Origin of the sequence: Microvirga sp. ACRRW, from assembly GCF_022346925.1 — a bacterium.
GTDB lineage: Bacteria > Pseudomonadota > Alphaproteobacteria > Rhizobiales > Beijerinckiaceae > Microvirga.
Genome location: NZ_JAKRNJ010000004.1, coordinates 229,193 through 343,380, shown reverse-complemented (window position 1 = coordinate 343,380; position 114,188 = coordinate 229,193). Strand labels below are relative to the sequence as shown.

99 protein-coding genes and 1 riboswitch (1 of these 100 cut by a window edge) are annotated in these 114,188 nt (G+C 62.6%); of the genes, 42 read left to right on the top strand and 57 right to left on the bottom strand.

Annotated features, from left to right (window positions below):
* The 3 genes from MHY87_RS11760 to MHY87_RS11750 all read left to right on the top strand — a co-directional run.
* Positions 1–958: the 3' portion of a PLP-dependent aspartate aminotransferase family protein gene (locus MHY87_RS11760; RefSeq protein WP_239351952.1), read on the top strand. Its footprint begins 197 nt before the window's first position; 958 of the gene's 1,155 nt are visible here — the last part of the coding sequence; its start codon lies beyond the left edge, outside the window; its stop codon occupies positions 956–958.
* Between the two features lie 216 nt (positions 959–1,174).
* Positions 1,175–3,121, top strand: coding sequence for a bifunctional 2',3'-cyclic-nucleotide 2'-phosphodiesterase/3'-nucleotidase (locus MHY87_RS11755; RefSeq protein WP_239351950.1), 1,947 nt, complete (start codon positions 1,175–1,177; stop codon positions 3,119–3,121).
* Positions 3,122–3,492: 371 nt separating this feature from the next.
* Positions 3,493–4,110: a hypothetical protein gene (locus MHY87_RS11750; protein WP_239351948.1), complete on the top strand. Its 618-nt coding sequence runs from the start codon at positions 3,493–3,495 to the stop codon at positions 4,108–4,110.
* 10 nt (positions 4,111–4,120) lie between these two features.
* Here the strand turns inward: MHY87_RS11750 and MHY87_RS11745 are convergent, their stop codons facing one another.
* Positions 4,121–5,008, bottom strand: a complete 888-nt coding sequence (locus tag MHY87_RS11745; protein WP_370644918.1) for a YihY/virulence factor BrkB family protein — start codon at positions 5,006–5,008, stop codon at positions 4,121–4,123.
* A 219-nt stretch (positions 5,009–5,227) separates the two neighbouring features.
* Positions 5,228–6,889 (bottom strand): calcium-binding protein, encoded by a 1,662-nt coding sequence (locus MHY87_RS11740; RefSeq protein ID WP_239351946.1) that lies wholly within the window; start codon positions 6,887–6,889, stop codon positions 5,228–5,230.
* 322 nt (positions 6,890–7,211) lie between these two features.
* Between MHY87_RS11740 and MHY87_RS11735 the strand changes: the two genes are divergently transcribed.
* Positions 7,212–8,078: a DMT family transporter gene (locus tag MHY87_RS11735; protein WP_239351944.1), complete on the top strand. Its 867-nt coding sequence runs from the start codon at positions 7,212–7,214 to the stop codon at positions 8,076–8,078.
* 53 nt (positions 8,079–8,131) lie between these two features.
* On the opposite strand, the gene MHY87_RS11730 is transcribed toward MHY87_RS11735, so the two are convergent.
* The 4 genes from MHY87_RS11730 to MHY87_RS11715 form a co-directional block, all read right to left on the bottom strand.
* Positions 8,132–8,299: a hypothetical protein gene (locus MHY87_RS11730; protein ID WP_239351942.1), complete on the bottom strand. Its 168-nt coding sequence runs from the start codon at positions 8,297–8,299 to the stop codon at positions 8,132–8,134.
* 118 nt (positions 8,300–8,417) lie between these two features.
* Entirely contained in the window at positions 8,418–9,506 is a 1,089-nt protein-coding gene (locus tag MHY87_RS11725; protein WP_239351941.1) for a TRAP transporter substrate-binding protein, read from the bottom strand.
* Positions 9,507–9,686: 180 nt separating this feature from the next.
* Positions 9,687–10,301, bottom strand: a complete 615-nt coding sequence (locus tag MHY87_RS11720) for a hypothetical protein (RefSeq protein WP_239351940.1) — start codon at positions 10,299–10,301, stop codon at positions 9,687–9,689.
* A gap of 124 nt (positions 10,302–10,425) precedes the next feature.
* Positions 10,426–11,148: a DUF4142 domain-containing protein gene (locus MHY87_RS11715; protein ID WP_239351939.1), complete on the bottom strand. Its 723-nt coding sequence runs from the start codon at positions 11,146–11,148 to the stop codon at positions 10,426–10,428.
* Between the two features lie 284 nt (positions 11,149–11,432).
* Between MHY87_RS11715 and hpf the strand changes: the two genes are divergently transcribed.
* Positions 11,433–11,837, top strand: a complete 405-nt coding sequence (gene hpf / locus MHY87_RS11710; RefSeq protein ID WP_239351938.1) for a ribosome hibernation-promoting factor, HPF/YfiA family — start codon at positions 11,433–11,435, stop codon at positions 11,835–11,837.
* Between the two features lie 66 nt (positions 11,838–11,903).
* Here hpf and clpB read toward each other — a convergent pair whose 3' ends face one another.
* Positions 11,904–14,528 (bottom strand): ATP-dependent chaperone ClpB, encoded by a 2,625-nt coding sequence (gene clpB / locus MHY87_RS11705; protein ID WP_239352268.1) that lies wholly within the window; start codon positions 14,526–14,528, stop codon positions 11,904–11,906.
* 311 nt (positions 14,529–14,839) lie between these two features.
* Here clpB and MHY87_RS11700 point away from each other — a divergent pair, with 311 nt between their 5' ends.
* From MHY87_RS11700 to MHY87_RS11690, 3 genes are all read left to right on the top strand, one after another.
* Positions 14,840–15,163, top strand: coding sequence for a hypothetical protein (locus MHY87_RS11700; protein WP_239351937.1), 324 nt, complete (start codon positions 14,840–14,842; stop codon positions 15,161–15,163).
* A 6-nt stretch (positions 15,164–15,169) separates the two neighbouring features.
* Positions 15,170–15,439, top strand: a complete 270-nt coding sequence (locus MHY87_RS11695) for a hypothetical protein (protein ID WP_239351936.1) — start codon at positions 15,170–15,172, stop codon at positions 15,437–15,439.
* Between the two features lie 88 nt (positions 15,440–15,527).
* Positions 15,528–16,310 (top strand): MOSC domain-containing protein, encoded by a 783-nt coding sequence (locus MHY87_RS11690; protein WP_239351935.1) that lies wholly within the window; start codon positions 15,528–15,530, stop codon positions 16,308–16,310.
* Positions 16,311–16,385: 75 nt separating this feature from the next.
* On the opposite strand, the gene MHY87_RS11685 is transcribed toward MHY87_RS11690, so the two are convergent.
* From MHY87_RS11685 to MHY87_RS11655, 7 genes are all read right to left on the bottom strand, one after another.
* Positions 16,386–20,312 carry a calcium-binding protein gene (locus tag MHY87_RS11685; protein ID WP_239351934.1) on the bottom strand — a complete coding sequence of 1,309 codons (3,927 nt, stop codon included), beginning with the start codon at positions 20,310–20,312 and terminating at the stop codon, positions 16,386–16,388.
* A 140-nt stretch (positions 20,313–20,452) separates the two neighbouring features.
* Complete coding sequence (locus MHY87_RS11680) at positions 20,453–21,364, bottom strand: DUF4167 domain-containing protein (protein ID WP_239351932.1); 912 nt, start codon at positions 21,362–21,364, stop codon at positions 20,453–20,455.
* A 380-nt stretch (positions 21,365–21,744) separates the two neighbouring features.
* Positions 21,745–22,599 carry a peptide chain release factor N(5)-glutamine methyltransferase gene (gene prmC, locus MHY87_RS11675; RefSeq protein ID WP_239351930.1) on the bottom strand — a complete coding sequence of 285 codons (855 nt, stop codon included), beginning with the start codon at positions 22,597–22,599 and terminating at the stop codon, positions 21,745–21,747.
* The gene (gene fosX / locus MHY87_RS11670) at positions 22,596–23,009 is read right to left on the bottom strand and encodes a FosX/FosE/FosI family fosfomycin resistance hydrolase (RefSeq protein ID WP_239351928.1); all 414 of its coding nucleotides are present in this window, start codon (positions 23,007–23,009) and stop codon (positions 22,596–22,598) included. Before fosX ends, prmC begins: the two co-directional genes overlap by 4 nt.
* Positions 23,006–24,094, bottom strand: coding sequence for a peptide chain release factor 1 (gene prfA, locus MHY87_RS11665; protein ID WP_239351926.1), 1,089 nt, complete (start codon positions 24,092–24,094; stop codon positions 23,006–23,008). The genes fosX and prfA overlap by 4 nt, the downstream gene beginning before the upstream one ends.
* The gene (gene ptsP / locus MHY87_RS11660) at positions 24,094–26,361 is read right to left on the bottom strand and encodes a phosphoenolpyruvate--protein phosphotransferase (RefSeq protein ID WP_239351924.1); all 2,268 of its coding nucleotides are present in this window, start codon (positions 26,359–26,361) and stop codon (positions 24,094–24,096) included. Before ptsP ends, prfA begins: the two co-directional genes overlap by 1 nt.
* A gap of 102 nt (positions 26,362–26,463) precedes the next feature.
* Entirely contained in the window at positions 26,464–27,702 is a 1,239-nt protein-coding gene (locus tag MHY87_RS11655) for an aspartate kinase (RefSeq protein ID WP_239351922.1), read from the bottom strand.
* A gap of 130 nt (positions 27,703–27,832) precedes the next feature.
* Between MHY87_RS11655 and ubiG the strand changes: the two genes are divergently transcribed.
* The gene (gene ubiG / locus MHY87_RS11650) at positions 27,833–28,576 is read left to right on the top strand and encodes a bifunctional 2-polyprenyl-6-hydroxyphenol methylase/3-demethylubiquinol 3-O-methyltransferase UbiG (RefSeq protein WP_239351920.1); all 744 of its coding nucleotides are present in this window, start codon (positions 27,833–27,835) and stop codon (positions 28,574–28,576) included.
* On the opposite strand, the gene nhaA is transcribed toward ubiG, so the two are convergent.
* From nhaA to MHY87_RS11620, 6 genes are all read right to left on the bottom strand, one after another.
* The gene (gene nhaA, locus MHY87_RS11645; protein WP_239351918.1) at positions 28,549–29,763 is read right to left on the bottom strand and encodes a Na+/H+ antiporter NhaA; all 1,215 of its coding nucleotides are present in this window, start codon (positions 29,761–29,763) and stop codon (positions 28,549–28,551) included. The two genes, ubiG and nhaA, sit on opposite strands and share 28 nt — an antisense overlap.
* 158 nt (positions 29,764–29,921) lie before the next feature.
* Positions 29,922–30,443, bottom strand: coding sequence for a metallophosphoesterase family protein (locus tag MHY87_RS11640; protein WP_239351916.1), 522 nt, complete (start codon positions 30,441–30,443; stop codon positions 29,922–29,924).
* Between the two features lie 190 nt (positions 30,444–30,633).
* Positions 30,634–31,077, bottom strand: a complete 444-nt coding sequence (locus tag MHY87_RS11635; RefSeq protein WP_239352266.1) for a DUF1178 family protein — start codon at positions 31,075–31,077, stop codon at positions 30,634–30,636.
* 39 nt (positions 31,078–31,116) lie between these two features.
* Positions 31,117–31,980 (bottom strand): carbon-nitrogen hydrolase family protein, encoded by an 864-nt coding sequence (locus MHY87_RS11630; RefSeq protein WP_239351914.1) that lies wholly within the window; start codon positions 31,978–31,980, stop codon positions 31,117–31,119.
* Positions 31,981–31,995: 15 nt separating this feature from the next.
* The gene (grxC, locus tag MHY87_RS11625) at positions 31,996–32,253 is read right to left on the bottom strand and encodes a glutaredoxin 3 (RefSeq protein ID WP_239351912.1); all 258 of its coding nucleotides are present in this window, start codon (positions 32,251–32,253) and stop codon (positions 31,996–31,998) included.
* Between the two features lie 37 nt (positions 32,254–32,290).
* Positions 32,291–33,070: a ComF family protein gene (locus MHY87_RS11620; protein WP_239351910.1), complete on the bottom strand. Its 780-nt coding sequence runs from the start codon at positions 33,068–33,070 to the stop codon at positions 32,291–32,293.
* A 99-nt stretch (positions 33,071–33,169) separates the two neighbouring features.
* On the opposite strand from MHY87_RS11620, the gene MHY87_RS11615 reads away from it, so the two are divergent.
* The 4 genes from MHY87_RS11615 to MHY87_RS11600 all read left to right on the top strand — a co-directional run bounded on the left by MHY87_RS11615 (position 33,170) and on the right by MHY87_RS11600 (position 36,180).
* Positions 33,170–34,054 (top strand): methyltransferase domain-containing protein, encoded by an 885-nt coding sequence (locus tag MHY87_RS11615; RefSeq protein WP_239351908.1) that lies wholly within the window; start codon positions 33,170–33,172, stop codon positions 34,052–34,054.
* An 84-nt stretch (positions 34,055–34,138) separates the two neighbouring features.
* Positions 34,139–34,504 (top strand): DUF427 domain-containing protein, encoded by a 366-nt coding sequence (locus MHY87_RS11610; RefSeq protein ID WP_239351906.1) that lies wholly within the window; start codon positions 34,139–34,141, stop codon positions 34,502–34,504.
* 84 nt (positions 34,505–34,588) lie between these two features.
* Positions 34,589–35,737, top strand: coding sequence for an iron-containing alcohol dehydrogenase (locus MHY87_RS11605; RefSeq protein WP_239351904.1), 1,149 nt, complete (start codon positions 34,589–34,591; stop codon positions 35,735–35,737).
* 8 nt (positions 35,738–35,745) lie between these two features.
* Positions 35,746–36,180 carry a thioesterase family protein gene (locus MHY87_RS11600; RefSeq protein WP_239351902.1) on the top strand — a complete coding sequence of 145 codons (435 nt, stop codon included), beginning with the start codon at positions 35,746–35,748 and terminating at the stop codon, positions 36,178–36,180.
* On the opposite strand, the gene MHY87_RS11595 is transcribed toward MHY87_RS11600, so the two are convergent.
* Positions 36,164–37,087, bottom strand: a complete 924-nt coding sequence (locus tag MHY87_RS11595; protein ID WP_239351901.1) for a DMT family transporter — start codon at positions 37,085–37,087, stop codon at positions 36,164–36,166. The two genes, MHY87_RS11600 and MHY87_RS11595, sit on opposite strands and share 17 nt — an antisense overlap.
* Before the next feature lie 3 nt (positions 37,088–37,090).
* A complete protein-coding gene (gene mutT / locus MHY87_RS11590) occupies positions 37,091–37,516 on the bottom strand; it encodes an 8-oxo-dGTP diphosphatase MutT (RefSeq protein ID WP_239351899.1) in 426 nt (141 codons plus the stop codon).
* Positions 37,517–37,626: 110 nt separating this feature from the next.
* Between mutT and MHY87_RS11585 the strand changes: the two genes are divergently transcribed.
* The gene (locus tag MHY87_RS11585) at positions 37,627–38,004 is read left to right on the top strand and encodes a hypothetical protein (protein ID WP_239351897.1); all 378 of its coding nucleotides are present in this window, start codon (positions 37,627–37,629) and stop codon (positions 38,002–38,004) included.
* Positions 38,005–38,080: 76 nt separating this feature from the next.
* Here the strand turns inward: MHY87_RS11585 and MHY87_RS11580 are convergent, their stop codons facing one another.
* The 4 genes from MHY87_RS11580 to MHY87_RS11560 all read right to left on the bottom strand — a co-directional run bounded on the left by MHY87_RS11580 (position 38,081) and on the right by MHY87_RS11560 (position 43,597).
* A complete protein-coding gene (locus tag MHY87_RS11580) occupies positions 38,081–39,205 on the bottom strand; it encodes an acyltransferase (RefSeq protein WP_239351895.1) in 1,125 nt (374 codons plus the stop codon).
* 25 nt (positions 39,206–39,230) lie between these two features.
* Positions 39,231–40,472 (bottom strand): bifunctional glutamate N-acetyltransferase/amino-acid acetyltransferase ArgJ, encoded by a 1,242-nt coding sequence (argJ, locus tag MHY87_RS11575; protein WP_239351893.1) that lies wholly within the window; start codon positions 40,470–40,472, stop codon positions 39,231–39,233.
* A 451-nt stretch (positions 40,473–40,923) separates the two neighbouring features.
* Positions 40,924–42,372, bottom strand: a complete 1,449-nt coding sequence (locus MHY87_RS11565) for a calcium-binding protein (protein WP_239351891.1) — start codon at positions 42,370–42,372, stop codon at positions 40,924–40,926.
* Positions 42,373–42,700: 328 nt separating this feature from the next.
* On the bottom strand, positions 42,701–43,597 hold the full coding sequence (locus MHY87_RS11560; protein WP_239351889.1) for a peptidylprolyl isomerase: 897 nt from the start codon (positions 43,595–43,597) through the stop codon (positions 42,701–42,703).
* Between the two features lie 254 nt (positions 43,598–43,851).
* On the opposite strand from MHY87_RS11560, the gene secA reads away from it, so the two are divergent.
* Positions 43,852–46,647 (top strand): preprotein translocase subunit SecA, encoded by a 2,796-nt coding sequence (gene secA / locus MHY87_RS11555; RefSeq protein ID WP_239351887.1) that lies wholly within the window; start codon positions 43,852–43,854, stop codon positions 46,645–46,647.
* A 114-nt stretch (positions 46,648–46,761) separates the two neighbouring features.
* Here the strand turns inward: secA and MHY87_RS11550 are convergent, their stop codons facing one another.
* A complete protein-coding gene (locus MHY87_RS11550; RefSeq protein ID WP_239351885.1) occupies positions 46,762–47,802 on the bottom strand; it encodes a sodium:calcium antiporter in 1,041 nt (346 codons plus the stop codon).
* A gap of 251 nt (positions 47,803–48,053) precedes the next feature.
* On the opposite strand from MHY87_RS11550, the gene MHY87_RS11545 reads away from it, so the two are divergent.
* Positions 48,054–49,346 (top strand): alpha/beta hydrolase, encoded by a 1,293-nt coding sequence (locus MHY87_RS11545; protein ID WP_370644897.1) that lies wholly within the window; start codon positions 48,054–48,056, stop codon positions 49,344–49,346.
* Between the two features lie 108 nt (positions 49,347–49,454).
* On the opposite strand, the gene MHY87_RS11540 is transcribed toward MHY87_RS11545, so the two are convergent.
* From MHY87_RS11540 to MHY87_RS11530, 3 genes are all read right to left on the bottom strand, one after another.
* The gene (locus MHY87_RS11540) at positions 49,455–50,735 is read right to left on the bottom strand and encodes a murein L,D-transpeptidase family protein (protein ID WP_239351883.1); all 1,281 of its coding nucleotides are present in this window, start codon (positions 50,733–50,735) and stop codon (positions 49,455–49,457) included.
* 262 nt (positions 50,736–50,997) lie between these two features.
* The gene (locus MHY87_RS11535; protein ID WP_239351881.1) at positions 50,998–51,951 is read right to left on the bottom strand and encodes an acetyl-CoA carboxylase carboxyltransferase subunit alpha; all 954 of its coding nucleotides are present in this window, start codon (positions 51,949–51,951) and stop codon (positions 50,998–51,000) included.
* A gap of 124 nt (positions 51,952–52,075) precedes the next feature.
* Positions 52,076–52,819: a class I SAM-dependent methyltransferase gene (locus tag MHY87_RS11530; RefSeq protein ID WP_239351879.1), complete on the bottom strand. Its 744-nt coding sequence runs from the start codon at positions 52,817–52,819 to the stop codon at positions 52,076–52,078.
* 117 nt (positions 52,820–52,936) lie between these two features.
* Here MHY87_RS11530 and gloB point away from each other — a divergent pair, with 117 nt between their 5' ends.
* Both gloB and MHY87_RS11520 read left to right on the top strand, forming a co-directional pair.
* On the top strand, positions 52,937–53,704 hold the full coding sequence (gene gloB / locus MHY87_RS11525; protein ID WP_239351878.1) for a hydroxyacylglutathione hydrolase: 768 nt from the start codon (positions 52,937–52,939) through the stop codon (positions 53,702–53,704).
* Positions 53,705–53,738: 34 nt separating this feature from the next.
* Positions 53,739–54,497, top strand: a complete 759-nt coding sequence (locus MHY87_RS11520; protein ID WP_239351877.1) for an N-acetyltransferase — start codon at positions 53,739–53,741, stop codon at positions 54,495–54,497.
* A 17-nt stretch (positions 54,498–54,514) separates the two neighbouring features.
* Here MHY87_RS11520 and MHY87_RS11515 read toward each other — a convergent pair whose 3' ends face one another.
* The 3 genes from MHY87_RS11515 to MHY87_RS11505 all read right to left on the bottom strand — a co-directional run bounded on the left by MHY87_RS11515 (position 54,515) and on the right by MHY87_RS11505 (position 57,630).
* Positions 54,515–55,411 carry a DMT family transporter gene (locus MHY87_RS11515; protein WP_239351876.1) on the bottom strand — a complete coding sequence of 299 codons (897 nt, stop codon included), beginning with the start codon at positions 55,409–55,411 and terminating at the stop codon, positions 54,515–54,517.
* Between the two features lie 61 nt (positions 55,412–55,472).
* Complete coding sequence (gene phbB / locus MHY87_RS11510) at positions 55,473–56,198, bottom strand: acetoacetyl-CoA reductase (RefSeq protein ID WP_239351875.1); 726 nt, start codon at positions 56,196–56,198, stop codon at positions 55,473–55,475.
* 253 nt (positions 56,199–56,451) lie between these two features.
* Positions 56,452–57,630, bottom strand: a complete 1,179-nt coding sequence (locus tag MHY87_RS11505; RefSeq protein WP_239351874.1) for an acetyl-CoA C-acetyltransferase — start codon at positions 57,628–57,630, stop codon at positions 56,452–56,454.
* Between the two features lie 215 nt (positions 57,631–57,845).
* On the opposite strand from MHY87_RS11505, the gene phaR reads away from it, so the two are divergent.
* Positions 57,846–58,424 carry a polyhydroxyalkanoate synthesis repressor PhaR gene (phaR, locus tag MHY87_RS11500; protein WP_239351873.1) on the top strand — a complete coding sequence of 193 codons (579 nt, stop codon included), beginning with the start codon at positions 57,846–57,848 and terminating at the stop codon, positions 58,422–58,424.
* A gap of 4 nt (positions 58,425–58,428) precedes the next feature.
* Here the strand turns inward: phaR and MHY87_RS11495 are convergent, their stop codons facing one another.
* The 3 genes from MHY87_RS11495 to mtgA form a co-directional block, all read right to left on the bottom strand.
* Positions 58,429–60,057: a bifunctional diguanylate cyclase/phosphodiesterase gene (locus MHY87_RS11495; protein ID WP_239351872.1), complete on the bottom strand. Its 1,629-nt coding sequence runs from the start codon at positions 60,055–60,057 to the stop codon at positions 58,429–58,431.
* Positions 60,058–60,261: 204 nt separating this feature from the next.
* Positions 60,262–60,447 (bottom strand): 50S ribosomal protein L32, encoded by a 186-nt coding sequence (gene rpmF, locus MHY87_RS11490; protein WP_091131251.1) that lies wholly within the window; start codon positions 60,445–60,447, stop codon positions 60,262–60,264.
* 122 nt (positions 60,448–60,569) lie between these two features.
* Positions 60,570–61,361, bottom strand: a complete 792-nt coding sequence (gene mtgA, locus MHY87_RS11485; protein ID WP_370644896.1) for a monofunctional biosynthetic peptidoglycan transglycosylase — start codon at positions 61,359–61,361, stop codon at positions 60,570–60,572.
* Here mtgA and MHY87_RS11480 point away from each other — a divergent pair.
* Positions 61,360–62,286 carry a polyprenyl synthetase family protein gene (locus MHY87_RS11480; protein ID WP_239351871.1) on the top strand — a complete coding sequence of 309 codons (927 nt, stop codon included), beginning with the start codon at positions 61,360–61,362 and terminating at the stop codon, positions 62,284–62,286. The genes mtgA and MHY87_RS11480 overlap by 2 nt on opposite strands.
* On the opposite strand, the gene MHY87_RS11475 is transcribed toward MHY87_RS11480, so the two are convergent.
* The 6 genes from MHY87_RS11475 to MHY87_RS11450 all read right to left on the bottom strand — a co-directional run bounded on the left by MHY87_RS11475 (position 62,283) and on the right by MHY87_RS11450 (position 69,306).
* Positions 62,283–63,194: a DMT family transporter gene (locus MHY87_RS11475; RefSeq protein ID WP_239351869.1), complete on the bottom strand. Its 912-nt coding sequence runs from the start codon at positions 63,192–63,194 to the stop codon at positions 62,283–62,285. The two genes, MHY87_RS11480 and MHY87_RS11475, sit on opposite strands and share 4 nt — an antisense overlap.
* Positions 63,195–63,322: 128 nt before the next feature.
* Positions 63,323–65,269, bottom strand: coding sequence for a potassium transporter Kup (locus tag MHY87_RS11470; protein WP_239351867.1), 1,947 nt, complete (start codon positions 65,267–65,269; stop codon positions 63,323–63,325).
* Positions 65,270–65,449: 180 nt separating this feature from the next.
* Positions 65,450–66,733: a flavodoxin-dependent (E)-4-hydroxy-3-methylbut-2-enyl-diphosphate synthase gene (ispG, locus tag MHY87_RS11465; RefSeq protein ID WP_239351866.1), complete on the bottom strand. Its 1,284-nt coding sequence runs from the start codon at positions 66,731–66,733 to the stop codon at positions 65,450–65,452.
* A 108-nt stretch (positions 66,734–66,841) separates the two neighbouring features.
* The gene (locus MHY87_RS11460; protein ID WP_239351865.1) at positions 66,842–67,333 is read right to left on the bottom strand and encodes a Fur family transcriptional regulator; all 492 of its coding nucleotides are present in this window, start codon (positions 67,331–67,333) and stop codon (positions 66,842–66,844) included.
* A gap of 159 nt (positions 67,334–67,492) precedes the next feature.
* Positions 67,493–68,164 carry a methyltransferase gene (locus MHY87_RS11455; protein WP_239351864.1) on the bottom strand — a complete coding sequence of 224 codons (672 nt, stop codon included), beginning with the start codon at positions 68,162–68,164 and terminating at the stop codon, positions 67,493–67,495.
* The gene (locus tag MHY87_RS11450; RefSeq protein WP_239351863.1) at positions 68,161–69,306 is read right to left on the bottom strand and encodes a glycosyltransferase family 4 protein; all 1,146 of its coding nucleotides are present in this window, start codon (positions 69,304–69,306) and stop codon (positions 68,161–68,163) included. Before MHY87_RS11450 ends, MHY87_RS11455 begins: the two co-directional genes overlap by 4 nt.
* A 105-nt stretch (positions 69,307–69,411) precedes the next feature.
* Here MHY87_RS11450 and MHY87_RS11445 point away from each other — a divergent pair, with 105 nt between their 5' ends.
* From MHY87_RS11445 to MHY87_RS18745, 6 genes are all read left to right on the top strand, one after another.
* Positions 69,412–69,753, top strand: a complete 342-nt coding sequence (locus MHY87_RS11445) for a SemiSWEET family sugar transporter (RefSeq protein ID WP_239351862.1) — start codon at positions 69,412–69,414, stop codon at positions 69,751–69,753.
* A gap of 26 nt (positions 69,754–69,779) precedes the next feature.
* Entirely contained in the window at positions 69,780–70,943 is a 1,164-nt protein-coding gene (locus MHY87_RS11440) for a DNA topoisomerase IB (RefSeq protein ID WP_239351861.1), read from the top strand.
* A gap of 59 nt (positions 70,944–71,002) precedes the next feature.
* Positions 71,003–71,341, top strand: coding sequence for a hypothetical protein (locus tag MHY87_RS11435; protein WP_239351860.1), 339 nt, complete (start codon positions 71,003–71,005; stop codon positions 71,339–71,341).
* A gap of 124 nt (positions 71,342–71,465) precedes the next feature.
* Positions 71,466–72,902, top strand: coding sequence for a cytochrome ubiquinol oxidase subunit I (locus MHY87_RS11430; RefSeq protein WP_239351858.1), 1,437 nt, complete (start codon positions 71,466–71,468; stop codon positions 72,900–72,902).
* 12 nt (positions 72,903–72,914) lie between these two features.
* On the top strand, positions 72,915–73,964 hold the full coding sequence (gene cydB, locus MHY87_RS11425) for a cytochrome d ubiquinol oxidase subunit II (RefSeq protein ID WP_239351856.1): 1,050 nt from the start codon (positions 72,915–72,917) through the stop codon (positions 73,962–73,964).
* Entirely contained in the window at positions 73,964–74,095 is a 132-nt protein-coding gene (locus MHY87_RS18745; RefSeq protein WP_255726535.1) for a hypothetical protein, read from the top strand. Before cydB ends, MHY87_RS18745 begins: the two co-directional genes overlap by 1 nt.
* A gap of 57 nt (positions 74,096–74,152) precedes the next feature.
* On the opposite strand, the gene MHY87_RS11420 is transcribed toward MHY87_RS18745, so the two are convergent.
* Positions 74,153–74,707: a hypothetical protein gene (locus tag MHY87_RS11420; RefSeq protein ID WP_239351855.1), complete on the bottom strand. Its 555-nt coding sequence runs from the start codon at positions 74,705–74,707 to the stop codon at positions 74,153–74,155.
* A 670-nt stretch (positions 74,708–75,377) separates the two neighbouring features.
* Here MHY87_RS11420 and MHY87_RS11415 point away from each other — a divergent pair.
* The 9 genes from MHY87_RS11415 (at position 75,378) to MHY87_RS11375 (ending at position 88,634) form a co-directional block, all read left to right on the top strand.
* Positions 75,378–77,168 (top strand): type I secretion system permease/ATPase, encoded by a 1,791-nt coding sequence (locus tag MHY87_RS11415; protein WP_239351854.1) that lies wholly within the window; start codon positions 75,378–75,380, stop codon positions 77,166–77,168.
* Positions 77,169–78,491: an HlyD family type I secretion periplasmic adaptor subunit gene (locus MHY87_RS11410; protein ID WP_239351853.1), complete on the top strand. Its 1,323-nt coding sequence runs from the start codon at positions 77,169–77,171 to the stop codon at positions 78,489–78,491.
* A gap of 239 nt (positions 78,492–78,730) precedes the next feature.
* A complete protein-coding gene (locus tag MHY87_RS11405) occupies positions 78,731–80,965 on the top strand; it encodes a trehalose-6-phosphate synthase (RefSeq protein WP_239351852.1) in 2,235 nt (744 codons plus the stop codon).
* A gap of 16 nt (positions 80,966–80,981) precedes the next feature.
* Positions 80,982–81,728 carry a trehalose-phosphatase gene (otsB, locus tag MHY87_RS11400; protein ID WP_370644917.1) on the top strand — a complete coding sequence of 249 codons (747 nt, stop codon included), beginning with the start codon at positions 80,982–80,984 and terminating at the stop codon, positions 81,726–81,728.
* A 3-nt stretch (positions 81,729–81,731) separates the two neighbouring features.
* A complete protein-coding gene (locus MHY87_RS11395; RefSeq protein WP_239351850.1) occupies positions 81,732–83,543 on the top strand; it encodes a glycoside hydrolase family 15 protein in 1,812 nt (603 codons plus the stop codon).
* A 106-nt stretch (positions 83,544–83,649) separates the two neighbouring features.
* A complete protein-coding gene (locus MHY87_RS11390) occupies positions 83,650–84,582 on the top strand; it encodes an ROK family protein (protein WP_370644916.1) in 933 nt (310 codons plus the stop codon).
* Positions 84,583–84,651: 69 nt separating this feature from the next.
* The gene (locus MHY87_RS11385) at positions 84,652–85,767 is read left to right on the top strand and encodes a succinylglutamate desuccinylase/aspartoacylase family protein (RefSeq protein WP_239351848.1); all 1,116 of its coding nucleotides are present in this window, start codon (positions 84,652–84,654) and stop codon (positions 85,765–85,767) included.
* 168 nt (positions 85,768–85,935) lie between these two features.
* Positions 85,936–86,727: a hypothetical protein gene (locus tag MHY87_RS11380; protein WP_239351847.1), complete on the top strand. Its 792-nt coding sequence runs from the start codon at positions 85,936–85,938 to the stop codon at positions 86,725–86,727.
* Positions 86,728–87,050: 323 nt separating this feature from the next.
* Positions 87,051–88,634, top strand: a complete 1,584-nt coding sequence (locus tag MHY87_RS11375) for a peptide chain release factor 3 (protein ID WP_239351846.1) — start codon at positions 87,051–87,053, stop codon at positions 88,632–88,634.
* Between the two features lie 25 nt (positions 88,635–88,659).
* Here MHY87_RS11375 and MHY87_RS11370 read toward each other — a convergent pair whose 3' ends face one another.
* Complete coding sequence (locus MHY87_RS11370; RefSeq protein ID WP_239351845.1) at positions 88,660–90,129, bottom strand: PAS domain-containing protein; 1,470 nt, start codon at positions 90,127–90,129, stop codon at positions 88,660–88,662.
* Between the two features lie 302 nt (positions 90,130–90,431).
* Here MHY87_RS11370 and MHY87_RS11365 point away from each other — a divergent pair, with 302 nt between their 5' ends.
* Positions 90,432–92,024: an ABC-F family ATP-binding cassette domain-containing protein gene (locus tag MHY87_RS11365; RefSeq protein WP_239351844.1), complete on the top strand. Its 1,593-nt coding sequence runs from the start codon at positions 90,432–90,434 to the stop codon at positions 92,022–92,024.
* Between the two features lie 5 nt (positions 92,025–92,029).
* Here MHY87_RS11365 and MHY87_RS11360 read toward each other — a convergent pair whose 3' ends face one another.
* The 5 genes from MHY87_RS11360 to MHY87_RS11340 all read right to left on the bottom strand — a co-directional run bounded on the left by MHY87_RS11360 (position 92,030) and on the right by MHY87_RS11340 (position 97,085).
* Positions 92,030–92,932, bottom strand: coding sequence for a sugar kinase (locus tag MHY87_RS11360; RefSeq protein WP_239351843.1), 903 nt, complete (start codon positions 92,930–92,932; stop codon positions 92,030–92,032).
* Positions 92,933–93,014: 82 nt separating this feature from the next.
* Complete coding sequence (locus MHY87_RS11355; protein WP_239351842.1) at positions 93,015–93,923, bottom strand: N-acetylglucosamine kinase; 909 nt, start codon at positions 93,921–93,923, stop codon at positions 93,015–93,017.
* A 43-nt stretch (positions 93,924–93,966) separates the two neighbouring features.
* Positions 93,967–94,857: an N-acetylmuramic acid 6-phosphate etherase gene (locus MHY87_RS11350; RefSeq protein WP_239351841.1), complete on the bottom strand. Its 891-nt coding sequence runs from the start codon at positions 94,855–94,857 to the stop codon at positions 93,967–93,969.
* Between the two features lie 101 nt (positions 94,858–94,958).
* A complete protein-coding gene (locus MHY87_RS11345) occupies positions 94,959–95,984 on the bottom strand; it encodes a serine hydrolase (RefSeq protein WP_239351839.1) in 1,026 nt (341 codons plus the stop codon).
* Positions 95,985–95,987: 3 nt separating this feature from the next.
* Entirely contained in the window at positions 95,988–97,085 is a 1,098-nt protein-coding gene (locus MHY87_RS11340) for an anhydro-N-acetylmuramic acid kinase (protein WP_239351837.1), read from the bottom strand.
* A 139-nt stretch (positions 97,086–97,224) separates the two neighbouring features.
* On the opposite strand from MHY87_RS11340, the gene MHY87_RS11335 reads away from it, so the two are divergent.
* The 4 genes from MHY87_RS11335 to MHY87_RS11320 all read left to right on the top strand — a co-directional run bounded on the left by MHY87_RS11335 (position 97,225) and on the right by MHY87_RS11320 (position 101,011).
* The gene (locus MHY87_RS11335; RefSeq protein ID WP_239351835.1) at positions 97,225–98,724 is read left to right on the top strand and encodes an ABC transporter substrate-binding protein; all 1,500 of its coding nucleotides are present in this window, start codon (positions 97,225–97,227) and stop codon (positions 98,722–98,724) included.
* 68 nt (positions 98,725–98,792) lie between these two features.
* Positions 98,793–99,740, top strand: coding sequence for an ABC transporter permease (locus tag MHY87_RS11330; RefSeq protein WP_239351833.1), 948 nt, complete (start codon positions 98,793–98,795; stop codon positions 99,738–99,740).
* Positions 99,741–99,743: 3 nt separating this feature from the next.
* Positions 99,744–100,568, top strand: a complete 825-nt coding sequence (locus MHY87_RS11325; protein ID WP_239351831.1) for an ABC transporter permease — start codon at positions 99,744–99,746, stop codon at positions 100,566–100,568.
* Complete coding sequence (locus MHY87_RS11320; protein ID WP_239351829.1) at positions 100,565–101,011, top strand: GNAT family N-acetyltransferase; 447 nt, start codon at positions 100,565–100,567, stop codon at positions 101,009–101,011. The genes MHY87_RS11325 and MHY87_RS11320 overlap by 4 nt, the downstream gene beginning before the upstream one ends.
* On the opposite strand, the gene nagA is transcribed toward MHY87_RS11320, so the two are convergent.
* The 7 genes from nagA to thiB all read right to left on the bottom strand — a co-directional run bounded on the left by nagA (position 101,008) and on the right by thiB (position 108,321).
* On the bottom strand, positions 101,008–102,144 hold the full coding sequence (gene nagA, locus MHY87_RS11315) for an N-acetylglucosamine-6-phosphate deacetylase (protein WP_239351810.1): 1,137 nt from the start codon (positions 102,142–102,144) through the stop codon (positions 101,008–101,010). The two genes, MHY87_RS11320 and nagA, sit on opposite strands and share 4 nt — an antisense overlap.
* Positions 102,144–103,196, bottom strand: coding sequence for an SIS domain-containing protein (locus tag MHY87_RS11310; RefSeq protein WP_239351809.1), 1,053 nt, complete (start codon positions 103,194–103,196; stop codon positions 102,144–102,146). Before MHY87_RS11310 ends, nagA begins: the two co-directional genes overlap by 1 nt.
* Positions 103,183–103,965 (bottom strand): GntR family transcriptional regulator, encoded by a 783-nt coding sequence (locus MHY87_RS11305; protein ID WP_239351808.1) that lies wholly within the window; start codon positions 103,963–103,965, stop codon positions 103,183–103,185. Before MHY87_RS11305 ends, MHY87_RS11310 begins: the two co-directional genes overlap by 14 nt.
* Positions 103,962–104,840, bottom strand: coding sequence for a BadF/BadG/BcrA/BcrD ATPase family protein (locus MHY87_RS11300; protein ID WP_239351807.1), 879 nt, complete (start codon positions 104,838–104,840; stop codon positions 103,962–103,964). Before MHY87_RS11300 ends, MHY87_RS11305 begins: the two co-directional genes overlap by 4 nt.
* 204 nt (positions 104,841–105,044) lie before the next feature.
* Positions 105,045–105,746 (bottom strand): ATP-binding cassette domain-containing protein, encoded by a 702-nt coding sequence (locus MHY87_RS11295; protein ID WP_239351806.1) that lies wholly within the window; start codon positions 105,744–105,746, stop codon positions 105,045–105,047.
* Positions 105,733–107,301: an ABC transporter permease subunit gene (locus tag MHY87_RS11290; protein ID WP_239351805.1), complete on the bottom strand. Its 1,569-nt coding sequence runs from the start codon at positions 107,299–107,301 to the stop codon at positions 105,733–105,735. The genes MHY87_RS11295 and MHY87_RS11290 overlap by 14 nt, the downstream gene beginning before the upstream one ends.
* 15 nt (positions 107,302–107,316) lie before the next feature.
* Positions 107,317–108,321 (bottom strand): thiamine ABC transporter substrate binding subunit, encoded by a 1,005-nt coding sequence (gene thiB, locus MHY87_RS11285; RefSeq protein ID WP_239351804.1) that lies wholly within the window; start codon positions 108,319–108,321, stop codon positions 107,317–107,319.
* Between the two features lie 68 nt (positions 108,322–108,389).
* Positions 108,390–108,496, bottom strand: a riboswitch (TPP riboswitch).
* Between the two features lie 127 nt (positions 108,497–108,623).
* Here thiB and solA point away from each other — a divergent pair.
* Together solA and MHY87_RS11275 are read left to right on the top strand one after the other, a co-directional pair.
* Entirely contained in the window at positions 108,624–109,808 is a 1,185-nt protein-coding gene (solA, locus tag MHY87_RS11280) for an N-methyl-L-tryptophan oxidase (RefSeq protein ID WP_239351803.1), read from the top strand.
* A 179-nt stretch (positions 109,809–109,987) separates the two neighbouring features.
* Positions 109,988–111,739 (top strand): HWE histidine kinase domain-containing protein, encoded by a 1,752-nt coding sequence (locus MHY87_RS11275; protein ID WP_239351801.1) that lies wholly within the window; start codon positions 109,988–109,990, stop codon positions 111,737–111,739.
* A 45-nt stretch (positions 111,740–111,784) separates the two neighbouring features.
* Here the strand turns inward: MHY87_RS11275 and MHY87_RS11270 are convergent, their stop codons facing one another.
* Complete coding sequence (locus MHY87_RS11270; RefSeq protein WP_239351800.1) at positions 111,785–114,130, bottom strand: Tex family protein; 2,346 nt, start codon at positions 114,128–114,130, stop codon at positions 111,785–111,787.
* Between the last annotated feature and the right edge of the window lie 58 nt (positions 114,131–114,188).

Genomic DNA, 114,188 nt, shown 5'->3' with positions numbered 1-114,188 from the left:
GCTGGCGATGCTGGAAGAGGCGCAAGCCGGCGCGCTGCTCTTCTCCTCCGGCATGGCTGCGGCCACCGCCGTGTTCCAGGCGCTCAACCCCGGCGATCACATCGTGGCGTCGAAGGTCATGTACTGGGCCCTGCGCAGCTGGCTGATGACAGAGGCCGTTCGCTGGGGGCTTCAGGTCGATTTCGTGGAGACGGACGATCTCGATGCGCTGCGCAAAGCGGTCGTGCCGGGCAGCACAAAGCTCATCTGGGTCGAGACGCCGTCGAACCCGCTCTGGACCATCACCGATATCGCCGCTGTCGCTGAGATCGCCCGTGCGGCGGGCGCCCGCCTCGCGGTCGATTCCACCACGGCCTCGCCGGTTCACACGCGTCCGCTGACGCTGGGCGCTGACATCGTGATGCATGCGGCGACCAAGGTTCTGAACGGCCATTCCGACGTGGTGGCGGGGGTGCTTGCGGGCGCGAAGGCCGATGAGTTCTGGGCAAAGGTCGCCTCCATCCGCAAGATGCAGGGCGCGATCCTCGGCCCCTTCGAGGCCTATCTCCTGATGCGCGGCATGCGCACGCTCCATGTGCGGACAGCCGCGCAGGCAAAGTCGGCCCTCGATCTGGCGCAGCGCTTCTCCGCGCACCCCAAGGTGGCGCGGGTGCTCTATCCCGGCCTGCCACAGCACCCCGGCCACGACATCGCCGCCCGGCAGATGGAGGGCGGGTTCGGCTACATGCTCTCGATCCAGGTGACGGGTGGTGAAAAAGCCGCCATCGCGACCGCCGCAAAGGTCGGCCTGTGGAAAAGGGCAACCTCGCTCGGCGGCGTCGAGAGCCTCATCGAGCACCGCGCTTCCATCGAAGGTCCCGGAACGCCTTGCCCTCCGGACCTTCTGCGGCTTTCCACCGGCATCGAGGACGTGGAAGATCTCTACCGCGACCTCGACGAGGCGCTCAGGGCGTCGTGAGCCTCCAGTGTCATTCCCGGCCGGAGCGCAGCGGAGGGGAAGGGAATCCATAGCGCTGCACCCAGTCGTGGATCCCCTTCCCTCGCTGGCGCTCGCCGGGGATGACAAGAGGGTGCAATTGGTAGGGATACCTTGAGCCGGCTATCTTGATCCTGTCATAAAAGATGTGCTTCCTTCTGATTAAGGAACAACGTTCCATTCACAGGGAAGCCGTCCATGACATCGTCGATCACCCGCCGCCGCGTTCTTCAAACCGGCGTGGCCGCCGCCGCTCTCTCCACCCTGCCGCACTTCGCCATGGGCCAGGCCAATCCGGTGGTGAAGCTCCGCATCCTGGAGACCACCGATCTCCACGTGAACATCTTCCCTTACGATTACTACCGCGATGCGGCGGACGACACGGTGGGCCTCGCGCGCACCGCAACCCTGGTGAAGGGCGCGCGCTCGGAAGCCAAGAACAGCCTGCTCTTCGATAACGGCGACCTGATCCAGGGCTCGCCGCTCGGCGATTTCGTGGCCTACCGTCAGGGCATGAAGAAGGGCGACGTGCACCCCATGGTCGCCGCCATGAACGTGCTGAACTACGATTGCGGCACGCTCGGCAATCACGAGTTCAACTACGGCCTCGACTTCCTGCAGAACGCGCTGGGCGCTGCGAAATTCCCGCTGGTCTGCGCCAACGTCATCAAGGCCAATGGCGAGACGCTGCAGAAGCCCTGGCTCATCCTCGACCGTGAATTCGTCGATGAAGCGGGCGCGAAGCAGAAGATCAAGGTCGGCGTCATCGGCTTCGTGCCGCCGCAGATCGTGCAGTGGGACAAGGCCAACCTCGACGGCAAAGCCACCACCATCGACATCGTCGATGCCGCGAACAAGCACGTGCCGGATCTGAAGAAGGCCGGTGCCGACATCGTCGTTGCGCTCTGCCATTCGGGCATCGCGGGCGGCGAGCGCAAGGGCGGTGAAGAAAACGCGGCGCTGCACCTCGCGAAGGTCGATGGCATCGACGTCATTCTCACCGGCCACCAGCACTTCGTGTTCCCCGGCGGCAAGGAATTCAACAACATCCCCGGCGTCGACGTGAAGGCCGGCACGCTGCACGGCAAGCCCGCCGTCATGGCCGGTTTCTGGGGCAGCCATCTCGGCCTCATCGATCTCGATCTGACGAAGGACGGCAATGCCTGGAAGGTTGCGAACTTCCGCACCGAGGCGCGTCCGATCTACGACCGTGTCGACCGCAAGGTGGTCGCGAAAGTGGATTCGGATGCAACCGTGATGGCAGCGGCGCAGGCCGGTCACGATGCGACGCTGAAATATGTGCGCGAGCCTGTCGGCACCACGGCGGTTCCGATCCACTCCTATTACTCGCTCGTGGCGGACGATGCGTCCGTGAAGCTCGTGGCCGAGGCGCAGTCCTGGTACGTGGCCGATCAGCTGAAAGCCTCCGCCTTCAAGGACCTGCCGATCCTCTCGGCGGCGGCTCCCTTCAAGGCCGGCGGACGCGGCGGCCCGAACTACTTCACCGAGATCAAGCCCGGCCCGCTCGCCATCAAGGACATGGCGGACATCTACATCTATCCGAACACGATCCGCGTGGTGAAGATCACCGGCGCGCAGGTGCGCGAATGGCTGGAGCGCTCGGCGGGCATCTATAACCAGATCGATGTGGCCAAGGGCGGCGAGCAGGAGCTCATCAACCCGAAATTCCCAGCCTACAACTTCGATGTCATCGCAGGCGTGCAGTACAAGATCGATCCGACGCAAGCCTCGCGCTACGACGACAACGGCAAGGTCGTGAATGCCGACGCGCACCGCATCAAGGACCTGACCTATAACGGCAAGCCCGTGGCGGACGATCAGCAATTCCTCGTGGTGACGAACAATTACCGCGCGGGCGGCGGCGGCAACTTCCCCGGCGCCGACGGCACGACGATGGTGTTCGAGGCGCCCGACCTCACCCGCGACGCGATCATGCGCTACATCATCGAGAAGAAGGAAGTCGCACCGAAGGCCGACGGCTCCTGGTCGCTCGCCGTTCCCTCGGGCGTCACCATGACGTTCACGACGGGCCCGAATGCTTCCGCCTACCAGCCCGCAGGCATCAAGGTCGAGAAGATGGGCGACGCGCCGGAAGGCTTCGTGAAGTACAAGATCGCCGGCTGATTCATGCAGCCCTGACAATCTGAAACGGCCGGGTGAAAGCCCGGCCGTTTTCATTTGTGCGGATGCGTCCTTATGTCCGTTGCGCGCGTATCAAGAAAAAAGTCGCCTGTTCTGCGGGAGTTGTGAGTATCGGGTTCAAAGATCCGGCAGTCTTGATGCTTATTTGAGCATCGCTCAGGCTAAACCCTTGTTCATCTCTTTGTTAGAGGATCGTGTTCGAACGCCTTTGCATATTCTTTTCATTTTAAGATTAAATTCTGTGTTGCTCCATGTCCTCGAAAAATTGGAAAATTGCAGTCTTTCTGCTTTGCATTTTTGAAATTTGCTCTTCGGCTTATGCGCTTGAGGATGGAGCCGGGAGCGCGGCCGATATGCAGGTTTGGCGGATCGAGGATGTCGCCGCGCGGCGCGCTGGCAATCCCAAAGCAGCCTATTCCCTGAACCGCATGCAAACATGGACGAACGGACTCGCCGCATCGAAGACGCCGACTTTCGCGGCTTCCGATTCCGACAGGACGGTTGGTGCGAAGATGCAGCCTTTCCAGGACTGGAATTTCATGGTCGGCACGGAACTCACCAGAAGCAGCGGTGAAAGCCGCTTCCTGTCCTCGAAAGCCATGTGGGAATCGTCATGGTCGCAGGATGTGAAGAGGTTGGGTGGCGTTGAAATCGGCCTCTCGACAGCGGGCTCCATCGACAATGCGCAAACCGATTATTTTCAGTCGCTCAGCGGAAGGTTGAACGTGCCGTTGGATCTGCCCTTGAGCGCATGGGAAACGAAGCTCCGTTTCTCGCCCAACGTGAGCATGGACGTGTCCAACGGAGCGCTCAGTTCGAGCCTTACGTCTGAATTCTTAGGCCAGACGGTTCTTGGCTCGGACGCCGCGTTCCAATCGACCCTCAACGTCTCCGTCGGATACAACTTGACGCCGGATATGCGGCCTGCGGGATTGGCAAAGCTGGAGTTGAGGGTTTCGCCGAAGCTCTGAATCCAGCCCCTCAAGGAAGCGTGATCACATCCGCCATGTTGGGCTGCGGCTCCTGACCGAGTCTTCTTTGCTTGGCGGCAAGAATGGTGCCGTTCAGCTCTCCGCCGAACAGGAAAATCGCGCCTAGGGTGTAGAGAAAGATCAGCGCCACCATTGCCGTGGCAAGGCTGCCATAGGTCGAGGCATAGGCGCCCGGATAATAATCGAGATACCAGCTGAAACCGAAGCCGCCGAGAAGCCACAGGAACAGGGTGACGCTCACCCCTGGCACCACCGAGCGGAAAGTACGGCGTCCCGACGGGACGAGCTTATGGGCGAACATGAGGCCCGCCACGATGATGAGGGTTGCCACGCCTATCCTCAGGAAGCCGACAAGCGCATCGAAGGGTTGCAGGGCCGGAACCCATCGCAGGATGCCGCGCCAGATGAAGGGGCCTAGGACCACGAGCAGGGCCATGGCCATGAGCACGAAGGCGCCGCCGATCACGAAGGCAATGGATTCGAGCCGCGTCAGCCACCACGCGCGGGTCTCGCGCACGTTGTAGGCGCGGTTGAGGCCTACCCTGAGACTCTCCACGCCGCTCGATGCGAAATAGAGGGTAAGCACCACGCCCAATGTCAGCACGTCGCTGCGCCGTCCGGTCAGGATGGTGTGGATTTCCCCGGCGATGGGCCCCGCGATCTCCTGCGGCCACGCTTCGAGAATGAGGTCGGCCACTTCATCCGCGAGCGTCCCAGTGCCGAACACGCTCGCGAGCGCCGTCACCAGGATCAGGAAAGGGAAGAAGGAGGTCAGCACCGACAATGCGATATGGCTCGCGATCGCCCAGGCATCGTGCAGCACGAAGCGGTTCATGGTGATCATGAGCAATTCGAAAGTGAGGCGCAGGCGTTTCAGCAAAAGGAGCTCCAGGCTGCTGGAGATGGTGCGGCGAGAGGACGGACAAGGCAAGAACCAAAGGCAAGAACCACTTGGCAAGAACCACTTGGCAAATACCACCCGGTCCCAACCTTGGCGGGAGCCTTGTCCCAATCATTCTTAAACGGCAACGCTACCATTCGTTCCCATAAAAAAGGCCTCCCGAAGGAGGCCTTTCGTCGTTGGACTGCAAGTCACTTAGAAGACGAGGAAGTCGGCGTGGGTCATCTTGAGGCCCTTTTCGAGCTGGGCGATCTTGACCAAGCCGTACTTCTTGCCCGAGCCGTCGGCATCGTAGGAGAGCGCGCCGGTCTTGTTGTTGTAGACAAGGTAGTCGTTCTTGTCCTTGGCCTTGTCGCCGATCTTGAAGAACGACTTGTTCAGCTTGCCCGTCTTGGTCAGCTTGGTGAAGATCGCATTCTCCAGGCGGATCGTGTCGTCCTTGACCACGAAGTCCTTGATCGTGTCGACGTTCTTGCTCTTGTGCAAAGCCGTGCTGAACACGAACGCGTCCTTGCCGGTGCCACCGTAGAGCACGTCGTTGCCGAGCCCGCCATCGATGACGTCGTTGCCGCCATTGCCCTTGATGGTGTTCTTGCCCGCGTTGCCGATGATGGTGTTGGACGAGCCATTGCCGGAGAGCGTGATCGCGCTCGAGCCTTCGCCGATCAGCTTCTCGACGTAGTTGCTGATGGTGTAGCTGACCTTGGAATAGATCGTGTCGGTGCCCTGGCCGGAGGACTCGATCACTTTATCGGACTTGTGGTTGACGTAGTAGACGTCGTTGCCCTTGCCGCCGACCATGCGGTCGGCTCCACCAGCGCCGTCCAGCGTGTCGTTGCCGTCACCGCCGTTGAGGGTGTTGGCGAACTCGTTGCCGAGGATCGTGTTGTTGAGATTGTTGCCCGTGAGGACAGCAGCGCGATACTGGCCCTGGATCGCAGTGAGTTTTTCCACATTCGCGGTCAGCGTATAGCTGACCTTGGTGTAGACGAGATCCGTACCGGCATTGGCGTCTTCGATGACGAGGTCAACGGCACCAGCGTTATTGTCATCGACGTAGTAGATGTCGTTGCCGCCCTTGCCGGCCATCACGTCGACTGCAGAGCCGCCGTTGACGTGCAGGCCGCCGTCGATCACGTTGTCGGCGTCGTTGCCAGTGAGATTGTCGGCCCATTTCGTGCCGATGATGTTCTCGATGCCGATGAGGATATCGCCCTTGGCGTGGTTCGTTTCCTGAGCGCCGCCCTGCGGCCCCGTCAAGCGGAGGTCGACCGTCACGCCGTAGGAGATGGAGTAATCGTAGCTGACCGTGTCAATGCCCTCGCCGCCATCGATGGTGTCGGCGCCAGTGGAGCCCTGGAGCGTATCGTTGCCCCGACCACCTTCGAGCAAGTTGGCCACGTCCGAACCGATGATCGAGTCGTTGAAGTCGGAACCGATGACGTTCTCGATACCATAAACACGGTCGCCCAAGGCGTCGCCGAGACCGGCTTCGTAGTAGCCGATATTGATCGCGATGGCGCTGGCTGCTGTCTGATAGCTGATCGTGTCGATGCCATCGCCACCCCAGAACGTATCCGCACCGGCGCCGCCGAGGAAGAAGTTATCGCGGCCGTTGCCGTAGAAGGTGTCGTCGAAGCGCGTGCCTTCGATGCCGTTAATCTCAGCGCCATATTCATCGCCAGCGGCCCAGCCTGCACTCGTAACGCTCCCATTGGTCGCGCCAGAGCCTGGGATGACGACCGTCACGGCACCTGGTGCATTACGATAGGAAGCAACATCGAAGGCTCCACCGGTACCCTCGAGGACTTCAGCGCCAGCATTGGCCGTAATGATATTAAGTGTGGGAATTGCCATCGAGGACCCCTGTAATCTCTTGTAGTGTGTGTGTTGCCATTCGGAGGGATGTGAAGCCCTGAGGTGAGCTGAGGCCAGATCAGAGCCCAGGGTTACGAAACTGCGAATCGTCATATACGATATATTCTTACCTATTCGTAACGTTATTTGCTGTGCAAGTTCTTATTTTTCGGGCTTTGCCGCTCAAGTGTGCTTGCGCACATGCTGTCGAAGCAGACCTTTCATGCTTCCGCTCGACAGAAGAGCGCCAGTAGTGGCAGAAGGTCGCGGAGGGTCGTTTACCGCCCCTGGCTATTTTCCCGTTTTTCTTCCGTTCCTTGCCATGACCTCATCCTCTCTCGCCCGTCTCGCGCCGCCGCTTTTCGTGCTCATCTGGGCGACGGGGTTCATCGTCGCGCGGACGGTCGCGCCCTATGCCGATCCGTTGACCTTTCTGCTGGTGCGGTACCTGCTGGCCCTCGCGGTTCTGGGCCTGATCGTCCTGGTAGTCAGGGCGCCCTGGCCGAGAACGAGGCGCGAATGGGGAAATGGGCTCATCGCGGGAGCTCTGCTGCACGGGTGCTATCTCGGCGGGGTGTTCTGGTCGGTGAAGCATGGACTGCCGGCCGGAATCTCCGCGCTGGTCGCAGGCCTTCAGCCGCTGGTGACTGGCGCGCTTGCCGGTCCTCTCTTGGGGGAGGCGGTTTCGCGACGCCGCTGGGCCGGAATCGGGCTGGGCTTCCTGGGCGCGGTTCTCGTGGTCGCTCCCAAGCTCGGGGATGGCGGCGTGCCGGCCTTCCCACTCCTGATCTGCGTGCTGGGCATGCTGTCGATCACCTTCGGCACGATCTGGCAGAAGCGCGCGGGCAGCGCGCAGGATCTGCGCGTGAATGCTTTCGTGCAATATATCGGCGCCGCCGCCGTCACCCTGCCGATGGTTCTGCTGACGGAGGATATGCGGCTCGAATGGACGCTGCCGCTGATCGGCGCCATGGCCTGGGCGGTGCTCGGCCTGTCCATCGGCGCGATCGGTCTGCTGCTGTTCCTGATCCGTCAGGGCGCGGTCGTGGGAGTGGCGACGCTGCTCTATCTCGTGCCGCCGGTTGCGGCCATCATGGCCTTCCTGATGTTCGGGGAGTCGTTAAGCCTGCTGCAAATGGCCGGCATGGCCTGCGCGGCCGTGGGCGTCGCCGTCGCCAGCCGTAGCTAAGCCATGAAAAACCCCAGGCTTCGCGCCTGGGGCTCGCGTTATGAAAACAAAACTTACTTCGTGATCTTCACGGAAACGGGATCGCTCGCCGGGAAGGTTTCTTCCACGCCTTCATCGAGCTTCTTGTCGAGTTCCTTCTTGGAGTTCTCGGGCAGCCTGTCGTCCTTGCGCTCGGGCTTTCCGGCGGACTTGTCCTTGTTGTGCATCTTGTCGTTCTTCATGCGCTGTCTCCTTGAGGCTTGAAAGAGCCCAGTCTGAAGAGACAACGCCGCAATGCGGGCTTCGATCCCGCCAAGGTCGCGAAAAAGGCGACGCTTGCGCGCCGCCTTTCTTGAATCGTTACCGCTGGCCCTGCTGCTGGTTGACGAAATAGTCGAAGGGCAGCTCGGCGATGCGAAACCAGGTCAGCTCCTTCTCGCGGAAGGCGTTCCAGTGGTCGTAGACCTTCTTGAACTTCGCATTGGAGGCCGCGATCTCGTTGTAGAGCTTGTAGGCTTCCTTGTAGCTCTGCTCCATCACATCCCTCGGGAAGGCGCGCAGCTGCGCGCCCTGAGAAACCAGACGGCGGACGGCCTCGGCGTTCTGCGCATCGTACTTCGCCATGCACAGGGCATTCGCCTCGGCGCAGGCCGCTTCCAGAATCGCCTTGTAGTTCGCAGGCAGAGAGTTCCATTTCTCCATGTTCACATAGAGCGAGGGCTGCGCGCTGCCTTCCCAGAAGCCGGGATAGTAATAGTACTTGGCGACCTTCACGAAGCCGAGCTTCTCGTCGTCATAGGGGCCGGAGAACTCCACGGCGTCGAGCGTGCCGCGCTCCAGCGCCGGATAGATGTCGCCAGCCGCGAGAACCTGCGGCACCACGCCGAGCTTCTGCATGATCTGGCCGCCCATGCCGGCGATGCGCATCTTGAGGCCCTGCAGGTCGGCGACGGAAGTCACTTCCTTGCGGAACCAGCCGCCCATCTGTGCGCCGGTCTGGCCCGCGGGGAAGGAGATGACGTTGTAGTCCTTCAGGAATTCCCGCACGAGCTCGAGGCCGCCGCCATAATACATCCATCCATTGTGCTGGCGCACGTTCATGCCCCACGGCGCGGAGGTGTCGAACATGAAGGTGGGGTCCTTGCCGATGTAATAGCTCGACAGGGTATAGCCGCATTCCACGGTGCCGTTCTGCGTGGCGTCGAGCACCTGCAGGCCGCTTACGATTTCGCCTGCGGCGAAGACCTGGAGCTGGAACTTGTTGTCGGTGGCGGCTGCCACGCGCTTGGCCACCATCTCGCCCGCGCCGTAGAGCGTGTCGAGGCTCTTGGGATAGCTCGAGGCCATGCGCCAGCGAATCTCGGGTTGAGACTGCGCGATGGCGGGTGAGGCGACAGCGCCCGCAGCAGCGGCGAGACCTGCGCCTTTGAGAACCTTTCTTCTATCCATGAGAGCTTCCTCGTATCTTTATGTCGCGTGAGCCGTTCGGCTTGAACGATGCATAAAGGGCGAGGCAAAGACTGTCACTCCGCCTTCCGGCTGAGACGCAGTTTTGAAATGATCCATGTAACAAAATCACCTCGGACGCATGATGCTGTCCGAGGTGAGAGAAAGATGATGCGGAAAGAATCAGCGCTCTTCGTTTCCGCCTTTCGACAACGGACGCTGGTGCTGTCCCTCGTCGCCGCGCGCAGAACGTTTCGCGGGCTTCTCATCACCCGTTGAAGATTGCGAACGTCTACCGGATTGGCTCGCGGTGGAATGCCCGCGCACGAGCGTTCCCTTCGTCACATCGACCGCATTGCCGGGTGCCGGAACACGCTTGCGCGAAGCTGCGCCGCCGCTCATGCCCGAAGGCCCCGATCCGCTATCCGTCTGAGCAGAACGCGGCGCAGGGCTCTTGTTCGCGGTTGTCGAAACGCCTTCGGCGATCTCCTCATTGGACAGCGTGAACCCGGCGTCATCGTCTTCCTCTTCCGGCACGTCCTTGAAGGAGCGGAGACCGGCCTTGGAACCGCTGGCGATCCGCCCATCGTCCACATGATCGATGTCGAGATCGGGGTCGAGCTTCTTCGTCGCGCCCATCACGCCAGAGGCTTTCGCCGCTGCGCGCTTGGTGTTGCCGACATCGTTGCGCTGAGTCGGGCCTGCGATGAAATCATCGCCGCCTTCTTCCTGAACCAGTTCGTTCATAACCTCATCGACATCGGGTTCCGGCGGATTGCCGCGCTTGTCTCGCGCCATCGGATATTCCTCTTCTTCGTTTCTGAGGCGGGCTCGAAAGCTGCCCGCGACTCTTGAAAAGCAACGACCTGTTGAAAGAGGCGTTCCGGCCCGCGCTTCTCAAGCAAGCGGGGCCGGAACGGCTTTAGCGGCCAAGTTCCTTCTGCATGGTCTCAAGCAAGGCGATGTGCTCCTTGATCTGTCCGCGCGCGAGCTTGGCGATGTTAGTCATCTCGCGGTTTCCGGAGTTCTTCAGGTAGTCTTCCTGCAGCTTCAGCAACCTCTGATGGCCTTGGATCTGCATGGCCAGATATTCGCGATCCAATGCAGGGCCGGGTTGCGCTTTCGATAAGCGTTCCATGGCGGCGGAATCTTCCTGCGACAGCTCCGGGGCGGTAGAGGCCGACGCCTGAGCGCCTGCGGACGTCGATGCGGTTGCCGCAGGATCTGCGAAGGAGCGCATCACATCGGTCAGGGTGTTCTGCTCGCCGATCTCGAATTCCGCGAATTGCTTCAGGTGCGGATTCTGCGCCTTCGACAAGGCGAAGTTCGATTGCTGAAGCGAGACCGTGCTGAGCGCAAGCGCTTGCTGAATGTACTGGCGGTCAGCCTGCGATTGCTGCTGGCCTTGCGCTGCGGGCACGCTGTTGGCTTGGCCCTGGCGCATGGGCGTCTGCGTGTCCTGCGGCGCGCCGCCCTGCTGCGTGCGCTGCTGACGCTGCTCTGCGCCCTGGCCGAGGGCCTGGTTGGGCTGTGTTTCTGCGGCTTGCGGTGTGACGGGATAGGACGGTGCTTGGTTCTGCTGGGCAAAGGCGGGAAGGGCGAAGGCAACGGCAATGCCGGCAACCATGAGACGGCGAGAGGACATGGACTTCTCCTGAAAGTTTCGTGGTGGCGAACGTTTGCAGGAGGCTTTTGTTCGAGGCGCGGGATTGGAGAAACGCAGCGGAGCCGCGAAAACGATGGCGCTTGAATTCGTAGGGAACGAGCATCTCCGCATGGTCGAGGTTCGCGGAGTACATACTGAGCAGGATACGGCTCAGCTTCGCCGTCTTCGAAAATTCGAGTCGCAATAACTTATGTTGCAATGGCCCGGCAACTATCTAGCATGTGGTCCGTTAGCCCACGAACCTTCACCCAACGGAGGAGCGAATGAGTCTCGAAGGCGCCGAAAACGCGATCCTGGTGCAAAGCTCGAATATCGATCTGGGAGATATGTTTCCCGAATATGCCAGAACCAATATCCGCCAGGTGGCGGGAAAGTATTTCGGAAGGCTGAGCACCGCCTCCGTGCATGTGACCCGCGAGGGAATCAACTACCGGTGTACGGTGAACATCCAGATGGGTGCGTTGAAGACGATGAGCGGCGAGGCGAAGAACAAGGACGTCTATGCCGCGTTTCGTCAGGCCCTGCAGAAGACAGCCAAGCAGCTGCGCCGTTCCAAGCGTGAGCTTCGTGAGGACAAAGCCGAGCGCACCGACAAGGATGCGCTGCTCCGCGAGGGCAATAGGCCGCCTGCTCGCGATGAAGATGAGTTTCGCGCAGCCGCAGAATAATTTGCAGACATGAGAAAGGCCGGGTCACCCCGGCCTTTCTTGTGTTCTCACGCGAGCCTCGCAGTTTCAGTTCAACCGCACACCTTCCGGTGCGCGCTCTTTCGCCTTGGTCACGGTCGCGTCTCCGATGGTCAGGCCCATGGGGCCTGCATGCACCGGCACGGTCTCGCCGTCCTTGATCTCGCCTGCGAGGATCGCCTCTGCGAGCGGATCCTGCACGTTCTTCTGAATCACGCGCTTCAAGGGGCGCGCGCCGTAAGCCGGATCGTAGCCCTTCTCGGCCAGCCATTCGCGTGCACCGTCGTCGAGCTGCAGCGTGATCTTGCGATCGGTAAGCAGCTTCTGCAAACGAGCGAGCTGGATGTCGACGATGGCGCCCATCTCCGAGCGCTTCAGCCGGTGGAACAGGATAATCTCGTCCACGCGGTTGAGGAACTCTGGTCGGAAATGCGCGCGCACCACGCCCATGACTTCATCGCGCACCACGTCGGTATCCTGACCCTCGGGCTGGTTCACCAGATATTCCGAACCTAGGTTCGAGGTCATGATGATGAGCGTGTTGCGGAAGTCCACGGTGCGCCCTTGCCCGTCCGTGAGGCGTCCGTCATCGAGAACCTGCAGCAGCACGTTGAACACGTCCGGATGCGCTTTCTCGATTTCGTCGAACAGCACCACCTGATAGGGCCTGCGGCGAACGGCTTCCGTCAGGGCGCCGCCCTCTTCATAGCCCACATAGCCGGGAGGCGCGCCGATGAGACGGGCGACCGAGTGCTTCTCCATATATTCCGACATGTCGATGCGCACGAGCGCGGTCTCGTCGTCGAAGAGGAACGCGGCGAGAGCCTTGGTCAGCTCCGTCTTGCCGACGCCCGTGGGGCCGAGGAACATGAATGAGCCGATGGGCCTGTTCGGGTCCTGAAGGCCCGCGCGCGCGCGGCGCACGGCGGTCGAGACGGCTTCCACCGCTTCGCGCTGTCCGACGACGCGCTTCGCCAGATCCTGCTCCATGTGCAGCAGTTTTTCGCGCTCGCCTTCCAGCATCTTGTCGACGGGCACGCCGGTCCAGCGGGAGACGACCTGCGCCACGTGGTCGGGCGTCACCGCCTCTTCCATCAGGCCGCCGCCATCGGCTTTCTCTTCCACATCGGCAAGCTGCTTCTCCAGGCCTGGAATGACGCCGTAGGAGAGTTCGCCCGCCTTCGCCCAATCGCCGTTGCGCTGCGCGGAAGCGAGCTGATTGCGTGCGTCTTCGAGCTTCTTCTTCAGGTCGGCGGCAGCGCCGAGCTTGTCCTTCTCCGCTTTCCAGCGTGAGGTGATCGAAGAAGACTTCTCTTCCAGATCCGCCAGTTCCTTGGTGAGACGTTCGAGGCGGTCCTTGGAGGCGACATCCGTCTCCTTCTTCAAGGCTTCCTGCTCGATCTTGAGACGCACGATCTCGCGGTCGATGTTGTCGAGCTCTTCCGGCTTTGAATCGACCTGCATGCGCAGGCGCGATGAGGCCTCATCGACGAGGTCGATGGCCTTGTCGGGAAGGAAGCGATCGGTGATGTAGCGGTTCGAGAGCGTGGCGGCGGCAACGAGCGCGCTGTCGGTGATGCGCACGCCGTGATGCTGCTCGTACTTTTCCTTCAGGCCGCGCAGGATCGACACCGTGTCTTCCACGGTGGGTTCGCTGACGAAGACCGGCTGGAAGCGACGGGCGAGCGCCGCGTCCTTCTCCACATGCTTGCGGTATTCATCCAGAGTGGTCGCGCCGACGCAGTGCAGCTCGCCGCGCGCAAGCGCTGGCTTGAGCAGGTTCGAGGCATCCATCGCGCCATCGGCTTTTCCTGCGCCGACGAGCGTGTGCATCTCGTCGATGAAGAGAATGATGCCGCCTTCCGCCGCCGTCACTTCGCTCAAGACAGCTTTCAGGCGCTCCTCGAACTCGCCGCGATATTTCGCGCCTGCGATCAGCGCACCCATGTCGAGGGCGAGCAGCTGCTTGTCCTTCAAGGATTCGGGCACGTCGCCGTTGACGATGCGAAGGGCCAGGCCTTCGACGATGGCGGTCTTGCCGACGCCGGGCTCCCCGATGAGCACCGGGTTGTTCTTGGTGCGGCGCGAGAGAACCTGGATCGTGCGGCGGATCTCCTCGTCACGGCCGATCACCGGATCGAGCTTGCCTTCGCGGGCAGCCTCGGTGAGGTCGCGGGCATATTTCTTGAGCGCGTCATAGGCGTTCTCCGCCGTCGCATTGTCGGCGGTGCGGCCCTTGCGCAGAGCGTTGATGGCGTTGTTCAGACCCTGCGCGGTAACACCAGCAGCAGCCAGAATTTTTCCGGCCTCGGAATCCTTCTCGACGGCCAGCGCCAGCAGCATCCGCTCGACGGTGACGTAAGAATCACCTGCCTTTTCGGCGGCTTTCTCGGCGGTGTCGAAGAAGCGCATCAGGTCGCGCGTCGCCTGCGGCTGCGCGGCGGAACCGGAGACTTTCGGCTGCTTGGCGAGCCATTGCTCGACAGCTGCGTGCGCATCGCGCGAGCGTCCGCCCGCGCGGTCGATGAGACTGGCGCAGAGACCTTCGGGGTCGTCGAGCAGAACTTTTAGGACATGGCCGGGGGAGAGCTGCGGGTGTCCTTCCCGCATGGCCAGATTTTGCGCAGCCTGAACGAAACCCCGGGCGCGCTCGGTGTATTTTTCGAAATCCATCATGTCATCCCTTCTTAAGCCGTCCTGCCCTCTTCGAGGCGCAAGCTGGCCCAGTGATGTCGGACCTTCATCAGGAAGCATCCGTCTAAGCATCGGACCCAAAAGTGGATTTGCACTTTTGGGGCCCATCCGATGCTTCTTCTTAACTTGAGCATCGTTCTTGCGGAAAACCGGGTCCACTTTTCCGCACGATGCTCAGGCTTAAGGTGGGGGCATGGCGGCAGGACGACAAGAGGGGGGCGGAAGGGGAACCCCGATCAGGCCCTCGCATTGACCCAGCAAGTGATTTCCATGGATTCAAGGAGGCCTCCATGCCGCGCGATCCGCGCTCTGATTCCGAGAAAGCCCGCGCCGATCTGGCGCGCAATGCCGAGCTTGGCTTGGCCGTATCCGAAAGCCCCGCGGAAGAGCAGCCTTCCGTCACGCCCCGCACCTTCGGCGATACCAGCGAGAGCGGGCGCGTGCTCCAGAACGGAGAGGGTGTGAAGAGCACCGAGGATGGTGGCGACATCGGCGATTCCACCGGCACCATGAAAACGTCCCGAGATATTCCGGAGAACCGCCGGAACGTCGAAACCCCGCCCACCCATCGCAGCGACCGGAGCGATGGCGTGCTTTCGCGAGCAAAGGAGTAAATCATCATGGTATTTTCCGATTTTCTGTCCCGTTTCCGGCCCAAGAAGCGCAAGGCCGAACAGGCCCGTCAGGAGCTGATGGCCAATGCCGAGAAGGCTTTGCGCATGAAGCAGGAGGCCGGGCCTCAGGCGAACATCCCCGAGCATCAGACGGCTCATGAGGGCATGCAGCAGGATCCGCATCAGGTCGAGATCGACAGCACGGGCGGCCGCGAGGCCGGCTTCACGCCACAGCTGAAGCGCTCGAAGGTGGCCCGCTCGGGCGATGCTTCATAAAAATCCGAGTGCAGATGTCAGGTGAGAGAGCCCTGCCGTTTCCCGGTGGGGCTTTTCTCTTGGAAAGCCATGCCTTACCGAAGGAGGCATGAGCATCCGCATCGCCTCTCTCCAACGCTATCCCGTGAAGGGCCTCTCACCCGAGACCCTGGAAACCGCCGCCCTCGGCAAGGGCGGGTACTTTCCGGGCGACCGGCTTTTCGCCATCGAGAACGGCCCCGCGGGCTTCGAGCCGGAAAATCCGCAGCATCAGCCCAAGATCAAGTTTCTCATGCTCATGCGCAACGAGGGCCTGGCGCGGCTGAAGACCCGCTATGTCGACAGCATCACGACGCTCTTCATCGAAGACGGCGGGCGCGAGGTGGCGCGCGGCGATCTCTCGACGGAGCAGGGGCGGCTTGCCATCGAGGCCTTCTTCCGCCGCTTCATGCCGAAAGAGCTGCGCGGAGCGCCGAAGGTGCTCACCGCGCCGGACGGTTTCCGCTTCACCGATTCACGGCGGGGCTATGTCTCGCTCATCAATCTCGCCAGCGTGCGCCAGCTCGAGAACGTCATTGGTGCTCCTGTCGATCCGCTGCGCTTTCGCGGCAATATCCACATCGACGGGCTGGAGCCCTGGGCCGAGTTCGACCTCGTGGGGCAGGTGCTGACTACCGCGTCCGGGGTGCGGCTGAAGGTGACGAAGCGCATCGAGCGCTGCGCTGCTACCAATGTCGACCCCGACACCGGCATCCGCGATCTCCAGATCCCGAGAAGCCTCATGCAAGCCTATGGCCATTTCGATTGCGGCATCTATGCCGAGGTCGTGAGTGGCGGCAGCATCGCGGTCGGCGATCACTTCGAGACGGAGCAGGCGAGCTTGGTTTTCTAGAGCATCGGACGTGGACGCGAATTCACGTCCGATGCTTGAAGCGGCTGATCCGCTTCGACCGGAAACGCTTCGTCTTTATAGTATGATGTTCCCGCCATACGTGGAATCCCAGACGATGCCCTTTCCGACTGTGATCGCGAAAGTGGCCGCGACGAGAGTGCCTTCGGCTCCGACGAAACCGTAAAGAACGCCGCTTGTCGTGTGATAATAAAGCGTACCGGCGCTCTTCTGGATGGGGGCAGCCGTGCCGCTAGCGATCATGCTGAAAGCTTGATCCCCTGCTATTGTGGTGAACGCATCGATTCCGGACAGATCGAGCACGTCCAGGCTCGTGTTGTCGACGCCCCCGGCTCGCTTGAAGTCGAAATCGTGAATGACGGCGCTGAGCGCCGGGTCGCTACTCAGGTAGTCCAAGTTCCAGAAGGAGAACGTGTCGCGGCCGAGCCCGCCCCACATTTGCTGGGCACTCCCGCTGCTCAGGAGCAGGTCGTCGCCGCTGCCGCCATCGAACAGGCTCCCGTTGCCGCCGGAGAGGGTATCGCTGCCGCCATAGCCGAAGATGGTGTCGGCGCCGCCCATGCCTTGGAGTCGATTGCTCGCGGCATTCCCGGTCAGGACATTATTGAGACCGTTGCCGGTGCCGTTCCGAGCGCTTTCGATCAGGGTGAGATTCTCAATGTCGGGCCTGCTGGCGAGGCTGTAGTCGATCGAAGTCACGATCGTATCGGTTCCGCCGCCGTCTGTTTCGTCAACGATGTCGTTCACGCTGTCGACGATGTAGGTGTCGTTGCCAGAGCCGCCGGCGAGAGCGTCGTCGCCTGTGCCGCCGTCGAGGGTGTCGTCACCCGCTCCGCCGATGAGATTGTCTGAGTAGGAGCCGCCATAGAGGCTGTCATTGCCGTCGCCGCCGTCGAGATGGTCCACGCCGCTGGCGGCGATGAGGGTGTCGTTGCCCGCGAGGCCATAGGCTGTGATGCTGCCAATGTGAGCAACCTCGATCCAGTTGTCGAGATCGTTGCCATGCACCTTTGACGCATTATAGGCGACAAGATTTTCGACGCCTTCGCCGAGCGTATAGGTTGAGGAGTTCCAGAGGTGAATCGTGTCGATCCCGCCGTCCGGGGCTTCGATGACCGTATCGCCAGCAGCGTCGACGAGGTAGACGTCGTCGCCCGCGCCGCCCTCGAGCCGGTCATTGCCGGTTCCGCCATCGAGTGTGTCGTCGCCCGCGCCGCCGACAAGCGTGTTGTTGCCCGCGTTGCCGGTGATCCGGTTGGCGAGCGCGTTGCCGGTGCCGGAGAGCGCCGCGCCGAGGAGCACGAGATTCTCGACCTCCGTACTGAGCGTGTAATCGACCGAGGAGCGAACCGTATCGGTTCCGCCGCCGCCGGCCTCGATCACCAGGTCGCCCGCATCGTCGATCTCGTATGTGTCGTCGCCCGCGCCGCCGGCGAGAACATCCGCGCCCACTCCGCCATTGAGCAGGTCGTCGCCGCCACCGCCAAGAAGTGAATCCGTTCCGATGCCGCCCAGAAGCGTGTCTTCGCCTTCGCCGCCGTCGAGCGTGTCGTCTCCAATGCCGCCATCTAGAGCGTTGTTGTTCGCATTGCCGGTGATCCGGTTGGCGAGAGCGTTACCGGTGCCGGTGAGCGCCGCGCCCAAGAGAACGAGGTTCTCGAAGTTATCGCCGAGCGTGTAGCTGATCTTTGCTTGGATCGTGTCGGTTCCGTCGTCGGGGTCTTCGAAGGGCGTGTCGTATATGCTGTCGACGATGTAGACGTCGTTGCCGGAGGCGCCGACGAGAACGTCGTCACCTTCGCCGCCGTCGAGCGTATCGTCTCCCATGTCGCCGGTGAGCCAATTGTCCTGGGCGTTCCCAGTGATGGCGTTGTCGAGGACGTTGCCGTTGCCACGGGTGGCGGCTCCAAGCAGCACCAAGTTCTCGAGGCCGTCGCCCAGCGTGTAGTTCTTGAGTGCCGTCCGCACCGTATCCGTGCCGCCGCCTGGGGCTTCGATCACCACGTCGCCGGCATCCTCGACCTCGTAAGTATCATTGCCCGCGCCGCCTTCGAGGGTGTCGTTGCCTGCGCCGCCGATGAGCGTATTGTCGCCCGCGTTGCCGGTGATCCGGTTGGCGAGACCGTTGCCGGTGCCAGTGAGTGCCGCGCCGAGGAGTACGAGATTCTCGATGTCATCGCCGAGCGTGTAGTCGATCTTTGCCTGAACCGTGTCGGTTCCGCCGCCGGGAGCTTCGACGACGATGTCGCCTGCGCTATCGACGATGTAGACGTCGTTGCCCTCCCCACCGATGAGGCTATCGTTGCCGGTGCCGCCATCGAGGGTATCGTTACCGGCTTCGCCGTTGAGGCTATTGTCGAGAGCATTGCCGGTGATCGCGTTGTCGAGATTGTTGCCCGTGCCGGAGACAGCGGCATCGAACAGAACCAGGTTCTCGATATGAGCGCTCAGCGTATAGTTGATTGAGGCGCGAACCGTATCGTTTCCGCTGTGTTCTTCTTCTGCCACCACCATGTCGCCGACGTCGTCGACAACATATGTATCATTGCCGAAGCCTCCGGCGAGAGTATCGGCGCCGATGCCGCCGTCGAGCGTGTCGTTGCCAAGATCGCTTTGGAGCCGATCTCTTCCCGTGCCACCGAGAAGAAGGTCGTTTGCGACACCGCTTTCGAGAGTGTCGTTGCCGTCACCACCCATGAGGGTGCTGTCGAGAAGGTAATTGCCTGCGATCCGATTATCGAGATTGTTGCCGGTGCCGATAACGGCGGCGCCCCTCAGGCCCAGGTTCTCGACATGGGCAGCCAGCGTGTGGTTCACCAGCGCATCCACCTTGTCCATCCCACCGTCTTCGGTCTCGATCACCACATCGCCCGCATCGTCGACAACATATGTGTCGTGACCGGAGCCCCCGATGAGACTATCGGCGCCGGAACCTCCGATGAGGACGTCGTCAAGGGCGCCGCCGTCGAGAGTGTCATTGCCACCCCCGCCCGTGAGGGTGTTATTGCCGGCAGTACCGGTGATCCGGTTGTTGAGATCGTTGCCGTCGCCGGAGAAGGCGAAGTCGAGCAGGACCAGATGCTCGACATGGGCGCTCAGCGTGTAGTTTGTCCGGGCATAGACCGTGTCGGTTCCCCCGCCCTCGGCTTCGACGATCGCGTCGGCGATATGGTCGACAATGTATGTGTCATTGCCTGCGCCGCCGATAAGGCTGTCCACGCCCGTTCCGCCGTCGAGCACGTCGTCGCCGGCACCGCCATCGAGAGTGTCGTTGCCCGCCGCACCGTCGAGCTGGTTGGCCAGCGCATTGCCGGTGATCCGGTTGGCGAGAGTGTTGCCGGTGCCGAACAGGGCACGGCCGGTGAGGATCAGGTGCTCCACATGAGAACTCAGGGTATAGTTCACCGAAGCCTGCACCGTGTCGGTGCCCTGGCCCGCCTTCTCGGTGATGAGGTCCTTGGCGTTGTCGACGATGTAGGTGTCGTTGCCCTTGCCGCCGATAAGCTTGTCGGCGCCGGCCTTGCCGTCGAGAGTGTTGTGGCCGTTATTGCCCGTGATGACATTGGCGAGGCTGTTGCCGGTACCTTTGAGCGCCTTGCTGCCAGTGAGAGTCAGGTTCTCAACCTGCGAGCCCAGGGTCCAATTGACGGAGGCCTTGACCAGGTCGGTACCACCCTTGGCGCGCTCGATCACCTGATCGCGGACGTTATCGACGATATAAGTGTCGTTGCCGCTGCCGCCGATCATGCGATCACGGCCCTTGCGTCCGTCGAGAAAGTCATTGCCGCCAAGCCCCGAGAGCACATCATTGCCTGCGGTGCCGATCAGGCTGTCTTTCCCAGGCGTTCCCGTGATGGCCGAGGAAGCCGCCAGGGACGCCGCCGCGCTTGGGAGAGTGCCTTCGCCCAAAGCGAGCGGATCGAACAGGGCCTCCCGCTTCCGATTCAAGGCAGAGGCGAGAGCAATCGAGCGCGGCTTGGCCATGGCGTATCCAATCGAGGGAGAAGCGTGGCCATTAACATATGTTACATCTTAACAGGCATCAATTCCTCTGGCGTCTTTGCGCAAGGACATAAAAAAGGAGGGCCAAGGCCCTCCTTCATCTTGATTCCAGCTCAGCGGCCTTACTCGGCGGCGGGCGTTTCCACGTCCGGCGTGAAGCTGCCGGCCTCGTCGGTGCCGCCTTCGACCACATCGCGGCGGGTGCGGCGGGGGGCGCGACGGCGGGGACGCTCATCATTGGCCTCGGCGCCGAAATCCAAGGTCGGGGCAGCGCCCTGATCCTCGGTGGCGGCAGGAGCGGAGCGCACCGGGTTCGTCAGGAAAGCCGGCAGGCCACCTGCATCGGCGGTGTCGGCTTCCTCGCGGGGGCGACGGTCTCGCTGGAAGCGCTCGCGGCGCTCACCACGCTCGGGGCGGTCCTGACGATCGCCACGCTCAGGACGCTCACCGCGATCCTGACGCTCGAAGCGGGCAGGGCGCTCGCCCTCGCCGGCCTGATCGTCACGCTGGAAGTCCTGGCGGTCCTGGCGCGGGCCGCGATCACGCTGGAAGCGCTCGCGGCGGTCGCCACGATCACCGCGTTCTTGGCGCTCGCCACGGTCCTGACGGTCTCCGCGGTCGAAGCGGGGAGGGCGCTCGTTCTCGCCGCGTGACTCGTAAGGCTGCGGCTGGGAGCCGAGGTCGCCATCCTCGCCACCGGCGCCGGTACGCTCGAAGCTCGGGCGCTCGCCCTGGCCGAAGCCCTCTTCGTCGCCTTCGTCGTCGAAGCGCTGCTGATAGCCGTACTGCTCACGCAGCTGCTCCTGAGCGGCGGCGATGATGCGGTAATAATGCTCGGCGTGCTGGAAATAGTTTTCCGCTGCCACCGGGTCGCCGCTTGCCTGCGCGTCGCGGGCGAGCTGGCTGTATTTCTCGGCGATATGCTGAGCCGTGCCGCGGATCTTTACGTCCGGGCCGTTCGACTCATAGCTCTTGGTCAAGGGATTGGGACCCTTGTTACCACCACCATTGTTGCGGTTGTTACGACCGCGCATACGCCTGTTTTGTCCTGGTCTCATTTTTGCTCTACGAGCCTCGCTGGTTCTTCAAACCCACGCGATGTGCAGCCAATATTCACCGAACGGGCTTAATGCCCACCGTTCGCGTGGCAAACCGCCTGTTGTTCAGCCAAGACGCCCATGAGGTGCCTGACTATCCTTCAGTATCGGGTTCAGATGATCGCGCACGGCTGTTCAATTGCCCCTGCCTGCGCGATGGATATCGTTTGGTCCTCCGGCATGCTCCCCCTGGGAACTGCCGTTTTCTTGCGACCGGGGACGATCTCTATGATCGAATCTAGCGGGTTCCTCCCGGTCCAACAAGCCATTTTTCAGCTTTTACCCCTGCCTGAGGCAAGAAAGCCTCATTCGGACGGTCAAGGTCGCCTCATGGCGACACATCGGGGGTTGTCAGAGAGATCGTGCGCGATCCTGATGATTTCAAGGCCGTTCTGGCCTGCCAAGCTCGTTAAATCCTCCGCCTGGTCGTAGCCGATCTCGACCACCAGAAGCCCGCCGGGGACCAGGAGACGCTGGGCCTCCTTCAAGAGGATTCGATAGGGCTCCAGGCCGTCCGGGCCGCCGTCGAGGGCCAGAAGCGGGTCATGCTCCCGCACCTCCCGGTCGAGGATCGGGATGACGGGGGAGGCGATATAGGGCGGGTTGGAGACGATCAGGTCGAATCGGCCCGAAACGGCCTCCGCCCAGCGGGAGAGGGCGAAAAGGGTGCGCTCGCCGACCCCGTTCGCCCAGGCGTTCCGGCGGGCGGTTTCGATGGCCCCAAGCGATAGATCCACGCCCAAGCCCATGGCCTGAGGCAGTTCGTGGAGAAGGGCCACCAGGATACAGCCCGAGCCGGTGCCGAAATCGGCCATGAGGAGAGGGGCCTGGCGATCCGGCAGCAGGTCGAGGGCCGTCTCCACCACGGTTTCCGTATCCGGACGCGGCACAAGCGTCTCAGGCGAGAGGGCGAAAGGCAGACCCCAGAACTCGCGCTCGCCGACGATCCGCGCCACCGGCTCATGAGCGAGGCGGCGCTGAGTGAGAGTCCTGAGGTGCTCGGACTCATCAGGTGTCAGCGGAAGATCGGGGTTGGTGATGAGCTCCATCGCCGGAACCTTCAAGACCGACAGAAGCAGCAGGCGCGCATCGAGGGCCGCCGTCTCGAAACCTGCCTCAGCGAGTGTCTGGCGCAGGCTCTTGAGCGCCTGAGCGCGCGTGGGGGCGCTCACGCCGCGACACCGCGACGATACCGCTCCAGCCGCTCTTCCAGCGTGCCGGTGTGCAGCTCGAACAGGTGATTGTCGTGATCGTAGAAATAAAGCGAATGGCCCTCGCCCTCGACGCGCGGGCGCGACTCGCGCATCTCCAGGCCGAGCTTCTCGATGCGCGCGCGGTACTCGTCGACCTCGGATCCCGCAATCTTGAAGGCGATGTGGTTATAAGTGCGCGTGGGCAGGCTCTCGCCTTCCATCACCGCGATCCATTGTCCGCCGACGATGAAGAACTTTTCGCGCGAGAGCGAAAAGGTGTCGTTGCCTGAAGAGTAGATTTCTTTGCCGTCGAGGACTTGTTCGACAATCGCGCTCATCCGGTTGAGATCGCTGGTGATGAGCGTGATGTGGCTCAAACCCTCGATCATGCAGCCTGATCCTGATCCGCCAGCTGCGCCGCCTGATGCTCGGTGATGAGCGCATCGATCAGTTCGTCGAGCGCATTTCCGGCAATCACTTCCTCGAGCTTGTAGAGCGTGAGGTTGATCCGGTGATCCGTTACGCGCCCTTGTGGGAAATTATAGGTGCGGATGCGCTCGGAGCGATCGCCGGAACCAACTTGCGATTTGCGGTCTGCGGCACGCGCTGCGTCCTTCGCCGTGCGCTCGGCGTCATAGAGGCGTGAGCGCAAAAGCGCCATGGCGCGGGCGCGGTTCTTGTGTTGCGAGCGCTCGTCCTGCACGAACACCACGGTGTTGGTCGGAAGATGCGTGATGCGGATGGCGGATTCGGTCTTGTTCACGTGCTGGCCGCCCGCGCCTTGCGCGCGCATGGTCTCGATCTTGAGGTCCGCATCGTTGATGACGATGTCCACATCTTCCGCTTCCGGCAGCACGGCGACGGTGGCGGCGGAGGTGTGAATGCGGCCTTGCGTTTCCGTGTCCGGCACGCGCTGCACGCGATGCACGCCGCTCTCGAATTTCAGGCGCGCGAACACGCCGCGCCCCTTTATCTCGGCGACGACTTCCTTGTAGCCGCCGGCGGTGCCTTCGCTTTCGGAGACGATCTCGACCTTCCAGCCTTTGAGATCCGCATAGCGCGTGTACATGCGCAGCAGATCGCCCGCAAAGAGCGCGGCCTCGTCGCCGCCGGTGCCGGCGCGGATTTCGAGGATCGCGCTTTTCTCGTCCGCCTCGTCCTTCGGCAGCAGCATGATGCGTAAGTCTTGCGCGGCCTTCTCCAGATCCTCGCGCGCCTGCGGGATTTCCTCCTCGGCAAGCTTGCGCATCTCGGAATCGGTCGACGGATCGTCGATCAGCGTCTGCAAGCCTTGGAGATTCTCTTCCATGGCGTTGTAGGCGCGGATCGCACCCACGACGCCGTCAAGCTCGGACAGCTCGCGCGACAACGCGACGAAGGTCTCCGGATCGGGGCCGGCATTGAGCGTCGCCGTGATGATGTCATGGCGGGCAAGGATAGCGTTCAGACGGTCGGGTGGAGGCGCAATCGACATCAGACCGGAATACCACGGCTTTCGGCAAATTGAGCGAGCCTCGGGCGCAGCGTATCGCCGCTTCCCGCATGCTCGAGTTCATCGTGAAGGAAGGCTTTGAGCTCGGCGATATCGAGCGCGAGCAACATGGCTTTCACCGGCCCAATGGAGGCCGGCGACATGGAGAGCGAGCGGAAGCCGAGACCCATGAGCGTCATAGCCTCCAGCGGGCGGCCGCCGATCTCCCCGCACAGGGTCGCCTGGCAGTTCGAGGCGTTGGCCTGCTCCGCGACCATCTTAAGGGCGCGCAGCATCGGCGTGCTCAAGGGATCGAAGCGGTCGGCCACGCGCCGGTTCTCGCGGTCGATGGCGAAGAGGAACTGCATCAGGTCGTTCGAGCCGATGGAGACGAAATCGGCCCGCTCGCAGATCTCCTTGAGCTGGAAGAGAAGAGAGGGCACTTCCAGCATCACGCCGAGCTTGAGATCGGACGGCAGATCGTGACCGTGATGCGAGAGATACGTCTTCTCGCGCTCCACGATGGTCCGCGCGCGCTCGAACTCGTCGCAGGTCGCCACCATCGGGAACATGATCTTCAGGGGTCGTCCGGCAGCAGCCTTCAGAAGAGCGCGGACCTGCGCGCGCAGCAGGCCCGGACGGTCGAGGCCGATGCGGATCGCGCGCCAGCCGAGAGCGGGGTTCTCTTCTTCCACCGCCTGCATGTAGGGCAGGATCTTGTCGCCGCCGATATCGAGGGTGCGGAAGGTGACGGGCTTGTCGCCCGTTTCCGCGAACACGGCGCTGTAGAGCGCCTGCTGGTCGGAGGCCGACGGCATCTTCTCCGCGATCATGAACTGCAGCTCGGTGCGGAACAGGCCAACGCCGGCAGCGCCCGTTTCCTCGAGATGCGGCAGGTCGACGAGAAGGCCCGCATTGAGCTGCAGCGTGATCTCGACGCCGTCCTTGGTGACGGAGGGCACGTTGCGCAGCTTGAGGTACTGCTCCTGCCGCTTGGCGCGAAGCCGCGCCTTCTCGGCATAGGCTGCTTCCACATCCGCGCTCGGACGGATCTGCACTTCACCCGCGGCGCCATCGACGATGATCGCATCGCCCGGTTCGGTGAGCGACGTCGCGTTCGAGATTTCGCCGACGGCAGGAATGCCGAGCGCGCGCGCGACGATGGCGATGTGGCTGGTCGGACCGCCTTCCTCCAGCACGAGGCCGCGTAGGCGTGAGCGGTCGTAATCGAGCAGCGCCGCGGGACCCATGGAGCGGGCCACGAGAATGGCGTTGTCCGGCAAGGAATGGCGATCGGCCACCAGGTCGCGCCCGACAAGACGGAAGAGCAGGCGGTTGGCGAGATCGTCGAGATCGTGCAGGCGTTCGCGAAGGTATGGGTCGGTCTGGCGCAGCATGCGCGCGCGGTTGTCGGATTGTACGCGCTCGACGGCGGCTTCCGCCGTCAGGCCCGAGGTCACCGCCTCGCGCATGCGGCGCAGCCAGCCTTGATCGTGCGCGAACATGCGGAAGGTTTCGAGAACCTCGCGGTGCTCGCCGTGATGGGCCACGTCGCCGCGCTCGATCAGCTCGTCGATGGAGACGCGCACTTCGCCGATGGCTTTCTCCAGACGCTGCAACTCACCATCGACGTTCTCGGCGATCAGGTTCTTGATGACGACGCGCGGCTCGTGCAGCACCACATGGCCGAGACCGACGCCGTCGGCGAGAGCGGCGCCCTTCTGATAGACGGGACGGCGCAGGGCAATGCCGGTATCGATGGGCGCAAGCGCCTGCAGCTCGCCGGTCGCCAGCATCTCGGCCACCACCATGGCGGTGGTCTGGAGCGCCTCGACTTCCTCTTCCGTGTAGACCCGGTAGGTGCGGTTCTGGACGACGAGAACGCCGAGCGTATTGCCTGCGCGCAGCAGCGGCACGCCGAGGAAGGCGTGGTAGATCTCTTCGCCCGTCTCCGGTTTGTAGGAGAAGGAGGGGTGGCTTTGTGCGTCGGAGAGGGCTAGCGGCTCGGCGGTCGAGGCGATGAGGCCGACGAGGCCTTCGCCCGAGCGCATGACGGTGAGGTGGACGGCTTCCCGGTTCAGGCCCTCGGTCGCGAACAGTTCGAGGACCCCGTCGCCGCGCATCACATAGACGGAGCACACCTCCGCCACCATGTTGGCGGCGATCTGAATCACGATCTTGTCGAGGCGGTCCTGGGCCCCCACCGGCTCCGCCATAATCTCGCGGAGGCGGCGCAGCAGAAGGCGCGGACCGCCGGGAGCGCTTGGCATGAGCTTTAAGGTTCCCGTCCTTCGGAGCCGGCGATGCGGACCGGCGGTTGTTTAAGAGTGTTGCAGCCCGACTGACCCGGCGTCAATCAGGCTCGCCGTCAATCAAGCCTTGTCCAGGCCGTATAGCGAGTGGAGCGTGCGCACGGCAAGCTCCGTATAGGCCTGGTCGATCAAAACCGAGAACTTAATCTCAGAAGTTGTGATCGCGCGGATGTTGATTCCCTTGTCGGCCAAGGCTTTGAAGGCTTTGGCGGCGACGCCCGCATGGCTACGCATGCCCACCCCGATGGCCGAGACCTTCACCACGTCGGTGGCGCCCTGGAGGTCGCGGAACTCGATCTCCTCCTTATGGGCGTTCAGCACCGCGCAGGCCCGCTCGTACTCGGCGGAAGGCACCGTAAACGTGATGTCCGTGGTGGTGGTGTCGTCGGAGACCACCTGGATGATCATGTCCACGTTGATGTTGGCATCAGCCAACGGCACGAAGATCGAGGCGGCGATGCCCGGCTTATCGGCTACATTCCGCAACGTAATCTGGGCTTCGTCGCGCGAATAGGCGATGCCCGTGACAACCTGCTGTTCCATGATGTCTTCCTCGTCGCAGATGAGGGTGCCGAGCTTGGGGTCGGCGGGATCGTCGAAGCTGGAGCGCACGTAGGTGGGAACCCGGTGCATCATGGCGAGCTCGACCGAGCGCACCTGAAGCACCTTGGCCCCGAGCGAGGCCATCTCCAGCATTTCTTCGTATGAAACCTTATCCAGGCGCTGCGCCTTGGGCACGATGCGCGGATCGGTGGTGTAGACGCCGTCCACATCCGTATAGATGTCGCAGCGCTCGGCCCCGATGGCGGCGGCCAGCGCCACGGCGCTGGTGTCCGAGCCGCCACGGCCGAGGGTGGTGATGCGGCGTGTCTCCTGGTGAACACCCTGGAAGCCGGAGACGACGGCGACTTCCTTGTTCTTCTCGAAGCTCTCGACGATGCCGGAGCCGTCGATATCGGCGATGCGGGCCGAGCCGTGGGCATCCGAGGTCATGATCGGGATCTGCCAGCCCTGCCAGGAGCGGGCCTTGAGGCCGAGTTCCTGCAAGGCGAGCGCCAGAAGGCCGGACGTGACCTGCTCGCCGGAGGCGACGACCACATCGTATTCCTTGGAATCGTAAAGAGCGGAAGCCTCTTTCACCCAGCCGACGAGTTCGTTGGTCTTGCCCGACATGGCGGAGACCACCACGGCCACGTCGAACCCGGCCTCGACCTCGCGTTTGACGTGCCGCGCCACGTTGCGGATGCGCTCTACGTTGGCGACGGATGTACCGCCGAACTTCATGACAAGACGGGGCATGCGAAGAAGGCCGTGGGTTGGTTGAAAATTTAGCCCTTCGCGACTTCGGAAAGGCGCGTATACATGACGGCAGGGCCGCGCGCTGTCAACGCGGCAAAACCATTTCTTTCCTTAAGGGAATCGAGATTTCATGACCGAGGGCGCATCCCCCACCATCGACCCGGCCGAGGTCGCCCGTTTCGAGCAGATCGCCGAGACCTGGTGGGATCCGAACGGGCCCATGAAGGTCCTGCACAAGTTCAATCCCGTCCGGCTCGCCTATATCCGGGACGAGGCCTGCCGCCGGTTCGGGCGCGATCCGCGCTCCGCCCGTTCGCTGGAGGGGCTGACGATCCTCGATGTGGGCTGCGGCGGCGGCGTGCTCTCGGAGCCTCTGGGGCGGCTCGGCGCCACGGTGACGGGCCTCGATCCGGCCCCCACCAACATCTCCGTGGCCAAGCTCCATGCGGAGCGCGCAGGGGTGCCCGTCGATTTCCGCAATGAAACCGTCGAGGCTGTCGTGGCGCGAGGAGAGACCTTCGACATCGTGCTCGCCATGGAGGTGGTGGAGCACGTGGCGGATGTGCAGGCTTTCGTGGATGCCTGCGCCAAGGCCGTGAAGCCGGGTGGGGTCCTCGTCATGGCGACGATCAACCGGACCCTGCGCTCGTTCGCCTCGGCCATCGTCGGGGCCGAATACATCCTCGGCTGGCTGCCGAAGGGCACGCACGAATGGGACAAGTTCGTCACCCCCGACGAGCTCACCGACGCGCTCCGGAAGGCAGGCTTCTCCGTGAACGACCAGACTGGCGTCGGCTACAACCCACTGCGCGACAGCTGGTCCCTTAGCCAAGACCTCTCGGTCAACTATATGCTGCTCGCGTCGCGCGTCTGAAGCTTTTCACGCGGGGCGAAGCTGAGCAGCGCGTAGCCTGTTAGGGCTGAAAGAACAGAGCCCATGAGCACGCCGATCTTGGTGGCGTCGTTCAGCTCGGGCTGGGTCGGGAAGGCGAGCGCGCCGATGAACAGGCTCATGGTGAAGCCGATGCCGCAGAGCAGGGCCACGCCGTAGCATTGCAGCCGCGTCGCGCCAGCCGGGACATCGGCCCAATCGAGTTTGAAGGCGAGCCACGAGAAGCTGAAGACACCCACCTGCTTGCCGATGAAAAGGCCCATCGCGATGCCGAGCGGCAGGGGGCTGAGCAACGCATCGAACGACAGGCCCGAGAGCGACACGCCTGCATTGGCAAGTCCAAAGATCGGGATGATGCCGAAGGCGACCGGGCGGTGCAGCGCATGCTCCAACCGATGTAGCGGAGAATCCTCCGCGCGGGTCTTCTTCGGGTCCGGGTGGAGCGGAATGGTGAGCGCCAGGGTGACACCCGCGAGCGTTGCGTGAATGCCCGACTTCAGCACGAAGAACCACAGCACCGCGCCGACGATGAGATAAGGCACGAGCCTCGTGACGCCGAGACGGTTGAACGCCACCAGCGCGAGCAGGCACAGGGCGGCCGCGCCCAGCATGGCGAGCGAAAGATCGCTCGTATAGAAAAGGGCGATGATGACGATAGCGCCGAGATCGTCCAGGATCGCGAGCGCCGTGAGAAAGATCTTGAGCGAGGTCGGCACGCGCGAACCGAGAACCGCGAGCACGCCGAGCGCGAAGGCGATGTCGGTGGCCGCCGGGATCGCCCAGCCGTTGCGAAGCTGCGGCTGGTTCCAGGTGATGGCGAGATAGACCAGGGCTGGAACGGCCATGCCGCCTAAGGCCGCGATGCCGGGCAGGATACGGCGCGGCCAGGTGGAGAGCTGCCCGTCCAGCATCTCGCGCTTGATCTCGAGCCCCACCAGCAGGAAGAACACGGCCATCAAGGCATCGTTGATCCAGTGCAGGATGCTCAAGCCGAAAACATAGGTTTTCAGGATGCCGAAATAGGCAGGGGCCACGGGAGAATTGGCGAGCACGAGCGCGATCACCGTCACGCCCATGAGGATCATGCCGCCCGAGGCTTCGCTGTCGAAGAATTTGCGCATCAGCGAGATGCGCCGCGTCGGCCTCAGGTCGCTCTTCGAATGATCCATTCCCACTCCTGTCGCTCACAACCGGTCATAAGCGGAAAGGTTCGGAAAGGAAGCCCTCAAAGCCACGTTCACGATAACAAATCCGGGAGGGGCCCTGCCGGGCGGATCGATCCGGCGGCCGGGCTTTCAAGGATGAAGGCAGTTGCCCGCGCCGGATTTCAGGAGGGAGTGGCCGTGCGGCGCCGGAACCGGGAGGCCAGGATCGTTTCCAGCGTCACGGGGCGATAATCCCAGACGTCGACGCCCACATCGTATTGCCGGGTCTGCGGCTTCAGCTTGGCATGGGAATGGCCGTGCAGGTCGATCCAGCCGCGGCCCATGTTCTTCCAGGTGCGGAACGCGTAATGGCACATGACGATTCCGCGGCCCTCGAGAGCGAGTTCCGCGTACGCCTGCACGCTTTCCCAACCCTTCGCTTCGAGAGTCGCCGGGCCGTCGTTGTTGCCAGCGACAAGATGCTTGCGGCCGTTGAGCAATGAGAGCAGCTCATCGACGCGCTCGGGGCGAACATGGAGGGCGAAGTCACCCAGGTGCCACACCTCGTCATCCGCTGAGACCACCTCGTTCCAATGGGCGATAAGCGCTTCGTCATGCTCGGCAACCGTCTTGAACGGGCGCTTGTCGATCCGCAGCACGCGCGCATCGCCGAAATGAGTGTCGCTCGTGAAGAAGATCGCCAAGAGAAGTCCTGTCGTTATGACGTGAATGGAGCGAGGGCGTGGCTTCCAACAATCGATGTCTCGGCGACGTTCCCACCCGTAACGATAGAGGCTCGATCTTTGCGAGGTTATAGGAAAATAGCTGCGCTTCTACAGGATAGGATGAGTTACCTCTCTCGGGCGCACCCTGACAGGCTGCAAGCGGCTCAGCTCAGTTCCGGTCGTCCGGAACGACAGGGATAGGCAGCACGTCGATTCCTTCTTCCAATAGGGCGCGGGCTTCCTCGAAATCGGCTTCGCCATGGATCGAGCGTTCTTCCGTTTCGCCGAAATGCATCTTGCGCGCTTCCTCGACGAAGTTTTTGCCTACATCCTCGGAGTTTTTCAGAACCTGCTCGCGCAGGGCTCGCAAAGCCGCGCGGATCTCCTGTTCCTTGTCGGTGAGAACGGCCATGGGCTGTGCTTCCGGCTGCGCGGCAGGCAGCTTGTCGGTGCGCGCGACGGAGGGCGCCATGATCTGCTTGTCGACTTCAGTCGAGTTGCAGAACGGGCACGTCACGAAGCCGCGCTTGCGCTGCTCTTCGAACGCCTCGCTTGAGGGAAACCAGCTCTCGAATTCGTGGGCCTGCTCACAGGCCAGGGCGTATTTGATCATGTCCTTGAATGAAGGTTTCAACAAACGCAAACTTCATCGTCAGGCGGAAGCCGTCTGACGATGATCGGAAGCCGATACGGTCTCGATCTTGAAGCTCCGTGCATTCTTGAGCGTCGGAATGCGCCCGCGCACCTCTGTGACAAGAGACGGATCGATCTCGGCGAGGATCACGCCGGGTTCCGTACCTGCTTCCGCCAGCACGCGGCCCCACGGATCGACGATGATCGAATGGCCAAAGGTCTCGCGGCCATCCTCATGCAGTCCGCCTTGAGCGGCGGAGATCATGAACGAGCCGGTCTCGATGGCGCGTGCGCGGTGCAGGATGTTCCAATGCGCTTCGCCCGTCTGCTTCGTGAAGGCGGCGGGAGCCGAGAGGAACGACGCGCCGTTCTCGGCCAGCGCCTTGTAGAGCGCGGCGAAACGCACATCGTAGCAGATGGTCATGCCGAGATAGCCCCAGGGGGTTTCCGCCAGCACCGCCGTGTTGCCGCCCGTATAGGTGGCCGATTCGCGCCAGCTCTCGCCGTTCGGCAGGTCCACATCGTAAAGATGGATCTTGTCGTAGGAGGTGACGATCTCGCCGTCCGTGTCGATGAGGAACGCGCGGTTCGCGACCTTGTCGCCCTCCTTCACGGCAATGGAGCCGATCTGGATCATGATGTTCTTCTGGCGCGCCACTTCGCGCAACGCGGCGAGCACAGGATCGCTCGCCTGCGGCCCGACCTTCTCGAACATCTCCGCCCGCTCGCGGCAGATGAGAGAGGTCATCTCCGGCGTCTGCGCGAACTGCGCGCCCTTGTCGGCCGCCTCACGCACGAGGGCCACCGCATCGTCGCGGTTCTTCAGAACATCGCGCCCGGAGCGCATCTGGATGCAGGCGGCGGTGAAGCGGGTCGGGGTCATGGGCAGGGTTCTCCGTCAGGCCTGCAGAAGAGGCTCAAGTCCGCCCCTGTCGTCAAGAGCATAAAGGTCGTCGCAGCCGCCCACATGCTTTCCGTCGATGAAGATCTGCGGCACGGTGGTGCGCCCGTTGGCCTTCTGGATCATCTCGGCCCGCGCCTCGGGCTTCTTCTCGATGTCGATCTCGGTGAAGGCGGCGCCCTTCTTGTCGAGCAGCTCCTTGGCGGCGGAGCAATAGGGGCACCAGCCCTTAGTGTAGATCGTGATGGACGGCATATGTGTCTCCGTAACGTGTTCTTAGATATAGGAACGATCAGGCCTCTGTCACAACTCTCGCGAAGGCCAGAATGTCCACGGAGGCCGCCCCGCCCCGCAAAAGTGCTCTTGCCGCGGCATTGGCTGTCGAGCCGGTAGTGAGAACGTCGTCGATGAGAAGCACGCGCTTGCCTTTCAGCTTTGCCTTGGCCTCCGGGGGCACGCGGAAGGCGCCTTGCAGGTTCTCCTGCCGCTGTGTCTTGGTGAGCCCCACCTGACGACGGGTGTGCTTGACGCGGTGGAGGAGCGAGGGATCGCAAGGCACACTGCTTTCCCGGGACACAATGCCTGCCAAGGCCATGGCCTGGTTGAAGCGCCGCCGCCAGAGCCTCCACCGGTGTAGCGGCACCGGCACGATCACATCCGCATCCGCCAACAGCTCAGCCCCCGCCCGGGTCATCATGGTTCCCAAAGCGCGGGCCAGCTCCAGCCGGTCGTTGTATTTCATCCGGTGCACGAGCAGGCTCGCGGTGCCGTCATATTCCGCCACCGCCCGCGCGCGCCCGAAAACCGGCGGATCGGCGATGGCGGCGGGCGAGAGCAGGGGTTGTCCCAGATCGACCTGGAACGGCGTGCCGAGCCGCTCGCAAAAGGGCCGCTCGATGAATCGGATGCCAGCCCAGCAATGGGCACACAGCCCGTGCGGCTCGCCGGTCGCGCCCTGGCAGGCGATGCAGCTGGGCGGATAGACGAGGCCCAGCGCAGCTTTCACCAGACGCGCACTGAAGGAGAGCGCGGGCTTGAAGGGCGATGGGTTGAGGTGGGGCTCCAGGGTCATGGGCCAAGCTTAGCCGATCGGACCTGCCTGTGCATCTCCTGCGAGGGCCATGAAAAACTCCTTGGTTGTTGTGGCCGGAGGGGCCATATCCAGCGCCTTATGAGCACACCTCTCGTCTTCGACCGCGCCCTCGTCCGCCAGCGCCTCGCCCGCGCGCTTAAAAGCGGCTATGCCGATTTTCTGCTGGCTCGCACCGTGGAGGATCTGCAGGAGCGGCTCGCGCCGGTGCTGCGCTCCTTTCCGCTCGCCCTCGATGTGGGAACACCGACGCCTGCCGCTGCGGATCTTTTGCTGCGCAGCGGGTTGACGGAAAAGGTCGTGCGTCTCTCGCCCACGCCCGAACAGGGCAGCGTGCTCGGCGACGAGGAGCGGCTTCCCTTTTCCGGCGAGATGTTCGACCTCGCCGTGTCGCTTCTGGCGCTCCACGGCGTCAACGACCTGCCCGGCGCGCTCATTCAGATCCGTCGTGCCCTGAAGCCCGACGGCCTGTTCATTGGGGCGCTGCTGGGCGGCGCGACCTTGAACGAGCTGCGCCAGGCCATCACCCAGGCCGAGGCCGAGCTGGAAGGCGGGGTCAGCCCCCGCGTGGCACCCTTTGCGGATTTGCGCGATATCGGCGGCCTGCTTCAGCGCGCGGGCTTTGCCCTGCCGGTGACCGATTCGGACATCGTCCGCGTGCGCTATGGCAATGCTTTCGCTCTCATGCGCGACCTGCGCGCCATGGGCCTGACCAATGCTCTCAACGACCGCCGCCGCACGCCGCTCAAGCGCGCGACGCTGATCCGCGCCGCCGAGATTTATGCTGAGCGCTTTGCCGATCCGGATGGCCGCATCCCCGCCACCTTCGAGATCGTGTGGCTCTCCGGCTGGACGCCGCATGAGAGCCAGCAGAAGCCCTTGGCGCCGGGCTCCGCCAAGATGCGGCTCGCCGATGCGCTCGGCGTGAAGGAAGGCGAGCCCGCTCCCCAGCCGAAGAAGGAATGATCTTTCGTAGCATTGCTCCTGGGCTGCAACCCGTGGCGCTCTAATTCCATTCTCCAGAGATGGAGTGCTGGAGAGCCCTGCGTCATGAAACAACCCGGCCCGGATCATCCGATCACGATCACGCAAAACCCGCACCGCATCCGGGTCATGCTTGGCGGCTTCATCATCGCCGAGACCACGCAGGCGCTGACCCTTCAGGAGGCGACGCTTCCGCCGGTGCAGTACATTCCCCGGCAGGACGTGCGCATGGACCTGCTCGATTCCACCGATCATAAAAGCCATTGCCCCTATAAGGGCGATGCCTCGTATTTCACGGTGAGCGGCGGTGGCCTCGTGCGCGAGAACGCCGCCTGGAGCTACGAGGAGCCCGCGCCCTCGGTTGCCGCCATCAAGGAACACATCGCCTTCTATCCGGAGAAGGTCGACGACATCGAGGAATTCCGCGATTGAGAAAAGGCGTGAAGCGAATGGGCTTTTAGTGGGGCTTGCTGAGGCCGCGCCTTAGCGCCACTCTTCGGCAAAACGGATCGCCCCATGCAGCCCTTCACGTTCAACACCGCTCCGTCCCTTGTCTTCGGCTCCGGCGCCATCGCGCGCATCGGTGAGATCGCGGCGCGACAGCTCGGGCCTCGCATCGCGCTCGTGACCGATGCCGGGCTGGTGAAGGCGGGCCTGCTCGAGAAAGCTCTTCATGCCCTGGAAGAGGCGGGCGTCGCGGTCGATGTGTTCGATGGCGTGGTGGCCGATCCGCCGGAAGCCGTCGTACTGGCGGCGGCCGCGAAAGCCAAGGCCTTCGATGCGCGAGCCGTGATCGGCTTCGGCGGCGGCTCGTCCATCGATGTGGCGAAGCTCGTGGCATTGTTGGCGCGAAGCGGCGAGAGCCTTCCTGACATCTACGGCGTTGGCGTTGCGAAGGGGCCGAGACTGCCGTTGCTCGCGGTTCCGACAACGGCGGGAACGGGATCGGAGGTGACGCCGATTTCCATCGTCACCACCGGTGCGCATGAGAAGAAGGGCGTGGTGTCGCCGCTCATCATTCCCGATATCGCGCTGCTCGATCCCGACCTGACGTTGAATCTTCCGCCACATGTCACAGCGGCCACGGGCATCGACGCAATGGTGCATGCCATCGAGGCCTATACCTCGACGAGCGCCAACAACAATCCGGTGTCGAAGGCGCTCGCGAAAGAGGCACTGCATTTGCTCGGGCGCAACATCGAACGCGCCGTGCATCATGGGCAGGACGGCGAGGCCAGGGCCGCGATGCTGATCGGGTCCATGCTGGCGGGTCAGGCTTTCGCCAATTCTCCCGTAGCGGCGGTGCATGCGCTGGCCTATCCCATCGGCGGTCATTTCGGCGTGCCGCACGGCCTGTCCAACGCGCTCGTGCTGCCGTATGTGCTGCGCTTCAATGCGAGCGCCTGCGAACAGGCTTATGCGGAACTCGCACCCTATGCGTTCCAAGAACTTGAAGGACGCGCCAGCGCCGACGCATTCGTCGAGGCGCTCGCATCCTTGTGCATGAAGGTCGGCCTCCAGCCGCGGCTGCGCGATGTCGGCATCCCGCAGGATGCGCTGCCGATGCTGGCGGAGGATGCAATGAAGCAGACGCGCCTGCTCGTGAACAACCCGCGTTCGCTCACGTTGAACGACGCGCGCGCCATCTACGAAGCGGCGTGGTGAGGTATTCGATGTCCGAACGCCCCGCGCGAATATCCCGCTCCGCCTTCAGGCTCTTTCGCCCCATCGCCACACGCTGGATGGACAACGATGCCTACGGGCACGTGAACAATGTGCATTACTATTCCTATTTCGACACGGCCGTGAATGGCTGGCTCATCGAGGAAGGATTGCTCGAATTCGCGAATGCGACCGTGATCGGCCTCGTGGTGGAAACCGGCTGCACCTATTTCGAGAGCGTCGCCTTTCCCGAGCGGCTCGAAGCAGGCATCTCGGTGACGCATCTCGGCCGCTCATCGGTGCGCTATGGGGTCGGTATCTTCAAGGAAGGCGAGGATCTTGCCGCCGCGCAGGGACATTTCGTCCATGTCTATGTGGACCGGGTAACGCAGCGTCCCGTCGATATTCCTTCAGAGACGCGCGAGGCGCTCAACCGCCTCGCCTGAGCCTGCCGGTGAAGGACACGAGCGCAACGCCGGACAACACAACGGCGCCGCCGAGGAGTTCGCGCAGGCCGACGCTCTCGTTCAGGAACAGGACCGCGAGCAGGATGGTCCAGACAGGACCGAGATAGCCCACCATCGAAGCGCGCGTCGGACCCGTGCGGCGGATCAGGTGCATGAAGAGCAGGATCGGCAAGGCTGTCGACAAGGCGCCGAGCGCGAGCAGCGGCGCGAGGCTCGCAGGAACGGACGCGAAGGCCGCTGGCCCCGCCACGACGAGCGCGAGCACGGTTGCGGCCGAGCCCGAACCGATCTGCTGGCCGAGCGCCATGCGGGCCGGATCGACATTCCTGACCGTGCGCACATAGACATTCGCCGCCGCGTAACTGCAGGCCACCAGCACCATGACGGCGATGCCGATGGGATTGACGCCGCTGTCGGGCAAAGCCGCAGGGCCGATCAGAATGCCCATCCCCGCAAAGCCGACGAGAACGCCGAGGAAGCGTTGCGGCGTCAGCTTCTCGTCCGCGAACATCAGATGCGAGATGACGGCGACGATGAGAGGGGAGGAGGCCTGGATCATCGCAGCCGGAGCCGTTGCAAGCCCGAGCTGCGTCAGCGCAAAGGCCACGAGCACGTTCGGCAGCCAGCCGTTGAAGGTGCCCAGGAAGGCCCAGACAGGCAACTCATGGCGCCGCGGCAGAATGCTTTTGCCTTGAAGCGCAAACCAGAGCGCAAGCGACGTGGCACCGATCACGCCGCGCATGGCGGCGAGCACGAAAGGGTTCAGGTTGCCGCTCAGCTTTACGAAGAAAAAGGCGCTTCCCCACAACAGGGAGCAGATCAGAAGATTGGACAGGATGAAGGCTGGCGTCGGGGCGGAATGTGCCCCGGCAGGCTGGGCTGACATTTTTTAAGAGCCGAGAAGATCGAGAAGGAAGGGGATCAGCGGCTCGTCCGCCGGAGGCATGGGATAGCTGCGCAGATCCTGCGGCTTCACCCATTTCAGGGCCTGGCCTTCCATGGATTGCACGAAGCCTTCCCAGCGGCGGCAGATGTAGAGCGGCATGAGAAGGTGAAAGCTCTCGTAGCCGTAGCTTGCGAAGGTGAGCGGGGCGAGGCACGGCTCCTTCACCGTAATGCCGAGCTCTTCCCTCAACTCGCGGATCAGCGTCTCTTCCGGCCGCTCGCCGGGCTCTACCTTGCCGCCAGGAAATTCCCACAATCCCGCCAGCTGCTTCCCTTCCGGGCGCTGCGCCAGAAGGATGCGGTTATCCGCGTCGACCAGGGCGACGGCAACGACGAGGGTGAGCTTGAGAGGGGGGGTGTTCGTGGTCATGGCGCGCAACACTCATCAGATTTCATCGCCTATGACAATTGGCGGAACAGCTATGCAAAATAATATTATGTTATAGAGTTATAGGAGTTTCTTCAAAAGGGCAGCATCCCATGACGTTCAATCCGAAGTTCACAGCCATCGTTGGCTTCATCGCCTTTGCCGGCATGACAGGTCAGGCCCAGGCCGAATGCTCCGGCCCACCCCTTTCGATCCCCGGCTATTCGGCGGCGATTGAAGGTGCGCTCACCGTCAAGGCCGGAACCGGATGCGCCTTCGGCGTCGATGGAATCGAGGGGGCGATTTCCGAGGTCAAGATCACGCAGATGCCGAAGTCCGGCAGAGCCGGCGTCCAGAACCTGCGCGCCATTTACGTCGCCAAGCCAGGCTACCAAGGACCCGATGAATTCACCTATGCGTTCATCGGAACGGACAATCGCGGCGGCCCGATGCACATTGCCATCAAGCGGAAAGTGACCGTCGTTCCGTAAAAGTCGGCGATCAGCTGCTGTCCGTGAGGCAACGGCGTGCTTGTCCGGTTCGAGAAGCCCGCCGTTGCCTAACGCTTCAACCCGCGAACTTTCCAGCGGTGCTTTTCGCCGGCTGAAGCAAGCGCATGCGAAGATAAAGCATAGCTGGGCGCTCAAACCATTTGTGGATGGTGAGGGACAGCGCAATCAGGATGATAAGAAAGGTGCAGAATACCCAGGGCGACAGGAACAACTGAGAGCCTATCCCGAGAGAAATGGCCAGCGTCATGCTTAGCATTTCAAGGGGAAAGTGCAGGAGGTAAATTGCGTAACTTGCATCCCCTAGAAAGGCGAACCGCTTTCCGAAGGAAGGCTTTTGAATTTCCACCAGGGCTATCGTGAGAATTGTTGCCGGAAACAGCAATCCATTCGCGACGACCATATCGGTTCCGGGCTTGAGGAGCATGCCTGACAGCGCGAGACCCCACAATAGGATCGTTGCGCCTAACGCGCATCGCAATGCAAATCTCTCTGCCGATTGGCGCAGGATCCATGCGAGCAGCCAAAACGCGGCGCCGCCCATGAAAAAGCCCGTCAAGCCTCTTCCCAGCGCAGGAACGAGGAAGCTCACTCCACAGCCGATGGCGGCAATCAGAAGGGTGCGAGCGGGCGTCAGAGATAGAAACCGCGCGCCGATGAAGAAAACGATATAGAGGAAGACCTCGACCGACACGGACCAGATCGGCGCGTTGAAGGAATATCCTCGCTCGAATCCCCAGTTGGAGATGAAGAGCAGGTTCAGCACGGCATGAAAGAGGTCATTGTGTTGATAGACGAAGAACGTTCCGTTCTGGCGCCAGAATAGCGCTTGCAGGATTGCCACCGCGATAAAGGTCGCAAGATGCAGAGGGTATAATCGCGAAAAGCGAAGAGACCAGAAATCGGCCCGGCTAACCTGCCGCTCTTCGATTCGTTGCCGGTAAAGCCAGAAAAAGACAAAGCCGCTCAGAACGAAGAAGAGATCCACTCCGTACCAGCCTGCCTCGTAGAGTGGACGGAGCAAAGGATAAAACGGCTGCTCCGACCGCTGAAACGTGGCCGGAAGCTCGCTGCCGTGAAAGAAAAAATGCTGCCAGTGCCAGACGACGACGCTTAAGGCCGCAAACCCGCGCAGAGCATCCAGGGAATAGAAACGGACCGGCAGCTTGCTGGCCTCAGTCATGTTTCATCTTCAATCTATCGCCGGATCAGCTGCGGTAATCGCCGTTGATCTCCACGTAGGCCTTGGTGAGGTCGCAGGTCCATGCGGTGGCCTCGCCGCGTCCCAGGCCGAGGTCGACGCGGATCGTGATCTCGTCGCCCTTCATGTAGGCGGAGGTCTTCGCCTCGCTGTATTCCGGATCGCGTGCGCCCTTCACAGCCACGCGAATGTCGCCGAACCAGATGGCGAGCTTGTCGCGCTCGGCGGGCTCGCCCGCCTTGCCGACGGCCATGACGACGCGGCCCCAATTGGCGTCCTCGCCGGCCACTGCCGTCTTCACGAGCGGAGAATTGGCAATCGCCATGGCGATGCGCTTGGCCGAGATCGCGCCCGTGGCACCCGTCACCTTCACGGTCACGAACTTGCGCGCGCCTTCGCCGTCGCGGGCAACCTGCTGCGCGAGATCGCAGAGCAGGCTTTCGAGGGCTGCACGGAACTCCTTCAGGCGGCGGTCGCTCGGCAGCGAGATCGCGGGCGCGCCACGTCCAGCGGCGGCCCCGGTGGCGAAGAACAGCAAAGTGTCGGAGGTGGACGTGTCGCTGTCGACCGTCACGCAGTTGAAGCTCTTGTCGGCACCCTTCTTCAACAGCGCCTGAAGCACAGGCGCCGCAATCGGCGCATCGGTGAAGATGAAGGAGAGCATGGTCGCCATGTCGGGCGCGATCATGCCGGCTCCCTTGGCCATGCCGTTGATGGTGACCTCGACACCGCCGATGGTGGCGGTGCGGGTCGCCACCTTCGGGAAAGTATCCGTTGTCATGATAGCCTTGGCGGCATCGAGCCAGGCGGAGGGCTTCGCCTTCTTCTCGCAGGCTTCCAGCACACCTTGAAACTTCGTGGCGTCGAGGGGCTCGCCGATCACGCCGGTGGAGGCGATGAACACCTGCGAAGCGCGGCAGCCTGCGGCCTCAGCGGCGATCTCGGCGGTGAGCTTCACCGCTTCCGCGCCCTTCTTGCCGGTGAAGGCATTGGCATTGCCGGAATTCACCACCAGCGCGCGGGCCGTGCCCTTCGCCAGATTCTTGCGGCACCAATCGACGGGCGCCGACGGGCATTTCGAGCGCGTGAACACGCCCGCCACCGTCGTCTCCTTGGGCAGCGTCACATAGAGCACGTCCGTCCGGTTCTTGTATCGGATGCCGGCCTCCGCGGTCGCGAGACGCACGCCCTCAACGGCGGGCAGGGTCGGGAATGTCTTGGGCGCGAGCGGAGAGACGGTCTTGGACATACTGCTAAGTCTCGAAGGTGGGCGGCGGAATACCGTTTAGGAAAGGCGACCTGTGGTTTTTTAAAGCTTCTTGTCAAGTCAAAGCTGAGGGGAATGCGGGCGCAAACGCAAGGAACGCCCGCTTTGTGCCCTCGTCGACCCGGTCCGGAGACAACGGAGACATTCATGAGCGGCAAGCACCCCAAGACGAAGCCCGAAGCACGGCCGCGCAGCGACCTCAATGTCGATCCGGGGATCGGACGCTCCAAAGGCTCCACCAAATGACCGGCGAGGACCCACACGATCTCGACGGAGGCTCGACCTTCCAAGGCGACGTGGAGAACCAAACCAACCGCGAGGGTGGCATCGATCCGAACCGGATCGGCCGGACGAACAACTAGATCGAGGGCAGTATACGAAAAGCCCCCGCAGCGAAGGCTGCGGGAGCTCGTGTCTGTTCAGCGGAGATATTTTAGATGATGGAGAAGCTCGCAGCCGTCAGCGACAGGTGCTTGGAAAGCTGCGCGAACTGCACCGCCGCAGCGGAGCCGCTTCCGTCAGCATCGTAGAACAGCTTGCCGCTTTCGGCATCGTAGATAATGCGGTCATTATGATCGACGGCTTGCGTTCCGATATGGAAGCTGTCCGCATGAAGCGAGCCGTAATAGGCCAGGCCGGTGAAGACGTCATACTCCAGCAGGATGATGTCCTCGCCAACCGTGAAGTCGTCGATGGTGTCGATACCGGAGAAGTTATCGAACACGAACGCATCTGCGCCAGTGCCCCCCTGCAGGAAATCGTTGCCGGTGCCACCGTTGAGGGTGTCGTTTCCGGCGCCGCCATACAGCGAATCCGAATCTGCGCCGCCATCGAAGGTATTGGCTCCGGAGCCGCCGATCAGGATGTCCGTTCCAGCGCCACCTTCGACGAAATCGTCATGACTGCTGGTGGAGCTGTCATAGTGATCGTTACCCGTGCCAAGGCGGACCAGCTGGTCGATTCTGCCTGCATTCTCGACAAGGTCCTCGCCAGCGCCCATGTCGACGACGCCGCGGTTCGCGTTGACGCCGATGACAAGTCCGGTTGCGTAGTTGTAGAACACGTCATCGCCGTCATGCAGGTAGACGTCGCCCTTGATCGTGGCGGTCGCACCGGACGTGACGCCGTTATGGATGATGTCGATGGCATTGCCCTTGCTATCGATCACCTTGAGGTTGTCCTGTGTGGGGGGCAGGCCGCCCTTCGTTGCCTGATCGACTTCTCTCAGAATGCTGCCTTCGTTCGTGAAGACGTTCGTGCCACCATCCGTGCTGTTGAGCACAATGGCGGTGTTTGTCTCAGAGCGGATCTGGCCCTTGTTGTTGAAGACGTTGTTTGCGCCTTCGATGACGATGGCATGCGTGCCGCCATTCACCGCAGCCGCGGTCTCGATATTGAACGTATTGCCGCCGCCGGTCATCTTGACGGCGATGTGCAGAAGGCTGCGGTTGGTGCTCGGGAATCCGATGAACGCATTCGAGGCCAGGTTGAACGTGGAGTCGCCGCCGCTCAGGATTGCGGTACCTGTTCCACCCGAGGTAATGCGGCTGTGAGCGGCGAGATTGAACGTGTTGCCCGTTCCGGCAAAATTGACCCCAGTCTGTGCGCCGTAAATGTAGGCTTGCTCATCCAGGTTGACGGTGATGTTGCCGCCCGTGGCGAACAAAGTGTCTTTAATGCCTCGGATGTTGGAATATCGCGCGACCCAGATGGTAGCATCGGATGTCATGGATACCGCCGGAGTCGGTACCGTGGCGCCTTCGGTCGTCACTGACGTGGCTGCACCGACGATCAACTGATCGCCCGCCAAAAGGTAATAGGGGTCCGTGACGGTGACGCCAGAGTCACCCGGCGCGCGGGGAGGAGTTTGAAAAATGGTCATGAAGTGCTCCTAGGAATTTAGAACAGAGCCGATCTCGGATCGTCCGATGAGACGGCATTCCTAGGTAGAAAAGCGCATAACCATACGTATCCTCTCAGAATGGAGAGGAGGCCTCGCTATAAACACATCCTAATTTGAGTATTTGCAGCTTTGCAAAATGAATTCGAGGGACAGTCAGAAATACAGTGGCTAGTTACATATTATTGTCACATGAATTATGCATTCAATGGACAACCAAAGCGCGAATTATTACGTAAGGGCGCTCAACTTATACATAGCATAAGGGCGGCCCCACGGCCGCCCTTGCGAGTTTTGACCGCGGCGAATCTTACGGCTGTTTCTGTTCGACGAGGTTGCCCTTATCGTCGAGCTTCTCGATCTTCGCGTCCTTGCGCAGGCTCGTGATGAGGTCCTGCTGGGCCTTGCGGCCGAGATAGGCTTCGACCTGATCCTTGGTCTCCTCGAAGCTCGGCGCAGGCTTGGTGCGCTTTTCCTCGACCTTGATCACGTGCCAGCCGAACTGGCTCTTCACCGGATCGGAGATCTGGCCGGGTTCGAGCTTGAAGGCGGCTTCGGCAAAGGGCTCGACCATGCGGTCCTTGGTGAAGAAGCCGAGGTCGCCGCCGTCGGTCTTGGAGCCGGGGTCCTTGGAAAGCTCGCCGGCCACCTTGGCGAAGTCTTCGCCGCCCTTCACGCGGGTGGCGGCCTTCTTGGCGTCTTCCTCGTTCTCCACGAGGATGTGGCGGGCGCGCACTTCCTGCTCGGCGGGGATGCTCTTAACGGTCTCGTCGTAAAGCTTGCGGGCCGCCTCGGGCGTCACGGCTTTCTTGGCCGTCTGGTCGAGATAGGCGTCCAGCAGGGTCTTGTCCCGGTTATAGGCGAGCTTGCGGGCGAAGTCCGCGCCGCTGCCGACCTTGGCGGCTTCCGCAGCCTTGGCGCCGAGCTTCAGGTCGATCAGGTAGCCGGTCAGCATCTCGCGCTTCTGCTCGTCGGGCACGTTCGGCATCTGCAGGGCCGGGTCCTCGGCCGCGACAGCCAGGTCCCCTTCCGTGATCTCGACGCCGTTCACCCGGGCGACCACCTTGGCGGGGTCGACGGCGGGCACGGCCGCCGGAGAGGTGGCGGGGGCCGAGGCGGGAGGGGTCTGCGCAAGGGCGGCGCCTGCCATCAGGGGCAGGGCGGTTCCAAGGGCAAGAAGGCTTTTACGAACCGAAAGAGACGACATGGATGATCCTCTGGTGGGCTGAAAGAGCCCACGGACAGCACCGATGAGATGGCCTAACGTGTTTACGTTTGCAAGCGATGGCATATTTATGCCACAGCATCCCGCACGGCGTGGCCTTATTTAAGGCCGGCTGGAGGACATTAAGGCTGCGCCATTCAGGCACAGCCTTTAAGATGCGCTCCCGCATGATTAGGTCTATAAGGCGGCCTCAACGCCCCTTATCTCCTGAATTCTGGAATTTTCGAAGGCTCTCGATGTTCGGTTCTCTCGCGAAGAAAATCTTTGGCTCGGTCAATGAACGCCGACTGAAGTCCTACCGGCCCAAGGTCGCGGCCATCAACGCGATGGAGGCCGAGTTGGAGGCCCTGTCCGACGAGCAGCTGCGTGCCCGTACGGAAGAGTTCAAGGCCCAGCTCGCTTCCGGCAAGACCCTGGACGACATCCTGGTCCCCGCTTTCGCCACCGTCCGCGAAGCCGCCAAGCGCACCCTCGGTCAGCGCCATTTCGACGTGCAGCTCATCGGCGGCATGGTGCTTCACGAGGGCTCGATTGCCGAAATGCGCACCGGTGAAGGCAAGACCCTGGTCGCGACGCTGCCGGTTTACCTGAACGCGCTGTCCGGCAAGGGCGTCCATGTGGTCACGGTGAACGACTACCTCGCCAAGCGCGACTCCGAGTGGATGGGCCAGATCTACCGCTTCCTCGGCATGAGCGTCGGCGTGATCGTGCATGGCCTCGACGATGCCGAGCGCGCCCAGGCCTATGCCGCCGACATCACCTACGGCACCAACAACGAATACGGCTTCGACTACCTGCGCGACAACATGAAGTACGAGATGGCGCAGATGGTCCAGCGCGGCCACAACTTCGCTATCGTGGACGAGGTGGACTCGATCCTCGTGGACGAGGCGCGCACGCCGCTCATCATCTCCGGCCCGCTCGACGACCGTTCCGAGCTTTACAACGCCATCGACAAGGTGCTCCCGCGCCTCGACAAGAGCGATTACGAGCTCGACGAGAAGCAGCGCTCCGTAGCGCTCACCGAGGACGGCACCGAGAAGATCGAGCAGCTCTTGCGCGAGGTAGGCCTGCTCACGGAAGGCGATCTCTACGATGCGCAGAACGCCACTCTCGTTCACCACATGAACCAGGCGCTGCGCGCGCACACCCTGTTCCAGCGCGACAAGGACTACATCGTCCGCAACGGCGAAGTGGTGATCATCGACGAGTTCACCGGCCGCATGATGCAGGGCCGCCGTTACTCGGAAGGCCTGCATCAGGCGTTGGAAGCCAAGGAGCGCGTGCAGGTTCAGCCCGAGAACCAGACGCTCGCCTCTATCACCTTCCAGAACTACTTCCGCTTGTACGACAAGCTCGGCGGCATGACCGGTACGGCGGCGACCGAAGCCGACGAATTCCTCGAGATCTACAATCTCGAGGTGGTCGAGATTCCGACGAACCGTCCCGTGTCGCGTATCGACGATGACGATGAGGTCTATCGCACGGTCGAAGAGCGCTACAAGGCGGTCATCCGCGACATCGAGGCGGCTTCCGCCAAGGGCCAGCCGATCCTTGTCGGCACCACCTCGATCGAGAAGTCGGAGCAACTCGCCGACCTTCTCGTCAAGGAAGGCTACAAGCTCATCGACTTCGAAGATCCGCAGGCTCTGGAGCCGCTCTACAAGGACGCGCGCGCCGGTCGCGGCACGAAGCACTTCGCGGTGCTGAACGCCCGCTTCCACGAGCAGGAAGCGTTCATCGTCGCTCAGGCCGGCGTGCCGGGCGCGATCACCATTGCCACCAACATGGCGGGCCGCGGCACCGACATTCAGCTCGGCGGTAACGCCAAGATGCGTATCGAGCGCGAGCTTGTGGGCGTCGAGGGCGAAGAGCGCGCTGCCAAAGAGAAGCAAATTCTCGATGAGGTCGCCGCGTTCAAGGAGCGCGCGCTTTCGGCCGGTGGTCTCTACGTGCTCGGCACCGAGCGTCACGAGTCCCGGCGCATCGACAACCAGTTGCGCGGCCGCTCGGGCCGTCAGGGCGATCCGGGCCGTTCCAAGTTCTATCTGTCGCTTCAGGACGACCTGATGCGCATCTTCGGCTCCGACCGCATGGACGGAATGCTGCAGAAGCTCGGGTTGAAGGAAGGCGAGGCCATCATCCATCCGTGGATCAACAAGGCCATCGAGCGTGCGCAGGCGAAGGTCGAGGCGCGCAACTTCGACATCCGCAAGAACATCCTGAAGTACGACAACGTCATGAACGACCAGCGCAAGGTCGTGTTCGAGCAGCGCAAGGAGTTCATGGCGGAAGAGAGCGTGCGCGAGACCATCGACGACATGCGCCACGGCGTGATCGAAGACGTCGTCGCCCGCGCCATCCCCGAGAATGCTTATGCGGAGCAGTGGGATGTGGCGGGCCTGAAGCAGAATGTCCTCAACTTCCTCAACCTTGATCTGCCGGTCGAGGAATGGGCGAAGGAAGAAGGCATCGCCGACGACGAGATTCGTGAGCGCATCACCAAGGCCGCAGACGAGGCTTACGCGCAGCGCGTGGAGGCGAACTCGTCGGAAGTGATGAACTATGTCGAGAAGCAGGTTCTGCTCCAGAGCCTCGATCATCTCTGGCGCGAGCACCTCGTCACCCTCGATCACCTGCGTCAGGTCATCGGCTGGCGCGGTCTCGCGCAGCGCGATCCGCTGAACGAATACAAGTCGGAAGCCTTCGAGCTGTTCAACACGCTTGTCGGCCACTTGCGCGAGCAGGTGACGGGACAGCTCATGCGCATCCAGGTCGTGTTCCAGCAGCCTGAAGCCGCATCGCTGCCGCCCATGTTCCCGCAGCATCTCGATCCCGCCACCGGCGAGAACGAGTTCGACCTGGCACAAGGGTCTGCTCAGGGCTTTGCCGCCGCTTCCGTCAATCCGGACACGGGTGCCCAGCGCGATCCGAACGACGCCTCCACCTGGGGCCGGGTCAGCCGCAACGAGCCCTGCCCCTGCGGATCGGGCAAGAAGTTCAAGCATTGCCACGGCCAGTTCGTGGCCTGAAGTGCACGCACTTCATATTGAATTGAAAAAGCCCGGCCATCGTGCCGGGCTTTTTCATGGCGAGTAGGAGATCGCATCTTCAGACGTTTATTAAACGATGTGATCGGCTTTCTCTCATTCCACCGCGTAGAGCACGACAAGGCCGCCTGCGAAGAGCACCATGACGGCAAGCGAGTCCCAGCCCATCTTCATCACGGTCGGGTTACGTCGCTCCAAAAGGCCGATCAGGAAGACACCGGTCAGTATCGCGCCGAGAAGCGCGGAGACGGTTTCGAAGCGGGAGAGCTCGTTGATCAGCGGGCCGCCGGTGAACACGGCGTCGCCCAACAGGATCAGCGACAGGTTGACGAAATTGGTGCCCAGCACTTGGCCGAACGCCATCTCGTAGCGCTTAAGCCGAAGCGCCGCGATGATCGAACTCAGCTCCGGCATGGAAGTCGAGAGCCCGATGAGGGCAAAGCCCACCATGCCCGTGCCGATGCCCGTCTGCTCAGCGAGAGCGTCGCCCGTTTGGGCCAGGGCGAAACCTGCAACGAAGATGATGGCACCGGTGACCGCGCTCGTGATCACGAGCGAGCGCATGGACCTTTTGTCGGAAGCTTCCTCACCTTCTTCCTCGAGTTCATCCTCGACATCCTTCACGGTCCAGGGCGCGCGCTCGTTGTAGCCGACGGAGAGCGCGAAGAAGCCGATGCTGAGGGCGCAGATCACGATGGACCAAATGCCGATACCCATGACGGAGACATCCGTCACGGTGATCGCCACGGCGACCGTGATGAGCACCAGAATGCAGAGGGTCGCCATCATCAGCGTGGAAGGTCGTGCAACGGCGGAGGTCACGGCGTCACGGCCGATGAAGGCATCGGCGACGGCAAGCAGAAGGACGTTGATGGCGGCGCTGCCGAGCAGGTTGTTGACGGCCAATGCGGGGTTGCCGGTGACGGAGGATGTAATCGTGTTGGCGATCTCGGGCAGCGATGTGATGCCGCCGAGAAGCAGCATGCCGACGAAGGCCTGACCCCAGCCCGTCTTGACGGTGATGGCATCCAGCGCGTGCGTCAGGCGCGTGCCCGCGATCCAGACCATCACGGCCGCAGCGAGAAAGATCCCGGCATTGATCCAGATCGGGTAGTCCTGCGCGTTGGAAAGGGGCAATGGATGTTGTCTCTTCTGGCGGGGTTTCTTCTGACGGGGGCTCTGCTGGCGTCTCGCGGGAGGATGACAGAGTGGCTAACTGCATCGTGCAGGCTGCGGTTCCGCTTGCGCGCGGAAAGGTGAATTGCCCCGCCTCAAGGTTTTGGGCGTGAAACGCGCCGGAGGAATGACCTTTTCATTGCGATCCCGCTGGCTCAAACTGTCAAGACAACGTCCTTGCCGGTCAAGCGCGGCCTTCCGGTAGGGATAGAATGTCCGCAAAAGACAAGGGGTTTTGCGTGCCATCAGCTCATGTCCGTTCAAGAGCCCGTAAGCTTTCCAGGGCGTCGCTCTCTGGCGCACTGTGCCTGTGTGCCGTCCTGCCTCTGGGTGCCTGCGCCGGGCTCAAGGGCGTCATGGCGCCCGTGAGCGAGTCCGTTCCCAATGCGAGCCGCGTGGACATGCTGGTTGCGACGACGCGCAAGCGGACGGACCCGGCAGAGCTGTTCTCCGGGGAGAGAAGTCCTGCCCTTGCCTTTGCGAATATCACCGTCTCGATCCCGCCTGAGGGAGTGCGGCAGATCGGTGAAGTGCAGTGGCCGCGACAGATACCTGGCAATCCGGCCACGGAATTCGTGACACTCAAGGCCGATGTCATCGACCGCGCCCAGGCGCTTTCCTGGTTCCGGCGAACCTTGCGCTCGTCTCGCAAGCGGCAGGTGATGGTTTTCATTCACGGATTCAACAACCGCTTCGAGGATGCGGTTTTCCGTTTCGCTCAGATCGTGCACGATTCTCATGCGCCCGTAGTGCCGATCCTGTTCACATGGCCCTCGCGCGGTAGCATTCTGGCCTATGGGTATGATCGCGAGAGCACGGCTTATTCCCGCAATGCGCTGGAAAGTCTGTTGAAGGCGATCTCGTCCGATCCTCAGGTCGGCGAAATCTCGATCCTGGCGCATTCCATGGGCAATTCTCTTGCTCTCGAAACTTTGCGACAGATGGCGATCCGCGATGGCCGGGTCACGCCGAAGGTCAAGAACGTCCTTCTCGCAGCGCCCGATGTGGATGTGGATCTCGCGCGCGAAGCGATCGTCGACATGGGGCCGCGTGCCAATCGCCCGGCTTTCACCTTGTTCGTGTCGCAGGACGACCGAGCTCTTGCCGTCTCCCGGCGCGTCTGGGGCAGCACAGCCCGCCTGGGAGCCATCAACCCCGATCAGGAACCCTATCGGACGCAGCTTGAACAGGCTCAGGTGACGGTGCTCGACCTCACCAAGCTGAAGGCCGGAGACCCTCTCAATCACGGCAAGTTCGCGGAGAGCCCGGAGGTCGTCCAGCTCATCGGGAAACGACTGGCCGAAGGCCAGACGGTCACGGATTCCCGGGTCGGATTGGGAGACCGCATCATCAGCGTGACGGCCGGTGCGGCGACCGCTATCGGAACCGCCGCCGGTCTGGCCGTATCCGCGCCCGTTGCCGTCGTCGATCCACAGACGCGGCAATCGTTCGGCGGACAGGTCGAGGAGTTCGGCCGATCCGTTTCCAATACGCTCGCGCCTTGAGGATGTCGGAAAGGGGACCGCCGAAACGGACGTTTCCGGTTCACTTCACTCTCAAACGAAAAGCCCGCCGATGAGGCGGGCTTTTGCGTGTCGATAAATGTGTTGAGGTCAGTTCCTGACCTGAGCCACCTTCAGGCCCGTCGGGGTCTCGGCGCGCTTCTGCGGCTTGACCGGGGGACGGATGGCAGGCGTGATCGCTGCGGGAGCGATGGTCGGCTCGGTCTGGGCCGTCTCTGCCGCAGGCTGCGAGGACGAACTGCTGAAGAGGTCCGTCACGTTGCTGAACATCTTCTTGTAGAAGGGCGTCTCGTCGGAAGCCGATGCGGCAGGCGTTGTCGCAACCGGCTTGGCCGAAGCGACAACCTTGGGCTCGGAAGCCTCGGCCGGCACTTCCTTCATGGAAGCGAAGGCGAGGGCTGCCGCCGGGGTCTCGACCTGCTCGCGGCCGCTGTCGTCGAGCGCGATCTGCTGCGGGCCGGAGGAGAGACCCTCGGTGCGGCTCACGTAACCGAGCTTGCTGTCCGTCACGCCGGAGGCATTGGCGAGGGCCGTGCGGAAGGACTCGTGCGTGTCGCCGTCATGATAGACGAGCTTGACCGGCTTCGTGCCCTTGGCGACGAGTTCGGCGACTTCCTGCTCGTCCTCGCGCTGCTTCTGCGTCACGGCGGCCACCACGGTGGAATCGCCGTTGAACTGATAGCGGCCGCCTGCGACAGCGACAGGCACCTCTTCCTTCGTCACCTCGAAGGTGTCGGAGCCTTCCTTCAGATTCTTCCAGAAGGCGATGTTCTTATCGAGCCGGTGTTTGGCCAGGTTCTGGGCCGTCATCCGGAACGGATAGGACTGGAACTGGAAGGCGCGCTGGCCGCTGGCGAACGCCTCGCGGGCGATGGAATAGATCTCGGCGACGTTCTGGTCCGTCATGGCGAAGCAGCCGCGCGAGGAGCACGAGCCGTGGACCATGATGTCGCCGCCGTTACGGCCCAGCGAACGGTCGAAGGCGTTCGGATAGCCGGTATCGAACGAGAGATAGAAATTCGAGTTCGGGTTCATCTGCGCCGGGGTGACCGTGTAGAAGCCTTCCGGCACCTGGCGGTCGCCTTCACGGGTCTTGGGGCCGAGCTGGCCCGACCAGCGGCAGATGGGATAGGTCTTGAGCAGGGCGTACTTGCCGTTGGAGCCGCGCTTCCAGACCTCCAGCTCCGATTCCTTCTTGTAGGCCCGGATCAGGATGGGATCGTTCTTGCTCATGCCCTTGGCGGACATGAGGGCCATGGCGGCCGGCGGAATCGGCTGCAGGTGGCGCGTGGAGCCTTGGGACAGGTTGCCGTCCTGGCAGGCAGCGAGCGCGAGCGTCAGGCTCGCGGCCATAGCAATACGCTTCAACATGGGGGACCCCGCAATTTTTGATCTGCCGGCATTATGCCTGACAGTTCCCCTTAACCCTTAAATCGTTAGCCTTAACTGGCCCTTACTGCAAGCGGGGCCGTAATGTTGTGGTGGTTAACAGAAGGTAAAACTGTCCTGTGACGGGGAATGGATTATCGGGCTCCTCCTCCCGAAAGAGCATCTCTTTAGAGGGTGTTGGGCCCGGAAAGCTTCAGGGCCGCTCTCGTCGAAGAGCAGCCCTGGCTTGGATTCTTGGTGCTTCTTAGAGCTTGCGGCCGATGTTCAGGAACTTCTCGGCCCGATGATCCCGAATTTCCGCGGGGCCCATGTTGCTCAGGTCGTGCAGGGCTTCCTCGATGGCATTTCCGGCGGCCTGGATGGCGGCCTTCGGATCCCGATGGGCGCCGCCCACGGGCTCGGTTACGATGCCGTCGATGATGCCGAGCCGCAGGAGATCCTGGGCCGTGATCTTCATGTTGGTGGCGGCGTCCTGTGCGCGGGCTGCGTCGCGCCAGAGGATCGAGGCTGCGCCTTCCGGCGAGATCACGCTGTAGATGGCGTGCTCCATCATCAGCACCTTATTGGCGGTGGCGATGGCAATCGCGCCGCCCGAGCCGCCTTCGCCGATGACGAGGGAGACATTCGGCACACCAAGGCCCAGCTGCGCCTCGGTGGAGCGGGCGATGGCCTCGGCCTGGCCGCGCTCTTCCGCCTCGATGCCGGGATAGGCGCCGGCGGTGTCCACGAAGGAGATGACCGGCAGGCCGAAGCGATCCGCCGTCTCCATCAGGCGCACGGCCTTACGGTAGCCTTCGGGGCGGGCCATGCCGAAATTGTGCCGGATGCGGGTTTCCGTGTTGTGGCCCTTCTCCTGGCCCAGCACGCAGACGGGCTGGCCCCGGAAGCGGCCGAAGCCGGCGAGAATGGCCTCGTCCTCGGAGAACTTGCGGTCGCCGGCAAGCGGCGTGAACTCGGTAATCAGGCCCTCGCAGTAATCGACGAAGTGAGGTCGCTGCGGATGGCGCGCGACCAGGGTCTTCTGCCAGGGGGTGAGCTTGGAATAGAGGTCCTTCAGGGCGTCCGCGGCCTTGGTTTCCAGGCGCGAGACATCGTCGGAGATGGACACGGCATTGCCGTTCTCACCCAAGGCCCGGAGCTCTTCGACCTTCGCCTCAAGCTCGGCGACGGGCTTTTCGAAATCGAGATAACTGCGCATCAGACTCTATTGAAAATGAAAGTCGGCGTGAGGAGATAGCCCCGCCGGAGTGGGGCGGACACTGGCGATTCAGTCGCCCCAAGTCAAGTTGAGGCCCGCTTTACTCCCCTAAATCCAGGCGAAATCAAGGAATATCACCGATTCTCGTCGCCGGTGCCGGTACGAAAACCGGCACCGTACGGCGCGAGCGGCGCACCGCCATGACGGTGCCGGGGCGGTAAAGCTGCTTGGTGGCCTCGACGATGTGAAGGCCCGCGAAGGGCAGGGAAAAGCCGGAGCCCAGGCGCTCCCAGGCGGCTGCGGTGCTCAGCACCAGGCGGCTGGTCAGCGGCGGAACGTAAAGGGTTTCCGCCCAGCCCTCGGGCGAGAACCAGGTCTGCCGCATAAGGCTTTTGAGCTGCGAGCGGCTATAGGGCTGGCCGTAGCCGAAGGGGGTGGTGTCCATGCGCGCCCAGAGGCCGCGCCGGTTGGGGGCCACCATGATGATGCGCCCGCCAGGCGTCAGGATGCGCCAGATCTCGTGCAAAAGCTCGCTCGGACTTTCCACGGTTTCCAGGGCATGGACCACGAGCACCCGGTCGATGGAGGCTTCCGGCAGGGGCATCGTGAGCGGATCGACGAGCGCCGAGGCGGAGGCTCCGGTGCTCGGCCAATTCACCACGCCCTGGCTTGCGGGCATGAAGGCGATGGTCCGCTCGGCTTTGCTCCTTGCGCCAGAGAGATAGGGGGGAGCGTAGCCGAGGCCCAGCACGCGCAGGCCCGTCAGCGGCCCCCAGAACCTGTCGATGGCCCGGCCCACATAGCGGCGCGTCACGGCCCCGAGGTGGCTCGCGTAGAAGCTGCGCAGGTCGGTGATGTCGATGCTCATGGCCTCGTCAATGGTGCATGCGATCCCGGCGGACAACGCATGGCGCTGCTGCGGGATCTGGTTTCGTCGCTCAAGTGTTCCATGATAGCTCAGAGCGCATCAAGACAGGGGTCAACGATGTCAGCACAGATTCACGCCTTTCTCTGCCTGCAGGATAATATCGGTGTTCTGATCCGCGATCCCAATACCGGCGCCTGCGCCGCCATCGACGCGCCCGAAGAGGGGCCGATTCTCGCAGCCCTCGCTGAGACGGGCTGGACCCTCACCGACATTCTCGTCACCCATCGCCACAGCGATCACGTGCAGGCCGTCGAAGCCTTGAAGAAGCGTACCGGCTGCCGCGTGGTGGCGCCCGCGAAGGCGCGCGAGGCGGTGCCCTCCGCCGATCTGTGGGTGCGTGAAGGCGATGGCGTGCTGATAGGAACGCTTGAAGCACGCGTGTTCGAGACGCCGGGTCATTGCGCGGATCATGTTTCGTATTGGTTCGAGCAGGACGACGTGCTCTTCGCAGGCGATACGCTGTTCACGCTCGGCTGCGGACGCATGTTCGAAGGCACATATGCCGATTTCTGGAAGACGCTGCGGCGCCTCGCGGCATTGCCCGACAACACGCAAGTGTATTGCGGGCACGATTACACGCTCTCCAATGCACGCTTTGCGCTCGCGGCCGATCCCGACAATGCCGCGCTGAAGGCGCGCGCTAAGCAAGCCGAGCAGGCGAAGGCTGAGGGCCGTTTCCTGGTGCCGTCGACTATCGGGCAGGAGAAGGCCACCAATCCTTTCCTGCGCGCGGGGGAGCCTGCGCTTGCGAAATCCGTTCATAAGGAAGGCGCGGCGGTGGTCGAGGTCTTCCAATCGTTGAGGGAATGGAAGAACACGTTCTAATCAGTAATGCGGCATCGCAGGAGCGGCACGTCCCATGAACGATCACAGCCTCATCATCGGGCTCGAAAGCAGGCTCATGAATGCCTGGCCGTCCTTCGACTATCAGGCTTACGACGGCTGGATCCTGCGTCTCGCCAACGGCTATTCCAAGCGCGCCAATTCCGCGACGCCCCTTCTGCCGCATGCCAATCTCGATGAAGAACTGATCGATTACATGGTTGCCCGCTTCGTGGAGGCGAATGTGCGCCCCACCTTCCGCCTGAACGGGTTGCAGGCAGGGGATGTAGACGAGCGCTTGAAGCTGCGCGGCTTCAAGGAGGTCGAGCCCACGCATGTGCTCGTGGCGCCGATCAAAATGGGTGATTGCGAGATCGATCCGGAAGTCGATCTCCAGCCGCAGGTGTCGAAGCGCTGGGTGCGCGAGGCGGCTTCTTCGTATGGTGGTGACAAAGCCGATGACGAGACGCTGATGAAGATCGTCTCCCGCATCCATCAGAAGGCGGCATTCGCCACGCTCAGTCTTGATGAGAAGCCGGTCGCCTGGGGCCTCGGCGTGGTGGAGCGCGGTTATGTCGGACTCTACGATATCGTCGTTGCGCCCGATCTGCGCGGCATCGGCCTCGGCCGCCGCGTCGTCTCAAGCCTCATGGCCTGGGGCTGCCAGCAGGGCGCGCACAGCGCCTATCTTCAGGTGCGCGAGGAAAACGAAGTGGCGCATTCGCTCTACAAGGCTCTCGGCTTCGAGATAGCCTATCGCTACACCCATCGCGTCATGCCCGGACGCTCCAGTTAAGAGCTGCTTTACCGCATTTACTTGCGGCGAACCGGATCCACTTCGCCGGAAAATGCTTTGGGCGTCAACGTCGCTACCAGCGCACCGGCGACGATGAGTCCGCAGGAGAGCGCGAGGATCAGCGTCGGCTCCGCATAACCTGCGAAAACGAGCAGCAGCGTCGAGAGAACGGGCGTCGCGTAGGATGCGACGCCGAGGAAACGGATGTCGCCACGCTTCATGCCGATATCCCACACATAGAACGCAGCACCGACAGGGCCGAGGCCAAGGGCGAGAACCGCGAGCCATTGCGTCGTGTTCTCCGGCCAAACGGTGGTTTCGAATGCGAAATGGCAGACCCAGCTCAAGGCCGATGTGGCAAGGCAGAACCCCGCCACCGCATCGGTCGGCACCTGCCCGAAGCGCCGCGAGAGCACGGAATAGCCGCCCCACACGAACGCGGCGACGAAGGCGCAAAGGTAGCCGGGCAGATATTCCGAGCGCGCATCGAATCCGCCGCGTCCCGCGATCAGCAGGACCACACCCGCAAAGCCGAGAAGCGCGCCGACGAGATGCGCACGCCGCAGATGCTCGCCGGGCAGAAGCGAGGAGAACAGCACGATCAGAAGCGGCCAGAGATAATTGATGAGGCCCGATTCCGCAGGTGGGGCCCAGCGCAAAGCCGCGAAATAGAGCGCGTGATAGCCGAACAGGCCGCCCAAGCCCAACGCCCAGACGATCGGCTTCTGCTTCAGAGCCTTGATCCCTTCCGGTCGCGCGACCCAGCTCATCACGCCCACGAGCCCGCCGATGAGAAAGCACATGGCGTTGAGCTGAAACGGAGGGATCGTGCCCGTGGCCGCCGTGAACAGGGCGAGCATGGACCAGAGCAGGATGGCGGAGAGGCCGATGGTGGTGGCGGTGCGAGTCGTCATGATGACCGCCACCTAGCACGTCATCCCGCTTGAGGCGAAGCAAAGATCCGGGATGACGCTTTTAAGCCATGTACTGACCGCCATTGAGGCTCAAGGTCGAGCCGGTGACGAAACCAGCCTCGTCGCCGGCGAGGAACAGCACCCCACGCGCGATCTCCTCCGCCTCGCCGAGCCGGCCCACGGGGATGAGCGGCAGGATCTTGGATTTCAGCACCTCTTCCGGCACGGCCTTCACCATCTCTGTGGCGATGTAGCCGGGCGCGATCACGTTGACGGTGACGCCCTTGTTCGCGTTCTCGAGCGCGAGCGCCTTGGCGAAGCCGACTACGCCCGCTTTCGCGGCTGAGTAGTTCGCCTGCCCCATCTGGCCCTTCTGGCCATTGATGGAGGAGATGATGATGATGCGCCCGAAGCCGCGTTCGCGCATGCCCTCGATCACGGGGCGCGTGCAGCTGAACATGGAATCGAGATTGGTGCGGATGACGGCGGACCACTGATCGAAGGTCATCTTGTGGAACATGCCGTCGCGGGTGATGCCCGCATTGTTCACCAGAATGTCGACAGGTCCGAGTTCGGCCTCCACCGCACGAATGCCGGCCTCGCAAGCGCCCGGATCGGACACGTCGAACTTGAAGACGGGAATGCCCGTCTCGGACTTGAACTGGTTCGCCGCTTCGTCATTGCCCGCGTAATTCGCAGCAACCTTATAGCCTGCCTGCTTCAATGCCGAGGAGATTGCGGCACCGATGCCGCGAGTGCCTCCGGTGACCAATGCGACGCGCGCCATGCTGTTTCCTTCCCTCAAGCGTTTCCTAAGCGGATCTCTGGTGGATCCATTCGTGAGGCGGAGCGCCGTTATGCCCGGCAGCTTCCTGTCCCAGCTTATTACATGTGGCAGAGGCGGGAAGGGTGTAGGCCCGTTATTTTCTTTAAGCCTTTCGATCTAACGAAAACGGCTTGCGCTCCCTCGAAAGCGCAAGCCGTCTGTCTTTCAATCTCGGTGCAACGTTGCGCTTTAAACGCTTAACGCTCCAGGCTTCTCAACGCTCCAAGCACATGGCGACGCCCATGCCGCCGCCGATGCAGAGGGTGGCGAGGCCCTTCTTCGCGTTGCGGCGGCCCATTTCATGCAGCAGGGTCACGAGAACGCGAGCGCCCGATGCACCGATCGGGTGGCCGATGGCGATGGCGCCGCCGTTCACGTTCACGATGGACGGATCCCAGCCCATGTCCTTGTTCACCGCGAGCGCCTGGGCCGCGAAGGCCTCGTTGGCTTCCACGAGATCGAGGTCGGAGACCTTCCAGCCGGCCTTTTCCAGCGCCTTGCGGGAGGCCGGGATCGGGCCCGTGCCCATGATGGCGGGGTCGACGCCGGCGGTCGCCCAGGAGGCGATGCGCGCAAGCGGCGTGAGACCGCGCTTCTTGGCTTCCGACTCGGTCATGAGCACCACTGCTGCCGCGCCGTCATTGATGCCGGAGGCATTGCCTGCGGTCACCGTGCCTTCCTTCGAGAAGGCGGGCTTCAGCTTGCCGAGCGAGTCGATTGTCGTGCCAGCGCGGATGTACTCGTCCTGGTCCACCACGATGTCGCCCTTGCGGGTCGAGATGGTGACGGGCGTGATCTCGTCCTTGAAGCGGCCTTCCTTCTGCGCGGCCTCGGCCTTGTTCTGGGAGGCGGTGGCGAACTGGTCCTGCTCCTCGCGGGTGAGCTGCCAGCGCTGTGCCACGTTCTCGGCGGTGTTGCCCATATGGTAGCCGTTGAAGGCGTCCATGAGGCCGTCCTTCAGCATGGTGTCGGCGAGCTTGAAATCGCCCATCTTGGTGCCGCCGCGCATGTGGGCCGCGTGCGGCGCGAGCGACATGGATTCCTGGCCGCCCGCCACGATGATGCTGGCATCGCCGTTGGCGATCTGCTGCATGCCGATGGCGACGGTGCGAAGGCCCGAGCCGCAGAGCTGGTTGAGACCCCAGGCGGTCTTTTCCTGCGGAATGCCTGCGGCCATGGCGGCCTGACGGGCCGGGTTCTGGCCTTGAGCGGCGGTGAGGATCTGACCGAGGATCACCTCGTCCACCTCTTCGCCGCTCACCTTGGCGCGCTCGAGCGCAGCCTTGATGGCGATGGCGCCCAGCTCATGGGCTGGGGTATTGGCGAAGGCTCCGTTGAAGGAGCCGACCGGCGTGCGTGCGGCGCCGACGATGACGATGCTGTCCTGGGCCATTCCTGCCTCCTGTATCTCGCTGTTCAAAAGATAGTGCTGGTGCGATCAAAGCCCCAGTCCGTGCGATGTCAAGGACAGGATAGAGCAAGTCAGGCATGCATCCCTTAGACTTTTGGCGCTTTGCTCGTGGGGCATAAGGCTTATAATCATGGGAGGCCGCAGACATCCCGCCGGGATCCGAAGGTCATTGGTTTTTCAGGAGCGTATCGGGCGAAATGGCGACGGAAAAACAGCCGACGATCATCAAGAAATATGCCAACCGCCGCCTCTATCACACCGGCACTTCGACCTATGTGACGCTGGAAGACCTGGCCGGCATGGTCCGCCAGGGCGACGATTTCGTGGTCTATGACGCGAAGTCGGGCGAGGACATCACCCGCAGCGTTCTGACCCAGATCATCTTCGAGCAGGAGAACAAGGAAGGGCAGAACCTTCTGCCCGTCACCGTGCTGCGTCAGCTCATCCGCTTCTACGGCGACAGCATGCAGGCTCTTGTTCCGAGCTATCTCGAGTTCTCCATGAACAACCTGTCCCAGGAGCAGCAGAAGCTCCGGGACCAGATGACCACTGCGTTTGGTTCCGGTGCCTTTCAGGCCATGGAGGAGCAGGTGCGCAAGAACATGAGCTTCTTCACGGAAGCCATGCGCATGTTCTCGCCGTTCCCGCAGGGCGGTGCGCCTGGCGCTTCTGCGCCGAAGGCACCGTCTCAGACGGAAGAGGCGGGCGATCTGGACGCCCTCAAGCGTCAGATGGCCGACATGCAGGCGAAGCTCGACAAGCTGGCGAACAAGTAGGTTTTTAGGCCCTGGCCTTCTTCAGCACCTGCTTGAGGCTTGCAGGCTCCTGAACCGCTGCCGGTTCTCCGAACAGGGACCCTTCCAGGTAATCCACGCCCCAATCGGCCAGCATCCGCGCGGTCGCCTCGTCGTGCACCCACTCGGCGGCCGTCGCGATGCCGAGATTCTGCGCCCGATCCACGAGAGCGCGCACGAAAAGGCGATCCTCCGTCGAGCGGTTAAGCGGCTGGATGAACACGCCGTCGATCTTCAGCATGTCGAAGGGCAGGTGGCGTAAGCTAGCCGAAGGGACATGCCCGAGGCCGAAGCCGGACAGGGACAGGCCGATGCCGATGGCCTTCATGGCGTGGAGCCGTCCGACGAGGGACGGATCCTTGGCCAGGGCGATTTCCGGCACCTCGATCACGAGGCGCGATTCGATGCCGGGCCGTGCACCCAGATGAGCGGCGAGCATCGGCAGCCATTCCGCATCCTTCAGGGTCGCGGGTGCGACCGGAAGAGCGAGGCGCTCATGAGGATGGCCGACAAGATAATCGGCCGCCAGTTCCAGCATCCGCCCATCCACGAGCAGGCTCAGATTGGCATCGTCCAGAGCGGGCACGGAGCCCAGGGGTATCATGCGCCCATCCGGGCCGGGCAGGGCGGCGATGGCCTGCATCAGCACAGGGCTGCGGCCCAAAGCGTCCACTACGGGCCGGCAGGCCAGGGTCAGGCTCCGATCGTTGAGCGCGGACACCACGTCGAAGGGAGCTTTCTCGGCCCTCGACGACCGGGAGGCCGGCCGAGCATCGTAGAGCTTGAAGGCTTCATTGCCCGCGAGGGCAGCCTCAAGGGCCAGCTCGGCAAAGCGCAGCAGCTTGGTGGCCTTGAAGGTATGATCCGGAGCGCAGGCGGCACTGAGCGTCAGGTGGCCTGAGCAATCCTTCAGGAGGCCCGCCGCCCGCGTCATGGCGCTGGAAGCATCCGAGGCGGGGCAGCCGGTCAGCGTCAGGGTGAAGCGGCTCGGGCTCAAGGCGCCGAAATGGTCGTGCCGCCGCATCATGGGCCTGAGCTTGCGGGCGATGATGTCGAGGGCATCCGCATCGTCCCCATCAAGCGACCCGACGATCAGGGTGCAGGTCTGGGAGACGCGAAGAGCCTCGTTGATCCCGTTCTGGATCTGGTGCAGCAGGCCGGAACGGGCCTGAATCCGGGTGGGCAGAGCCTGGATGGCCAGTCGCACGTCGGCCTTCAGGAGCCCGCGCACGAAGGCGGGGCGGCCTTGGGCATCCGCCTGCCAGCGTCCGGCATCTTCCACCATGAGCACCTGATCGGGCCCGAGGCGCAGGGCATAGCGGGTCTCGAAGCTGCCATGGGAAGAGGTCTCAACGGCAATCGCCTCCTCGCGGTCGGCGCCGCTTCCCGGCTCTACGAGCTGAGCGAAGGCCTTGCCCGTGCGCGGCAGGTCCCGGGCGTTCAGACCGAGAAGGGCCGCCGCATTGGGGCTCCAGGTCAGGGCATCCGACAAAATGTCCCAGGAATAGGCGGCACCGGAATGGGAGGCGGGGAAGGCCAGCGCACTGTGGCGCTTGCGCGGCGTCCGGGATGTTCCTTGGAAAATCCCCGCCCGGCCCGGCCGCTTCGTCGCCATCACACCCACCTTTGAGAACGCAATACACAGCGGGCGGAAGAACGCTCCGGCCCGTTAAAAATCGAGGCTCAAGGATCGGGCTTCAGGCTTAACGAAGGGTAAAATCGAAAAGAAAATCAGTGGCTTTGGGGATTAACGGGGATTACGGGCATAAAAAAACCGGCGCAATGCGCCGGTTTTTTTAAACTTGCATGCCGCGTAGGATTACGCGTCAGCCTTCACCTTCAGAACCTGACGGCCACGGTACATGCCGGACTTCAGGTCGATGTGGTGAGGACGGCGAAGCTCGCCGGAATCCTTGTCCTCGATGTAGGTCGGGGCCTTCAAGGCATCGGCGGAGCGACGCATGCCACGCCGCGAGGGCGACGTTTTTCTCTTAGGAACGGCCATTTCTCGTCTCCGGTCAAAACAGCGGAGCGCCCGCTCAACCGGGGAACGCTCACATCTCAAACTTGATGAGGTTGCGCCTCATACAAGGTCTTTCAGGAAATATCTAGCCCTTTCCTGCGGATTTAAGGCCGCAAGCACTCACTATAGGGCGCGGCGCTCGACATCCGGGCCTGGAGCTGCCCTGCCAGGGCGTTCAGCCTCGCGGTGGGCCGCCCCGGGTTGCGCCTGAGCGGATTGGGCAAGGCCCGGGCGAGCAGGGCGGCCTCCCGGCGGGTCAGGTCCTTGGCGGATTTGCGGAAATATTTCTGGGCTGCGGCCTCGGCCCCGAAGACCCCTTCACCCCATTCGGCGATGTTGAGGTAGACCTCCATCATCTGCCGTTTGGACCAGATCAGATCGAGATAGAGAGCTACCGGGATCTCCAGACCCTTGCGGATATAGGAGCGGCTCGGGGTCAGAAACAGGTTCTTGGCCACCTGCATGGGAATGGTCGAGGCCCCGCGCGAGGGGCCGTCCTCGTCGGCATCCTCGATCACTTCCTGGAGAGCCAGCCAATCCACCCCGCCATGCTCGCAGAAGCGGCTGTCCTCGGAGGTCATAACCGCAAGCGGCAGATGGGGCGAGATCCCGTCGAGGGGCACATAGGTCCGCTCCACGCTCTGCAGGGTCAGCCAGCGCCCGAGCATGAGGGTGGAGACGGGCGGCACGACCCAGTACAAAAGACCTAGCCAAAGGACCGCTCCGACCCATAAGAGGATGAGGCCGAGGCCGAACTGGACAATGCGGCGGAGGAAACGGGCAGGCGTCATCGGCTCCCGCGACCGTTCCCGGCGCAGCGTCCATCTCCGGCCCGTTCGTCCGCCGCTGTTCTCCTCGGAGGGAGCGGCTGCTCCTTCCGAATTCGGGCTCACCATGTCGTCATCCACCAGCACTTTCAGCGCGCGGCTCAATGAGGCCGCAAGGCTTGTCGAAGCCAATCTCGAAGCTTTGCTAGCAGACAATGCCCGCCACGGCGAGATTGCCCGGCCCGTCCGGTTGATGGAGGCCATGCGACATGCCGTGCTCGCAGGCGGCAAGCGCCTGCGCCCATTCCTCACCATCGAGGCGGCGCGCCTCTTTGGCGCGGAGGGGCAGGGTGCCTTGCGGGCGGGTTCGGCCATCGAGCTTCTGCACTGCTACTCCCTGGTGCATGACGATCTGCCCTCCATGGACGACGACGACATGCGCCGGGGCCGCCCGACCGTGCACAAGGCCTATGACGAGGCGACCGCCATCCTCGTGGGCGATGCGCTCCAGACGCTGGCCTTCGAGGTGCTCGCCGATCCACAGACCGATGCGGATGCGGCCGTGCGCTCCGATCTGGTGCTGGGCCTTGCCCGCGCCTCGGGACTCGGCGGCATGGTGGGCGGGCAGTTGCTCGATCTTTCCGCCGAAGGCCGCTACGGCGCGGTCACGATGGGCGAAGCGGAGGTGCGCCAGCTTCAGATGATGAAGACGGGCGCAATCCTCACCTTCTCGGTGGAAGCGGGCGCGATCCTCGGAAGGGCCGATGCGAATGCGCGTCGCAGCCTCATCGAATACGGACGCGCGCTCGGTGCCGCATTCCAGGTCGCCGACGACATTCTCGACCGTGAAGCATCCGCCGAGGCGCTCGGCAAGCGCACCGGCAAGGATCAGGAAAAGGGCAAGGCGACGCTGGTCGATCTGCTCGGGCTCGAAGGTGCGAAGCGCGAATGCGGCCTCCTCGTCGAGAAGGCGGATGCTGCGCTTGATCAGTTCGGCGACAGGGCACAGACTTTGCGAGAGGCCGTGCGGTTCGTTGTCGAGCGCGAGGTTTAGGCGCTCGCCGCTTTACGCTTGAACCAGCGCGGCAGCTTCATCTCGCTGACAATCACGCCGGCGACGATCAGGCCTGCGCCGATCAATGCTGCCGCGGGCAGGATCTCGCCGTAGAGGCGTCCGACGATTCCCGCCCAGACCGGCTCGCCCGCATAGATCACCGTGGCGCGCGTGGGCGAGACGGTTTTCTGCGCCCAGTTCATCGCGAGCTGAATGCCCGCGCTCGCGAGGCCGAGACCAACCGCGCTGAAGATGAGTAGCCATGACGGCTCGGGCAGAGACTCGCCGAGCGGCGCCATGAAACCAAACGCGAGAACGGATGTCGTGGCGAGCTGCACCACGGTGACGCGGCGCGCGTCGACCTTGCCTGCGAAGCCGCCGATGAGAATGATCTCGGCGGAGATGGCGATGGCGCAGAGCAGCGTGAGCAATTCTCCAATGCCGAGGCCTATGGAGGTTCCCTCAGGGCCTGCGAGCAGCGCGAGGCCGATGAAGGCGAAGACGATTCCCGTCCAGGCCATCACGCTCGGCGGTCGCTTCAGCACGAACCATTGCAGCAGCGGTACGATGGGCACATAGAGCGCCGTGATGAAGGCCGATTTGCTGCTGGGGATATATTGCAGGCCGTAAGTCTGGAGCGTGTAGCCGAAGAAGATCGCGATGCCGATCAGCACGCCCGCCTTGATCTCGAGCCATGTCAATCCGCGCAGCACGGGCACTGCTATGAGCGCCATCATCAGGGCCGCTGTGCCGAAGCGCAATCCTACGAAGAACAGCGGTCCGCTGACGCTCAAGGCAAGCTGGACGATGAGAAAGGTCGCGCCCCAGATCATGGTGACGAACACCAGCACGGCCTCGCTGCGGCTGAGGGCGAAGGGAGAGGCGGCTTTGGACGGGGCGGTGCTCACGGAACTGATCCTTGACGGAATGCGCGTCGGTTAGGCGCAATCCTGCTTTCGGTCAAGGAGATGCGGATTCCGGAAGCGACTTGATGCGATTGCAGGCAGCCGAACCGTGCGGCTGCCTGACGGGTTTTTTAGACTGTAACCTGCGTACCGACTTCCACCACGCGTCCGGTGGGGATCTGGAAGAAGTCAGTGGCATCGCTCGCCGACTTGGCGAGGCCGATGAACAGCTTGTCCTGCCAGAGCGGCATGCCCGATTGGCTTGCGGGGCGGATCGAGCGGCGCGAGAGGAAGAACGACGTCGCCATGATGTCGAACTTGAAGCCCTGCTTGCGCAGGATCGCGAGGCCGCGCGGAATGTTGGGCGTTTCCATGTAGCCGTAGCTCAGGCGGATGCGCCAGAACGAGTCGCCCACATGCTCGATGGCGACACGGTCCTCGTCGTCGACGCGCGGAATGTCCTCGCTGCGCACGGTGAGGATCACGTTCTTCTCGTGCAGCACCTTGTTGTGTTTCAGGTTGTGCAGCAGTGCTGCGGGCGCGGTGTCGGGGTCGCTCGTGAGAAACACGGCAGTGCCCTTCACGCGATGCGGCGGGCTCTTCTCGAGCATGCTCACCAGTTCGAGCAGCGGCACGTCGATCTTGCGGGTCTTCTCGAAGAGGATGCGTGTTCCCTTCACCCAGGTCCACATGACCACGAAGAAGGTGCCGGCAATGAGCAGCGGCACATAACCGCCGTCCAAAAGCTTCACGAGGTTCGAGGACAGGAAGGTGAGGTCGATGAGCAACAGCGGGATCATCACGAGCCCGGTCTTCACCGGACCCCAGCCCCAGCTGCGGCTGATCACGACGCAGGCGAGCAGCGTCGTGACGACCATCGTGCCGAACACGGCGATGCCATAAGCACTGGCAAGATTGCTCGACGATCCGAACAGAACCACCAGCGCCACGACGGCAGCGAGAAGCAGCCAGTTCACGCGCGGCAGATAGATCTGACCTTGATGGGTTTCCGACGTGAAGCGGACCTCCAGGCGCGGAAGAAGGCCGAGCTGAATCGCCTGCCGGGTCAGGGAGAACGCGCCCGTGATCACCGCCTGGCTCGCCACGATGGTAGCAAGCGTCGCGAGAATCACGAGCGGAAGCAGCAGCCACGGCGGTGCCAGCAGGAAGAACGGATTGGCGATGGATTCGGGATTCGACAGAACGAGAGCGCCCTGGCCGAGATAGTTCAGCGCCAGCGCGGGAAAGACCACGGTGCCCCAAGCCATGCGGATCGGCCTGCGGCCGAAATGGCCGAGATCGGCGTAAAGCGCTTCGGCCCCCGTTACGGCAAGACACACGCTGCCAAGGATCGCAAAGGCCGTTCCGGGATGAGTGACGAGGAAACGCACGCCGTAATAGGGATTGAAGGCGCGCAGCACTTCCCAATCGTCGGCGATGTGGAGAACGCCTAAACCCGCCATGGTGATGAACCATAGGAGTGTGAGCGGGCCGAACAGGGCCGCGACCTTGCCGGTGCCGTGCGCCTGCACGGCGAAGAGGGCGATGAGAATCGCGAGCGCTCCCGGCAGGATGTAAGCCTCGAAAGAGGGGGCGACGAGCTTCAGGCCTTCCAGGGCCGAGAGCACGGAAATCGCGGGTGTGATCGCGGCGTCGCCGTAGAAAAGGGCTGCTCCCGCCATGCCCATCATCAGAACCGGCAGGCTCCGACGACCCAGCGCGAGCTGAGTCAGGGCGACCAGGGTCAGCGAGCCGCCTTCGCCCTTGTTGTCGGCGCGCAGCAGCAGGACCACGTATTTCACGCTGACCGTCAGGATCAAGGCCCAGAGCAACAGCGACAGGATGCTGATCACCAACTCACGGGTCAGCTCGACGGGGACACCGTGATGACCGCCGGTTGCAGCCGCAACCGTCTCACGCATGGCATAGAGCGGGCTGGTGCCGATGTCGCCATAGACGACGCCGATGGCGCCAAGGGTCAGGGTCCAGAAGCTCGCCTTGTGGTGGCTTCCGGGAATAGTTGCTTCCGGAGCCGCGGAATCCGCGTGCCCGGTAGCGACGGCGTTCTGTTCTGCCATGGGTGTTTTCTTTGCGGATGTGCCCGCAGACGGCCCTTGTTCCAAGTCACTCTGCAATAACGACGAAAGGAAAGCCTTTGTCCTATGAGTGCAGTGGCCGTCACTGCTGCCGGCGCGGGGCGCTCTCTAGCACATCGCACTTGAGCTTAAAACGGAATTTCTTTCAGAGTTCCATATGCCTCATTCGGCGGCGTCGCGCTCCCGCTGACCATAGGTCTTGCGGATGTAGTCGAGCACGAGGGCCTGGAAATCCTGGGCGAGCGTCGGGCCGCGCAGGGTCAGGGCCTTCTTGCCGTCGATGAAGACGGGGGCTGCCGGCTGCTCGCCGGTTCCGGGCAGCGAGATGCCGATATTGGCGTGCTTCGACTCGCCCGGTCCGTTCACGATGCAGCCCATCACGGCCACGTTCAGGTTCTCGACGCCGGGATAGGTGCGTTTCCACTCCGGCATGGAGGTGGAGATCCAGTTCTGGATGTCCCGCGCCAGTTCCTGGAACACGGAAGAGGTGGTGCGTCCGCAGCCGGGGCAGGCGGCCACCAGCGGCACGAAGGTGCGGAAGCCCATGGTCTGGAGCAGTTCCTGCGCCGTCTTCACCTCGAGCGTGCGATCTCCGCCCGGCTCGGGGGTGAGGGAATAGCGGATCGTATCGCCGATGCCCTCCTGCAGGAGGATGCCGATAGCAGCCGAGGAGGCCACGATGCCCTTCGTCCCCATCCCCGCTTCCGTGAGGCCGAGATGGATGGCGTAATCGGAACGGCGCGCGAGTTCCTGATAGACGGCGATCAAATCCTGCACCGCAGAGACCTTGGCCGAGAGAATGATGCGGTCTTTGCCCAGACCGATCTCTTCCGCGCGGGCGGCGGAGAGGAGAGCGGATTGGATCATGGCTTCGCGCGTCACCCAGCGCATGTCGCGTGGCTTCGCGGAAGCGGCGTTCTCGTTCATCAGGTGGGTGAGAAGCTCCTGGTCGAGGGAGCCCCAGTTCGCACCGATGCGCACGGCCTTGTCGTGCTTGATCGCCAGTTCGACGATGGCGCCGAACTGCCGGTCCTTCTTTTCCTTGAAGCCGACATTGCCGGGATTGATGCGGTACTTATCGAGCGCTTCAGCGCAGGCCGGATGATCGGCGAGCAATTGGTGGCCGATATAGTGAAAGTCGCCGACTAGCGGCACCGTGACGCCGAGCCGGTCGAGCCGCTCGCGAATCTTCGGCACCGCCGCGGCCGCCTCGTCGCGATCCACCGTGATGCGCACAAGTTCCGAGCCGGCTCGGGCGAGGGCCGCGACCTGGGCGACGGTGGCATCCACATCCGCCGTGTCCGTGTTGGTCATCGATTGGACCACGATGGGCGCGCCGCCGCCGACCATGACGGAGCCGACCCGAACGCCCACCGTACGGTGGCGGGGAGCGGGGCCCGCAGGGCGCTCGAAGGGGACGACATTGGAGGAGGACATAAGAGACATGCTGCAATCCACGGCGGCCGAAGGCAAGGCCGTCGCCGTTTAGCTGATGCTAAAACCCCGTCCCGTCAAGCGTGGCCTGGTCAACTGACCGTCAGGAATGGCCCGCGTTCAGCAGTGAATGCAGCGGCCGGTGAGCTCCAGAGCCTTGGTATGCGGCGCGAAGGCGTGATTCTTGTGAAGCTGTGACAGGGCGTCGGAGAGTTCCGGCATGGTGACCTCCTTCACATCGCCGCAGCCCTCGCAGATGAGAAAGGCGGACGAGCCGTGGCTGTCTGAGGTCTGGCTGCTGGGGGTATAGGCGTTCAGGCTGGCGAGCCTGTGGGCGAGGCCCTGCTCGATCAGGAAATCCAGGGCGCGATAGACCGTGATCGGAGCCATGCGGCGGCCTTGAGGCGCCAGGACATCGGCAAGATCGTAAGCGCCCAAGGGCTTGTTGGCGTTGTGGAGAGCTTCGAGAACGCGGCGGCGGATGGGGGTCAGGCGCGCCCGGTTGGCCCGGCACAGGCTTTCCGCATGGGCGAGGCTGGTCGCGATCCTGGCTGATTTCTGGGTCGCCTGCGGGCGGTCGACCGGCTGGTGAGCGGCTGAGGGCTGGGTCACGGGGTTGGCTCTGGCTTATTTGAAACGAAACTTGGGCAGAAAACTTTGGACGGGCAGGTGGTGTCAAAGACCACCCTCTCACAAAAGATAGGTTACAACGCTACATATTTAAAGGGGTATTCTGGCAATAAGGTCACAAAAATCTTGCATGGATGCAAATTAGGGTGACGTAACGTCCGATTCTCTATGCCGAAATTCCCACACACTGGTTTTCTTGATCTCGGCATCCTCAAGCGTCCGCGTCACCGGAACCTCATAGATTTCAAGCCTTTCGAGCCGCTCCTTCGGAAGGTAGCTGCGGCCCGGATCGCCGATAAGGACGGTGGCGCCCCGTTGGCTCAGGGTGAACAGCCAGTCCGTGACCCGCGCCGCCAGATCCTGCTCGTAGCAGATGTCCCCAGCGAGAACCGTCTCCCATCCCTGGTCCTGTCCGATCAGGTCCTCCTGTACGGGAGTGATACTGACCCCATTCGCCTCGGCGTTCAGCCGGATTGCGGCGGTGGCGAAGCCGTCGATGTCACAGGCGGCGACCTCGGCTGCACCCGCCTTCATGGCGGCGATGGCCACGAGGCCGGAACCCGATGCGAAATCGAGCACGCGCCGTCCGCGCACGGTCTCGGGATGGTCGAGGATGTAGCGGGCGAGCGCCTGGCCGCCGGCCCAGGCGAAGGCCCAGAAAGGCGGGGGTAGGCCGATCTCGCCGAGCTCCTCTTCCGTGCGCTGCCAAAGCTCCGTCGCCTCGTCGGCCACGTGCAGGACGAGCTCCGGTGTGTGCGGCACCGGCAGAAGCCGCGTCTCGGCGCGGATGAAGGCGGCAGGATCGGCGATCATGAGGTCAGCATGGAAGCGTAAAGCCGTTTGACGTCGTTCATCACGTCGCGTTCGGTGAAGCCGTCGAGAACCCGGGCGCGAGCCGCCTCGCCCATGCGGGCCACGCGCTCGTGCTCGTTGGCGAGAGACAGAAGTGCATCGCCAAGTGCAGCCGCATCGTTCGGGGGCACGAGGAGACCTTCCACGCCGTCGCGCACGAGGGTGCGGCAGCCGGGAACGTCGGCAGTGACGATGGCGCGTCCGCATGCCGCCGCTTCCAGAAGCGTGCGCGGCAGGCCCTCGCCGCCCCGGGAAGGCAGGCAGGCGACATGATGATCGCGCCAGACCGCTGCAATGTCCCTGGTCGCGCCGTGCCAGGAGATGCCGGGCTCGGAGGCCCAGCCCTTCAGGGTGTCTTCCGGAATGGCCTTCGGATTCGAGGGATCGGGCGCGCCGTAGAGGGACAGCTCGATGGCGGCACCCTTCGCCCGGGCCATGCGCACGGCTTCAACGGCGAGATCGATGCCCTTCGACCAGAGCATGCGGGCAACGATGGCGACCTTCAGCGGCGGCTGCGCGGGGAGGGGAGCGGGTTTGAGCGCCTTAGGATCGATGCCCGCACCGCCGACGATGGTGACGTTTGCGGCTTCGGGATCAAGGCCGAGGAGCTTCGGGTCGTCCGTGTTCTCGAAGAGATAGCGTGTCCTGCCGGTTTGCAGGCCCCGCACCAGCAGCCGCACGGCGCGCTTCGAGAGGCGCGCGACGCTATCGGTCCGGGCGCCCAGGAAGCCAAGGCCTGTGAGCGCATAAACCCTGCGGTCGATGCCGGCGAGCGTGGCGGCGAAGCCTCCGACCAGAATGCTCTTGAGCGCGATGCAATGGACGATGTCGGCCTTCTCGCCTTTAAGGATCGCGGCGAGCTGGCCCGCCGCGTAGCCCGCCGTCATCGGATTGATGCTGCGCCGCTCGACCTGCAGCGGGATCACCCGCGCGCCTGTCGCCTCGATGGCCTCGCGATGGGCTTGCACGCGCGTGACCACCGCCACGTCGAGCCCAAGCTCGCGCGCGGCTCGGGCCATGGGGAGAAAATGAGAGACGAAGAACCAGTCCTCGGTGACGACGAAGACGAGCTTGCGGCCTGGAAAGGTGAGATCGGACGACAAGGGAAGCCTTTGGTGAAACAGCGCCGCTGTATCTAGCGGGGTCTACCCTTCGAGGGAACCACCCTTTTCTCCCGCCGTTGCACTCCGCCTGGAGAGGAGGCGTGAATGAGTGAGTGGTTGCCAACGATCCTGGCGACGGTGGCGGGCATTTTGTCCACGGCGAGCTTCGTGCCGCAGGTGCTGAAAGCCTGGCGGGAGCGCGATACGGCGGCGATCTCGAAGAAGATGTACCTCGTGACGGTCACGGCCTTTGTGCTGTGGTCGGCTTACGGCTTCCTCATCGGCGCGGTTCCGCTCATCGTCTTCAACCTGCTGAGCTTGTGCCTGAGCGGCACCATTCTCGCCTTGAAGATCCGCAACGACCGGCATGAAGCCCGAACTGAGGCCCGAGCCGGCAAGCCTGCCGCAGGCTCACGCAGGGAACCGGGGGTGGCGCAGTCCGGTTGATGTTCTGCTTCAAAGCAAGGCGCCACATGCTGCTCGATCCCAATCTCTCCAACGACACTATCGTCGATCCGCGCGACGCCGCCGAGACGGCGGGGCTCACCTATGTCTCCGACGAGGAGCCGGGGATCAGGCGCAAGAAATCCGGCAAGGGCTTCACCTATGCCAAGCCCGACGGGAAGAAGGTCGACGACAAGGCGACGCTGGAGCGCATCCGCTCGCTCGCCATTCCGCCCGCCTATACCGATGTGTGGATCTGCGCGAAGGCCAACGGCCATATCCAGGCGACGGGGCGCGATGCGAAAGGGCGCAAGCAATATCGTTATCATCCCGCTTTCCGTGAGGTCCGGGAGAGCACGAAATATGAGCGCATGCTCGAATTCGCCCGCGGCCTTCCGGATATCCGCAAGATCATCAACGAGCACATGAGTCTGCGCGGCTTGCCGCGCGAGAAGGTTCTGGCGACGGTGGTGCATCTTCTGGAGAACACGCTGATCCGCGTCGGCAACGAGGATTATGCGAAGCAGAACAAGAGCTATGGCCTCACGACCTTGCGCGACCCGCATGTGAAAGTGGAAGGCGCCGAGTTGCGCTTCCAGTTCAAGGGCAAGAGCGGCAAGACCTGGAAGCTTCAGGTGAAGGACCGCCGCGTCGCCAAGATCGTGAAGGCCTGCCAGGATCTGCCGGGGCAGGACCTGTTTCAATATCTCGACGAGGACGGTGAGCGGCAATCGATCACCTCGTCGGATGTGAACGCTTATCTGAAGGAGATCACCGGGCGCGACATCACGGCCAAGGATTTCCGTACCTGGGCGGGCACGGTGCTGGCGACCTTGGCGCTGTCCGAATTCGAGCAGTTCGACAGCGAGGCGAAAGCGAAGAAGAACATTCGCGCGGCCATTGAGGAGGTGTCGTCAAGGCTTGGTAATACGCCCACCATCTGCCGTAAATGCTATGTGCATCCGGAGGTGTTCTCCTGCTATCTCGAAGGCGATCTGCTTCTGGAAATCAAGAACCAGGTCGAGACCGAGCTGCGAGAAGACTTGGCCTCCTTGAGGCCCGAAGAGGCGGCGGTACTCACGCTCTTGCAGGAACGTCTCTCCCGCGAGGTCAGGAAGCAGGAGCAGGCAAAGCCTGCGAAGAAAAAGGCCTCGTCGCGCAGGCAGAAGGCGCAGCCTGAGATGCGCGTCTGAGATGTCTTGACCAAGCTCTCGCGCCTGTGCTCCATCCCCCGGCTACCGCCGAGGATCTCATGCGCCTGCTTTCCCTCATCGTGCTTTCCGCCATTGCCGTTCTTGGAAGCGATGTGTCTTCCGGCATGGCGCAGGGCCAGCCCGAGAAGAGCTGGGTCGAGGTGAAGTGCGAGCGCTACAAGAAGGCTTGGGACGAAGCGCTCAAGCGGCGCGGCACGACGGGCATCAGCCAGGAATTCATATCCCGCCACGAGGTCTTCCTCGCCTCCGGTTGCATCGCGCAAGGCGATGTGTGCCCTCGCTCCACGGAAGAGTTCGATCTCGCCAACATGATGGTCGTCGCAGCCATGAATGCGGGAACGGCGAGCGCCTTTCCGCCCTTCTCCTGCCGGAAGTGAAGGGCTTTGGACCCTACAACTGTGTAAGGAAGTTCGCCTGGGCCTCTCCAAGGAGAGCCGGCCCTCTGGTCAGCATGCCGAAAGCGCCCTAAAAGCACGAGGGTATGGTGAAGGGGGGAGCGGTATGGAACTTGACGCCCTGATGCTGTCGCGCATCCAGTTTGCGTTCACGATAGCCTTTCACATCATCTTCCCGGCCTTCACCATCGGCCTTGCGAGCTGGCTCGCTGCCCTCGAATTCAACTGGCTCCGCACCGGCAATCCGCTCTACCGCAACCTCTTCCGCTTCTGGGTGAAGGTTTTCGCGGTCTCCTTCGGCCTCGGCGTCGTGTCGGGCATCGTCATGAGCTACCAGTTCGGCACCAACTGGTCGCGGTTTTCGGAAGTCGCCGGAAACGTGGTGGGGCCATTGATGGCCTATGAGGTGCTCACCGCGTTCTTCCTCGAGGCCTCCTTCCTCGGCATCATGCTTTTCGGCTGGGAGCGCGTCGGCAACCGGCTGCATTTCCTGGCCACCTGCATGGTGGCCTTGGGCACGCTGATTTCCGCCTTCTGGATTCTCTCCGTGAATTCCTGGATGCAGACGCCGGTCGGATTCGCCATCGAGAACGGCAAGATGGTGCCGGTCGATTGGTTCGAGATCGTCTTCAATCCGTCTTTCCCGTTGCGCTATGCGCATATGGTGCTGGGCTGCTACATCACGACATCCTTCGCGGTGGCCGGCATGTCGGCTTGGATGCTGCTGCGCCATCCGCACGATGCGCCGGAGGCGAAGCTCGCCGCCTCGCGCCGCTCCCTCTCGATGGCGCTCTGGTTCGCGGCGATCTTCGTGCCGGTGCAGATCGTCATCGGCGACCTGCATGGTCTCGGCGTGTTGAAATATCAGCCGACGAAACTCGCCGCGATCGAAGGCAACTGGGAGCGCATGGACAACATGCCGCTTCGCCTCTTTGCCTTGCCCGACGAGGTCAACGAGACCAACCGTTTCGAGATCGCGATTCCGAAGATCGGCAGTTGGGTTTTGACCCATGCGTTCGACGGTGTCGTGCCGGGCCTCAAGGATGTGCCGCCCAATGAGCGTCCGCCGGTCTGGCCGGTCTTCTTCTCGTTCCGCATCATGGTCGGTCTCGGCTTCGCCATGCTCGGCATCGGCCTGTGGAGCCTCTATCTGCGCTACAGGGGCACGCTATTCACCAACCGGGCTTTTCTCACCGCCACCATGGTCATGACGCCTTCGGGTTTCGGCGCGGTGTTGTTCGGCTGGTTTACCGCGGAAATCGGCCGTCAGCCTTATGTGGTCTACGGCCATCTGCGCACGGCCGATGCGGTGTCGCCGGTCACGGCAGGCGCGGTCGGCGCATCGCTCATCACCTTCATCGTGGTCTATGCTTTCGTGTTCGGCTTCGGCTCGTACTATCTCGCCAAGCTCCTGCGGCGCGGCCCCGATCCGGTCGAGCAGATGCCGGACGAGGATGATCTCCGCAAGAAAGCCAAGCGCCCGCTCTCCGTGCCCGATGAGGGACTGGAAGGCGGGCCGGGACAACGGTTGCCCGTGAGATAGGAGGCGAGAGGCATGTTCGGTTTCGGAATGGAATATGAAGGCCTCGCTTTCTGGCTGCCGCTGATCTGGGCCGGCCTGATCGCGGTCGCGGTCGCCATGTACGTGATCGTCGACGGCTTCGATCTCGGCGTCGGCATTCTCTTCAAGGCCGCGAAAAGCGACAACTGGCGTGACCGGATGATGTTTTCGGTAGCACCCATCTGGGACGGCAACGAAACCTGGCTCGTGCTTGGCGGCGGCGGTCTCTTCGCCGTTTTCCACATCGCCTATGCGGTGATGATGCCTGCGCTCTACGTGCCCATCACGCTCATGCTGATCGCGCTCATTTTCCGCGGGGTCGCTTTCGAGTTCCGGTTCAAGTCGGAGCGCTCGAAATTCTTGTGGGACAACGCCTTCTTCTTCGGTTCGCTGCTGGCAACCTTCTTCCAGGGCATGGTGCTCGGCGCCTTCGTGCAGGGTTTCTCCACGGATGGGCGTCAGTTCACGGGCGGCACCTTCGATTTCCTCACGCCGTTCAGCGTGCTCACTGGCATCAGTCTCGTCTGCGGCTACGGGCTTCTCGGCGCGACCTGGTGCGTGATGAAGACCACGGGCGAACTGGAGATCTGGGCGCGGCGTCTGGCGGTTCGCTTTCTGATCGCGACCATCATCGCCATGGCGCTCGTCTCCGCGTGGGTGCCTTTCCTCGGAAGGCAGATCGAGGCGCGCTGGTTCTCATGGCCCAACATCGCCTTCCTTGCGCCGATTCCGTTGATCACGGCCTATGTGGCGTACCGTCTTTTCCGGGACCTGGAGGAGGGACGGCACGTGCGGCCGTTCTTCCTGGCCATCAGCATGTTCCTGCTCGGCTATCTTGGCCTCGGCGTCAGTCTCTTTCCCTATCTGGTGCCGCCGAGCCTGACGATCTGGGACACGGCGAACACGGTGAATTCTCAGCTCTTCGCGCTCGTGGGATTTGCCATCGTCCTGCCGATCACCTTCGCCTACACCGCTTATGCCTATTACGTGTTTCGTGGAAAGGTCGCCGAGGAAATCCAGGGCGGCGGATACGGGTATCACTGATGCAGGCGAACAAGCATCGCCCACCAGAGAGGCGCGGCAAGCGCCTGCTCTGGTTCGTGGCGCTCTATGTCGCGAGCCTCGTAGTCTTCGCCGCGCTGGTTTATGGGTTGAAGCTCATCATTCCGCGCTAGGGCATCGGACCCAAAAGTGGAATCCACTTTTGGGATCCATTCGATGCGGTGTGACCATCAGCGGTACGCACCGATGAAGCCCTTGTCGGTGACCACCACCCAGCGCGCGCCGCGCCGCTCGATAGCCTCCACGCGGCCGACACCCGGAATCATGTTGCCGGGCATGACCTCGTAAAGGCCACGGTTGCGGCTCTCGACGAGGGCCGAGCCGTTATAAACCTCGCGCAGAACCCAGCCATCGACGGGCTCGGCCTTCACCGCTTTCGCTGCCGGCGCGCTCTCCTGCTCGGTCGCGGAAGCGGTCGCAGCGGCCTTGGGGGCGGCGAGGTTGTTCAGGCCTGCCATAATCTGGCCTTCCATGCGAGTAAGACGCTCCTCGATAGCCGTGAGCTTCTTATCTGGATCCTGAATCGTCGCCTTTAGGCGATCGATTGTCTCGGCAAGCCGGGCTTGTTCGGAAGGCGCGATGGAGCCCGTGTGCGCAACCGCACGGTCCGTGACAGCACTTTTCAGCGCCGTCATTTCATCCGTGAGCTTGACGAGAGTGTCGCGGCTGAGGGCGGTCTCGGCCTCCATGCGGCGGATCGCCTCGTGGGCGCCTGGAGGGCTCACGGAGGATACAAACCATCCGGCCCCGAGAAACAACAGGGCCGTTGCTGCGTGAGTGAGAGCGCCCTTCAGACGACCGTTCGAGGTTGCTGTCTGGGCCTCAGCTTTCGAGGGTTTGAAAGGGTTTTTGGAGTTCGCGTCCTGGCGGGCGCTCCTGACCGCTTCCGCGAGGGCCGCATTCGCGGCCGGGTCGATGCGGACATCGCTTGGTGCTGATTCGCACGCCGGGGAAGATGCCGCCAAGGTAAGATGAGGGTGGTTAAGCCTGTCCATATTGCGACCTCATTTCTGGGTCACTTCTGGTTAACTATGAATGTTTACCAAAGAGTTACGTATTGATCGGGGCGCCGTTACGTTACCTATCTGAATAGATAGGAAGAATAACATGCCCAAAATTTGACAACACTTTTAGTTGACATAGGTACATGAAATAGGGTTACAAACAGGGTGGCGTAACGGAAGGCGCGACTTTGGGGGCATCTCGATATCCTTAAGAGCTAAGGAAAAAGCCAGGCATTCCAGCCCGGTCCCGATAAAATGCTCTTGGCGATCCAAAGCCCGACATCCGAGCTGTCGCAAGATAGCGAACATCATGCTAGGATATAACCGTGCATGATGGCACTGCAACTGAATGGTGTGTGCCGCGCAAGCGACCCATCGATGGAAAGAAAAAATGAAGCAGTCATCGAGAAATCGGGAAGAGAGCACAGAGGTCCAAGACGCTCTGAAATCTTGTTTACCTTCTTTTACGAACGTGGCCATTTTCTCGGCCGTCGTGAACGTCCTGGCGCTATCCGGTTCGATCTACATGCTCCAGGTCTATGACCGCGTGCTGTCGAGCCGGAGCATTCCGACCTTGATCGGCCTCTCCCTCATCATCCTGGCGGCCTATGCTCTTTCGGGCGGTCTCGACATGCTGCGCGGCAAAATGCTTGCCCGCATCGGTGCCCGCTTCGACGAAATTCTCGCGCCGCGCGTCTTCGACCTGGTCGCCACCATGCCGCTCAAGGGCGCCAAGCAGTCCGAGAGCATGCAGCCCATCCGCGACGTGGATACGATCCGCGGCTTCCTGTCGAGCCTCGGCCCGACGGCTCTCTTCGACATGCCCTTCATGCCGATCTTCCTCATCGGCTGCTTCATGATCCATCCCTGGGTCGGCATCTTCTCCGTGGTCGGCGGCGTCTGCATCATCTTCCTGACGATCTACACGGACGCCAAGAGCAAGGAGCCTTCCTATCAGGTGACGAAGAGCGGCGCCGAGCGTCAGGCCCTGGCCGAGACCAGCCGCCGCAATGCCGAAGCCATTCGCGCGCTCGGCATGCTGAGCTTCCTCGGCAAGCGTTATGACGAGGTGCATGTCAAGCACGTCAACGACGGCCTTGCGAGCAGCGAATCCTCCGCCGGCATCAGCGCTTTCGCCAAGGTCTTCCGCATGGTGCTGCAGTCGGGCATCCTCGGCCTCGGCGCTCTGCTGGTGATCGAAGGTCAGATGTCGGGCGGTCTCATGATCGCAGGCTCGATCCTGATGTCCCGCGCTCTCGCGCCCATCGAAATCGCGGTCGCTCACTGGAAGGGCTTCACCGCCTCCCGTCAGGCCTATCGCCGCCTCCAGCACATCATGTCCCTCGTTCCCGCTCAGGGCATGCGCATGCCGCTGCCCGCGCCGAAGCAGGTCGTGTCCGTGGAGGAAGTGTACGTCTCGGCTCCGGGCGCTCAGTTCCCGATCGTCCAGTCCGCCTCCCTGCGTCTTCAGGCTGGTCAGGGCCTGGGCCTCATCGGCCCCAGCGCATCGGGCAAGTCGACCCTCGCCCGCGCCCTCGTCGGCGTTTGGCCGACCATGCGCGGCGAGATCCGTCTCGACGGCGCGGCGCTCGACCAGTGGGAGCCGGACTCCCTCGGACGCCATGTCGGCTACCTGCCGCAGGACGTTGAGCTGTTCGAAGGAACGGTGGCCGAGAACATCTCCCGCTTCCAGCCGAACGCCAATCCGGAAGACGTGATCGCCGCCGCCAAGACGGCCGGCGCTCACGAACTGATCCTCAACCTGCCGGACGGTTACGACACGAAGATCGGCGAAAGCGGCGCCTCCCTGTCGGGCGGCCAGCGCCAGCGCTTGGCTCTCGCCCGCGCCCTCTACGGCAACCCGTTCCTCATCGTTCTCGACGAGCCGAACGCCAGCCTCGACGGCGCCGGTGACGAGGCGCTGAACCAGGCCATCCTCGCCATGAGGCAGCGTGGCTCCATCGTGGTCGTCATCACGCATCGCCCCGCCGCTCTCGGACAGGTCGATCAGGTCGCCATCATGGAAGAAGGCCGCATCAAGGCCGTGGGCCCGCGGGACGAGGTTCTGCAGGGTGTGATGAAACGCAACACGAATCCGGCTCCGCAGCAGGCACCTACGGTGCGCGTGCAGCCAGTCCAGACGGCACAGGCGCAGAGCGGAAGCCTGCGGGAGGTTGGTTAAATGATGATTATGCAGCAGCCTCAGAAGCCTTCGATGCACGAGAAGGTTCTGCGCCAGTCGAGCGTCGCGGGCCTGTCGATGATCGCCCTGTTCGCCGGTACGATCGGCCTCTGGGCGGCCACCTCGACCCTGTCGGGTGCCGTCGTGGCGGGCGGCCAGTTCGTGGTCGACTCGAGCGTCAAGAAGATCCAGCACTCCACCGGCGGCATCGTCGGCGAACTGAAGGTGAAGGACGGCGACCGCGTGAATGCGGGCGATCTTCTGGTTCGCCTGGACGAAACCTTGACGCGCGCCAACCTACAGGTGGTGTCTAAACAGCTCGATGAGTTCATCGGCCGCCAGGCTCGCCTCGAAGCGGAGCGCGACAGCGCGAGCGAAATCAAGGCGGCGCCTGAGTTCGCCGCTCGGTCCAACGATCCCGCCGTTCAGAAGATCGTCTCGTCCGAGCATACTCTTTTCGTGGCGCGCCGCGCTGCAAGAGATGCTCAGAAGGATCAGCTTAGGAAGCGCATCGCGCAGTCGCAGGACGAAATCACCGGCCTCAAGGCGCAGCAGGAGGCGAAGGTCCGCGAGGCCGAGCTCATCGCCGAAGAGCTGAAAGGCGTCCGCGAACTCTACCAGAAGAACCTGGTGCAGCTTCCTCGCCTGAATGCCCTGGAGCGCGATGCCGCAAGCATCGAAGGTCAGCGTGGACAGCTTATCGCAGCAGTTGCCCAGGCCGAGAGCCGCATTGCGGAAACCTCGTTCCAGATCATTCAGATCGACGAGCAGATGCGTGCGGAAGCGATGCAGGAACTGCGCGACATTCAGAGCAAGATCGCGGAGTACACTGAGCGGAAAGTGGCGGCCGAGGATCAGCTGAAGCGCATCGACATCCGTGCGCCCAGCGACGGCTATGTTCATCAGCTGAACGTTCATACCATCGGCGGCGTGATTTCCCCGGCCGAGCCCGTCATGCTCATCGTTCCCACGAATGACAAGCTCGAGCTCGAGGCCAGGGTTCTCCCCAACGAGATCGACCAGGTGAAGATGGGGCAAAAAGCGACCGTCAAGGTGCATGCTTCGAACGCACGCAACATGCCCGACCTGCACGGCAAGGTCAGCCGCATCTCGGCCGACGTCTCTCGCGATCAGCAGACGGGCGCGACCTTCTATACGATCCGCGTGGAGCTGCCGGCCGATGAGATCAAGCGCCTTGAAGGCCTCCATCTCATCGCAGGCATGCAGGCCGAGGTCTTCGTCGAAGTCAACGAGCGCACCCCGCTCGAGTACTTCTTCAAGCCCATGAAGGATCAGATCGCCCGCGCCTTCCGCGAGCACTAAGTTCCTCAACACAGCGATTTCGCGCACCGCAGCCGGCCCGAAAGGCCGGCTGCGGTTTTTTATTGCCCGGGTTCCCGCATGGGCTCGGTCCTCAAACCTGGAAAGTTCCGGAGAGAAACCCATAACAGGAGCGGGCGCCCTTTGGGGCGGCGCTGGGAGGGAGCCGAAACATCGAACTTTTTCCGATGCTTAGGCTTCGGCCCTTCGAAAAATCTTGAACATCCTGAGGACAAAGAGGTTTGAGAATTATCTTTCGCTTCGGCGGTATTGCGTTGCTTGTCGCGGCCATCGTCATTCTGGCCGTTCTTCCGTTTGCTACATCGTTTCTGGAGGAATGGGCCCGGCGGGATGTGGAATTACGCTCCCAGCTGGTCTTCAATTCCGCCCGTGACCAGGTCAGCAACCTGTTGACCCGTAACGATGCCGGACGGCTGACGGGCCTCTTCGAGCGCATCGCCTCCGGGGAGCGGGTTCTGGCGATCGGCTATTGCGAGGGCGATACGCTGCGCTCTCCGACCCGCAGCATGCCGCAATCCTTCTCCTGCGAGCAGGCGGCGAGATCCGATACGCAAAGTTTCTCCAACATTACCCATGACGGACAGCGCATCCTGGTGAGCACCTTTCCGTTGACCGTGTCGGGACGGGAAGGGCACCTCGTGGTGCTGCACGATCTCAGCTATACGGATCGACGCGGCGGAGAGGCGCGAAACTATCTCTTCCTGGCTCTCGCCGGCGTCGCTTTCGGCGCGGCAGCTCTTGCGGCCATGATCGCGGCGTTGATCATGCGCAGATGGCTCGCTTCCATCCGTCAGGCTCTCGAGAATGCGCGCGCCGGAGCGGCAGGGACGCCCGAGCAGGAAAACATCATTCCGCTGGGCCAGGAAATCCGCGACGTTCTGCAGGAACTCGAATCTTCGCGCCGGACCATCGATGCGGCCCATACCGACTGGAGCCCCGATACCCTCCGCGCGGCGCTTGCGAACGAGTTGTCCGGCTCCGAGGTGATCGTGGTTTCGAACCGCGAGCCCTATATTCACAACCGTGCGCAGGACGGCGGCATCTCCCTTCAGATTCCGGCAAGCGGTCTCGTCTCGGCGCTGGAGCCGGTGGTGCGCGCCTGCGGCGGCACATGGGTAGCGCATGGCAGCGGCACGGCGGACAGGGATACTGTCGACGCCAGCGACCGCGTGCCTGTGCCGCCGGCCAATCCATCCTATACCCTGCGCCGTGTCTGGCTGACGGATGAGGAGCAGGACGGTTATTATTATGGTGCCGCGAATGAAGGTCTCTGGCCGCTCTGCCACATCGCCTTCGTGCGCCCGGTCTTCCGCGAGCAGGATTGGCAATATTATCGTGCGGTGAACGAGAAATTCGCCGATGCCATCGTCGCCGAGGCCAAGCGCGAGGACCCGATCATTCTCGTGCAGGATTATCACTTCGCGCTCCTGCCGCGCATGATCCGCAATCGCCTTCCACAAGCCACGATCATCACCTTCTGGCACATCCCATGGCCGAACGCGGAAACCTTCGGCATATGCCCATGGCGAGAGGAGATCATCGACGGCCTGCTCGGCTCATCGATCCTCGGATTCCACACGCAGGCCCATTGCAACAACTTCATCGATGCCGTGGATTCTTACGTGGAAAGCCGCATCAACCGCGAGACGGATTCGATCACGTTCGGCGGCGAGGACACGCAGATCCGTCCCTATCCCATCTCCATCGAATGGCCGCCGACCGCCTTGGAAGGCCAGAAGCCCGTGGAGGAATGCCGCCGCGCCGTTCGCGAGCGTCTCGGGCTTCCCCTCGACATGCGGATCGGTGTCGGCATCGAGCGGTTCGATTACACGAAGGGCATCCTCGACCGCATGCAGGCCATCGATGCGCTGCTGACTGAGAACCCCGACTGGAAAGGCAACTTCTCCTTCATCCAGGTGGCGGCTCCGACGCGCAGTAAGCTTGCGAATTACCGGCAGCTGCAGGAGGAGGCCGAAGCCCTGGCGCGCGAGATCAATGAAAGGCATGGCAGCGAGGGGTACGAGCCCATCAAGCTGCTCATCCGCCATCACGAACCCGATGAGGTGTTCGAGCTGTTCAGGGCCGCCGATCTCTGCATCGTGTCGAGCCTGCACGACGGCATGAACCTCGTGGCCAAGGAATTCGTCGCCGCGCGCGACGACGAGCAGGGTGTTCTTATTCTCTCCGCTTTCGCCGGCGCGTCGCGTGAATTGTCGGAGGCATTGATCGTCAATCCCTACAACGCACACGCCATGGGTCAGGCCATCAACCGCGCGCTCATCATGCCTCAGGCGGAACAGCGCGAACGCATGCGGCTCATGCGCGATCAGGTGAAGGAGCGCAACGTCTATCGCTGGGCCGGGCAGATGCTGCTCGCCGCCTCGCGCCTGCGCAAGCGGCAGAGGATCCGGCGGTTGATCGCAGCAGGAAAGAAGCGGGCAGCCGCCAATGCATGACGCCCCCGTTCAGGAGATGGAATCGGAAGAGGCTTACGCGCTCTTCCTCGATTTCGATGGAACGCTCGTGGACATCGTGGATCGTCCCGAGGCGGTTGTGGTGGAGCCTGCGCTGCCCAAAACTCTCCGACGTCTTCAAGAAAGGCTGGGCGGAGCGCTTGCGATCGTCAGCGGCAGGCCCGTTTCGTTTCTGGACCAGCATCTGAAGCCGTATAGTTTCGACATGGCCGGGCTGCATGGACTGGAGCAGCGCGTCGCGGGCGATCTTCATTTATGCGATCCGGACGAGCACCCTCAGCTGCGCCGGATGGTCGGGCGCTTGAAGGATGTGGTGGCCGACAAAGCCGGTGTTCTCATCGAGGACAAGGGCTGCTCCGTGGCTGTTCACTGGCGCCTCGCGCCTCAGGAGAAGGACTTCGCATTGGCAACCGCTCATGCCGCGGTTGAGGCACTCGGCAGCGAGTATCGCCTGCAACACGGCAAAGCTGTGGCGGAAATTCTTCCTTCCGCCGCCGGTAAGGGCAAGGTGATCGAAAGCTTTCTTCATGCGGCGCCGTACAAAGGCCGCAGGCCTGTTTTCGTCGGCGACGACTTGACCGACGAGAACGGATTCAAGACGGTGAATGCCAGAGGCGGTCTGTCCATTCGCATCGGCGCGGGTGAGACAATCGCCAAGGTTCGCCTGGGAACGCCTGCCGATTTGCGACATTGCCTGTCCACATGGGCATCTAGCGGTTCTCTTCCTTTCAACGTGGATGATTGATCGATGAGTTCTTTGGATCTTGCCGTCATCGGCAATTGCATGATCTCGGCCTTGGTGGATCGCCGGGCGCATATTGTCTGGAGCTGCTTTCCCCGCTTCGATGGCGACCCGGTTTTTTCCGCGCTGCTCGATAGCCCCGATGGGCAGACGGATGCGGAGCAAAAGGGCGTTTTCGCCATCGACATGGTCGGCATGGTCAGCTGTGAGCAGAGCTATATCCAGAATACGGCCGTGCTCGTCTCACGCTTAACGGATTCTTTCGGCAACATTCTCGAGATCACGGATTTCGCGCCGCGCTTCAAGCATTTCGACCGAACCTTCCGCCCGCCGCTGTTGATCCGCCGCGTCACGCCGATCAAGGGACGCCCGCGCATCCGCGTGAGGCTGCGCCCGCATTACGAGTGGGGAAGCATAAAGCCGGATACCACGCGCGGCAGCAACCACTTGCGCTTCGTCGGGCCGCATTCTTCCTTGCGCCTGACGACCGATGCGTCTGTGTCCTATGTGCATGAAGAGCGCCCCTTCGTGGTGGAGCGGCCGCTATCATTCTTCTTCGGAGAAGACGAGCCGCTTCGTTCCGAGGCCGACACCACGGCGCGCGAGTTCTTGGACAGCACGATCAGCTTCTGGCACGATTGGGTGCGTTCGCTCTCCATTCCGTTCGACTGGCAGGAGGCGGTGATCCGCGCGGCGATCACGCTCAAACTCTGCAACTTCGAGGAGACGGGCGCCATCGTCGCGGCGCTGACCACATCCGTTCCGGAAGCGCCGCACACGCAGCGCAACTGGGATTACCGCTATTGCTGGCTGCGGGACGCCTATTTCGTGATCCAGGCGCTCAACCGTCTCGGCACGACCAAGACGATGGAGGAATACCTCACCTACATCACCAACATCGTCGACGACATGGACGCCATTCCCAACCAGAAGGACATGCCACCGCTCTTCAGCATCACGCGCTCGCCTGATCTGGAAGAGCGCGAAGCGACGGCGCTTGCGGGCTATCGCGGTATGGGGCCCGTGCGCGTGGGCAATGCCGCCTATACGCAAGTTCAGAACGATGCCTATGGCAGCATCGTCCTGGCCTCGGTGCACGCCTTCCTCGACAAGCGCATGATCCGGCCCGTCGGCAACCGGGCCCTGTTCGCGCATCTGGAGAAGCTGGGACATCGGGCCATCGAGGTGTTCGACCAGCCCGATGCGGGGCCTTGGGAGCTGCGCACCAAGGCGGCCGTGCACACGTTTCCGAGCGTGATGTGCTGGGCGGCCTGCGACCGCCTCGCCAAGATCGCCGTGGCCATGGAGCGTGAGGATAGGGCGGCCTTCTGGCGCGAGAATGCGGACCGGATGCACCGCATCATCGACGAGAAAGCCTACAATCCCCAGAAGGGCACCTTCGTCTCGTCCTTCGGCGGCGAGGATCTGGATGCAACTTTGCTGCTGCTTCACGAACTCAACTTCGTGAAGCCGGACGATCCGCGCTTCATCGCCACGGTGGATGCCGCGGGCAAGGCCCTGCGGCGCGGGGACCTTCTGATGCGTTATGATGTGGAAGATGATTTTGGCCTTATGCACACGGCTTTCATGATCTGCGGCTTCTGGTACGTGGATGCCTTGAACGCCATCGGGCGTAAGGAAGAGGCGAGAGAATTGTTCGAGCGCATCCTGGGTTTACGCAATTCCTTCGGGCTCTTTTCCGAGGATGCCGACTTCACGACCGGCGAATTGTGGGGCAATTTCCCCCAGACCTACTCCATGGTGGGTCTCATCAACTCCGCCGTTCGCTTGAGCCGGAGCTGGGAGGATGCGTTCTGACGGCGACCGCCGCCAGAACTTCAATGAAGAACGATAGGCTCTCTCGATGTTTGCATTTCCTGTTCTGCTTGGGGATATCGGCGGCACGAATGCGCGTTTCGCTGTCTTGCCCGGCCCCGGAGAGCCCGTTCAGCTTTTACCCCGCACCCTGACGGCGGACACGCCCGATCCTGTCGGCGCCATCCGAATCGCCCTCCAGGGCTATGCGGGGGCAGCGCCCCGCTCGGCCATGATCGCGGTGGCAACCCGCGTGGACGCGCCTGCCATCCGCCTCACCAACGCCCATTGGGTGATCGACGCCGAGGCCATCGGCAAGGCGCTGAATCTCGAGCGCGTGACCCTGGTCAACGACTACACGCCCGTTGCGGCTTCCGTGACGGTGCTGAGCGAGGAGAAGGGGGATCTCGCCCCCATCGGCAGCGGGCGGGCGGAAGCCGGCGCACGCGTGGTCCTGGGCCCTGGAACCGGCCTTGGGGTGGGGGCACTCGTGCCGGTGGAGGATCGCCTCGCCATCGTGGCCACAGAGGCGGGCCATATAGAGTTCGGTCCCTCGACGGAGGAGGAGGCCGCCCTCTGGCCGCATCTGGAGCGGGTCGGCGGACGCATCTCGGCCGAGGTGCTTCTGTCCGGTCCGGGCCTGTTCCGGATCGCGAAGGCCGTTGCCGCGCATCGATGCGTGGACTGCCCCTATGCCAAGCCGAACGACGTGCTGAATGCCGCCCGCGAGGGTGATGAGATGGCGCAGGCCGCGCTTGATTTCTTCGCCCGCTGGCTTGGACGTTACGCAGGCGACATGGCGCTGACTTTCGAGGCCTCCGACGGCGTATTCATCGCAGGCGGCATCGCGCCGCGCATGGTGGACATCATCCAGAGCGGCGGCTTCCGCGAGGCGTTCGACGCCAAGGCACCGCACGATGCCTGGGCGCGCAAGGTGCCGGCTTTCGTGATCGTCAATGCGGAGCCGGCCTTGCAGGGGCTCGCCGCACTCGTTACCAATCCTGAGCACTTCGTGTTCAAGTCACAAGGATGGGCCGCCTGAAGGCCTGCTTCCCCGCCTTGAGCACGGTTCAATATACCCGCTCAAGGCTGACAGCAGCACTCGCCCATCATGAAAACAGAACAGATCGCCCTCTCTCCGCTTGCTCCCGGTGCAAGCCTCTCGCTCACCGTTCATCGCTTCGGGCAGACAGGCGCGCGTCCGCGCGTCTATGTGCAGGCTTCGCTTCATGCGGATGAAATTCCCGGCATGATCGCGGCGCATCACCTGCGCGAGAGGCTGGTGGCGCTGGAAGCGGAGGGCAAGATCAAGGGCGAGATCATTCTCGTGCCGTCCGCCAATCCCATCGGTCTGGCGCAGCGCGTTCTCGGAAGCCATATCGGACGCTTCAATCTCTCCGACGGCATCAACTTCAATCGCGGCTATCCCTATCTCGTGCCCAAGGTGGCCGAGCGCATCGAAGGGAAGCTCACGAGCGATGCTGAAGTGAATCTGCGCCTCGTCCGCGAGGCGCTTCGTGCCGAGCTCGACGCGTGGGAGACGAACAATCCCGCCGACGTGCTGAAGAAGGCGCTGCTGACGCTCGCCATCGAATCCGACATCGTGCTCGATCTGCATTGCGACTCCGAGGCCGTGGAGCATCTCTACACGCATACGCGCTCGGCGGATGAATTCGCGCCGCTCTCCGCGCTCATTCGCGCGCAGGCTTACCTGCTGGCGGATGAATCCGGCGACGATCCGTTCGATGAGGCGCTCAGCCGCCCCTGGGGCGAGCTGGCGGAGCGCTTCAAGGATCATCCGATTCCCTTCGGCTGCCACTCCACGACCCTGGAATTCCGTGGCGAGCGGGATGTGAGCCACGAACTCGGCACACGCGACGCGGCGGCGCTCATCGCCTACATGACCCTGCGCGGCGTCATCGCGGGCGAAGCCCCCTCGATCCCCGAACCTCTCTGCCAGCCGACGCCGCTCGCGGCCTCCGAGCCGGTCCCATCGCCCGCCACCGGCATCGTGGTGTTCCAGGCTGAGATCGGCGACCGGGTGAAGGCGGGCGATGTGATCGCCGAGATCGTGGACCCGCATAGCGGGACGGTGGCGCAGGCGACATCCCCGACCGACGGCGTGCTCTTCGCCCGCATCGCGCTGCGCTTCGTAACCCAGGGCACGCGCCTGGGCAAAGTGGCCGGCAAGACAGCCAAGCGGACCGGCAAGCTGCTGGGGGCTTAAAGCCAAAAAGAGAGGCCGCCCTCAAGAGGCGGCCTTTTCGTTCCAGATCAGCCTACCGTTTTTGGATTTTGTCCTGCTCCCAAGCAGGGCTCTAGGCCATGCAGCCTAATTGAAACTCAGTATCGTTCAAATAGGCTTGTCCCTCTTATTGGTGAGCTGGGGGGAACCATGGCAAAGATCAAATTTGGCCCGGTTGGATATAATCTGCTGGGCCTCTTCTCGGACGAGATCAATGCGTCTACGACAACGATAAACAAGAGTTCAAAAGGCTTCGTCCTTCAATACAATGACATGGCCCAGACTCGTGTGGTGGTAAAAGGATCCGACTTCGCCTATGGCGCCGACGGTCTGCCAACCAAAGGGACCATCACCAGTTGGTCCTCGACATCGAATCTTTCACATTTTGGAAGCGCCAGTGGCCTGAAGATGTCAGCAGCCTCTCTGGTGGCCGCAGCTAAGACCTGGTCGGACACAAAGGACGACAAGGCGCTCTTTAGCAAAATTCTGTCCGGCAACGATGTCATCACCGGCAGTTCAGGTTCTAGCCAGATGCACGGCTATGGAGGCAATGACACCCTGATTGACGGCGGTGGAGCAGACGAGCTCTACGGCGGTAAAGGGGCTGACAGGTTCGTATACAAGTCGATCAAAGGTATCAAACCGGACGTCCAGGATCTGGATATATATGTGAACAGGATCATGGACTTCTCGCGATCTCAGAAGGACAAGATCGACCTGAAGGCAATCGACGCCAATACTCAAAAGGCAGGCAACCAAGCCTTCACATTCATCGGAACGAAAGCTTTCACCAAGGCTGGCCAGTTGCGGTATGAAACAGATGATTTCAATGGCCGCCCCGGCAAAACCCTTCTGGGTGATGTCAATGGTGACGGGAAAGCCGACTTTGAAATTTTCGTCGCGGGGAACATCAAATTCCAGACGGGCGACTTTTACCTCTAAGCCGAGATCAATCTGATGCTTTAAGCGGGCCCTGCTGAAGGAACGCGATAAAAGTAAAAAGAAAGGCCGCCCTTGAGGCGGCCTTTCCATTGTCGGGTCCACGGCCCCTAAGAGCCGCTCCATAATGTGCGTTACGCACCAATCTCGGCAGAGGCCAAGATCCAGGTCACGGCAACCGGGGACCGTAGGGTATGACAATGAGACACTGGATCACCTCCTTTCGTTGTTGACGGGAAACCCCCATATGGGGTCAGAAGAAGTCCACGAAAGGGCAGGAAGCTGCGGCGTTCTGTCCCCCACCGAGTATTCAAGAATTTAGAGCCATGCCCGATCTTCCGGCCCCCGTGGGCCGCCGCCGAACCTTTGCGATCATCTCCCACCCCGACGCGGGTAAGACCACGCTCACCGAAAAGCTCCTGCTGTTCGGAGGCGCGATCCAGCTCGCCGGCGAGGTGAAGGCCAAGAAGAACCGTGTCTCCACCCGGTCCGACTGGATGGGCATCGAGAAGGAGCGCGGCATCTCGGTCGTGACCTCCGTGATGACCTTCGAGTATGGCGGCTGCGTCTTCAACCTGCTCGACACGCCGGGCCACGAGGACTTCTCGGAGGACACCTACCGCACGCTGACCGCCGTCGACTCGGCGATCATGGTGATCGACGCCGCGAAGGGCATCGAGGCGCGCACGCGCAAGCTCTTCGAAGTGTGCCGCATGCGCGACATCCCCATCGTGACCTTCATCAACAAGATGGACCGCGAGGCGCGCAGCCCCTTCGACCTGCTCGACGAGATCGAGAAGACCCTGGCGCTCGATACCGCGCCCGTCACCTGGCCGATCAGCCAGGGCAAGAGCTTCGCGGGTACCTTCGACCTGCGACGCAATGCCGTTCGCCGCATCGACACGGACGACGAGCTGATGGCGGTTTCCGGACCCGATGATCCGAAGCTTCTGAATCTTCTGCCGGCCCATGAAGTGGACGCCTGGCAGGAAGAGGTGATGCTGGCGCAGGAAGCCTGCAAGCCGTTCGATCTTGCGTCCTTCCGCGAAGGTCATCTGACGCCGGTGTTCTTCGGCAGCGCCTTACGCAATTTCGGCGTGCGCGATCTCATCGACGCGCTCGGTGAATATGCGCCGCCGCCGCGCGGGCAGGAGGCGGACAAGCGCCTCGTGGAAGCGGGCGAGAGCCGCATGACCGGCTTCGTGTTCAAGATCCAGGCCAACATGGATCCGAACCACCGCGACCGCATCGCTTTCATGCGCATCTGTTCCGGCAAGCTCCAGCGCGGTATGAAGGCGAAGCTCGTGCGCACGGGCAAGCCCATGAGCCTCAACACGCCGCAATTCTTCTTCGCGCAGGACCGCGCGATCGCGGACGAAGCCTGGGCGGGCGACGTGGTGGGCATTCCCAACCACGGCACTCTGCGCATCGGCGATACGCTGACCGAGGGCGAGGATCTCGTGTTCCGCGGCGTACCGAGTTTCGCGCCAGAGATCCTGCGCCGCATCAAGCTGCAGGACGCGATGAAAGCGAAGAAGCTGCGCGAGGCGCTGCAGCAGATGGCGGAAGAGGGCGTCGTGCAGCTCTTCATCCCGCAGGACGGTTCCGGCGCCATCGTCGGCGTCGTGGGCGCGCTGCAGCTCGACGTGCTGAAAGAGCGGCTGGCTGCCGAATACGGCCTGCCCATCGATTACGAGCCGACGCGCTTTTCGATCTGCCGCTGGATCACGGCGGACGATCCGCGCGAGCTCGACAAATTCATCGAGAGCCACCTGTCGTCCATGGCGCGCGACCTCGACGAGGCGCCCGTGTTCATGGCGGCGAACACCTTCAACCTGCAATACGAGATGGACCGTTACAAATCGATCCAGTTCTCGGATGTGAAGGATTACCAGAAGAAGGCGGCTTAAACAGCCGCCTTTTTCTTGTTCAGGCTCAGGGCGACAACTGGCTCAACGGAATCTGCAACTCGACGCGCAGCCCTTCAGGGCGCCAATCGGGTCTGATCGTGCCGCCCAGCTGATCGGTCACGCTCTTGCGGGCAAGCTGCGAGCCGAACCCTCTCGTCGTCGGCTTGCCTTCGATGCGCGGCCCATCCGTTTCCTGCCAGACGAGCGACATCGTCTCTCCATCCTGCCAGCAGCTGATTGTGAGATGGCCATGGGCTACGGAGAGTGAGCCGTATTTCGAGGCATTGGTCGCCAGCTCGTGCAGGACGAGGGTGAGGCTGGTTGCGGCCTTCGCGCCAACGGCAATCGGTGCGCAGTCGATTACGATGCGTGCGGGCATCCCGAAATCCCGGTGCGGCGCGAGAATGGTTTTGACGATCTCGCACACGGAAGTTTCGCCCTCGATGGGGCTGTCTTCCGAAACGGCGGGGCGGATCAACTCATGAGCCTTGGCCAAGGCATTCAGGCGCCCATGAAGAGCATCGGCCATGTCCTGCGTCGAGGTCGCTGTTCGTGCGGTCATCGTCACCATGGCATTCGCCATCGCGAACAGGTTCTTGACGCGATGATCAAGCTCTTTCGCCAGAAGCTGACGGGCTTCCTCGTTCCTGCGCCGCTCCGTGTTGTCGAGCATCGTGCCGAGAAGGCGTAGAGGCTTCGTCGTGCCACCCTCCGACGTGTAGAGCATGCGACCGCGGCAACTGATCCAGCGGATGCCGCCATCGGGATGGATGATCCGGTAATCCATCTGAAGCCTGCCGCCTGAGGCAGGATCGTTCAGGGCATCGACTTTCTTCCTGACCCAGTCACGATCCTCAGGATGGATGACAGATAGCCAGAACTCGTGTGTGAGCGGCTGGTCGGCGCTGATGCCGAAGATATCCCGGTAGCGGTCCGACCAATAGATCTTGCCCGTCGCGGCGGTCCAATCCCACATGCCCATCTCGGCGGCTTCGATTGCCAGGGTCAGGCGCTCGTGGAAGAGATCCGCTTCATGAGCCTGATCATCAGCGGCATTGCGCGCCTTGGCGCGCTCCGTGACATTGGCCGCAAGAGACAGAACCCCTTCGATCTGATGGTCGGCATTGCGGATGGGCAAGAGCTTCAGATCCCAGTAGGAAACCTGACCGGGGACGAGCATCAACGGAATGTCTCTCAACTCCTGCGGCTCGCCCGTCGTATAGGCGCGGTAGCGCAGGGACTGAAGGGTAGGGGTGTAAAGCCCCCCCATGACATCGGAGGGCGTCTGGCCCGTGAAGTCTGCCTGCGGTGCACCGAATGCCGACCGGAACAGCTTGTTGGCGAAGGCAATGCGTGGTGGGTGGCCGAAGGTGACGACAACGGCCAGGGGGATGTTCTCGAGAATATCGGCCAGCGCCTCATGCCCGAACTTTTCGACGCTGTCGCGCAGCCGGATCTCGTCAAGTCCATATGCCCAGGGCTGAGAAGGACTCACGACGGCCAACCCCCCTTATGTGACTCGAGCCGACTCCAGCGGATGCTGCGGGAGCTTTCGTTTTATAAGATACACAACGTTACAAATGCTTAAGCTTCAAGGCAAGAAGATAGTCGGCACAGGTTCGCCTGCCGTGCAGGTTCAGGCGTCCGGGCCTTAATCTTGCGATGGATCACCGGGGTCTGTATATCTCCGGCTGGACGCCGCCGATGAGAGAGCGTCGATTCTGACAGGATGTGCCGCAATGGATTTCAACCCGACAGCAATGCCAACCCGCTTTGCCATTGGGGAAATCCGTATCCATGCCTGCTTCCATCATCCTGTCTCGCCTCTCGTGGTCCTTGCCTGACGGCCAGCCGCTTCTTTCCCGCCTTGATCTGAACTTCGGTCCGGAACGCACCGGGCTCGTCGGCCGCAACGGTGTCGGCAAAACCACCCTGCTGAAGCTCGTCTCCGGCGAGATGCGCCCGCATTCCGGCACGGTCTCCGTTAAGGGCAGTTTGGGCATGCTGCGCCAGATCGTTCAAGTCGATCCGGCTAGGACCATCGCGTCCCTCTTCGGCGCCGCCGATGCGCTGGCTGTTCTGCGGCGTGCCGAAAGCGGCGAAGCGACGGCGGACGAACTCGCCAATGCCGATTGGATGCTCGAAGCCCGCATGGCCGCCGCGCTCGCCCAGGTCGGCCTCGATGCGCAGCCGGATATGCCGCTCGCGAGCCTCTCGGGCGGACAGAGTACACGGGCCGCTCTCGCCGCGCTTGTGTTCGCCGAACCCGATTTCCTGCTCCTGGACGAGCCCACCAACAATCTCGATAGGGCTGGTCGCGCGGCCGTCATCAAGCTTCTGGCCGAGTGGCGCGGTGGTGCCATCATCGTCAGTCATGACCGCGAATTGCTCGAAACCATGGATGCCATTGTGGAGCTGACGAGCATCAGTGCCACGCGCTATGGCGGCAATTGGAGCCATTATCGCGAAAGCAAGGCGCTGGAGCTCGCTGCAACCAGACGCGATCTGGCGGATGCCGAGAAGCGCGTCGCTGAGATCGACCGGAAAGCTCAGGAAACCTCAGAGAGAAAGGCGCGTAAGGATGGCGTGGCCAAACGAAAGCGAGCCAAAGGCGACATGCCGCGCATTCTCATGAACGGCCTGAAAAACCTCAGCGAGGAAACGAGTGCGAAGAACGCTCGTCTCACCGAGCGTCGTCGCGCGCAGGCTCTTGAAGCTGCTGCCTCCGCCCGCGAGCGGATCGAGATTTTGCAGACGTTCTCCGTCAAGCTGCCGCCGACGGATCTGCCATCGGGAAAGACGGTTCTCGTGATCGAGAATGCAAGCGTGGGCTATGAACCGGAACAACCGATCCTGCGCGACTTCTCCTTCTCCATCATTGGGCCTGAACGTATCTCCATTGTCGGGCCAAACGGTTCCGGCAAGACGACTTTGCTCGCGCTCGTCACGGGAAAATTGCAGCCCTGGAGCGGAAGTGTGAAGGTCTTGAGCGACTTCGCATTTTTCGATCAGCGCGTGAGCCTGCTCGACGCGTCCGGCTCGATCCGCGACAATTTTCGCCGCATCAATCCAGACGTGGATGAGAATGCCTGTCGTGCCGCGCTCGCCCGCTTCATGTTCCGCGCGGACGCGGCTTTGCAGCGCGTCTCTACGTTAAGCGGCGGGCAATTGCTGCGCGCGGGCCTCGCCTGCGTACTGGGCGGATCGCAGCCGCCCGCATTCCTGATCCTCGACGAGCCGACGAACCATCTCGACATCGCCTCCATTGAGGCCGTCGAGGCTGGTCTGCGCGCCTATGACGGCGCGCTGCTGGTCGTCAGCCACGACGAGGCATTCCTCGATGCCATCGATATTGTGCGCAGGGTCGATCTCGCAGGCGAGCAAACCTGAGAGGCTCACGCGGCCTGCTTGCGCTCCGCGAAGCGTGCCTGGACCTCCACGATATCGGTGAGTGTCGGCAGGCTGGCCTCGTTGCCGAGATGTTGGATCGCATGGGCGGAAGCCGAGCGGGCGAAGATGAAATGCTCCCGCCAGGACATTTCGGGATGCGCCATGGCCGAATAGACATAGGCACCGTGGAAAATGTCGCCGGCGCCGTTGGTGTCCACCACTGCATCGGACGGCACATCGAGCGAGGGAAGGATGCCCTCGGTGCCTTTCTCGTCGTACCAGACCATTCCGCGCTCGCCCAAGGTCACGCCGCCGATCTTGCAGCCGCGGCCCTTGAGATAGGTCAGCATCTCGCCCGGCGTCATATTCATCTGCTCGCACAGACGCTCGGCGACGATGGCGACATCGATGAACTCGAGCAGCTCATGCGTGTTTGAGCGCAAGCCGCCGCCATCGAGCGAGGTGAGAATGCCGGCTTCGCGGCAGGCCTTGGCGTAATGCATCGCCGCATCGGCCTGGTGGCCGTCGAGATGCAGCGCGCGGCAGCTTTGAAGATTCAGCGGCGGCACCGGATGCAGGTAATGGTCGTCGCGGCAGCGCACGATCGCGCGCTTGCCGCCGCGCGGCATGATGAAGGACAGCGAGGATTCCTTCACCTTTCGGTGATGCACCGAGATGCCGTATTTCGCGGCCATGTCGATGAACATGCGGCCCAGCCAATCGTCCGCAATCGAGGTCAGCAGGTCGGGAGCGATGCCGAGCTTGGCGCAGGCAAAAGCGGCCGTCACCGCATTGCCGCCAAAGGAAATGGCGTAATCCCGGGCGACGGTCTTGTCGTCGCCGGTCGGGAGTTCGTCCGCGAGGAAGGTGACGTCGATATAGGTCTGGCCTACGAAGAGTGCTTGCATGGCTTCAACAACAGTCTCGGTCGAAAATGGAGACAGAATTCTTGGACGAGGAAGGGCCAATAGGCAAGCCTTGCGGGTAGGCTCAAGGCTTGTTCAACGTGGCGGCGAGCCTTGCGGCGGTCAGCGCCGCGTCGATATCGGTGGTAACGAATTCGACCGGGACGATCAGATCGTGCCGGAAAGCCTCGGCCACGATGGGATGAAGGCGCGAGCTGCCGCCCGCCAGGGCCACGGGCCGAGGCCCGATGCGCTTGGTGAGGCTGTTGGCGAGCCGGGCCAGCTCCTCGCCCGCTTCCCGCAGGATCCGCAGGGCCGTTTTGTCGTCCGCCTGAGCCGCCTCGCCGACGGCCCTGGCCAGCGAGCCGATCTTGCCCCTGTCTCCGCCATAGACATAGGAGCGCACGAGGTTCCAATCCGTGCCGCCGAGTGCCTTCTCAAGAGATCGGCCAAGGGGCGTGGCCCAGCCTTCGCCGGGGCTTTCCTCTTCCTTGCGCAGGACCGTCTTCAGGGCCTCGCGGGCGATCCAGAAACCGGATCCTCCATCGTCGATCAGGTTGCCGCGCCCGCCGACGCGGATCACGTCCTTGGTCTCGGAGAGGTAATAGCCGATGGACCCCGTGCCGCTATAGACGAGGATGCCTTCGCCCAACGCGAAATACGACAGGTAGGCGATCCACATGTCCTCGGCGACGAAGACCTTATCCTGCGGAAGCTCGAAGATTTCCGCGAAGAGGGAGCGCATCTTCACTTCGGAAGGCGTGTCGCGGGTCAGCCCGGTGATGCCGGCGATGATGCCGAGCGGCTTGCCCTGACGCATGATTTCCTGCGCCATGTCGAGAATGATCTGGCGCGCCCGCTCTTCGGCCGCAGTGGAAAAGAGATGGCCGGTGAGCGGTTCGGCGTTGCCTTGCGCGATGCAACGCCCCTGCTCGTCAGCCAAGCGCCATCGCGTCGCCGTTCCGCCTGCGTCGATGCCAAGCCCCAATGCCATGACGCTCTGTCAGCCCCTTCTGTCGCTGGAATATCGCGACGTCTTATTTCTTCTGCGCAAACTCTGCCAGGGCTTTGCGCAAATTGCCATCGTTTCGCGAAAGCGCTGCTTGCGCCTCCTGCGGATCGGAGCCCATGGCGATGAGAACGGCGGTCTTCAGGTCGCCGTTCGCCTCGCGGATCGCACTCGCCGCGGTCGCCTCGTCGCAATCGGTGATCTGCATCACCATGATCTCGCTGCGGCGGCGCAGCTTCGCGTTGGTCGCGCGCATGTTCACCATGAGTCCGCGATACACGCGGCCCATGCGCACCATGATGAGCGAGGAGAGCAGGTTCAGGATGATCTTCTGCGCCGTGCCCGCCTTCATGCGGGTCGAGCCGGCAATCACCTCTTCGCCGGTATCGGCCAGGATGGGATGAGAGCAGGCATCCAGAATCGGCGCATCCGCATTGTTGGAAATGCCGATGGTCTGCGCGCCGCGGGAGGCTGCCTCCTTCAGGGCCGCGATGGTGAACGGCGTGCGTCCGCTCGCGGCAACGCCGATCACGACGTCGTTCGGTCCGATATTGTTGTTGCGAATGCCGGCGATGCCTTCCTCGACCGAATCTTCCGCATTCTCGACCGCCTTCATGATGGCGCGATCACCACCGGCGATGAGATAGACGAGCTTGTCGTCGGGCCAGTTGAAGGTGGGGGGCAGCTCGGTTCCGTCCTGTACGCCGATGCGCCCAGAGGTGCCGGCGCCCACATAGACGAGGCGTCCGCCCCGGCGAAGACGCTGGACCGCTTCTTCCGCCGCCGCAGCGATTCCGGGAAGCGACGACCTGACGGCGGCCACGGCCGAGAGCTGTCCTTCATAGAAGGCCGACAGCACGTCGAGGCTTGGCCACGTGTCGAGATCCTGGAAGCGGGAGCTGAAATGTTCTGTCGCCATTCTACCAACTTTCTTTCAGACCACTATAGGACCAGTTGGCAGCCCCAGCAATCGGCGCCGAGCCTCTCGCGGCTCAGGTCACCAGATTTTTGCGGACATCCTTAAAAGCCCGTCCGATCGTCGAACAACGCGATCGCGCGCTCGCCCGTTGCGCGCCGGAGATTTAAGATTCCGCTGTCTTTGTGCCGGGAAGGATGCACCCGGTTGGTCAAGAGGGACCAGGCAAGGCCGCGCTCGAAGTCGAGCCAGAGGCCGGTGCCGGTAAAGCCTGTATGACCGATGCTGGTGGGAGAGCAGGCATCGCCTCCGTGCCAGCCGGAATAGGCGCCTTCCCAGCCTAGGGTACGTTTCTCCGACACGCGGGTACGGATGGCATCGAGCGATTGGGGGGAAAGAACTGAGCCGTCGAGAATCCCTTGGGCGAAGTTCAGCACGGCATCGATGGTGCCGAACAATCCGGCATGGCCGGATGCGCCGCCGAGCGCGAAGGCATTCTCGTCATGCACTTCGCCGCGGATCACGCGGTCGCGCCATGTGCAGCGCTCGGTGGCGGCGCAGAGATTTGGATCCGGCCGGAACGAGAAAGTGTCGGGAAGCGGCTGGTCGATCAGCGGCTTTCCGGTGATGCGCTCGATGGCGATGCCGAGCAGCATGAAGTTGATGTCGGAATAAACCGGCGGCCCGCTTTGCCACACGCGCTGGAGAATGAAGGCGCGCAAGGTGTCCGGGTCCTGGCCGTAGGTATAGAGCGGCTCGACGGCGGGCAGATGCGTCTGATGCGCCAGGCATTGCCGGAACGTGAGACGCCGCTCGGCGGCGTTCATGTCGTATTGGCGCAGATCGGGAATGACTTTGACCAGCGGATCGTCGAGGGCGATGCGGCCTTCCTCCACGAGCTTCAGGATAGCGGTCGTGGTGAAGATCACTTTGGTAAGCGAGGCGAGGTCGAACCATGTTTCACGTGAGAGGTTTTCCTCACGTGGCTCGATCTGCGCCAAGCCTTTCCAGCATACAGCACGCTCTCCGCTTGCCGTGACGATGCCGAGGACGGCGCCGGGAATGTCGCCGCGCTCAATGGATGCTGTAGCAGGGGCAAATGCCCGATCGATGAAATCCGCGAGAGGCATCGTTCAAGCGACGCGATTCAGTTCGCCGCCGGGCATTGGATGGGGCACGCCCGTCGTGGTGGGAAGGCTTAAAGGAAGCCCGAGCGTCGAGCGGACGGCGAGATAGCCGAAGGCTTGCGCTTCGAGGAAATCGCCGTTCCAGCCAACCGATTCCACGGGATCGACGGGAACGCCGAGGCGTTCGTGCAGACGGCGCATGAAATGTGCGTTGAGGCGCCCGCCGCCGGTCACGAGCCAACGCTGCGGCGCGTGCGGGACATGGCGAAGAGCGGCAATAACGGATTCGATGGTGAAGGCCGCGAGCGTCGCTGCGCCATTCTCATCCGAGAGCGCCTCCACGCTCTTGGCGCGAGCGTGGAAATCCTGCCGGTCGAGCGACTTGGGAGCGGGGCGGTCGAAGAAGGGATTGTTCATGAACTCCGCCACGAGTTTCTCATCTACCCTGCCGGATGCGGCGAGCCTGCCGTTTTCGTCGAAGCTCAGGCCGCGGCGGCGCAGAAGAAAATCGTCGAGCAGGGCGCTTGCCGGCCCCGTGTCGAAGGCGATCACCGTCTCGCCGTCGATATAGGTGACGTTTCCGACGCCGCCGAGATTGAGGATCATGATCGGCTGCGGGAGCTTGCTCGCAAGCGCGCGATGATAAAGCGGAACGAAGGGCGCGCCTTCGCCGCCCGAGGCCACGTCGGCGTGGCGGAAGCGGTACACCGTGTCGATGCCGAGGTCCTGCGCGACCGTGGCGCCGAGACCGAGCTGCCGCGTGAAGCGGGTTTCCGGACGGTGATAGACGGTCTGCCCATGGAAACCGATCAGGCTCACATCCTTTGTGGAGATGCCTTCCTCTTCCATGAAGCGGCGAATGGCGCCGATATGGGCCTGGGTGACCGCCTGCTCCAGATCCTCCAGCGGCTCGCTCTGGGCGCGCGCGGGTTCGGCAATCAGCTCCTGCAGCGTCTTTCGCAGGCCGGCGGGGTAGGAGAAAGTGCGTCCCGGGCCCGGCTTCACGAAGGCTTCCCCATCCGTCTCGACCATGGAGACGTCGATGCCGTCCATGGATGTTCCGCTGATCACGCCGATGGCTTTGATGGGCGGGCGCTGGGGCATCGTTTCCTCCGGGAACAGGCTGGTTACCGGACCATAGCACAGGAACTGAGACGGTCCAGAGTGGTATGAGATTGGACCATGACAGGCCATGCGTCCTGCTCTATAAATTCCTGGCGGCTTCCAAGGGAGGACAAGACGCATGTTCAGGTCAGCACTGCGCAGCACACTCAGCGCGGGTTTCATGGTGGCTGCGATGGCCACCGCTTCGGCTCAGGTTCTGGAGATCGGCGCGGATAATAGCCCGACCGGCCTCGACCCCCACCTCATCACCGCCTTTCCGAGCTTCATGGTGGTGAACGGCAACATCTACGAGGGTCTTACCGCCATCGACAAGGATTTGAAGACCGTTCCGAGTTTGGCCGAATCCTGGACCGTTTCGCCTGACGGCAAGACCTATACCTTCAAGCTGCGTTCCGGCGTGAAATTCCATGACGGCTCGGCCATGGAGGCTGCCGATGTGGTCGCTTCCGTGAAGCGCCTTTTGAGCAAAGATATCGCTTCGCCCCTCGCCAGCCGTCTCTCGGCAGTCGAGAGCGCCAACGCCGTTGACGCGCAGACCGTCGAGCTGAAGCTGAAGGAGCCGTCCGCAGCGCTTCTTTCGTCGCTCGCCACCATCGCCATCGTGCCGCGCTCTTTTGAAGCCAACAAGGACGCGTTGCAGAAGACGCCTGTCGGCACTGGTCCGTTCAAGTTCCAGGAATGGCAGCCCAACGGCTATATCCTGCTCTCCAAGAACGATGCCTATTGGGAGAAGGGGCTGCCCAAGCTCTCGGGGCTCAAGTTCAACATCGTGCCTGAATCGGCCACGCGTCAGGTGGGCCTGACCAACGGCCAATATGCGCTCCTGCCTAACATCGACGCGGCAACGGCTCTTCAGCTCAAGGGCAAGCCGAGCGTGAAGCTCGCCGAGACCATGGATCTCGCCTACACGCTGATCGGCCTGAACGTATCGAAGCCGCCCTTCGACAATCCGAAGGTGCGCGAGGCCGTGAATTACGCGATCAACCGCAAGGAGATCGTGGATGCGGCGCTCTTCGGCGCGGGCGTTCCCGGCGGTCCTCTCTCTCCGGCGCTCAAATCTTGGGCGCTCGATGTGAAGGAGTTCTCCTGCTACGCGCACGATCCCTCGAAGGCTCAGGCACTGTTGAAGGAAGCAGGCGTTGCGACACCGGTTGCCGTTTCCATGAAGGTGCTGCCGCGTCAGGATATCAAGGATGTGGCGCAGGTAGTGCAGGAGCAGCTGAACAAGGCAGGCTTCAAGGTCGAGCTGGTCAACCAGGAGCAGGGCCAGTTCATTCAGGATTGGCGCAACAGCAACTTCGACATGTTCGCTTCCATCAATGCGGGCCAGCCCGATCCGGACGAGTACTTCTACCGCACGTTCCGCACGGGCGGATCGACCAACGTGTTCAAGTATTCGGACGCGGAGATCGACGGCCTGCTCGACAAGGCGCGCACTCTCTCGGATCAGGCCGAGCGCAAGAAGGCCTACGATCAGGTGCAGAAGAAGCTCGCCTGCTCGGGTCCGGTCGCGCACCTGACCTATGGCACGCTGTTCTCGGCCATGAACGACAAGCTGAAGGGCTATGACGTCATGCCGAACCGCTCGCTGATGATGCTGCGCGGCGCATCCTACTAAGTTCGACTCTCGCACCGGCGCGAATTGCCTGCGCCGGTGCTTTTCTATTTCAGGAGAGCTGGGTTTTCATGAATCGCGTTCTGATCGCGCGGCTGATCGATCTCGTCGTCGTGCTCTTCGGCGTCTCGATCATCGTGTTCCTGATGATCCGGATGATCCCCGGCGATGCGGTGGCGATCATGCTCGGGGCCAATACCGAGATCACGCCGGAACGCATGGCCGAGCTCAATCGTCGTGTAGGCCTCGACCGGCCCATCGTCGAGCAATATCTGATTTGGGCCGGGTCCGCGCTGCGCGGCGATTTCGGAACCTCTCTCTGGACGGGGCGTCCTGTCGCTACTGAGATTCTCATTCACCTCTGGCCGACGCTCGAACTGACCGTTCTTGCTCTCGTCATCGGCGCCGTTCTGGCGGTTCCCGTCGGCTGCCTGATGGCGCAAACACGCGGCGGAGCCGCCGACGTGGCCATGCGCGTCGGAGCGATTGCAGGCCTCACGATCCCCTCGTTCTGGCTCGGCATCGTCATGATCCTGCTGCTGTCTTCATGGGCGCCGAGCTTCGCTTCGCTGGGCTATGTGCCATTCTTTGATGATCCTCTCGGCAATCTGCAGCGCATGCTGCTGCCGTCCATCGCGCTCGCTCTTCCGATTCTTGCCAATCTCTCGCGTCTCGTGCGGTCCGCCATGCTCGATGCGCTGGGGCAGGACTATGTTCGCACGGCCCGCGCGAAGGGCCTGCCGGAACGGAGCGTGGTTTACAAGCATGCTCTGCGCAACGCGCTCATTCCGTTTCTGACAAGCGTCGGCATCATGACGGGCTATCTGCTGGGCGGCGCCATTGTCGTCGAGCAGGTCTTCGCCATTCCGGGTCTCGGCCGCCTGATTCTCGGCGCGATTGCCGAGCGCAATTATCCGCTCATCCAGGCGACGATCCTGGTGGTGACGGCAGGTTTCGTCATCGTGAATTTCCTCGTCGACTTCCTCTACATTCTCGTCGATCCGCGCGTGAGGGCTTGAGCCGTGAAGTTTTTGGCCAAGAACAAGCTCCTCACATTTGCCGTGCTGCTGGTGGTGATCCAGGTCGTCCTCGCTATCGGCGCTCCCTTGTTCGCGCCCTATGACCCGATGGCACAAAGCGTCGCGCGCCGCCTGAGAGGGCCGACCGCGCTCAACTGGCTCGGCACCGACCAGTTGGGGCGCGATGTGCTCACGCGCATTCTCTACGGCTACCGCACATCTTTCATCGCCTGCGTGCTCGCCGTCGGCATCGCGTTGCTTGCGGGTGGAACGCTCGGTCTGATGGCCGCCTATTATCGCGGCTGGCTCGACCGGATCATCATGCGCGTCATGGATGTGCTGTTCGCCTTCCCCGTCATGCTGCTCGCCATCGGCATCATCGCCGTTCTCGGCCCGCATACCTTTAGCGCGGCAGCCGCCATCGCGGTGGTCTATACGCCAATCTTCGCGAGGCTCTTGCGCGGTCCGGCGCTCGTTCTCTGCGAGAGCGAGTTCGTGGCCGGCGCCAAGGCCATCGGCGCGTCCGATGCACGCATCATCTTCCTGCATATTCTGCCGAACCTTGCCTCCGTCATTCTCGTGCAGACGAGCCTCTTGCTGTCCGCCGCCATCCTGGTGGAGGCCTCGCTCTCCTTCCTCGGCCTCGGCACGCAGCCGCCAACGCCTTCGCTAGGACTGATGCTCTCAGAGGGCCGCAACTTCCTCATGCTCTCGCCCTGGAGCGCTATCTTCGCCGGGTTCGCGATTCTCTTCCTATCGTTCGGCTTCAACCTCTTGGGCGATGCCCTGCGCGATACGCTCGATCCGCGCTTGAGGGGGCAGTCTTGATCGTCAGACCGGCAGAACCGGACGACATTCCTTTCATGGCGGGGATCGCGCAGAGATCCTATGCTCTGGCCTTTGCGAACATTCTGGAAGCGGAGGTGATCGACGATCACGACATCGCCTTCTTCATGGCGCGGTTTGCCTTTGCCTGGGAGCGCATGCTGGTCGCACGCTCGGGCGAAACGCTCACGGGCTTCCTGCTGATAACCGACGGCCATATCGACATGCTGTTCATGGATCCGGACGCGAGCGGGCAGGGCGGCGGCGCGCGGCTTCTCGCAGAGGCGGAAGCGCGCGGCGCAAAAAGTCTGGAATGTTTCCGCGACAATCACGGCGCACGGCGCTTCTATGAGCGCCACGGCTGGCGCGTGACCCGCGAATACGAACGGGAATTCGCGGGGTGCAAACGCAGCTTCATCTTCTACGAGAAAAGCAAAGTCGTTTAGAGCAGCCCCTCGCCGCCGATCCAGGTATCCTGCACGTGCAGGCCCTCATCGAGCAGAACGAAATCGGCGCGGTAGCCCGGAGCGATGCGTCCGAGTTCGTGATCGAGTCTCAGGAAAGCGGCAGGCACAAAAGAGGCCATGCGTAGCACGTCGGGCAGGGCAAGGCCCAAGCGCTCTACGCTGTTGCGCACGGCCGTGGCCATATCGAGATCGGAACCTGCAAGCGTTCCGTCTTCCGTCGAAAGCTTTCCGTCTTTGCGGTAGATCGTGCGGCCATGAAGGTCGAATGTCTTCATGCTCGTACCGGTCACCGCCATGGCGTCGGTGACCAGCATCATCCGCTCGGTGCCCTTGGCTGCGACGGCAAGGCGCAGGGCGGCATCGCTCACGTGATATCCATCGACGATGATGCCGCACCAGGTGTCGCGATTGTTAAGTGCAGCGCCCACGGGGCCCGGCTCGCGCCCGGCAAGCGGCGGCATGGCATTGTAGAGGTGCGTGAAGCCGCGAAGACCGTGACGAATCGCTTCCATCACCGTGTCGTAATCGCTCGCTGTATGTCCGGCGCAAACGAGGACACCTGCGGCGGACAGCCGCGCGATGAATTCCATGCTGTTGCACTCGGGCGCGAGTGTCACGAGCGTGCGGCCTTCCTTTAAAGAGGAGAGGATGTCGAAATCCTCCTCTTCCATGGCGCGCATGAAGGCGGCGTTGTGAACGCCCTTGCGTTTAGGGTTGATGAACGGACCTTCGACATGAATGCCGAGCACGCCGGGAACGTGCGACGCAAGCGCGCCGCGCATGGCCTCGACGGCCTCCGCCATCTTCTCGCGCGTATCGGTGATGAAGGTCGGCAGCAGGCCAGTCGTTCCATATTTACGATGCGCGGCGGCGATGAGCCTGAGCCCCTCGGCGCTGCGCACATCATTGAACATGATGCCGCCGCCACCATTCACCTGAACGTCGATGAAGCCGGGAGCCAACAGCCCTGTCACCGCTCGCCGCTTGATGCCTGCGCCGAGGTCGCGCTCATGAGGAACGGCGAGAATGGTGCCGTCCTGAACCACGACAGCCCGGCCTTCCAGCATGTTCGTGCCGTCGAAGATGCGGGCACCTGTGAGCGCGAAAGTCATCAGACCGTCTCCGTCACCTTGCGCAGGCGCGGAGGATTGTCCGGGTTGCGGCCGCGCGTCAGGGCAATGGCATTCACGAGAGGGTAGAAGCTCTGGATCATGGCAATCGGAGCAAGATAAGGGTGCACGTTGTCGACGGAGGGCAGCATCACCGTCGCAGGTCCCTCGGCCGCGCCGGCCACGACGACAGGCACGCCCTGCTCTTTGAGCTTCGTGACGAGATCGTTCACGCCGCTCAGGGTCTCGTCGCGCTGGCTCAAGACAAGGATCGGGAAGTGATCGCCCGCCAGAGTCCAGGGACCGTGCATCAACTCGGCGGCGCTCATGGCTTCCGCATGCACGCCGGAGGTTTCCTTCAGCTTGAGGGCGGCTTCCTGTGCAACCGCGAAGCCGACACCGCGTCCGACGACGAAGAGGTTATTGGCCTGCGAGAGTTCGGAAAGCGCCGCCGACCAGTCGGTGTCGGCCGCCTTCGCGAGGACGTCCGGCAGGGTATCGAGAGCGGCGAGAAGCTCCTTGTCCTGCGACCAATGCGCGACGAGCTGAAAGCCCGCGGCCAGTGCCGCGATGAAGGATTTCGTCGCGGCGACGCTCTTCTCGGGGCCCGCGTGCAGCGGCAGCACAACCTCGCAGGTGGAGGCCAGCGGCGAGGTGGTGTCGTTGACGAGCGCGACCGTCAGCGCGCCATCATCGCGTCCGGCTTGAGCAAGATTGAGAATGTCGGGGCTGCGGCCCGATTGCGACACGGCCAGGAAGAGCGCGTCGCGCATGCGCGGACGGGCTTCGTAGACCGAGGTCACGGATGGGCCGACGGAGGCCGTCACGAGGCCAGAATGAATCTCAAGCAGGTATTTAACGAAGGTGGCTGCGTTGTCCGAGCTGCCGCGCGCGCAGGTGACCGCGAAGGGCGGCGGCGATGCGCGCAGGCGCTCACCTAGATCGCGGCACAGGGCTGCATTGCTGTCGAGCAGGCGCGCCACAACCTGCGGCGCCTCGCGGGCCTCGCTCAGCATGGCGGTCATGGTGGAAGAAGTGTTGTCAGGCGTCATCATGATGGATCCGCTCGGGCTGGCTGATGGTCAGCTCAGCCACGAAATCATAGGCATCGCCCCGGTAATAGGACGAGGTGAACTCAACGACTTCGCCCGTTGCCGTGAACGAGCGTCGCTCGATGTAAAGGGCAGGGCTCTGAGGCTGAACGTGGAGCAGGGACGCCTGTTCCTCATTCAGCAGAACCGCGTGCAGCCTCTGCAAGGCGCGAGTGGGCATGCAACCCTGCTCGTGCAATGCCGAATAGAGCGATTGTTTCACAAGAGCTGGGTCGGGCAGGAAGCGCGAAGGAAGAACCGCGTGCTCGATGGCCATGGGAATGTCGTTGGCCATGCGCAGGCGATTGACGCGGCTCACCGTCTCGCCGGGAGACAGGCCGAGCGCCATCAATTCATCGGGAGAGGCTTGCCCGGTGGAGCGGCTCAGGAGAACGGCAGAGGATTGCAGGCCGCGCGCGGACATGTCGTCGGTGAAGCTCGACAGGCGTGAGAGCGGTTGCTCCAGGCGCATTTGCGGCGCGATGAAGGTGCCCGACCCCCAGCGCTGGACGAGCACGCCTTTCTTGACGAGGCCCGTGATCGCCTTGCGCACGGTGACGCGTGAAATGCCGAGCTGCTTGGCGAGATCGCGCTCACCGGGGAGCGCATCATCCGCTTTCAGCGAACCCTTGCGGACGGCATCTTCGATGGATTGCTGAAGCTGCAGGTAGAGCGGCGTGGGATTGGCCTCATCCAGCGGAAGGGCGAAGGCTGCTGTGGCATGATCGTTCATGGCTGCCTCCGCGCGGCGTTGCGCCCCAGAAGAATGGCCCCGTCCAAGGCATCCGCCTGAGGCTGCACGATGACCTGTTGAATCGACGGCGGCATCCACGGGCGCAGGGGCTCCGCCAAACCACCGAACAGACACAAGGCAGGCGCGCCGAGTTCCAGAAGACGCTCGGCGATGCGCGTTGCGCCTGCGGCTGATTCTTCGATCAGCGCGATGGCCAGCGGATCGCGGCGGCCGGCATGGTCGAATACCATCGGCGCATAGCGGGCATAGTCGCCCGGGCGCGCATTGCCGACCCAGTCGACAAGCATCTCGAGACTGTTGTCGAACTCGCCGAGCAGCGCCTCGGAGAGCGGCGTCGAAGGAATTCGTCCGTCATGCGCCCAGACGCATCGACGCAGGAGATCGCGGCCCAGGGCCGCTCCGCTGCCTTCATCGGAAATCTCGAAGCCCCAGCCGCCCACATAACGGCATTGCCCGCCAGTGCCGCCATAGCCGCAGGAGCCCGTGCCTAGAATCAGGATGGCGCCGTCTCCGCCGTTGAAGGCGCCGAGCCAGGCGGTGTGGGCGTCCGTGTCGATGGCAAAGGAGGCGAAGGGATGCGGGCGGGACAAGAGCCGTTCGACGGCGCTCGTCTGACCAGCGCCGGCTGCCCCCATGCCCGCAGGAATGGCTTTGAGATCGCTTTCCTGAAGCCCCGCCTGGTGGAGCGCTTCGCGGCAGGCGGTCAGGATGGAGGTCCAGACCAGATCGGGATCGAGGCGAATGTTCGAAGGACCGCCTGAGCCCTCTCCCAGCAGCTTCCCTTCCGCATCGCGCAGCCGCGCCCGGCATTTCGTGCCGCCGCCGTCGATGCCAAGGAAAAGGGAATGGCTCATGGGAAAGCAGTTCTCAGGATAGCGGAGGACCAGACCGGTATAATGCCACTTAATATCCAGTTCGGAAAGTAGCGCAGGGTCATCATACCCAGACGTTTCGACCATGGGGTGCGGAACCTGAGGGCTCAGGAGCGGTCTGGGAGCGCGAAAAGATCCGTTCTGCCGACACTTAGCGGGAGGCAATACCAGTTATGAGGTCAAGGCTCAGGTATTGGAGACTGCAGCGGCGATCCTGGCCGCAAGGGAGCCTCCGAGGATGGTGGAGGGGGAATCTGAGGCGACCACCCTGCCATCGGCCACGAACGCCATCTGGTCCGCGAGATCGGCCACATCCTCGGGTGTGTGGATCGTCATGAGGATCGTGACGGGACGCTTTCTGCGCAACTCGCCCACGAGTTGAACCATGTCGCGCCGCAGGCCTGGGTCGAGACTGCTGAAAGGCTCGTCGAGAAGGATCAAAGGCCGGCCCGAGACGAGCGCGCGCGCCAGCGCCACGCGTTGGCGCTGGCCGCCCGACATCTCCCCAGGCTTGCGTGCATCGAGACCTTTCAGGCCGACGGCATCCAGCATCTCTTCAGTGAGAAGCCGCTCATTGTCGGAAAGGCGCAACGATGGGCGAAGTCCCAAAGCCACGTTCTGCGCCGCCGTCAGGTGTGGGAAGAGATTGTGATCCTGAAAGACGATGGCGACGGGACGCTTGGCCGGTTCGAGAGGCAGGAGGTTCGTCCCCTCGAAGGTAAGCGTTCCGCTCTCGGGCTTCTCGAAGCCTGCGATCATGTGCAGCAGCGTGGTTTTTCCGCCGCCCGATGGGCCGATGACGGCGCAGAGCGCGCCTTTGTTCACCGTCAGGGAATAGTCGGCGGTAAAATCCGGCCATGTGAGGCGGCAGTTTTCAATCACCAGCATGAGACAAGCGACCCGAAGCATTAGCGAGGAGAAAAGCGACAAGCACGATGAGAAGGCCGATGGCCGAAGCTTCATCGAGCCGGTATGCGCCGAGCCTCTCGAAGAGAAGATAGGGAAGGGTGATGAGTTCCTGTCCACCGAACAGGGCGATGATGCCGAAATCGCCGAACGAGAGTGCCATGGCCAAGGCAAAGGCCGCACCGAAGGGACGCTTGATCAGCGGCCAATCCATGATCGTGAGCTTGTTCACGCCCGTGATGCCAAGCGACGCGGCAACGCGGCCATATCGTTCTTCCGCCGTCAGAAGGCGAGGGGCGAGTGAACGATAGGCGAAAGGAACGGCGGCAAGGCCGTTGATCAAAGGCAGAAGAATGAGACCTGCCGCTGAAGGATCGGTGAAGCGACGCACGATGAGGAACAGGCCAGCCGTCAGCGCAAAGGGGGGTACGGCGAGCAGGGTATTGGGGAGAAAATCGTAAAACGCTGCCATGCGGGGCGAGCGCAGAGCGACACGCCATCGACGGGCCGAGGAAGCAAGGGCCAGCGCGAGAAAGCAGGCGATGGTTGCAGCGATGATTGCAATCGTCACGCTCGTGACGAAGGCGCGCAGAAGATCGATGTCGATGACATCCAGCATGTGGCTCAACCCGGTCAGCATGCTGAGGGCCAGGGGAGCGATGAAGAGCGTTCCTGCCGCGAGAACGACAGCATCAAGAATTTTGAGGTTCTTGTTTTTCGCATCGGGACGCTGGATCAGGCCGCGGATGGTGTGCGTCGTCGGCGGCCTCGTCAGAGCCCAGTTGAGAACGCCTGTCAGCGTCAGGCAGATGGCAAGCTGGATCAGCGCAAGCCAGGCCGCGCGACCGAAATCGAGATCGATCTTGAGCGCTTCGTAAATGGCGACTTCCAGCGTTGACCGGCTGGGCCCTCCACCCAGCGCCAGCACGATGGCGAAACTCTTGAAGCACAGAAGGAACACGAGTCCGGCAAGCCCCGGCAGTTCTGCGCGCAGCACAGGCCAGTCGAGATGGCGGAAGATATGTGAGGGCTTGAAGCCGAAGGCGGATGCGAGTCGCCATTGCTCCGACGGGACGAGGCTCAAGGAATCGAGAAGAATGCGTGTGACGTATGGCGCGTTGAGGAAGACATGGGCGATCAGGATGCCCGGATATCCGAAGATGCTGAAACTCTCTTTCCATCCGAGAAACGACAGGGCTTGCGTGATCCATCCGCTGCGCCCGTAGACGGCGAAGACCGCGAAGACCGCAACGATGGTGGGAATCACCATCGTGGTGCCGAGCAGCGCCAGCACCAGGTCGCGTCCCGGAAAGCGGCGTCGAGCGAGTGCGAGGGCCAACGCAACGCCGAGTGACAGGGAAAGGATTGTGGAAAGGGCAGCCTGAATGAGTGAGAAGGCCAGAACCCGCCACAGATAGGGGCCGATGGAGAGAAGCGCCGGCTTCTCTCCACCGATTGTTGCGAGCGCGATGAAGCCGCCCGCAACCAGAGCCACGATGGCGAAGGCCACGAGGCTTCCGGGATGGGGCAGCTTCATCGTCATCGCTGTCGGTTAGCGCGAAGCGGCGTTGAGCCAGGTGTCGGTGAAGGCGCGACGGTTCTGCTGCACTTCCTCGGGCGTGAACAGCAACGCCTTCTGAGGCTGCACCAGATCCTTGAACGATGCGGGCAGGCCCGATGCGGGCACCTTGGCGGGCATCATCCAGTTGCCTTCGGGCATGGCTGACTGGAAAGGCTCGCTGAGCACGAAAGCCATGAACTTCTTCGCAAGCTCGGGCTGCTTCGTGGTGCGTGTCATGCCGGCAAGTTCAACGTGCAGGTAGTGTCCTTCCGAGAACGCGGCCGCCTTGTAGTTGTCCTTCTTTTCGGCCGCGATGTGATAGGCCGGGGACGTGGTGTAGGACATCACCATGTCCGCTTCACCCTTCATGAACAGGCCATAGGCCTCCGACCATCCCTTGGTGAAGGTGACGATGCGCGGCTTCAGCTGCGTCCAGGCCTCGCCCGCCTTGTCGCCATAGACCTTCTGCATCCATAGCAGCAGGCCAAGGCCGGGCGCGCTGGTGCGCGGATCCTGCAGAACCACCTTCGGACCGTTGGGATTCTCGATGAGCTCCTTCAGGCTCTTTGGCGGGTTGGGCAGCTTGTTGGCGTCATAGACAAAGGCATAGTACCCCCAATCGAAGGGAACGAACGTGTCGTCGTTCCAGGCAATCGGAAGCGACAGGTCCTTCACGGCCACGCCATGCGGCGCGAAGGCGTTGAGCGCCTTGGCTTCGGCCGCGAGGTTCATGTCGAGGCCCACAATCACATCGGCCTTCGTGTCGGTCCCTTCGAGGCGCAGGCGCCCGACGAGGCTGCCCGCATCTTCTGCGGTGACCCAGTTGAGATCACAGCCACAGGTTGCTTCAAAGCGCTCCTCGACGGTTTTTCCGGGGCCGTATTTCCCGGCAAACGAGCCGTAAGTGTAGACCGTGAGCACAGGCTTGCCCTGTGCGAATGCGGCGCTCGTCGCCAGGAAGAACGAGGCTAGGGTGAGAAAAGATCGGCGTAACATCAAGGTTGCTCCCATGCATGATGCAAGCCGGGTTGGCGGCATAACTCGCACGGGGCGCAGTTTTCTCTGCGATATCGCATGCTCATTCCCTCCGCCGGCATGACCCGGATCAGGTTCGACGGGTCGGCGGCCTTGCCGCCTCTCAGCCCCGAAAGAGGCTCCCCGTGAGACAAGGCGGTTCTAGAGCAGATCCCCTTGCAACACAAGGGAAGCGGCAAAAGCATCCCAGCATCCTGCTGCACTACCCTTGCGGCAGAGCTAAGATTCTGTTTGGAATAGGAAAAGTTGTGGGTGTTTCGCGAATGAGTGTTGCTCGATCTTATGATGTTGCCGTGATCGGCCTCGGAGCCATGGGTGCCGCCGCGCTCTACCAGCTCGCGAAACGAGGGGTGAAGGCCGTCGGGATCGACCGTTTCTCGCCGCCGCACGACCAGGGTTCGACCCACGGCGAGACCCGCATTACCCGCCAAGCGATCGGCGAAGGCGCGGTTTATGTGCCGCTTGCGCTGCGCTCGAACGAGATTTGGGAGGAGCTTGAGGCTGAGACCGGCGAGCGGCTTCTGACCCGGAACGGGTGCCTGATCGTGGAAGCGGTCAATTCCGTTTCCAACGGTGTCGTTCGCGCGGCCTTTCTGGATCGCACGAAACAGGCGGCAAAAGCCTACGGCATTCCGCATGATATGCTGGATGCGGCGGAGATCCGCCGACGCTACCCGCAATTCACGCCGCGCGAGGATGAGATCGGTTATTTCGAGCCGGGCGGCGGCTATCTCAATCCGGAGCGCTGTGTCGGTGTCCAGCTCGAGCGCGCCCGTGCCTTGGGCGCTGCTGCGGAACTTGGAACACGGGTGCTCTCCGTCTCCCCCGATGGGAATGGCGTTCGAATCATCACGGATCGTGGAGAACTCTTAGCCGGGCAGGTCATCGTCTCCGCGGGAGCCTGGGCGCCATCGCTTCTTGGAGAACCGTTCAAGCGGCTTTTAACTCCCAGTCGCCAGGTCATGCATTGGTTCGAGGTTGATCCGGATTACGCGGAACATTGGTCGAAGAGTCCCGTCTTCATCTGGTCACACGGGCCGAGCCCCAACGATTTCTTCTATGGTTTTCCCTCCTTGAGCGGCACCAACGCTATCAAGACCGCAGGCGAGCAATACGATGCGTTCGTCCATCCCGATGAGATCGAGCGGGCTGTTACTCCTGCCGAATCCGATGCCATGCGTGCGGAGCATCTCTCCGGACGGGTCCAGGGGCTTCGCCGCCAGGCCCTGCGAGCCGCGACCTGCCTTTATACGATGACCTCGGATTCCAACTTCCTGATCGACCGTCATCCTGAGAGCGATCGCATCCTCGTTGTGTCTCCGTGCTCGGGGCACGGCTTCAAGCACTCGGCGGCCATTGGCGAGGTGGCGGCCCAATGGGTGCTCGACGGGAAAACCGGGATCGACGTCTCCGCTTTCGCCCTCTCCCGGTTCAAGATCGCGGCGTGATGGAGAGCGGCGCGATGAGATTTCATTTACAAGTTGGTGCGACAATCCGTACCGGCAGGACATGGCGCCCAAAGCTAGCATCGGCTTGGGCGGCATGCTTGATGCATCAAAGGCCATCATGGGCTTCGGGGATATGACAGGTTCAAGGGATGGCTGAACTGCCAATAATGGATTGGCGAGTGCTCGCGGCCGTAGCTGCACTCGGCCTCACGGCCGGCTGTGCTTGGCTGGCCGGGCGCGCCTCCGTGCGCCGTCCCCTCAAGTCTTTCTACCAGGCCGTGGATCAATGGCGGCACGGCAACCTACAGACGCGGGTTGAGGTCGAGAATCCGAACACGCCGATCGGCTACCTGAGCTCGGCCTTCAATGACATGGCCAGCAAACTCAGCCTCCGCGAGGCAGAGCGCGAGAATGTCCTGAAAATTCTGCAAGAAGGGGAAGAGCGCCTTCAGATCGCCCAGGAGGTCGCGGGCTTCGGCATTTGGGACTGGGATCACTCGACCGGTGAGATCAGTTGGTCAAAGCAGATGTTCCTGCTCACCGGGCTCAACCCCGATGAGAGCGGGACCAATCCCTTCAAGGCTTGGATCGGAATTCTCCATCCCGACGACCGCGAGCGGCTGGAGTGGCAGGTCAAGCAACTGCCGCGCACCTTGGAGCCCTTAACGACGGAGTACCGGATCGTGAGGAGCGACGGCTCGGTGCGATGGCTTCAGATGCGCGGCCAGTCCCTGGCGGGCAAGATGGGCAAGCCCTTGCGGACGGTGATCGTCAATCTCGACATCACGCCGAGCAAGGAAAACGAAGTCCGTGAGCGTTTCATCCTCAACCTCAGCGACCAGATCCGCGATCTCGTCCGTCCAGACGATATCCTGATGACGGTGTCCGAGGCTCTCGGCAAGCATCTGGGCGTGACTCGCCTCGGCTATGGCGAGATCGAGCACGACACGATGATGCTGACGACGCTTGTCGATTGGCGTGTGGAGGGTATGCCCTACATGGTGGGCCGCCATCCTCTCACGCCCTTCGGACCGTTCGTCTGCGACGAGATGCGGGCCGGGCGGACTCTGGTGATCAACGATGCGCTGTCCGATCCCCGTCTCCGGGACAATACGGATGTTTTCATCGCGCTCCAGAATCTCGGAACCATCGTCGTCTCCCTGGTGAAGGAAGGGCGCCTGAGCGCGGCGCTCTACGTTCACAACACGACCAAACGGCTATGGACCGAAAGCGAGATCGAGCTTTGCCGGGATGTCGCCGAACGTACATGGGCCGCCGTTGAGCGAGCCCGCTCGGACGCGCGTCAGCGCCTGCTGATCAACGAGCTCAACCACCGGGTCAAGAATACGTTGGCGACCGTGCAGTCCGTTGCGGCTCACAGCTTCAGGATCGGTGATCCCAATGCCGGACGCGCGGCCTTCGAGGCGCGTTTGTTCGCGCTTTCCAAGACGCATGACGTTCTGACGCGCGAGAACTGGGAAGGCGCGAATCTTCAAGACATCGTTCAGGAAGCGATGGCTCCTTACGCCAGAGACAATATCGAGCGCTTTAAGGTTTCCGGTGAGCCGATTCAGCTTCCGCCGAGAATTGCCCTGCCGCTCGCCATGGCCCTCCACGAGCTTTCAACCAATGCCGCAAAGTATGGAGCATTCTCGTCCGAGACTGGCGAGGTGCTCATTGAGTGGACACTGATCCGCGTCGAGGATGCGCCGCGTCTCGTGCTCAAATGGTCCGAGCATGGTGGGCCGCTGACGCAAGCTCCAACTCATAAAGGTTTCGGATCCCGCCTCATCGAGCGCGGCTTGAGCCGCGAGCTTGGAGGCACGGTGGATCTCGATTATCGCCCGACCGGCCTCGTCTGCACGGTGAGCTTCCCACTGCCTGAAGCGGAGACCGTCGATTATTACCGCGCCAACGAAAAGCTCGCGTGATGCTCTCACGCGAGCTTGAGCGATTACTGGCCTTGCGATAGCGCGTCAGCGCCGCGCGTTCTTGTCTTTCGCCAACCCTGCCCGGCGCAGAGCCTCCGCCATGGCTCCGCCTGAGTCATTCGAGGCTGTGGGAGCGGAAGATCGCTTCTCATTCTGAGAACGATGCTTCTGGAGCGCGCCGCGGTTTTCGTCCGAACGACCGGCCGGACGCTTCTCTGCGGGATCGCTCATGCGCATGGTCAGCGAAATGCGTTTGCGCGGAATGTCGACTTCCAGCACCTTCACCTTCACGATGTCGCCGGGCTTCACCACATCGCGCGGGTCCTTCACGAAAGTCTCGGAGAGCGCTGAGATGTGCACGAGACCGTCCTGATGCACGCCGATGTCGACGAAGGCGCCGAAAGCGGCCACGTTCGTCACTACGCCTTCCAACATCATGCCGGGTTTAAGATCGCTGATCTTCTCAACGCCTTCCATGAAGGTCGCTGTCTTGAACTCGGGGCGCGGATCGCGGCCCGGCTTTTCCAGCTCGGACAGAATGTCCTTCACAGTCGGCACGCCGAATTTCTCATCCGTAAAGTTCTGCGGGTTGAGCTTCTTCAGCACGCCGCCATTGCCGATGAGAACCTTGATGTCGCTCTTCGTCGCTTCAATGATGCGGCGTACGACCGGATAGGCTTCCGGGTGAACACCCGAGGTATCGAGCGGGTCATCGCCGTTCGGGATGCGCAGGAAGCCTGCTGCCTGCTCGAAGGTTTTCGGTCCAAGGCCCGGCACGTCGCCGAGTGCTTTACGCGTCTTGAACGGGCCTTTGGCGTTTCGGTGCTCGACGATGTTCTTCGCCACCCACTCGCCAAGACCCGACACGCGCGACAGAAGCGGCGCGGAGGCTGTGTTGAGATCGACGCCGACCGCGTTCACGCAGTCTTCCACCACGGCATCGAGCGAGCGCGAGAGCTTGTACTCCGCGAGATCGTGCTGGTACTGGCCGACGCCGATGGATTTAGGATCGATCTTGACGAGCTCCGCCAGCGGATCCTGCAGGCGCCGCGCGATGGAAACCGCTCCACGCAAGGACACATCGAGGTCCGGCAATTCCTGACTTGCGTAGGCGGAGGCGGAGTAAACGGACGCGCCTGCCTCCGACACCATGATCTTGGTGAGCTTCAAGTCTGGATGCTTCGTCACCAATTCGCCTGCGAGCTTGTCGGTCTCGCGAGAGGCGGTGCCGTTGCCGATGGCGATGAGCTCAACCTTGTGAACGCGGCACAGACGCGCGATCGTCGCCAAGGATTCATCCCATTGGCGCTTCGGCTCATGGGGATAGATCGTGTCCGTCGCGACCACCTTGCCAGTGGCGTCAACCACGGCCACCTTCACGCCCGTGCGATAGCCCGGATCGAGGCCGAGCGTCGGGCGCGTGCCGGCGGGCGCCGCGAGCAGAAGATCGCGCAGGTTGCCTGCAAAAACCTTGACCGCTTCATCCTCGGCGAGCTGCCAGAGCTTCATCTTCATGTCGAGTTCGATGGAGAAGCGCAGCTTCGTGCGCCATGCCCAGCGCACCGTTTCCAGAAGCCACTTGTCGCCGGGACGGCCTTGGTCGGTGATACCGAAAGCAAGGGCTGTGCGGCCCTCATAGCGGCTCACATAACCGGGCTCCACCGCATCCTTGTCCTCTTCCATGCGCAGATCGAGGACCTCCTCCTTCTCGCCGCGGAAGAGCGCGAGAATGCGGTGGGAGGGGAGCTTGGTGAGAGGCTCGGCGAAGTCGAAGTAATCGGCGAATTTCGCGCCATCCGTCTGCTTGCCGTCGCGCACTTTCGAAGTAACGCTGCCGCGCTCCCAGTAGATCTCGCGCAGGGCACCCAGCAATTCCGCGTTTTCCGCAAAGCGCTCCACGAGAATGGCGCGCGCGCCTTCAAGAGCTGCTTCAGGTGTTGCGACTTCCTTTTCCGTATTCACGAAAGCAGCGGCTTCCGCTTTCGGATCGCGCTGCGGCTCGGTGAGGATGAGGTCTGCGAGCGGCTCAAGGCCCGCTTCCTTGGCGATCTGCGCCTTGGTGCGGCGCTTGGGCTTGTAGGGGAGGTAAAGATCTTCGAGGCGCGCCTTGGTATCGGCCGTGTTGATCTGGAGCGCCAGCTCATCGGTGAGCTTGCCCTGCTCGCGGATGCTGTCGAGGATCGTTTTGCGGCGATCCTCCATTTCACGCAAGTAGCGCAGGCGCTCCTCCAGGGTGCGGAGTTGCGAGTCGTCAAGAGTCCCGGTGACTTCCTTGCGGTAGCGCGCGATGAAGGGCACGGTCGAACCACCATCGAGCAGATCGACGGCTGCCTTGACCTGCCATTCCTGCACATTCAGTTCGCTCGCGATGCGCTGACCGATGGATAGCATGAACCTCTCCGATATTAAGGTAAGGTGCGGCTTCTACGGGGTGGGAGCCCTCCGGGTC

Excerpts from the sequence above, each read along its gene's own strand:
- hpf (WP_239351938.1), top strand. The coding sequence starts at position 11,433 with ATGAGTCTCGAAGGCGCCGAAAACGCGATCCTGGTGCAAAGCTCGAAT.
- MHY87_RS11560 (WP_239351889.1), bottom strand. The coding sequence starts at position 43,597 with ATGTCGTCTCTTTCGGTTCGTAAAAGCCTTCTTGCCCTTGGAACCGCC.
- mtgA (WP_370644896.1), bottom strand. The coding sequence starts at position 61,361 with ATGGTGAGCCCGAATTCGGAAGGAGCAGCCGCTCCCTCCGAGGAGAAC.
- MHY87_RS11295 (WP_239351806.1), bottom strand. The coding sequence starts at position 105,746 with ATGCTGGTGATTGAAAACTGCCGCCTCACATGGCCGGATTTTACCGCC.
- otsB (WP_370644917.1), top strand. The coding sequence starts at position 80,982 with ATGGAATCGGAAGAGGCTTACGCGCTCTTCCTCGATTTCGATGGAACG.
- MHY87_RS11410 (WP_239351853.1), top strand. The coding sequence starts at position 77,169 with ATGATGATTATGCAGCAGCCTCAGAAGCCTTCGATGCACGAGAAGGTT.
- MHY87_RS11535 (WP_239351881.1), bottom strand. The coding sequence starts at position 51,951 with ATGCGCAGTTATCTCGATTTCGAAAAGCCCGTCGCCGAGCTTGAGGCG.
- MHY87_RS11585 (WP_239351897.1), top strand. The coding sequence starts at position 37,627 with ATGACGTTCAATCCGAAGTTCACAGCCATCGTTGGCTTCATCGCCTTT.
- gloB (WP_239351878.1), top strand. The coding sequence starts at position 52,937 with ATGTCAGCACAGATTCACGCCTTTCTCTGCCTGCAGGATAATATCGGT.
- MHY87_RS11445 (WP_239351862.1), top strand. The coding sequence starts at position 69,412 with ATGAGTGAGTGGTTGCCAACGATCCTGGCGACGGTGGCGGGCATTTTG.
- MHY87_RS11380 (WP_239351847.1), top strand. The coding sequence starts at position 85,936 with ATGGCAAAGATCAAATTTGGCCCGGTTGGATATAATCTGCTGGGCCTC.
- solA (WP_239351803.1), top strand. The coding sequence starts at position 108,624 with ATGAGTGTTGCTCGATCTTATGATGTTGCCGTGATCGGCCTCGGAGCC.
- MHY87_RS18745 (WP_255726535.1), top strand. The coding sequence starts at position 73,964 with ATGCAGGCGAACAAGCATCGCCCACCAGAGAGGCGCGGCAAGCGCCTG.
- MHY87_RS11520 (WP_239351877.1), top strand. The coding sequence starts at position 53,739 with ATGAACGATCACAGCCTCATCATCGGGCTCGAAAGCAGGCTCATGAAT.
- MHY87_RS11600 (WP_239351902.1), top strand. The coding sequence starts at position 35,746 with ATGTCCGAACGCCCCGCGCGAATATCCCGCTCCGCCTTCAGGCTCTTT.
- MHY87_RS11735 (WP_239351944.1), top strand. The coding sequence starts at position 7,212 with ATGACCTCATCCTCTCTCGCCCGTCTCGCGCCGCCGCTTTTCGTGCTC.
- MHY87_RS11330 (WP_239351833.1), top strand. The coding sequence starts at position 98,793 with ATGAATCGCGTTCTGATCGCGCGGCTGATCGATCTCGTCGTCGTGCTC.
- MHY87_RS11680 (WP_239351932.1), bottom strand. The coding sequence starts at position 21,364 with ATGCGCGGTCGTAACAACCGCAACAATGGTGGTGGTAACAAGGGTCCC.
- MHY87_RS11355 (WP_239351842.1), bottom strand. The coding sequence starts at position 93,923 with ATGGCATTGGGGCTTGGCATCGACGCAGGCGGAACGGCGACGCGATGG.
- MHY87_RS11395 (WP_239351850.1), top strand. The coding sequence starts at position 81,732 with ATGAGTTCTTTGGATCTTGCCGTCATCGGCAATTGCATGATCTCGGCC.
- MHY87_RS11580 (WP_239351895.1), bottom strand. The coding sequence starts at position 39,205 with ATGACTGAGGCCAGCAAGCTGCCGGTCCGTTTCTATTCCCTGGATGCT.
- ubiG (WP_239351920.1), top strand. The coding sequence starts at position 27,833 with ATGACCGAGGGCGCATCCCCCACCATCGACCCGGCCGAGGTCGCCCGT.
- nagA (WP_239351810.1), bottom strand. The coding sequence starts at position 102,144 with ATGACTTTCGCGCTCACAGGTGCCCGCATCTTCGACGGCACGAACATG.
- MHY87_RS11385 (WP_239351848.1), top strand. The coding sequence starts at position 84,652 with ATGAAAACAGAACAGATCGCCCTCTCTCCGCTTGCTCCCGGTGCAAGC.
- rpmF (WP_091131251.1), bottom strand. The coding sequence starts at position 60,447 with ATGGCCGTTCCTAAGAGAAAAACGTCGCCCTCGCGGCGTGGCATGCGT.
- phbB (WP_239351875.1), bottom strand. The coding sequence starts at position 56,198 with ATGGCGCGCGTCGCATTGGTCACCGGAGGCACTCGCGGCATCGGTGCC.
- fosX (WP_239351928.1), bottom strand. The coding sequence starts at position 23,009 with ATGATCGAGGGTTTGAGCCACATCACGCTCATCACCAGCGATCTCAAC.
- prfA (WP_239351926.1), bottom strand. The coding sequence starts at position 24,094 with ATGTCGATTGCGCCTCCACCCGACCGTCTGAACGCTATCCTTGCCCGC.
- MHY87_RS11725 (WP_239351941.1), bottom strand. The coding sequence starts at position 9,506 with ATGGATAGAAGAAAGGTTCTCAAAGGCGCAGGTCTCGCCGCTGCTGCG.
- MHY87_RS11755 (WP_239351950.1), top strand. The coding sequence starts at position 1,175 with ATGACATCGTCGATCACCCGCCGCCGCGTTCTTCAAACCGGCGTGGCC.
- MHY87_RS11310 (WP_239351809.1), bottom strand. The coding sequence starts at position 103,196 with ATGATGACGCCTGACAACACTTCTTCCACCATGACCGCCATGCTGAGC.
- MHY87_RS11715 (WP_239351939.1), bottom strand. The coding sequence starts at position 11,148 with ATGTCCTCTCGCCGTCTCATGGTTGCCGGCATTGCCGTTGCCTTCGCC.
- MHY87_RS11655 (WP_239351922.1), bottom strand. The coding sequence starts at position 27,702 with ATGCCCCGTCTTGTCATGAAGTTCGGCGGTACATCCGTCGCCAACGTA.
- MHY87_RS11720 (WP_239351940.1), bottom strand. The coding sequence starts at position 10,301 with ATGGCGCGAGACAAGCGCGGCAATCCGCCGGAACCCGATGTCGATGAG.
- MHY87_RS11415 (WP_239351854.1), top strand. The coding sequence starts at position 75,378 with ATGAAGCAGTCATCGAGAAATCGGGAAGAGAGCACAGAGGTCCAAGAC.
- MHY87_RS11365 (WP_239351844.1), top strand. The coding sequence starts at position 90,432 with ATGCCTGCTTCCATCATCCTGTCTCGCCTCTCGTGGTCCTTGCCTGAC.
- MHY87_RS11595 (WP_239351901.1), bottom strand. The coding sequence starts at position 37,087 with ATGTCAGCCCAGCCTGCCGGGGCACATTCCGCCCCGACGCCAGCCTTC.
- MHY87_RS11615 (WP_239351908.1), top strand. The coding sequence starts at position 33,170 with ATGAGCACACCTCTCGTCTTCGACCGCGCCCTCGTCCGCCAGCGCCTC.
- MHY87_RS11435 (WP_239351860.1), top strand. The coding sequence starts at position 71,003 with ATGCGCCTGCTTTCCCTCATCGTGCTTTCCGCCATTGCCGTTCTTGGA.
- MHY87_RS11440 (WP_239351861.1), top strand. The coding sequence starts at position 69,780 with ATGCTGCTCGATCCCAATCTCTCCAACGACACTATCGTCGATCCGCGC.
- MHY87_RS11635 (WP_239352266.1), bottom strand. The coding sequence starts at position 31,077 with ATGATCAAATACGCCCTGGCCTGTGAGCAGGCCCACGAATTCGAGAGC.
- ispG (WP_239351866.1), bottom strand. The coding sequence starts at position 66,733 with ATGTCTCTTATGTCCTCCTCCAATGTCGTCCCCTTCGAGCGCCCTGCG.
- MHY87_RS11300 (WP_239351807.1), bottom strand. The coding sequence starts at position 104,840 with ATGAGCCATTCCCTTTTCCTTGGCATCGACGGCGGCGGCACGAAATGC.
- MHY87_RS11545 (WP_370644897.1), top strand. The coding sequence starts at position 48,054 with ATGTCCGCAAAAGACAAGGGGTTTTGCGTGCCATCAGCTCATGTCCGT.
- MHY87_RS11480 (WP_239351871.1), top strand. The coding sequence starts at position 61,360 with ATGTCGTCATCCACCAGCACTTTCAGCGCGCGGCTCAATGAGGCCGCA.
- MHY87_RS11740 (WP_239351946.1), bottom strand. The coding sequence starts at position 6,889 with ATGGCAATTCCCACACTTAATATCATTACGGCCAATGCTGGCGCTGAA.
- MHY87_RS11700 (WP_239351937.1), top strand. The coding sequence starts at position 14,840 with ATGCCGCGCGATCCGCGCTCTGATTCCGAGAAAGCCCGCGCCGATCTG.
- MHY87_RS11695 (WP_239351936.1), top strand. The coding sequence starts at position 15,170 with ATGGTATTTTCCGATTTTCTGTCCCGTTTCCGGCCCAAGAAGCGCAAG.
- MHY87_RS11505 (WP_239351874.1), bottom strand. The coding sequence starts at position 57,630 with ATGGCCCAGGACAGCATCGTCATCGTCGGCGCCGCACGCACGCCGGTC.
- grxC (WP_239351912.1), bottom strand. The coding sequence starts at position 32,253 with ATGCCGTCCATCACGATCTACACTAAGGGCTGGTGCCCCTATTGCTCC.
- MHY87_RS11455 (WP_239351864.1), bottom strand. The coding sequence starts at position 68,164 with ATGATCGCCGATCCTGCCGCCTTCATCCGCGCCGAGACGCGGCTTCTG.
- MHY87_RS11350 (WP_239351841.1), bottom strand. The coding sequence starts at position 94,857 with ATGGCGACAGAACATTTCAGCTCCCGCTTCCAGGATCTCGACACGTGG.
- phaR (WP_239351873.1), top strand. The coding sequence starts at position 57,846 with ATGGCGACGGAAAAACAGCCGACGATCATCAAGAAATATGCCAACCGC.
- secA (WP_239351887.1), top strand. The coding sequence starts at position 43,852 with ATGTTCGGTTCTCTCGCGAAGAAAATCTTTGGCTCGGTCAATGAACGC.
- thiB (WP_239351804.1), bottom strand. The coding sequence starts at position 108,321 with ATGTTACGCCGATCTTTTCTCACCCTAGCCTCGTTCTTCCTGGCGACG.
- MHY87_RS11345 (WP_239351839.1), bottom strand. The coding sequence starts at position 95,984 with ATGCCTCTCGCGGATTTCATCGATCGGGCATTTGCCCCTGCTACAGCA.
- MHY87_RS11290 (WP_239351805.1), bottom strand. The coding sequence starts at position 107,301 with ATGAAGCTGCCCCATCCCGGAAGCCTCGTGGCCTTCGCCATCGTGGCT.
- MHY87_RS11630 (WP_239351914.1), bottom strand. The coding sequence starts at position 31,980 with ATGACCCCGACCCGCTTCACCGCCGCCTGCATCCAGATGCGCTCCGGG.
- MHY87_RS11605 (WP_239351904.1), top strand. The coding sequence starts at position 34,589 with ATGCAGCCCTTCACGTTCAACACCGCTCCGTCCCTTGTCTTCGGCTCC.
- MHY87_RS11335 (WP_239351835.1), top strand. The coding sequence starts at position 97,225 with ATGTTCAGGTCAGCACTGCGCAGCACACTCAGCGCGGGTTTCATGGTG.
- cydB (WP_239351856.1), top strand. The coding sequence starts at position 72,915 with ATGTTCGGTTTCGGAATGGAATATGAAGGCCTCGCTTTCTGGCTGCCG.
- ptsP (WP_239351924.1), bottom strand. The coding sequence starts at position 26,361 with ATGCCAAGCGCTCCCGGCGGTCCGCGCCTTCTGCTGCGCCGCCTCCGC.
- MHY87_RS11540 (WP_239351883.1), bottom strand. The coding sequence starts at position 50,735 with ATGTTGAAGCGTATTGCTATGGCCGCGAGCCTGACGCTCGCGCTCGCT.
- MHY87_RS11515 (WP_239351876.1), bottom strand. The coding sequence starts at position 55,411 with ATGACGACTCGCACCGCCACCACCATCGGCCTCTCCGCCATCCTGCTC.
- MHY87_RS11620 (WP_239351910.1), bottom strand. The coding sequence starts at position 33,070 with ATGACCCTGGAGCCCCACCTCAACCCATCGCCCTTCAAGCCCGCGCTC.
- MHY87_RS11750 (WP_239351948.1), top strand. The coding sequence starts at position 3,493 with ATGCAGGTTTGGCGGATCGAGGATGTCGCCGCGCGGCGCGCTGGCAAT.
- MHY87_RS11610 (WP_239351906.1), top strand. The coding sequence starts at position 34,139 with ATGAAACAACCCGGCCCGGATCATCCGATCACGATCACGCAAAACCCG.
- MHY87_RS11495 (WP_239351872.1), bottom strand. The coding sequence starts at position 60,057 with ATGGCGACGAAGCGGCCGGGCCGGGCGGGGATTTTCCAAGGAACATCC.
- MHY87_RS11305 (WP_239351808.1), bottom strand. The coding sequence starts at position 103,965 with ATGAACGATCATGCCACAGCAGCCTTCGCCCTTCCGCTGGATGAGGCC.
- MHY87_RS11730 (WP_239351942.1), bottom strand. The coding sequence starts at position 8,299 with ATGAAGAACGACAAGATGCACAACAAGGACAAGTCCGCCGGAAAGCCC.
- clpB (WP_239352268.1), bottom strand. The coding sequence starts at position 14,528 with ATGGATTTCGAAAAATACACCGAGCGCGCCCGGGGTTTCGTTCAGGCT.
- MHY87_RS11430 (WP_239351858.1), top strand. The coding sequence starts at position 71,466 with ATGGAACTTGACGCCCTGATGCTGTCGCGCATCCAGTTTGCGTTCACG.
- MHY87_RS11530 (WP_239351879.1), bottom strand. The coding sequence starts at position 52,819 with ATGAGCATCGACATCACCGACCTGCGCAGCTTCTACGCGAGCCACCTC.
- MHY87_RS11565 (WP_239351891.1), bottom strand. The coding sequence starts at position 42,372 with ATGACCATTTTTCAAACTCCTCCCCGCGCGCCGGGTGACTCTGGCGTC.
- MHY87_RS11270 (WP_239351800.1), bottom strand. The coding sequence starts at position 114,130 with ATGCTATCCATCGGTCAGCGCATCGCGAGCGAACTGAATGTGCAGGAA.
- MHY87_RS11375 (WP_239351846.1), top strand. The coding sequence starts at position 87,051 with ATGCCCGATCTTCCGGCCCCCGTGGGCCGCCGCCGAACCTTTGCGATC.
- MHY87_RS11360 (WP_239351843.1), bottom strand. The coding sequence starts at position 92,932 with ATGCAAGCACTCTTCGTAGGCCAGACCTATATCGACGTCACCTTCCTC.
- mutT (WP_239351899.1), bottom strand. The coding sequence starts at position 37,516 with ATGACCACGAACACCCCCCCTCTCAAGCTCACCCTCGTCGTTGCCGTC.
- nhaA (WP_239351918.1), bottom strand. The coding sequence starts at position 29,763 with ATGGATCATTCGAAGAGCGACCTGAGGCCGACGCGGCGCATCTCGCTG.
- MHY87_RS11340 (WP_239351837.1), bottom strand. The coding sequence starts at position 97,085 with ATGCCCCAGCGCCCGCCCATCAAAGCCATCGGCGTGATCAGCGGAACA.
- MHY87_RS11690 (WP_239351935.1), top strand. The coding sequence starts at position 15,528 with ATGAGCATCCGCATCGCCTCTCTCCAACGCTATCCCGTGAAGGGCCTC.
- MHY87_RS11470 (WP_239351867.1), bottom strand. The coding sequence starts at position 65,269 with ATGGCAGAACAGAACGCCGTCGCTACCGGGCACGCGGATTCCGCGGCT.
- MHY87_RS11685 (WP_239351934.1), bottom strand. The coding sequence starts at position 20,312 with ATGGCCAAGCCGCGCTCGATTGCTCTCGCCTCTGCCTTGAATCGGAAG.
- argJ (WP_239351893.1), bottom strand. The coding sequence starts at position 40,472 with ATGTCCAAGACCGTCTCTCCGCTCGCGCCCAAGACATTCCCGACCCTG.